At 66.6% G+C, this 115,343-nt stretch carries 108 protein-coding genes and 7 pseudogenes (1 of these 115 running past the window's edge); 51 read left to right on the top strand and 64 right to left on the bottom strand.

The features are described from left to right. Positions 1–1,303, bottom strand: the 5' portion of a protein-coding gene (locus NOF53_RS21360) for a YhgE/Pip domain-containing protein (RefSeq protein WP_255972454.1). 62 nt of this gene lie to the left of the window's left edge; 1,303 of the gene's 1,365 nt are visible here — the first part of the coding sequence; it begins with the start codon at positions 1,301–1,303; its stop codon lies beyond the left edge, outside the window. A 201-nt stretch (positions 1,304–1,504) separates the two neighbouring features. On the opposite strand from NOF53_RS21360, the gene NOF53_RS21355 reads away from it, so the two are divergent. The 5 genes and pseudogenes from NOF53_RS21355 (at position 1,505) to NOF53_RS21335 (ending at position 6,423) form a co-directional block, all read left to right on the top strand. After that, the gene (locus NOF53_RS21355; protein ID WP_255972451.1) at positions 1,505–2,032 is read left to right on the top strand and encodes a peptidase; all 528 of its coding nucleotides are present in this window, start codon (positions 1,505–1,507) and stop codon (positions 2,030–2,032) included. 177 nt (positions 2,033–2,209) lie between these two features. Then, complete coding sequence (locus NOF53_RS21350) at positions 2,210–2,908, top strand: TMEM165/GDT1 family protein (protein ID WP_255972449.1); 699 nt, start codon at positions 2,210–2,212, stop codon at positions 2,906–2,908. A 99-nt stretch (positions 2,909–3,007) separates the two neighbouring features. Then, a pseudogene (locus NOF53_RS21345) lies at positions 3,008–4,678 on the top strand (NAD(P)/FAD-dependent oxidoreductase); the annotation flags it as partial. Then, positions 4,638–6,083, top strand: coding sequence for an ATP-binding protein (locus NOF53_RS21340; RefSeq protein ID WP_374212647.1), 1,446 nt, complete (start codon positions 4,638–4,640; stop codon positions 6,081–6,083). The pseudogene NOF53_RS21345 and the gene NOF53_RS21340, both read left to right, overlap by 41 nt. Beyond that, positions 6,076–6,423: a UBP-type zinc finger domain-containing protein gene (locus NOF53_RS21335; protein WP_255972445.1), complete on the top strand. Its 348-nt coding sequence runs from the start codon at positions 6,076–6,078 to the stop codon at positions 6,421–6,423. The genes NOF53_RS21340 and NOF53_RS21335 overlap by 8 nt, the downstream gene beginning before the upstream one ends. 9 nt (positions 6,424–6,432) lie before the next feature. On the opposite strand, the gene NOF53_RS21330 is transcribed toward NOF53_RS21335, so the two are convergent. The 3 genes from NOF53_RS21330 to NOF53_RS21320 all read right to left on the bottom strand — a co-directional run bounded on the left by NOF53_RS21330 (position 6,433) and on the right by NOF53_RS21320 (position 7,869). Beyond that, the gene (locus tag NOF53_RS21330) at positions 6,433–6,792 is read right to left on the bottom strand and encodes a hypothetical protein (protein ID WP_255972443.1); all 360 of its coding nucleotides are present in this window, start codon (positions 6,790–6,792) and stop codon (positions 6,433–6,435) included. Between the two features lie 60 nt (positions 6,793–6,852). After that, positions 6,853–7,443 carry a dihydrofolate reductase family protein gene (locus tag NOF53_RS21325; protein ID WP_255972441.1) on the bottom strand — a complete coding sequence of 197 codons (591 nt, stop codon included), beginning with the start codon at positions 7,441–7,443 and terminating at the stop codon, positions 6,853–6,855. Between the two features lie 135 nt (positions 7,444–7,578). Then, complete coding sequence (locus NOF53_RS21320; RefSeq protein WP_255972439.1) at positions 7,579–7,869, bottom strand: type VII secretion target; 291 nt, start codon at positions 7,867–7,869, stop codon at positions 7,579–7,581. A 98-nt stretch (positions 7,870–7,967) separates the two neighbouring features. Here NOF53_RS21320 and NOF53_RS21315 point away from each other — a divergent pair, with 98 nt between their 5' ends. Further along, positions 7,968–9,629, top strand: coding sequence for an alpha/beta hydrolase (locus NOF53_RS21315; protein ID WP_255972437.1), 1,662 nt, complete (start codon positions 7,968–7,970; stop codon positions 9,627–9,629). A gap of 360 nt (positions 9,630–9,989) precedes the next feature. Here NOF53_RS21315 and NOF53_RS21310 read toward each other — a convergent pair whose 3' ends face one another. From NOF53_RS21310 to NOF53_RS21285, 6 genes are all read right to left on the bottom strand, one after another. Beyond that, the gene (locus NOF53_RS21310) at positions 9,990–10,976 is read right to left on the bottom strand and encodes a hypothetical protein (RefSeq protein ID WP_255972435.1); all 987 of its coding nucleotides are present in this window, start codon (positions 10,974–10,976) and stop codon (positions 9,990–9,992) included. A 151-nt stretch (positions 10,977–11,127) separates the two neighbouring features. Continuing rightward, complete coding sequence (locus NOF53_RS21305; protein WP_255972433.1) at positions 11,128–11,424, bottom strand: WhiB family transcriptional regulator; 297 nt, start codon at positions 11,422–11,424, stop codon at positions 11,128–11,130. A gap of 381 nt (positions 11,425–11,805) precedes the next feature. Further along, positions 11,806–13,800 carry an acetoacetate--CoA ligase gene (locus NOF53_RS21300; protein WP_255972431.1) on the bottom strand — a complete coding sequence of 665 codons (1,995 nt, stop codon included), beginning with the start codon at positions 13,798–13,800 and terminating at the stop codon, positions 11,806–11,808. After that, entirely contained in the window at positions 13,790–14,713 is a 924-nt protein-coding gene (locus NOF53_RS21295) for a VOC family protein (protein ID WP_255972429.1), read from the bottom strand. The genes NOF53_RS21300 and NOF53_RS21295 overlap by 11 nt, the downstream gene beginning before the upstream one ends. Positions 14,714–14,739: 26 nt before the next feature. Continuing rightward, a complete protein-coding gene (locus NOF53_RS21290) occupies positions 14,740–15,606 on the bottom strand; it encodes a fumarylacetoacetate hydrolase family protein (protein ID WP_255972427.1) in 867 nt (288 codons plus the stop codon). A gap of 26 nt (positions 15,607–15,632) precedes the next feature. Then, a complete protein-coding gene (locus tag NOF53_RS21285) occupies positions 15,633–17,414 on the bottom strand; it encodes an FAD-dependent monooxygenase (protein ID WP_255972425.1) in 1,782 nt (593 codons plus the stop codon). Positions 17,415–17,598: 184 nt separating this feature from the next. Between NOF53_RS21285 and NOF53_RS21280 the strand changes: the two genes are divergently transcribed. From NOF53_RS21280 to NOF53_RS21245, 8 genes and pseudogenes are all read left to right on the top strand, one after another. Then, the gene (locus NOF53_RS21280) at positions 17,599–18,300 is read left to right on the top strand and encodes a GntR family transcriptional regulator (protein WP_255972423.1); all 702 of its coding nucleotides are present in this window, start codon (positions 17,599–17,601) and stop codon (positions 18,298–18,300) included. A 287-nt stretch (positions 18,301–18,587) separates the two neighbouring features. After that, positions 18,588–18,974: pseudogene (locus NOF53_RS21275) on the top strand (IS110 family transposase); the annotation flags it as partial. Between the two features lie 216 nt (positions 18,975–19,190). Continuing rightward, positions 19,191–19,958, top strand: coding sequence for an SDR family NAD(P)-dependent oxidoreductase (locus NOF53_RS21270; protein ID WP_255972421.1), 768 nt, complete (start codon positions 19,191–19,193; stop codon positions 19,956–19,958). An 86-nt stretch (positions 19,959–20,044) separates the two neighbouring features. After that, positions 20,045–20,674 carry a class I SAM-dependent methyltransferase gene (locus NOF53_RS21265; RefSeq protein ID WP_255972419.1) on the top strand — a complete coding sequence of 210 codons (630 nt, stop codon included), beginning with the start codon at positions 20,045–20,047 and terminating at the stop codon, positions 20,672–20,674. 52 nt (positions 20,675–20,726) lie between these two features. Then, on the top strand, positions 20,727–21,062 hold the full coding sequence (locus NOF53_RS21260) for a hypothetical protein (RefSeq protein ID WP_255972417.1): 336 nt from the start codon (positions 20,727–20,729) through the stop codon (positions 21,060–21,062). Beyond that, complete coding sequence (locus NOF53_RS21255) at positions 21,059–23,344, top strand: TPR repeat domain-containing protein (protein ID WP_255972415.1); 2,286 nt, start codon at positions 21,059–21,061, stop codon at positions 23,342–23,344. The genes NOF53_RS21260 and NOF53_RS21255 overlap by 4 nt, the downstream gene beginning before the upstream one ends. A 175-nt stretch (positions 23,345–23,519) precedes the next feature. Then, positions 23,520–24,134, top strand: a complete 615-nt coding sequence (locus tag NOF53_RS21250; RefSeq protein WP_255972413.1) for a hypothetical protein — start codon at positions 23,520–23,522, stop codon at positions 24,132–24,134. Between the two features lie 103 nt (positions 24,135–24,237). Next, positions 24,238–24,945 carry a hypothetical protein gene (locus NOF53_RS21245; RefSeq protein ID WP_255972411.1) on the top strand — a complete coding sequence of 236 codons (708 nt, stop codon included), beginning with the start codon at positions 24,238–24,240 and terminating at the stop codon, positions 24,943–24,945. Positions 24,946–24,996: 51 nt separating this feature from the next. Here the strand turns inward: NOF53_RS21245 and NOF53_RS21240 are convergent, their stop codons facing one another. Further along, positions 24,997–25,671, bottom strand: coding sequence for a YoaK family protein (locus NOF53_RS21240; RefSeq protein WP_255972409.1), 675 nt, complete (start codon positions 25,669–25,671; stop codon positions 24,997–24,999). Positions 25,672–25,706: 35 nt separating this feature from the next. Then, entirely contained in the window at positions 25,707–27,263 is a 1,557-nt protein-coding gene (locus tag NOF53_RS21235) for a TM0106 family RecB-like putative nuclease (RefSeq protein WP_255972407.1), read from the bottom strand. A gap of 162 nt (positions 27,264–27,425) precedes the next feature. Between NOF53_RS21235 and NOF53_RS21230 the strand changes: the two genes are divergently transcribed. From NOF53_RS21230 to NOF53_RS21210, 5 genes are read left to right on the top strand one after another with little or no spacing between them, the layout of a single operon-like run. After that, complete coding sequence (locus NOF53_RS21230; protein ID WP_255972405.1) at positions 27,426–28,079, top strand: DUF6474 family protein; 654 nt, start codon at positions 27,426–27,428, stop codon at positions 28,077–28,079. Positions 28,080–28,098: 19 nt separating this feature from the next. Next, positions 28,099–28,617, top strand: coding sequence for a hypothetical protein (locus NOF53_RS21225; protein WP_255972403.1), 519 nt, complete (start codon positions 28,099–28,101; stop codon positions 28,615–28,617). A gap of 44 nt (positions 28,618–28,661) precedes the next feature. Beyond that, the gene (locus NOF53_RS21220) at positions 28,662–29,327 is read left to right on the top strand and encodes a YcnI family copper-binding membrane protein (RefSeq protein ID WP_255972401.1); all 666 of its coding nucleotides are present in this window, start codon (positions 28,662–28,664) and stop codon (positions 29,325–29,327) included. After that, positions 29,324–29,857 (top strand): copper resistance CopC family protein, encoded by a 534-nt coding sequence (locus NOF53_RS21215; RefSeq protein ID WP_255972399.1) that lies wholly within the window; start codon positions 29,324–29,326, stop codon positions 29,855–29,857. Before NOF53_RS21220 ends, NOF53_RS21215 begins: the two co-directional genes overlap by 4 nt. Positions 29,858–29,862: 5 nt before the next feature. Then, positions 29,863–30,801 carry a CopD family protein gene (locus NOF53_RS21210; RefSeq protein WP_255972397.1) on the top strand — a complete coding sequence of 313 codons (939 nt, stop codon included), beginning with the start codon at positions 29,863–29,865 and terminating at the stop codon, positions 30,799–30,801. Positions 30,802–30,849: 48 nt separating this feature from the next. On the opposite strand, the gene NOF53_RS21205 is transcribed toward NOF53_RS21210, so the two are convergent. Then, a complete protein-coding gene (locus NOF53_RS21205) occupies positions 30,850–31,776 on the bottom strand; it encodes an NADP-dependent oxidoreductase (protein WP_255972395.1) in 927 nt (308 codons plus the stop codon). Positions 31,777–31,841: 65 nt separating this feature from the next. After that, a pseudogene (locus NOF53_RS21200) lies at positions 31,842–31,952 on the bottom strand (UdgX family uracil-DNA binding protein); the annotation flags it as partial. A gap of 151 nt (positions 31,953–32,103) precedes the next feature. Between NOF53_RS21200 and NOF53_RS21195 the strand changes: the two are divergent. Further along, positions 32,104–32,469, top strand: coding sequence for a RidA family protein (locus tag NOF53_RS21195; RefSeq protein ID WP_255972393.1), 366 nt, complete (start codon positions 32,104–32,106; stop codon positions 32,467–32,469). A 138-nt stretch (positions 32,470–32,607) separates the two neighbouring features. Next, the gene (locus NOF53_RS21190; protein WP_255972391.1) at positions 32,608–33,135 is read left to right on the top strand and encodes a MarR family winged helix-turn-helix transcriptional regulator; all 528 of its coding nucleotides are present in this window, start codon (positions 32,608–32,610) and stop codon (positions 33,133–33,135) included. A 10-nt stretch (positions 33,136–33,145) separates the two neighbouring features. Here the strand turns inward: NOF53_RS21190 and NOF53_RS21185 are convergent, their stop codons facing one another. The 9 genes from NOF53_RS21185 to NOF53_RS21145 all read right to left on the bottom strand — a co-directional run bounded on the left by NOF53_RS21185 (position 33,146) and on the right by NOF53_RS21145 (position 41,388). Then, positions 33,146–33,763 carry a TetR/AcrR family transcriptional regulator gene (locus tag NOF53_RS21185; protein ID WP_255972389.1) on the bottom strand — a complete coding sequence of 206 codons (618 nt, stop codon included), beginning with the start codon at positions 33,761–33,763 and terminating at the stop codon, positions 33,146–33,148. 90 nt (positions 33,764–33,853) lie between these two features. After that, a complete protein-coding gene (locus NOF53_RS21180; RefSeq protein ID WP_255972387.1) occupies positions 33,854–34,885 on the bottom strand; it encodes a Rieske 2Fe-2S domain-containing protein in 1,032 nt (343 codons plus the stop codon). A 2-nt stretch (positions 34,886–34,887) separates the two neighbouring features. Beyond that, positions 34,888–35,103, bottom strand: coding sequence for a recombinase-like helix-turn-helix domain-containing protein (locus NOF53_RS21175; RefSeq protein WP_255972385.1), 216 nt, complete (start codon positions 35,101–35,103; stop codon positions 34,888–34,890). A gap of 13 nt (positions 35,104–35,116) precedes the next feature. Next, a complete protein-coding gene (locus tag NOF53_RS21170; protein WP_255972383.1) occupies positions 35,117–36,076 on the bottom strand; it encodes a PDR/VanB family oxidoreductase in 960 nt (319 codons plus the stop codon). A 142-nt stretch (positions 36,077–36,218) separates the two neighbouring features. Further along, positions 36,219–38,360, bottom strand: coding sequence for a catalase (locus tag NOF53_RS21165; protein WP_255972381.1), 2,142 nt, complete (start codon positions 38,358–38,360; stop codon positions 36,219–36,221). Between the two features lie 127 nt (positions 38,361–38,487). Continuing rightward, a complete protein-coding gene (locus NOF53_RS21160; protein WP_255972379.1) occupies positions 38,488–39,723 on the bottom strand; it encodes an alpha/beta hydrolase in 1,236 nt (411 codons plus the stop codon). Next, on the bottom strand, positions 39,720–39,965 hold the full coding sequence (locus NOF53_RS21155) for a hypothetical protein (RefSeq protein ID WP_255972377.1): 246 nt from the start codon (positions 39,963–39,965) through the stop codon (positions 39,720–39,722). The genes NOF53_RS21160 and NOF53_RS21155 overlap by 4 nt, the downstream gene beginning before the upstream one ends. Then, the gene (locus NOF53_RS21150; RefSeq protein WP_255972375.1) at positions 39,962–40,606 is read right to left on the bottom strand and encodes a VOC family protein; all 645 of its coding nucleotides are present in this window, start codon (positions 40,604–40,606) and stop codon (positions 39,962–39,964) included. Before NOF53_RS21150 ends, NOF53_RS21155 begins: the two co-directional genes overlap by 4 nt. A 23-nt stretch (positions 40,607–40,629) precedes the next feature. Continuing rightward, on the bottom strand, positions 40,630–41,388 hold the full coding sequence (locus NOF53_RS21145) for a maleate cis-trans isomerase family protein (RefSeq protein WP_255972373.1): 759 nt from the start codon (positions 41,386–41,388) through the stop codon (positions 40,630–40,632). A gap of 294 nt (positions 41,389–41,682) precedes the next feature. Between NOF53_RS21145 and NOF53_RS21140 the strand changes: the two genes are divergently transcribed. From NOF53_RS21140 to NOF53_RS21120, 5 genes are all read left to right on the top strand, one after another. After that, positions 41,683–43,785 (top strand): hydantoinase/oxoprolinase family protein, encoded by a 2,103-nt coding sequence (locus NOF53_RS21140; protein WP_255972371.1) that lies wholly within the window; start codon positions 41,683–41,685, stop codon positions 43,783–43,785. A gap of 9 nt (positions 43,786–43,794) precedes the next feature. Then, positions 43,795–46,119, top strand: a complete 2,325-nt coding sequence (locus NOF53_RS21135) for a hydantoinase B/oxoprolinase family protein (protein WP_255972369.1) — start codon at positions 43,795–43,797, stop codon at positions 46,117–46,119. Positions 46,120–46,162: 43 nt separating this feature from the next. Then, a complete protein-coding gene (locus NOF53_RS21130) occupies positions 46,163–47,860 on the top strand; it encodes a (2,3-dihydroxybenzoyl)adenylate synthase (protein WP_255972367.1) in 1,698 nt (565 codons plus the stop codon). Positions 47,861–48,027: 167 nt separating this feature from the next. Further along, entirely contained in the window at positions 48,028–49,611 is a 1,584-nt protein-coding gene (locus tag NOF53_RS21125) for an FAD-dependent monooxygenase (protein ID WP_255972365.1), read from the top strand. A gap of 38 nt (positions 49,612–49,649) precedes the next feature. After that, positions 49,650–50,444: a TetR/AcrR family transcriptional regulator gene (locus NOF53_RS21120; RefSeq protein WP_255972363.1), complete on the top strand. Its 795-nt coding sequence runs from the start codon at positions 49,650–49,652 to the stop codon at positions 50,442–50,444. Positions 50,445–50,452: 8 nt separating this feature from the next. On the opposite strand, the gene NOF53_RS21115 is transcribed toward NOF53_RS21120, so the two are convergent. Both NOF53_RS21115 and NOF53_RS21110 read right to left on the bottom strand, forming a co-directional pair. After that, complete coding sequence (locus NOF53_RS21115; protein ID WP_255972361.1) at positions 50,453–51,187, bottom strand: oxygen-binding di-iron domain-containing protein; 735 nt, start codon at positions 51,185–51,187, stop codon at positions 50,453–50,455. A 118-nt stretch (positions 51,188–51,305) separates the two neighbouring features. Beyond that, positions 51,306–51,872 carry a dihydrofolate reductase family protein gene (locus NOF53_RS21110; RefSeq protein WP_255972359.1) on the bottom strand — a complete coding sequence of 189 codons (567 nt, stop codon included), beginning with the start codon at positions 51,870–51,872 and terminating at the stop codon, positions 51,306–51,308. Between the two features lie 149 nt (positions 51,873–52,021). Between NOF53_RS21110 and NOF53_RS21105 the strand changes: the two genes are divergently transcribed. After that, positions 52,022–53,032, top strand: coding sequence for a sigma-70 family RNA polymerase sigma factor (locus tag NOF53_RS21105; RefSeq protein WP_255972357.1), 1,011 nt, complete (start codon positions 52,022–52,024; stop codon positions 53,030–53,032). Between the two features lie 40 nt (positions 53,033–53,072). Here NOF53_RS21105 and NOF53_RS21100 read toward each other — a convergent pair whose 3' ends face one another. The 8 genes from NOF53_RS21100 to NOF53_RS21065 are packed head-to-tail and all read right to left on the bottom strand — an operon-like array spanning position 53,073 to position 60,744. Continuing rightward, positions 53,073–54,014 carry an ABC transporter substrate-binding protein gene (locus NOF53_RS21100; protein ID WP_255972355.1) on the bottom strand — a complete coding sequence of 314 codons (942 nt, stop codon included), beginning with the start codon at positions 54,012–54,014 and terminating at the stop codon, positions 53,073–53,075. Between the two features lie 43 nt (positions 54,015–54,057). After that, positions 54,058–54,765, bottom strand: a complete 708-nt coding sequence (locus NOF53_RS21095; protein ID WP_255972353.1) for a class II aldolase/adducin family protein — start codon at positions 54,763–54,765, stop codon at positions 54,058–54,060. Continuing rightward, complete coding sequence (locus NOF53_RS21090) at positions 54,762–55,916, bottom strand: LLM class flavin-dependent oxidoreductase (RefSeq protein ID WP_255972351.1); 1,155 nt, start codon at positions 55,914–55,916, stop codon at positions 54,762–54,764. Before NOF53_RS21090 ends, NOF53_RS21095 begins: the two co-directional genes overlap by 4 nt. Further along, on the bottom strand, positions 55,913–57,013 hold the full coding sequence (locus NOF53_RS21085; RefSeq protein WP_255972349.1) for an LLM class flavin-dependent oxidoreductase: 1,101 nt from the start codon (positions 57,011–57,013) through the stop codon (positions 55,913–55,915). Before NOF53_RS21085 ends, NOF53_RS21090 begins: the two co-directional genes overlap by 4 nt. After that, positions 57,010–58,053, bottom strand: coding sequence for an ABC transporter substrate-binding protein (locus NOF53_RS21080; protein WP_255972347.1), 1,044 nt, complete (start codon positions 58,051–58,053; stop codon positions 57,010–57,012). The genes NOF53_RS21085 and NOF53_RS21080 overlap by 4 nt, the downstream gene beginning before the upstream one ends. Then, positions 58,050–58,856: an ABC transporter ATP-binding protein gene (locus tag NOF53_RS21075; RefSeq protein ID WP_255972345.1), complete on the bottom strand. Its 807-nt coding sequence runs from the start codon at positions 58,854–58,856 to the stop codon at positions 58,050–58,052. Before NOF53_RS21075 ends, NOF53_RS21080 begins: the two co-directional genes overlap by 4 nt. Then, a complete protein-coding gene (locus NOF53_RS21070; RefSeq protein WP_255972343.1) occupies positions 58,853–59,713 on the bottom strand; it encodes an ABC transporter permease in 861 nt (286 codons plus the stop codon). The genes NOF53_RS21075 and NOF53_RS21070 overlap by 4 nt, the downstream gene beginning before the upstream one ends. Then, the gene (locus NOF53_RS21065) at positions 59,710–60,744 is read right to left on the bottom strand and encodes an NrtA/SsuA/CpmA family ABC transporter substrate-binding protein (RefSeq protein ID WP_255972341.1); all 1,035 of its coding nucleotides are present in this window, start codon (positions 60,742–60,744) and stop codon (positions 59,710–59,712) included. Before NOF53_RS21065 ends, NOF53_RS21070 begins: the two co-directional genes overlap by 4 nt. Before the next feature lie 267 nt (positions 60,745–61,011). On the opposite strand from NOF53_RS21065, the pseudogene NOF53_RS21060 reads away from it, so the two are divergent. Further along, positions 61,012–61,760 (top strand): annotated as a pseudogene (locus NOF53_RS21060) (IclR family transcriptional regulator). Here the strand turns inward: NOF53_RS21060 and NOF53_RS21055 are convergent. From NOF53_RS21055 to NOF53_RS21015, 9 genes are all read right to left on the bottom strand, one after another. Then, positions 61,752–62,870: an FAD-dependent monooxygenase gene (locus NOF53_RS21055; RefSeq protein WP_255972339.1), complete on the bottom strand. Its 1,119-nt coding sequence runs from the start codon at positions 62,868–62,870 to the stop codon at positions 61,752–61,754. The pseudogene NOF53_RS21060 and the gene NOF53_RS21055 overlap by 9 nt on opposite strands. Beyond that, positions 62,867–64,540: a thiamine pyrophosphate-binding protein gene (locus NOF53_RS21050; protein WP_255972337.1), complete on the bottom strand. Its 1,674-nt coding sequence runs from the start codon at positions 64,538–64,540 to the stop codon at positions 62,867–62,869. The genes NOF53_RS21055 and NOF53_RS21050 overlap by 4 nt, the downstream gene beginning before the upstream one ends. Beyond that, positions 64,533–65,315, bottom strand: a complete 783-nt coding sequence (locus NOF53_RS21045; RefSeq protein WP_255972335.1) for an SDR family oxidoreductase — start codon at positions 65,313–65,315, stop codon at positions 64,533–64,535. Before NOF53_RS21045 ends, NOF53_RS21050 begins: the two co-directional genes overlap by 8 nt. Before the next feature lie 16 nt (positions 65,316–65,331). Beyond that, positions 65,332–66,081 carry a 3-oxoacyl-ACP reductase family protein gene (locus NOF53_RS21040; protein ID WP_255972333.1) on the bottom strand — a complete coding sequence of 250 codons (750 nt, stop codon included), beginning with the start codon at positions 66,079–66,081 and terminating at the stop codon, positions 65,332–65,334. A 2-nt stretch (positions 66,082–66,083) separates the two neighbouring features. Continuing rightward, positions 66,084–66,590: a cupin domain-containing protein gene (locus NOF53_RS21035; RefSeq protein ID WP_255972331.1), complete on the bottom strand. Its 507-nt coding sequence runs from the start codon at positions 66,588–66,590 to the stop codon at positions 66,084–66,086. A 14-nt stretch (positions 66,591–66,604) separates the two neighbouring features. Continuing rightward, positions 66,605–67,387 (bottom strand): alpha/beta fold hydrolase, encoded by a 783-nt coding sequence (locus tag NOF53_RS21030; protein WP_255972330.1) that lies wholly within the window; start codon positions 67,385–67,387, stop codon positions 66,605–66,607. Next, complete coding sequence (locus tag NOF53_RS21025; RefSeq protein WP_255972328.1) at positions 67,384–68,313, bottom strand: VOC family protein; 930 nt, start codon at positions 68,311–68,313, stop codon at positions 67,384–67,386. The genes NOF53_RS21030 and NOF53_RS21025 overlap by 4 nt, the downstream gene beginning before the upstream one ends. A 153-nt stretch (positions 68,314–68,466) precedes the next feature. Further along, entirely contained in the window at positions 68,467–69,975 is a 1,509-nt protein-coding gene (locus NOF53_RS21020) for an aldehyde dehydrogenase (RefSeq protein ID WP_255972326.1), read from the bottom strand. Beyond that, positions 69,972–71,354 carry an MFS transporter gene (locus tag NOF53_RS21015; RefSeq protein WP_305087134.1) on the bottom strand — a complete coding sequence of 461 codons (1,383 nt, stop codon included), beginning with the start codon at positions 71,352–71,354 and terminating at the stop codon, positions 69,972–69,974. The genes NOF53_RS21020 and NOF53_RS21015 overlap by 4 nt, the downstream gene beginning before the upstream one ends. A 234-nt stretch (positions 71,355–71,588) precedes the next feature. Between NOF53_RS21015 and NOF53_RS21010 the strand changes: the two genes are divergently transcribed. Beyond that, on the top strand, positions 71,589–72,737 hold the full coding sequence (locus NOF53_RS21010) for a zinc-dependent alcohol dehydrogenase (protein ID WP_255972324.1): 1,149 nt from the start codon (positions 71,589–71,591) through the stop codon (positions 72,735–72,737). A 13-nt stretch (positions 72,738–72,750) separates the two neighbouring features. Next, a complete protein-coding gene (locus tag NOF53_RS21005; RefSeq protein WP_255972323.1) occupies positions 72,751–73,326 on the top strand; it encodes a hypothetical protein in 576 nt (191 codons plus the stop codon). Positions 73,327–73,328: 2 nt separating this feature from the next. Here the strand turns inward: NOF53_RS21005 and NOF53_RS21000 are convergent, their stop codons facing one another. Next, positions 73,329–73,868, bottom strand: a complete 540-nt coding sequence (locus NOF53_RS21000; RefSeq protein ID WP_255972322.1) for an MOSC domain-containing protein — start codon at positions 73,866–73,868, stop codon at positions 73,329–73,331. 22 nt (positions 73,869–73,890) lie between these two features. After that, a complete protein-coding gene (locus tag NOF53_RS20995) occupies positions 73,891–74,340 on the bottom strand; it encodes a DoxX family protein (protein WP_255972320.1) in 450 nt (149 codons plus the stop codon). A gap of 130 nt (positions 74,341–74,470) precedes the next feature. On the opposite strand from NOF53_RS20995, the gene NOF53_RS20990 reads away from it, so the two are divergent. From NOF53_RS20990 to NOF53_RS20975, 4 genes are read left to right on the top strand one after another with little or no spacing between them, the layout of a single operon-like run. Continuing rightward, positions 74,471–75,190, top strand: coding sequence for an SOS response-associated peptidase (locus tag NOF53_RS20990; protein ID WP_255972318.1), 720 nt, complete (start codon positions 74,471–74,473; stop codon positions 75,188–75,190). A 32-nt stretch (positions 75,191–75,222) separates the two neighbouring features. Continuing rightward, positions 75,223–76,080: a crotonase/enoyl-CoA hydratase family protein gene (locus tag NOF53_RS20985; RefSeq protein ID WP_255972316.1), complete on the top strand. Its 858-nt coding sequence runs from the start codon at positions 75,223–75,225 to the stop codon at positions 76,078–76,080. After that, positions 76,077–76,481: a nuclear transport factor 2 family protein gene (locus NOF53_RS20980; RefSeq protein ID WP_255972314.1), complete on the top strand. Its 405-nt coding sequence runs from the start codon at positions 76,077–76,079 to the stop codon at positions 76,479–76,481. Before NOF53_RS20985 ends, NOF53_RS20980 begins: the two co-directional genes overlap by 4 nt. A 24-nt stretch (positions 76,482–76,505) precedes the next feature. Then, the gene (locus NOF53_RS20975; protein WP_255972311.1) at positions 76,506–77,465 is read left to right on the top strand and encodes an NAD(P)H-dependent flavin oxidoreductase; all 960 of its coding nucleotides are present in this window, start codon (positions 76,506–76,508) and stop codon (positions 77,463–77,465) included. Positions 77,466–77,486: 21 nt separating this feature from the next. Here NOF53_RS20975 and NOF53_RS20970 read toward each other — a convergent pair whose 3' ends face one another. From NOF53_RS20970 to NOF53_RS20955, 4 genes are all read right to left on the bottom strand, one after another. Further along, complete coding sequence (locus NOF53_RS20970) at positions 77,487–78,158, bottom strand: TetR/AcrR family transcriptional regulator (protein WP_255972308.1); 672 nt, start codon at positions 78,156–78,158, stop codon at positions 77,487–77,489. 10 nt (positions 78,159–78,168) lie between these two features. Beyond that, positions 78,169–78,930: a 3-hydroxyacyl-CoA dehydrogenase gene (locus tag NOF53_RS20965; protein ID WP_255972306.1), complete on the bottom strand. Its 762-nt coding sequence runs from the start codon at positions 78,928–78,930 to the stop codon at positions 78,169–78,171. 40 nt (positions 78,931–78,970) lie between these two features. Next, positions 78,971–80,164 carry a thiolase family protein gene (locus NOF53_RS20960; RefSeq protein WP_255972304.1) on the bottom strand — a complete coding sequence of 398 codons (1,194 nt, stop codon included), beginning with the start codon at positions 80,162–80,164 and terminating at the stop codon, positions 78,971–78,973. 76 nt (positions 80,165–80,240) lie between these two features. Further along, positions 80,241–81,041 carry a crotonase/enoyl-CoA hydratase family protein gene (locus tag NOF53_RS20955; protein WP_255972301.1) on the bottom strand — a complete coding sequence of 267 codons (801 nt, stop codon included), beginning with the start codon at positions 81,039–81,041 and terminating at the stop codon, positions 80,241–80,243. A 209-nt stretch (positions 81,042–81,250) separates the two neighbouring features. Between NOF53_RS20955 and NOF53_RS20950 the strand changes: the two are divergent. The 3 genes and pseudogenes from NOF53_RS20950 to NOF53_RS20940 form a co-directional block, all read left to right on the top strand. After that, positions 81,251–81,567: pseudogene (locus NOF53_RS20950) on the top strand (alcohol dehydrogenase catalytic domain-containing protein); the annotation flags it as partial. Then, a complete protein-coding gene (locus tag NOF53_RS20945) occupies positions 81,541–81,738 on the top strand; it encodes a hypothetical protein (protein ID WP_255972296.1) in 198 nt (65 codons plus the stop codon). The pseudogene NOF53_RS20950 and the gene NOF53_RS20945, both read left to right, overlap by 27 nt. Beyond that, positions 81,735–82,517, top strand: coding sequence for an enoyl-CoA hydratase (locus tag NOF53_RS20940; protein ID WP_255972295.1), 783 nt, complete (start codon positions 81,735–81,737; stop codon positions 82,515–82,517). Before NOF53_RS20945 ends, NOF53_RS20940 begins: the two co-directional genes overlap by 4 nt. A 100-nt stretch (positions 82,518–82,617) precedes the next feature. On the opposite strand, the pseudogene NOF53_RS20935 reads toward NOF53_RS20940, so the two are convergent. The 3 genes and pseudogenes from NOF53_RS20935 to NOF53_RS20925 all read right to left on the bottom strand — a co-directional run. Then, positions 82,618–83,475: pseudogene (locus NOF53_RS20935) on the bottom strand (alpha/beta hydrolase); the annotation flags it as partial. A gap of 101 nt (positions 83,476–83,576) precedes the next feature. Next, a complete protein-coding gene (locus NOF53_RS20930; RefSeq protein ID WP_255972293.1) occupies positions 83,577–85,130 on the bottom strand; it encodes a succinic semialdehyde dehydrogenase in 1,554 nt (517 codons plus the stop codon). Positions 85,131–85,209: 79 nt separating this feature from the next. Then, positions 85,210–85,539, bottom strand: coding sequence for a low affinity iron permease family protein (locus NOF53_RS20925; RefSeq protein WP_255972291.1), 330 nt, complete (start codon positions 85,537–85,539; stop codon positions 85,210–85,212). Positions 85,540–85,657: 118 nt separating this feature from the next. Here NOF53_RS20925 and NOF53_RS28040 point away from each other — a divergent pair, with 118 nt between their 5' ends. Further along, the gene (locus NOF53_RS28040) at positions 85,658–85,903 is read left to right on the top strand and encodes a hypothetical protein (protein WP_445263537.1); all 246 of its coding nucleotides are present in this window, start codon (positions 85,658–85,660) and stop codon (positions 85,901–85,903) included. 269 nt (positions 85,904–86,172) lie between these two features. Here the strand turns inward: NOF53_RS28040 and NOF53_RS27770 are convergent, their stop codons facing one another. Continuing rightward, positions 86,173–89,268 (bottom strand): DEAD/DEAH box helicase, encoded by a 3,096-nt coding sequence (locus NOF53_RS27770; protein WP_255972289.1) that lies wholly within the window; start codon positions 89,266–89,268, stop codon positions 86,173–86,175. A 740-nt stretch (positions 89,269–90,008) separates the two neighbouring features. On the opposite strand from NOF53_RS27770, the gene NOF53_RS20910 reads away from it, so the two are divergent. Beyond that, positions 90,009–90,389, top strand: coding sequence for a hemophore-related protein (locus NOF53_RS20910; RefSeq protein ID WP_255972287.1), 381 nt, complete (start codon positions 90,009–90,011; stop codon positions 90,387–90,389). Between the two features lie 6 nt (positions 90,390–90,395). Here the strand turns inward: NOF53_RS20910 and NOF53_RS20905 are convergent, their stop codons facing one another. From NOF53_RS20905 to NOF53_RS20870, 8 genes and pseudogenes are all read right to left on the bottom strand, one after another. Continuing rightward, entirely contained in the window at positions 90,396–91,376 is a 981-nt protein-coding gene (locus NOF53_RS20905; RefSeq protein ID WP_255972286.1) for a 2-hydroxyacid dehydrogenase, read from the bottom strand. Then, complete coding sequence (gudD, locus tag NOF53_RS20900; RefSeq protein ID WP_255972285.1) at positions 91,376–92,713, bottom strand: glucarate dehydratase; 1,338 nt, start codon at positions 92,711–92,713, stop codon at positions 91,376–91,378. The genes NOF53_RS20905 and gudD overlap by 1 nt, the downstream gene beginning before the upstream one ends. Positions 92,714–92,834: 121 nt before the next feature. After that, positions 92,835–93,432 (bottom strand): annotated as a pseudogene (locus tag NOF53_RS20895) (sulfite exporter TauE/SafE family protein). Continuing rightward, positions 93,429–94,439 carry an ABC transporter ATP-binding protein gene (locus NOF53_RS20890; RefSeq protein WP_255972283.1) on the bottom strand — a complete coding sequence of 337 codons (1,011 nt, stop codon included), beginning with the start codon at positions 94,437–94,439 and terminating at the stop codon, positions 93,429–93,431. The pseudogene NOF53_RS20895 and the gene NOF53_RS20890 overlap by 4 nt, the downstream one beginning before the upstream one ends. Next, complete coding sequence (locus NOF53_RS20885) at positions 94,432–95,454, bottom strand: ABC transporter ATP-binding protein (RefSeq protein ID WP_255972281.1); 1,023 nt, start codon at positions 95,452–95,454, stop codon at positions 94,432–94,434. Before NOF53_RS20885 ends, NOF53_RS20890 begins: the two co-directional genes overlap by 8 nt. After that, positions 95,451–96,461: an ABC transporter permease gene (locus NOF53_RS20880; RefSeq protein WP_255972279.1), complete on the bottom strand. Its 1,011-nt coding sequence runs from the start codon at positions 96,459–96,461 to the stop codon at positions 95,451–95,453. The genes NOF53_RS20885 and NOF53_RS20880 overlap by 4 nt, the downstream gene beginning before the upstream one ends. A gap of 12 nt (positions 96,462–96,473) precedes the next feature. Continuing rightward, positions 96,474–97,400 carry an ABC transporter permease gene (locus tag NOF53_RS20875; RefSeq protein WP_255972277.1) on the bottom strand — a complete coding sequence of 309 codons (927 nt, stop codon included), beginning with the start codon at positions 97,398–97,400 and terminating at the stop codon, positions 96,474–96,476. 66 nt (positions 97,401–97,466) lie between these two features. Continuing rightward, positions 97,467–99,047 carry an ABC transporter substrate-binding protein gene (locus NOF53_RS20870; RefSeq protein ID WP_255972275.1) on the bottom strand — a complete coding sequence of 527 codons (1,581 nt, stop codon included), beginning with the start codon at positions 99,045–99,047 and terminating at the stop codon, positions 97,467–97,469. Positions 99,048–99,411: 364 nt separating this feature from the next. Between NOF53_RS20870 and NOF53_RS20865 the strand changes: the two genes are divergently transcribed. Further along, positions 99,412–100,422 (top strand): 2-hydroxyacid dehydrogenase, encoded by a 1,011-nt coding sequence (locus NOF53_RS20865; RefSeq protein WP_255972273.1) that lies wholly within the window; start codon positions 99,412–99,414, stop codon positions 100,420–100,422. Position 100,423: 1 nt separating this feature from the next. On the opposite strand, the gene NOF53_RS20860 is transcribed toward NOF53_RS20865, so the two are convergent. Then, the gene (locus NOF53_RS20860; RefSeq protein ID WP_255972271.1) at positions 100,424–100,753 is read right to left on the bottom strand and encodes a YnfA family protein; all 330 of its coding nucleotides are present in this window, start codon (positions 100,751–100,753) and stop codon (positions 100,424–100,426) included. Between the two features lie 455 nt (positions 100,754–101,208). Between NOF53_RS20860 and NOF53_RS20855 the strand changes: the two genes are divergently transcribed. The 11 genes from NOF53_RS20855 to NOF53_RS20805 all read left to right on the top strand — a co-directional run bounded on the left by NOF53_RS20855 (position 101,209) and on the right by NOF53_RS20805 (position 113,090). Further along, complete coding sequence (locus NOF53_RS20855; RefSeq protein WP_255972269.1) at positions 101,209–102,735, top strand: ABC transporter substrate-binding protein; 1,527 nt, start codon at positions 101,209–101,211, stop codon at positions 102,733–102,735. Next, the gene (locus NOF53_RS20850; protein WP_255972267.1) at positions 102,732–103,736 is read left to right on the top strand and encodes an ABC transporter permease; all 1,005 of its coding nucleotides are present in this window, start codon (positions 102,732–102,734) and stop codon (positions 103,734–103,736) included. The genes NOF53_RS20855 and NOF53_RS20850 overlap by 4 nt, the downstream gene beginning before the upstream one ends. Further along, positions 103,733–104,539 (top strand): ABC transporter permease subunit, encoded by an 807-nt coding sequence (locus tag NOF53_RS20845; protein ID WP_255972265.1) that lies wholly within the window; start codon positions 103,733–103,735, stop codon positions 104,537–104,539. Before NOF53_RS20850 ends, NOF53_RS20845 begins: the two co-directional genes overlap by 4 nt. Further along, positions 104,536–105,951 carry an ABC transporter ATP-binding protein gene (locus NOF53_RS20840; protein WP_255972264.1) on the top strand — a complete coding sequence of 472 codons (1,416 nt, stop codon included), beginning with the start codon at positions 104,536–104,538 and terminating at the stop codon, positions 105,949–105,951. Before NOF53_RS20845 ends, NOF53_RS20840 begins: the two co-directional genes overlap by 4 nt. A gap of 229 nt (positions 105,952–106,180) precedes the next feature. Continuing rightward, entirely contained in the window at positions 106,181–107,227 is a 1,047-nt protein-coding gene (locus tag NOF53_RS20835; protein WP_255972263.1) for a TauD/TfdA family dioxygenase, read from the top strand. Continuing rightward, complete coding sequence (locus NOF53_RS20830; protein WP_255972262.1) at positions 107,224–108,210, top strand: ornithine cyclodeaminase family protein; 987 nt, start codon at positions 107,224–107,226, stop codon at positions 108,208–108,210. The genes NOF53_RS20835 and NOF53_RS20830 overlap by 4 nt, the downstream gene beginning before the upstream one ends. Next, the gene (locus tag NOF53_RS20825; RefSeq protein WP_255972260.1) at positions 108,207–109,592 is read left to right on the top strand and encodes an alanine racemase; all 1,386 of its coding nucleotides are present in this window, start codon (positions 108,207–108,209) and stop codon (positions 109,590–109,592) included. Before NOF53_RS20830 ends, NOF53_RS20825 begins: the two co-directional genes overlap by 4 nt. Positions 109,593–109,601: 9 nt before the next feature. Then, the gene (locus tag NOF53_RS20820; RefSeq protein ID WP_255972258.1) at positions 109,602–110,672 is read left to right on the top strand and encodes a PLP-dependent cysteine synthase family protein; all 1,071 of its coding nucleotides are present in this window, start codon (positions 109,602–109,604) and stop codon (positions 110,670–110,672) included. After that, positions 110,669–112,084, top strand: coding sequence for an MATE family efflux transporter (locus NOF53_RS20815; RefSeq protein ID WP_255972256.1), 1,416 nt, complete (start codon positions 110,669–110,671; stop codon positions 112,082–112,084). Before NOF53_RS20820 ends, NOF53_RS20815 begins: the two co-directional genes overlap by 4 nt. A gap of 144 nt (positions 112,085–112,228) precedes the next feature. Continuing rightward, entirely contained in the window at positions 112,229–112,648 is a 420-nt protein-coding gene (locus NOF53_RS20810; protein WP_255972253.1) for an Hsp20/alpha crystallin family protein, read from the top strand. A 16-nt stretch (positions 112,649–112,664) separates the two neighbouring features. Next, positions 112,665–113,090, top strand: coding sequence for a J domain-containing protein (locus NOF53_RS20805; RefSeq protein WP_255972251.1), 426 nt, complete (start codon positions 112,665–112,667; stop codon positions 113,088–113,090). On the opposite strand, the gene NOF53_RS20800 is transcribed toward NOF53_RS20805, so the two are convergent. From NOF53_RS20800 to NOF53_RS20790, 3 genes are all read right to left on the bottom strand, one after another. Then, on the bottom strand, positions 113,027–114,085 hold the full coding sequence (locus tag NOF53_RS20800; protein WP_255972248.1) for a DnaJ C-terminal domain-containing protein: 1,059 nt from the start codon (positions 114,083–114,085) through the stop codon (positions 113,027–113,029). The two genes, NOF53_RS20805 and NOF53_RS20800, sit on opposite strands and share 64 nt — an antisense overlap. Positions 114,086–114,108: 23 nt before the next feature. Beyond that, positions 114,109–114,549 (bottom strand): nucleotide exchange factor GrpE, encoded by a 441-nt coding sequence (gene grpE / locus NOF53_RS20795; RefSeq protein WP_255972246.1) that lies wholly within the window; start codon positions 114,547–114,549, stop codon positions 114,109–114,111. Beyond that, positions 114,546–115,343 (bottom strand): Hsp70 family protein (locus NOF53_RS20790; RefSeq protein WP_255972245.1); only part of this gene is annotated, 798 nt, incomplete at its 5' end. The genes NOF53_RS20790 and grpE, both read right to left, overlap by 4 nt.

Genomic DNA, 115,343 nt, shown 5'->3' with positions numbered 1-115,343 from the left:
GCGCCGTCGTACACCCGAATCCGACGGCCAGATGTCGGTCGGTCAGGATCGACGTCGGTGCAGTGACGCTGCGCGACACCGCGACCGGATCGGCGAGAACGGTCGCCAGCTGTGCCTGCTGTACTGCGGACCTGGCCGGCATGGCGGCCACCCCGGCGTTGAGGTCGGTGGACAGCCGGCCCGACAGTGCCTTCAGTTTCGCGAACCCGTCCACGATCTGCGTCGTGGCACCGGCCAGCATCTCCGGCGCCTGATCGGCGATGGGAACGATGCCGTCGTTCAGTTGCCGCGCCCCACTGCTCAGTTCGGCGCTCGCATCGGTCAGCTGTCCCATCGCCACCCGGACGAGTTCCCCGAGGTCGGTGTCGGGGCCCACTTGCTCACCCAGCAATCCGGGTACCGAAGTGAGCTGGCCGGAGAGCAAGCCCAGGTCCGAACTCACCTGCTGTAGGGCCGGAACCACTTCGGGCGCGACGGGAGTGGCCGCGAGAATGCGGATCGCCTCGTCGATTCTCGTGCGCATCTGCACGGCACCGTCGTTCGCTTCGCCGAGGGTGAAACCCAATGCGCTCAATCGATCTGCCAGATCGTTCGCCGTTCCGGCCGTCTCATCGACCACGCCCGCGACCTGATCCGCCACACCGAGAAGTTGCACTGCACCCGAACGCGCCGTCTCGAGGTACGGCAGCAGCGTGTCGGCGCCTTCGGTAAGTTGCTGTGCCGCATCATCTGCCGCCGACGTGCCCGCCGCGAGAAGTCCTGCGGCCATCCCCGCCTGCTGAAAGGTGCTCCGCGACTTCGACATGTCGGTCAGCAGATCGGCGACACCGTCAGCACCTACCTGAGTGGACACCACCTCCGACAGCGCGAGGGATGCCGCCTCGTCCGAGCCCGCCACGTCGAGATCGAGGGTGGCCTGCCGCGGTGTCGCACCCCATACCGAGGCCACCGCGGCACTGAAATCCTCGGGCACGGTGACGGTGGCGAAATAGCTACCCGTCTCGGCCTCGTCGGCCGACACCACCTGCCAGTCGAAATCCTGGTTCGCTTCGAGGTTCTCGATCAGCGATTCGCCGGCCCGTATCGCCTCACCCTCCACCGTGGCGCCTGTATCCGTGTTCACGATCGCCACCGTCCGGCTGTCGGGTGCGTCGTCGAGGAACAGAGCGCCGAGCCCGGCCGCAGTGGCGGTGACAAGTGCGGCCAGACCGAGTGCGGCGGTGCGCCGGGGAGCGGAAGGGTGTCGCATCGTGCCGGTTGCGGTGTGGTGGCCGACGGGCTTCACTGGGCGCTCAGACGTCATTCCGGTGAGGCTAGGCGGCTTTCGTAGGGGGTTGTTGTGGGCTTTCTGAGCGTTCTCTGAGGAACGGTCGCCGCCGCCTGACTTGGTTAGCACTCATGTCCCCTTGTGTGCCAGGCATTGTTCGGTGCATTCTTCAAGTACCCAACGAGGTGTGCGCACGAGGCATGTTTCCAGCACGTCAATCACACCGAGGAGGCAGAGATGAACAGGGACGGCTACATCGGCATCTCGCCCTTCCAGGCCGAAGGTATTTTGCGGGGATTTGTCATTTCGGGACGGTGGCCAGATACCACCAAGGAATGGGCACAGCTACTCGCCCTCGCTGTCCGCGTCGCTTCGGTTCCCGGGCTCCTGCACACCACGACGGTATTCGGCGCGCACGAGGATCTGCCGGAGGAACCGGAGCCCGAGACTGTCGGCCTTGTGGTTGCCGAGGGCACCGTCCTCGGCGAGTTCGCGCTGGCTCCCGGCCGGTTCGCCGACCATCAGCCACCGGCGTTGATGATGCTGCACCCACCGTCGGAGACCACGCCTTCGTTGCCGGAATGCGCGGGCGCCGCCTCCGGTTGCGTGCTGCTGCCCGGCCTACCGCACCTGGGGCTCGGCCACCGCGCGGCCTGGGTGGAGGCGGAGGCGGACGGCACGGTGACATCCATGGTCAGCAGGGTCGGCATCGACCCGATCAGTGACCCCGATACCGCCGTTTTGGCCATGCTGCTGGCGTCGTGAGGGTTCCCGAAAACTCTGTACGTGGTATCCCAAACTTCTTGCCGCCTTTGCGTTTTCGGATTCGTCCCGCTAGCGTGGGGACCAGCGAAGGGGAGTCGCCCCAATCGGCACGTCAGTGTCCGCCACGCCGGGGGACCCCACTGTCAATCCTCCGCCCGACTATTGGAGGAGGATGTTGTGCTGGCCGCCGTGCTGCTGAGCTTCGGGGTGATCTTCGTCGCCGAACTGGGCGACAAATCCCAGCTGATGGCGATGACGTTCGCGCTGCGCTACCGCTGGTGGGTGGTGATCTCGGGCATCACGGTCGCGACGACGGTGGTACATCTGGTGTCGGTCGCCGTGGGCCACAGCCTCGGCGTCGCACTCCCCACCGGCGCGATCAGCGTGGTCGGCGGAGCAGCCTTCCTGGTCTTCGGCGCCTGGACACTGCGCGGTGACCGCCTCAGCAACGGCGAGCAACTCAAGGCCGGCAGAACCACCCGCTCCGCCTTCCTTGCGGTGACGTCCGCCTTCTTCCTCGCCGAACTCGGCGACAAGACGATGCTCGCCACCATCACCCTAGCCACCGACCACGACACGGTCGGTGTGTGGATCGGCTCGACCATCGGCATGGTTGCGGCCGACGCCCTGGCCATCGTGGTCGGCGCAGTCCTGGGCAAGCATCTGCCGGAGAGGGTCATCCGTATCGGCGCCGCGGTGTCGTTCTTCACCTTCGGCGCCTGGCTGCTGTTCGCAGGTCTACTCCCCGGCAGCGCAGCGGGCCCCCTCGCGGGCGGCGCGGTCGCAATCACCGCGGTCGCTGTCGCAGGGGGTCACACTGTGTGGTCCCGTCGCCGGAAACAAGCCCCGGCGAAGGACCACGAATTGCAGCACTAGCCGCCGTCCGGCACGGTCACAGCGAGTCGACAAGACCACGCACTCCGGCAATACTCGACGCGAGAGTTTCTCGATCTTCTCCGCGGACGAGAGGCGTGTGTGAACCATCCCGTTGCGAGCGCCAAACCGGCGCTTCTCACAGTCGACGATGATCCTGGGGTGTCGCGTGCCGTCGCCCGGGACCTGCGGCGTCGGTACGGCGAGAAGTACCGGATCATTCGCGCCGAGTCCGGTGAATCTGCACTGGAGGCGCTGCGCGAGCTCAAATTGCGAGGCGACCCCGTCGCCGTCATTCTCGCCGACTACCGCATGCCGGCAATGAGCGGAATCGAGTTCCTCGAGAAGGCCATGGACCTGTACCCGGTGGCGCGGCGTGTGCTGCTCACCGCTTACGCAGATACCGATGCGGCCATCGAGGCGATCAATGTGATCGACCTCGACTACTACCTGCTCAAGCCGTGGGATCCGCCGGAGGAGAAGTTGTATCCGGTGGTCGACGCGTTGCTCGACGCGTGGGCGTCGTCGGAGCGGCACCCGGTGGAGGAAACCAAGGTGATCGGCCATCGCTGGGCGGCCAGCTCGTCGGAGGTGCGGGAGTTCCTCGCCCGCAACCAGCTCTCATATCGCTGGTACATGTCGGACGAACCGGAAGGTGAGCGACTGCTCGCCGCCGCCGGGGCCGACGGACTGCGGTTGCCCGTAGTCATCTGTCCGGACGGTGATGTCCTCGTCGAGCCGGCAGAGACGGAGCTGGGCAATCGGCTCGGGCTGCGCACGTCGCCGTCGGAGAACTTCTACGATCTTGTCGTCGTCGGAGGTGGTCCCGCCGGGCTGGGCGCCGCGGTCTACGGCGCCTCCGAAGGTTTACGCACTGCGCTCGTCGAGCGGACTGCGACCGGCGGACAAGCGGGTCAGAGCAGCCGGATCGAGAACTATCTCGGATTCCCCGATGGCGTGTCCGGTGCTCAGCTGGCGGACCGCGCCCGCCGGCAGGCAACCCGATTCGGGGCCGAGCTGATCACGACACGCGACGTGGTGGCTCTCGAGGTGAACGGCTCGGCCCGCACGGTGCGATTCGCCGACGGCGACACCATCGACGCGCACACCGTCATCCTCGCCACCGGGGTCTCGTATCGGCGCCACCCCGCGCCGGGCATCGACGAACTCACCGGACGCGGTGTCTATTACGGCTCGGCCGTCACCGAGGCGGCCCGCTGCGCAGATCAGGACGTCTACATCGTCGGCGGTGCCAACTCTGCGGGGCAGGCTGCGATGTACCTCGCGCGGGGTGCGCGCACCGTCACGATCGTGGTCCGGGCGCGATCGCTCGAAGACTCGATGTCGTACTACCTGATTCAGCAGATTCAGCAGAACCCGCGAATACGCGTCCGGCCGTGCACCGAGGTGGTCGGCGTGGAGGGTGACGGTCACCTCGAGAGGATCCGGTTGCGCGACAACGCCGACGGGAGCGAGGAGACCGTCGATGCCGGATTCCTGTTTCTGTTCATCGGGGCTGCCCCGCGCACCGAGTGGCTCGACGGTGTGGTGATCCGCGACGAGCACGGGTTCGTGGTGTCCGGCCCGGATCTCGTCGTGGACGGAAAGGCGCCGAGCGGCTGGCCACTCGACCGGCTTCCACACCACCTCGAGACCAGTGTTCCCGGAATCTTCGCCGCCGGTGACGTTCGGGCCGAGTCGGCAAAACGGGTGGCGTCGGCCGTCGGTGAAGGTGCGATGGCCGTCATGCTCGTCCACCGCTATATCGGACAACTTGTTCGAGAAACTCGACGATCGCCAGCTCGGCCAGCTGTGCGAGAGCGGCCGCGTCGAACTCATCGAGCCGGGCCCGGTGTTCGCCGAGGGTGACGCTGCCACCTGCTTCTACGTGCTGATGGAAGGCGAATTGGTCCTCGGCAAGTTGTCGGGGGGCGAGGAGATCGAGGTCAACCGAACCTCACAACGGGGCGTGTATGCCGGGGCGTGGCAGTCGTATCTCGGTGACCGCGCACCCCAGGCATACACGTCATCGCTGCGGGTCACCACACCGTCCCGGTTCTTCGTGCTGGACGCCGACCGCTTCGGAGCCCTGATGCACGAGTGGTTCCCGATGGCAGTCCACCTCCTCGAAGGGTTGTTCTTCGGCACTGAGAATTCCCGTCAGATCGTCGACCAGCGTGAGCGGCTCCTCGCCCTGGGCTCGCTGTCCGCGGGACTGACGCACGAGCTCAACAACCCGGCGGCTGCCGCAGTCCGAGCGACGGCCTCGCTCCGCGACCGGGTGTCGCACATGCGGCAGAAGCTCGGGGTCATCGCGTCCGGGGTGTACGACCGGCAGGCACTCGCGACACTGATCCGGTTGCAGGAGGAAGCGGCCGAACTGGTGGCGAAAGCCCCCACACTGACACCGCTGGAAGCTGCGGATCGTGAAGATCAGCTCGGGGACTGGTTCGACACCCATGGGGTCTCCGGCGGTTGGGATCTCGCCCCCACCTTCGTGCAGGCAGGTCTCGACATCCCGTGGCTCGAGCGGATCGTGGCGAGTGTCGAGGACGACGCGGTGGTCGAAAGCACGATCCGGTGGCTCAACTACACCATCGAGACAGAACTCCTGATGAACGAGATCGCCGACTCGACTGCCCGAGTATCGACCCTGGTGAATGCCGCGAAGCAGTACTCCCAAATGGACCGTGCCCCCTACCAGCGCGTGGACCTTCGCGAACTGCTCGACAGTTCGCTGGTGATGCTGGGGCGCAAGATCGGCGACTCGGTCGCGGTGGTGAAGGATTACGACCCTTCACTGCCGCAGGTTCCTGCCTACGCGGCGGAACTCAACCAGGTGTGGACGAATCTCATCGACAATGCTGTGGCCGCCATGAAGGGGCGCGGCACTCTCACCGTCCGCACCCGGCGGGACGGCGACATGGCGCTCATCGAGATCGGCGATACCGGCCCCGGGGTGCCGGAGGAGATCCGCTCGCGCATCTTCGAACCGTTCTTCACCACGAAACCCGTCGGCGAAGGTACCGGGCTGGGGCTCGACATCTCCTGGCGCATCGTGGTGAAGAAGCACCGCGGCGACCTACGCGTGCACTCCGAACCGGGCGATACCCGCTTCCAGGTTCGCATCCCGATCGAACCGGAAGTGACAGTGATCGAAGGAGACTCGCATGGGTGAAGTGGAAGGCATCGACACCGGCGTCGCACCGAGCGGTACCGGATGCGCCGAATGCGACGCATCCGGTGGGTGGTGGGTGCACCTGCGGCGCTGCGCACTGTGCGGGCACGTCGGATGCTGTGACTCGTCGCCGGCGCAACACGCCAGCCGGCACGCCGCCGACACCGGGCATCCGGTGGTGCAGAGCTTCGAACCCGGTGAGTCGTGGTTCTGGAACTACGCCACCGATCAGATGTTCCAGGGACCCGAACTGACTGCACCGCAGCATCATCCGCTCGAGCAGACCATTCCGGGCCCAGCCGACCGGGTTCCGCAGGACTGGCAGAAACACATCCACTGATCTGCAGAGCTAGAGGTCGGTGCCGGCGTCCGTCACATGGCGAGCCGTGGCGGCGTCCTGTTCGTCGTAGCGGGCGAGCACCGCCTCGAACGCCTCCTTCATCGCCCTTGCGTAGCGTTCGTGCGCGGCGAGAACACCGACCGCAGTGTTCTCTTCCGCCACTCCGGTACCGCCGACGGCCGTCGCCCGAAATCGCTCGGCCAGCTCCGCCGCCGACAACAAATGCGTTTCGCCCAGACCGAAGTTGTCGGGCGCCAGTTCCCGGGACGCCCGCAGTCGCAGATCCGCCATGTCCGATGCCAGCGCATCACACGCCGCGATGCACCGCAGCAGCGCATCGCGATCGACTTCCACCTGATTTCCGGTCATCCGCCCCCCCAACAGTGTTCGCCCGCGCCTCCCGTGCGCATGCGAAGACAAACTACCCGCCTACTCCACGGGCCGGTAGGTGCACACGTGCACGCCCGTGCTGCTGGTGATCGTGGAGACCAGCTCGAGAGTCCGCAACCCACCGTTCTCGGGGAAAATTGACTTACCGCCGCCGAGGATCACCGGCTCGATCATGAGCCGGAGCTCGTCGAACAGGCCTTCGCTGACAAGGGTGCGCGCCAGCGTGGCGCTCCCCATCACCAGCAGCGAGCCGTCCCCGTTCTCCCGCAGCTTCCGGATTTCGGCGACAGCCTCGTCGCCGGGGATGCGGGTGGTGTTCTCCCACGTCAGCTCGCCGTCGCCCAGCGTCGCGGACACCACGTACTTCGGGATGGCGTTCATCTGGTCGGCGAAGGGGTCACCGGCCCGCTCCGGCCACGCCGCGGCCATCGTCTGCCACGTGCGCCGCCCGAACAGCAACGCCTTCGCCCCGCTCATCGCGTCGCCGAAAGCGGCTCCCATCGACTCCGGATCGAAGAACGGATGCGACCAGCCGCCGTGCGCGAACCCACCCTCGGTGTCCTCTTCGGGTCCGCCGGGTGCCTGCACGACGCCGTCCAAACTGATGAAGTCCATGATCACAACGCGCACGGGACTCACTCCTCTTACTCGTTACGGGGATCTACTCGTTACGGGGATGACGAAGGGGTAGACCATCGAGCCACCCGAAACTCATCGCGCCCACTGTATCCACCGGACGGTACGGCTCACGCGCTTTCGTCGCGCTCAGGAAAGGACGTGTGCCACGGCGTCGGTGTTGGCTGTGTCCTGCCGGTCATAGCGGTCGGCTGTGCCTGCAAGGTTGTCGGCGATCCTGGCGATGTCGCCGAGAAGCGCCTCTCGTCGCGCGTCGAGATAAGCGCCGAATCGTATGAAGGCAGCGCCGGACGCCGAAGCCCACGCTGCAGATGACCGGGCAATCACCCCATCGATGGGCGTGAGCGCAGTGTTCACTTCTGCGAACACACCATCCATCTGCCCTGCTGCGACACGCAGCTCCACGATATCGACGATCACTGTTCGTCCCTCCCCCACGACGTCCCCCTTTACGGATCCGATTGAGCTCCGCTACCTTACGTCCACAGTGGCACCCGGGGGGGACCGTGGACTTGAAGATGATCCGTGAGTGGGACACCGTCGCGCTCGAACAGTTGGAACAGGTTTTGTCAGCGCGCATCACCGTCATCGACGACGTGCGGCGGCGGATCACCGGCCTTGGTGGTCTCTGCGCTTGGAAGGGTGAGGCCGCAGAGGCAGCACGGCACGCTTTCCAGGTGACCGTCGACGACCTCACGGACGAAGGTGCTTCGATCGGTACGGTCCGTCAGGTCACGGCGGAAACGTTCGATGCTGTTACGCACGTCAAGATGGGGCTCTCCGTGCTGATGGCGGCCGCCGACGACAATGCGTTCACCGTGTCCGATGCCGGTGTAGTCACCGATGCGCCGACTCAACCGGAACGGTCGCCGCACGATGTTGCAATCCGGGCTACGTTCAGAGCCGACCTCGAAGTGAGTGTGAAGGCGCTGATCCTACAGGCTGAGAATATCGACGCCGACGCGGCCCGCGTACTCGTACAGGCCTACGGTGGGATCGATTCTCGCGGTGCCCGAGATGTCGATGCCGCAGTCACAGCCGGTGAGCAGCACGGCGCACTGTCCGCACCGACGCCGCCGCAGAACGGTTCCCCGCTGGAGAACCGGAAGTACTGGGCGTCGATGCCGGAATCGGAACGCGGGGAAGTACTCGAGCACCATCCCGAATGGGTCGGAGCGCGAGACGGCATCCCTGCTGCCGCGCGGCATCAGGCAAACGTCAACCAGTTCGACGATGAGCGGGCCCGGTTGACATCAGAACGCGACCGGCTGAAGTCGATCCTCGACCACACGATGTTCGGGGGCGTATTCACCAATGATGATGCCGCACTGTGGTACACCGAACAGAAACTGAGAGATCTGGATGTGGTCGAGCAGATCGTTGCGAAGAATCCGGATGGAAAACTGATGCTGCTCGACCTGACATCCGGGGAGCGTGGAATGGCGGCCTTCGCGGTGGGTGACCCCGATACCGCCGACCACATTTCGGTGACGACGCCCGGGCTGAACACCACGATCGTCGACTCCTTCGAGGGAATGGTCGGCGAGGCACGGTCTCTGGGAAACGCGAGTGTCGAGCAGTTGCGGCTTCAGGGGCGAGCAGGCGAGTCAGTCGCAACGATTGCGTGGTTGGGGTACGAGCCGCCGCAGACAATGGGGCCCGGCAAATTCGACACGGTTCGAGGCTTGCTGGACGTGACACAGAGTGACCGGGCAGTGGCGGGAGCGTCCAGGCTGGCCGCCTTTTTCGAAGGCGTGAATGTGGCTTCTCGTCAATCCGATCCGCACCTCATCGCACTCGGACATTCGTACGGTTCCTATACGACTGGCCTGGCACTCCAGGATCCCCGTTCGGGCCATCCGGTCGATGACGCGGTGTTCTACGGTTCCCCCGGCATCAACGCCGATGACGAGTCCGACCTCGGATTGCGTGAGGGGCATGGATACGTGATGGAGGCCGACGAAGACCGGTTCGTCACCGAAGTAGGCAGGACGCACAGGTTCGGCCCCGACCCGGGTACAGCGAGTTTCGAACAGCTCTCCGTCGAAGAGGGAATGAGCCCGGACGGAACTCATCGCGGCGGCGTTCTGGGGCACAGCGAGTATCCGCACGAGGGAACCATGTCCGCATACAACATGTCGGCAATCGTGGCCGGCCTGCCGGAGAGGGTCGTTCGGTGATTGCCGATCCGCGCCGCTCGGCTCACCGGACTGCCGCTGTGGTTGCCCACTCCAGCGGCCGAACAGGGTGCCGTTACCCGCAAGCGGACCTCGGGAGTTCTACCGAGTAACAGGTCGGGGGTGTTCACCCATTAATAGCCGTTGTGTTCACCTATTAGGATCGCCGTCGGACGCGGACCCAGTTTCTGCGCAGTCGACGCTATTGCGCCCGTTTCGGGCGGTTCTCCGGTCAGCGTGCGGCACGTTCGACGTGGTGGGAGCGGTGCTCTGGCCGAACCCGCACCTGAAAGTTGGTCATTTTCGGCGGGTGGTCGAGGTCGGCTACCGGGATCCGGAGATTCCGTTGTCGGGGCGGGGTAGCTATCTGCCGGGACGGGTGGCAGGCGACAACTCTGTGTGACACGTGGTAGCTCGATTGATGCGAGGCCGCCGGCGCGGTGTGCGCTCGGGTTCCGGTTCTCCGAGGAACCGGCCCCAACAGTCGAGCGTTCCGCGGCGGGTGGCCGCGTCGTGCAGGATCAGCAGGTTCAACGCAGCGAGGGTGAACCCGGCGAGCAGGGTGTAGCGGCGGATCCCGAATTCGCGGAAGAACCCACGATGCATTGTCATCCGGTTCTGCTTCAGGTCGGCGAACAGGATCTCGATCCCGACTCTGCGGTGATAGGACGCTTCCCAGGCGACGGTGCCGTGCTGGAACGGAATCCGCAGGTCCGGGTAATCCGTGTCGTCGAGGGTGATGGTGCACCCGCACCCGCATGGCGTGCCGGGTGTGCAGGAGGTCGTCGGCACGCTCTGCGGTGCGCTCATCGAGATCGGGTTGTTCGGGCAGCGGACCCGCGCCGGTGGGACGGCGGGCCCGCGGTACCGGCGGGACCCGTCCGGGCGCCGTGCGGAACGAACGCGTAGGCCTGCCGCGCCTGGTGACGTCGCTCGATCCGGGCACGCACCTCGTCCTTCATGTCGACGTCGATCGGGTCGAGATCCTCGAGTCCCGCCGGCAGGCTCGCCGAGTACAGGGTGCCGTCGATCCATATCGTGTGTGCCGTCGGGTCCCGGGTGCGTCCCGCGCTGGTTCGGGTGCAGGTCGTAGATGGTGGTGTAGCCCAGCCGCCAGACCGGGATCGCGAACTTGTCGTCGGTGACGAAGTTGTAGGCGCGGTCGGCGATGAGATGGCGCGGCTTGCCGATGCGGTCGCCGAGCGTCTCAACAGCGGGCAGGCCGCTGAGTCCCTTGTTCGACCCCGCCGGCGAAAGGTTCATCGACCGCGCGACGTGCACCACCGGTAGTTGGCCGGGCGCCGACACAACATCGGTGACGACAGGGAGATCGAACCCGCAGAAGAACATCGTTTCCTCGAACTCCGGACTGCGGCGCAGAGTCTGAAGCCGACCAGTTCCACTTAGCGTCTCGTTGCGGAAATGGTCACCGGCCAATGTCGACGGGGCGGCAGTAGGTCAGGAGCTTCCGGTCACGGGGGCCGCTTCCGGAACGCGCCGGTCAGGGTTGCGTACGCGAGATTCGTCGAGGAGTCTCGGCGTTGCGAATGGTCCGGCGTTCTCGCTCGGTGGTGCCTCCCCAGATGCCGAACCTTTCGCCGGCGCGCAGCGCGAAGGCGCGGCAGGGTACGAGCACTGGGCATGCGCCGCAGATAGTTTTCGCGCGCTGTTCTCGGCGGGTGCGAACGCCGGTAGGTTCGCCATCCCACCCGAAGAAGAGGGTGGGCCCGTAGAAGCTGCAGGCACCACGATTCCGCCAACTGGTGTCGTCGGCGTCGGGTGCGTTTTTGGTCTTCACGGCGGGGGTGTGCACAGCGGTATCGGGCGGCATAGGAACCTCGTGTTTCGGGGCCTTGGCGGGGCGCTGGGGGCGCGGGAGGTGGTGCCTGACCGTGGTCGCCGACGCGATCGTGTGCTGGCGACGGGATACCACGGTCGTGCGGTCGACACCATGCCGAGCAGGGACGGCAGGGAGACGACGAAAACCTCGCCCACATGTGGTCCACCCACCACGCCAACAACTCGACACCGACGGCTACTGCCCGCTCAGGGCACCATGATCACGTAGCCTCGGGCGTCCCACCGGGCCCGTCCAGGGCTGGTGCTCGCGCGATGGTCTCGTGCAGTGTCGGCTGGCTGTCCGGTCCGGTCGGATGGCTGGCGGGGCTCAGGCTGCCGGTCACGAGGTGCGAGGAATGTCTGTGTGCAGGGCCGTCTTCCGTTGGGTTGCGATCGGGACGAACTGTGCGAGCGCGTCGGCGTCGTCGAGTGCGGCCGGGTTGGCGACGCTCGATAGTGCGGCGCCTTGGAGGACTCTCTTGATGGGGATCTCGAGCCGTTTGCCGGTCATGGTGTGGGGCAGGGTGGGTAGGGCGATGACGTCGTCGGGGACGTGGCGGGGGGAGACCTCGGACCGGATCCGGCCGCGGATCCGGGCGACGAGGTCGGGGGTAAGGTCGTGTCCGTCGGCGAGGACCACGAAGAGGGGCATCCAGTAGCCGCCGTCGGATTCCTCGACGCCGACGACGACTGCGTCGGCGATTTCTTCGAGTTGGTCGACGACTTCGTAGATTTCGGCGCTGCCCATGCGGACGCCGTACCGGTTCATGGTGGCGTCGGAGCGGCCGTGGACGATGACGCCGCCGCGGGTGTTGACGGTGACCCAGTCGCCGTGGCGCCACACGTCGGGGTAGGTGGAGAAGTAGGCGTCGCGGTAGCGGGCTCCGTCGGGGTCGTTCCAGAAGTACAGCGGCATGGACGGCATCGGGCGGGTGACGACGAGCTCGCCGACCTCGTCGGTGACGGGGTGTCCGTGCCCGTCCCAGGCTTCGAGGGCCACGCCGAGCAACCGGGCCTGCATCTCGCCGGGGTACGACGGGAGGGTGGGTGCGCCGCCGGCGAACCCGGAGACGATGTCGGTGCCGCCGCTGGCGGCGGCGAGCCAGGTCGTGGGCAGGGTGTCGTGGATCCACTGGGCGGTGCCGGCGGGTAGTGGTGAGCCGGTGCTGCCGAGTCCGGTCAGCTGGAGGTCGTAGGCCGCGCCGAGGGGGGTGCCGTCCTTGTGGGCGGCGGTCAGGTAGGCGGCGCTGGTGCCCAGGAAGGTCAGCTGCTCGTCGGCGGCCAGCTGCCACAGGGCGCCGGGGTGGGGCCAGCCGGGGCTGCCGTCGTAGAGCACGATCGTTGCGCCGAGGAGCAGGCCGGAGACCTGGATGTTCCACATCATCCAGCTGGTGCTGGTGTACCAGGCGAAGCGGGAGGAGGCGTCGAGGTCGAGGTGGAGGCCGAGGAACTTGAGGTGCTCGAGGGTGACGCCGCCGTGGCCGTGCACGATGCCCTTGGGTCGGCCGGTGGTGCCGCTCGAGTACAGCACCCACAGCGGCTGGTCGAACGGCACCGGGGTCGTTTCGAGCAGGTGGTCGCCCTGGGTGAGGGTGTCGAAGTGCTCGGTGCCGGGTGGCTGGGCGCCGCCGAGGTGCGGCACCCACACAGTGGTCCGCACCGACGGCAGCAGGCGCCGCAGTTCGTCGTTGTGGGCGGAGCGGTCGTGTTCCTTGCCGGCGTAGCGGTAGCCGTCGGCGAGGAACAGCACGGTGGGTTCGAGCTGGCCGAGGCGGTCGGCGGCGCCGTCGGGTGAGTACTCCTGGGAGCAGGCCGACCAGGTGGCGCCGACGGCGGCGGTGGCGAGGAACGCGACGACGGTGGCGGTGATGTTCGGGAGGTAGCCGACAACACGGTCACCCGGGCCGATGCCCCGGGTTCGGAGCCAGTGTGCGAGGGAGGCGACCTGGTTGCGGAGTTCGTCGCGGGTCACCTCGTGCCGGTGCCCGTCTTCGGAGACGGCGACGATCGCGGTCTTCTCGCCGGTGCGGCGCAGCGCCTGATCGGCGTAGTTGAGTGTGGCGCCGGGGAACCACTCCGCGCCCGGCATCGCGTCGTCGGCCAGCACTCGCGTGGCCTGCCGGCGGAAGCGCACGTCGTAGAAGTCGGCGATCGCCTGCCAGAACTCTTCGAGTTCGGTGGTCGACCAGCGCCAGAGCTCGGCGTAGCCGCCGAACTCACCCCGTCCTTCGGCGGCCAGCCACCGCCCGAACGCGCTGATCTGTGTTCGGGCGGCGGCGTCCGGTGTCGGGGTCCACGCCGGCACGGGGGCCGGGGTGGGGTCCTCAACCGGCATTGTGGGCCCCGGTCATCATCGCGGCGACGTCCTCGGGCATGAGGAAGGACGGGGGCGGGGGCGGGCCCCAGTTGAACAGGCCCTTCACACCTTCCCAGGTGCCGGGCGTCCAGAGCGCGTCGTCGACGATGCAGTCGATGTCGGAGTAGTACTCGGAGAAGTTGCCGGCCGGGTCCTTGAGGTACCAGAAGAAGTTGGATCCGACGTGGTGGCGACCCAGGCCCCAGACGTGCCGCTCGGGGTTCTGATCGAGCATCGCCATTGCCCCGCGGCCGATCTCGTCGATGTCCTCGACCTGCCAGGAGGTGTGGTGCAGGAAGTTCACCGGCGCCTGCTGGACCAGCACGTTGTGGTGGTCGGTCGAGCAGCGCATGAATGCGGCGATGGACGGGACGACGTCGCTGACCTTGAACCCGATGCCCTCGGTGAAGAACCGCTGGGTCGCGGCCTGGTCGGTGGACCCGATGACCACGTGACCGAGCTTGCGCGGGGTCACCGGGCCCTCGCGCACGATGCCCGGCGCCCGCACGTTGGCGCGGTCGATCCGGCCGGGCCCGTTGTACGGGGTGGGCTCGGTGCGCTGCTGCTCGATGCGCGGCGCCACCGAGATCACGGCGCGGAAACCGGCGATCGGTTCCTCGGTGACCAGCGCGTCGGCGGTCCGCTCGACCGGCAGGTCCAGGGTGCGGAGCTGACGGGCGATGCGGTCGAGGTCATCGGGATTCTCCGCGCCGATGCCGATCTCGACGAGCCGCCTGCGGGGTGCGTGGGCGAGCTTGAACTGTTCGCCGCCGTCGGTGGTGGCGAACGCGTTTTTACCGAGCGGTGTGAGACCGAAGTCGGTGTAGTAGGCGGCGGTCTCCTCGACGTTGGGGACGCCGACGGTGATCGAGGTGAGGCGGTGTAGAGCCATGGCGGTCTGTCCTTCCCGGTCAGCTCTTACGAGGCGGAGGCGGTGGTGTACGGGGTGCCGGGCACGCATCGCTGACGGAGCTCGCCGATGCCCTCGATCCAGGTGACGACCTCCTCGCCGGGGACGAGGAACCGCTTCGGGTTCCGTCCGCCGCCCACGCCGCTGGGTGTGCCGGTGAAGATCAGGTCGCCCGGCTGCAGCGGCAGGACGGCGGAGAGGCGCTCGATGAGGACCGGGACCGAGAAGATCAGGTCGCTGGTGCGGGCCTTCTGGACCTGCTCCCCGTTGATGCTGCAGCCGATCTCGAGGTCTGCGGGGTCGGGCAGCTCGTCGAGGGTGACGACGACCGGACCGATCGGCGCGAAGCCGGGGAACGACTTGCCGAGGCTGAACTGCGGTGCGGGCGCGACGAGTTGGCGCGTGCGCTCGGAGTAGTCCTGCCCGACGGTCAGGCCGGCGACGTGCTCCCATGCGTCGGCCGCGGCGACGTGGCGGGCCTCGCGGCCGATGACGACGACCAACTCGGCCTCCCAGTCGACGGTGTCACCCGGTAGGGCGAGGTCGCCGTACGGACCGGTGATCGAGGTGCGGAACTTGGTGAAGACCGGCGGCTCGACCGGGAAGTCGAACCCGCTCTCGGTGGCGTGCGCGCGGTAGTTCAGACCGATCGCGAACACCTGGCCCGGCTCCGGGACCGGTGCGCCGAGTGCGGTCTCGTCGTAGGACCGGCCGGACGGAAGCTCGGTCGATGCGGCCCAGGCGGTGAAGTCGGGCCACCGGCGGTAGATGGCGGTCGGGTCGGGCCCGAACTGGCCCCGACTGGCCTCTTCGACGTCGACGGCACCGGTGTCGGTGACCAGGACGAGCCGTCCGGCGAGGTTGGCGATACGCATGGGATTCTCCTTGTGAGATTCGGGGGTCAGCGGAGCTGGGTCGAGAGCACCTGGGACAGGGCGTCCTCGAGCGCGGCGTGCGGGTCTGCGACGCCGTCGCTCGACCGGAACGCGACGTACCGGTCGGGGCGCACCAGGACGGCACCGGTGGAGGAGATGCCGCGGTTCTTCAGCCAGGCGCAGCGCACGTCGACGAAGTCGGAGTCGAGGACGCCGACGGTCCCGGCGACCAGCGGGAGGTCGTTCTCGGCTGCGAGCTTGTTGGCGGCCTCGACCCAGGCGTGGCCCTCCTCGCCGGCGAGGAGCAGGAACTTGCCGCCGTGGACGAGGGTGCCGAGCGGGATCCGCTCGCCTGCACGCTCCACGAACGCGTGCGGCATCGGGTGGCCAGGCTTGGTGCTGGGCTCGTAGAGGCGGACCGGGTCGAGCGGCACGTACTCCGGGCTCCCGTCCGAGACGATGGCGGTGGAGTCGTAGCGGTAGCCGAACTCGACGTTGTGGTGGCGGAACTCCATGGTCTGTGAGCCGATCGCCCGGTTCAGGGCGTGCCGCTTGGCTGCCGACTCCGGGAGCTCGTTCCACAGCGGGGCGAGCTCGGCCCAGTTCTCCTCGGGGGTCTTCTCGGGCGAGAGGTTGAGGGCCTGATCGATCGTGAAGTGGTTCATCGCGTTGGCGATCGCGTTGTCGATGTTGTTCTGGTCGACGGGCTTGCGCTCGGCCTCGTAGGTGTCCAGCAGGCCGTCGCCGGCGCGGCCGGCCAGAACGGCGGCCAGCTTCCAGCTCAGGTTGTAGACGTCGTGGATCGCCGAGGTCAGCCCCAGACCGCCGGTCGGGGGGTGACGGTGCGCGGCGTCGCCGGCGAAGAACACCCGGCCCTGACGGAACTTGTCCGCGATGACACCCTCCATCACCCACTGGCTGATCCGGTGCACCGTCGGCACCAGCTCGGGTGGAAGGCCGAGCGTGGCTCGCATGCGAGCGAGGACCTTCTCCTCCTGCATCGCGTCCGGGTCGTCGGTGGCGTACTGCATATGAAAGACCCACTCCTCCGATGCCGGGCCCCAGTGGTCGGGGCCCATCGGGACCAGCACGCCGCTCCACGAGCCGCCGAAGTCGGGGTTGACCAGCCAGCGGATCAGCACGTCGTCGCCGGTGGCCCACGGCGAGAGGTCCGCGGTCATGTGGATCGAGACCATCTTCATGATGTCCCGCGGGCCGTTCATCTCCACCCCGACGAGCTTGCCGACCGTCCGGCCGCCGTCGGCCGCGATCAGGTACTGCGAGCGCACCTGGTAGGTCGTGTCGGCGTCCTTGTCCCGCACGGTCGCGGTCACACCGTCAGCGTCCTGGACCAGGTCGATGAGTTCGTGGTTGAACCGCACCCCACCCGGGTTCCGCTTCTCGGCGTGCTCCTTCAACACCGGCTCGAGCCGGATCTGCGGCAGGTTGCAGGTACGGCAGGGACTGGCCGCCACGTAGTCGGGGTCGGTGTAGCTGCCACCCCACGCCTCGAGCTCACCCAGCTTCCGGCCGTAGCCGTCGTGGGCACCGGCCAGGCCGGCGTACCAGCCGGTCGCCCGCATGTTCGCCGCCGGGGTGCTGCGCTTGTAGATCTCGGGAGCCACCCCCACCTCGGTGAAGATTTCCATCGCGCGCTGGTTGAGCACGTGCGCCTTCGGCAGCGTCGAGGTGCCCGGCAGCGAGCTCACCAGCAGCGAGTCGACGCCGAGGTTGGACAGGGACATCGATGCGGTGAGACCGGCGCCACCGCCGCCCACGATGAGAACGGGAACCTGGATGTCAGTCATGGAATGTCTCCTTTATCGGGACCGCCGGATGAGTGGTCGAGAGGGTTGCCGACGGCCCGGCGCTGCGGCCCTGGCAGGTGTATTGCCTGGATCACAGTGTGCTCCAGATCTCATCGATGTGTCAACAGAAAATCGATTATTTATTCTCATACCGATATTCCGAAGGATTCCGTAGACTGACCGCATGACCAACACTCCCGCCAAGCCAACCCGCGTCCAGGAGGTCTACGACCGCATCCGCGGCGACCTCCTCAGCGGCGAACTGGCGCCCGGGAGCAAGCTCAAGATGAACAACTTCACCGAGCAATACGGCGTGAGCCTCTCCGTCGTCCGGGAGGCCGTGATCCGACTGGCCGGCGAGGGCCTCGTCGAAGCGACACCCCAGCGCGGCTTCGCCGTCGCTACCCTCACTATCGACAACCTGCAGGACCTGACGCGCACCCGTGTACTGATCGAGACCCTGGCACTCGCGGAGTCGATCAAGTACGGCGACCTGGCCTGGGAGGCATCGGTTCTTGCCACGCACCATGCGCTGGCCCACACGCCCATGATGACCAGCGAAGGGCACGTCGACCCGGCCTTCACCACCGTCCACCGCGACTTCCACCACACCCTGCTCGCCGGCTGCGGCAGCTCACGGCTCGAGGCCATCGCCACCGGCCTGCGCGACTGCGCGGAGCTTTACCAGCACTGGTCCCAGGAGTTCGCCCGCGACGCCACCCGCGACATCGCCGCCGAACACAAGACCATCGCCGAACTCACCGTCGCCCGCGACGAAGCCGGCGCGACCCAGGCGCTGCGCGAGCACATCGAACGCACCACCGCCGCCCTCGTCCGCTACGCCGAGCAACTCGACGGCAGGGACGATGAGCGCGCCCTCGCCTGAGCGAAGCCCCCCACCACTACCACCTGCCGCAGTAAGCTTCGAGAATCCGTCAGGAAATAGATCCCCCACGGGACTGCGACCGGAGCTGAGGATTCTGACAATTTAGTGAGAATCCCTCGGCGACAAGACTTTGCACAAATGCAGTTCAGCACTGCGTGCGACCGACAAAATCGACGAGAACCTAATGGGAGTCGATCAGCGAGCCTTCGACGGGTAACGGACCGCGAGGGGGAGGCTGATCACCGAGCCGCCGGCCGGTGAGCACCGCGAGAAGGGGGCGGTGATCGATGATCTTTATCGGAGACGATTGGGCCGAACAGCATCACGACGTCCATTTGATGGACGACGCCGGGCGGCGGCTGGCATCTCGGCGGCTCCCCGAGGGACTGGCCGGCATCCGGCAGCTCCACGAACTGATAGCCGAGCACGCCGAAGAACCAGGTCAGGTCGTGATCGGCATCGAAACCGACCGCGGCCTGTGGGTACAGGCGCTGACCGCGGCCGGGTACCAGGTGTATCCGATCAATCCCCTCGCCGCGGCGCGCTACCGCGACCGGCACCACGTTTCGGGTGCGAAGTCCGACGCCGGTGACGCCAAGCTGCTCGCGGATCTACAGCAACCGTGCCCGCTGCAAAGCGGAATCAGGTGTGATCAGAGGCCCCACTTACGCGTGATTACCCGCCCGTCAGTTCGTGGAGGTACCAAGGCCCGCATCGTTGCTCGCAATTGGTGAACACCCCGGTCGCGGCATCAGCCATCCCACGCTCGTCAGTGAACTCCTTCATCTCGCGCGGTCACCACCTTGCCTCTGCTGGCACACGCAAGCGGCGATATGGTGCAGGTCACCAGAGTTGATCAACTCGGGTCGCCGGAGAGAAGGATTCGAACAGTGGAAATTCAGGGAACCGCAGCACTGGTCACCGGAGCGGCGTCGGGCCTCGGTGCCGCCACCGCCAAGCGTCTCGCCGACGCCGGAGCCACCGTCTTCGGACTGGACCTGCAGCAGTCCATCGAGCGTGCTGGTGACAGCGTCCCTGACGGCGTGACACTCATCGCCACCGATGTCACCAGCGGCGACGAGGTCCAGGCTGCGGTCGACAAGATCGTCGAGTCGGGGCTGGCGCTGCGCATCGTCGTCAACTGTGCCGGTGTCGGCTGGGCGGGCCGCATCCTGTCGAAGAAGGGCCCCCACGACCTCGATCTGTTCCGCACCGTCATCACCGTCAACCTGCTGGGCACGTTCAACGTCATGCGCCTCGCCGCCGACGCCGTCGCCAAGACCGACACCGTCGACGAATCCGGCCAGCGCGGCGTCATCATCAACACCGCGTCCGTCGCCGCCTTCGAGGGCCAGATCGGGCAGATTGCCTACTCAGCGTCCAAGGGCGGGGTCCACGGCATGACCGTCCCCGCCGCCCGCGACCTCGCCCAGTTCGGCATTCGGGTCAACACCATCGCCCCCGGCATCATCGATACCCCGATGCTCGCCGGCGTCACCGACGAGTACCGCAAGGGACTCGAGGCCGGTGTCCCGTTCCCGTCGCGCCTCGGCCAGCCCACCGAGTACGCGCAGCTCGCCCAGATGATCATCGAACACGACTACCTGAACGGTGAGACCATACGTATGGACGGCGCTCTGCGTATGGCCCCGCGGTAGGCGGCTCCGCCGCCCGTGCGCGGTTAACGAGTCTCTGGACTCGTCAACCGCGCACGGGGCGCGAAGCGCCCTGATGGGAGGACGGCATGGGTTTCTACACTGATCGGATCGTTCCGCGGCTCGTCGACATCAGCTGTGGAATGAAATTCACGGAGCCGCCACGCCGAAGGGTCTGCGCCGGACTGCACGGACGCGTTGTGGAGATCGGCTTCGGCTCCGGCCTCAACGTCCCTTTCTATCCACCGGATCTCGATTCCGTCAGCGCCGTCGAACCAGCCGACCTCGGCTGGAAACTGGCCGCGAAAAGGCTGGGCAGGTCCCCGGTTCCTGTCGACCGAGCCGGCCTCGACGGTCAGTCACTCCCGTTCCTGGACAACAGCTTCGACACAGCACTGTCTACCTGGACGATGTGCACCATTCCCGATATCGACGCCGCACTACGCGAAGTGCGTCGGGTATTGAAGCCGGGCGGAACACTGCATTTCGTCGAGCACGGCCTCGCACCCGACGCTGGGGTCCAGAAGTGGCAGCACCGGCTGGAACCCATTCAGAAGACCGTGGCCGGCGGTTGCCACCTCACCCGCGACATCCCCAACCTGCTCACCGACGCGGGCTTCGACATTCGGGAACTCGACGTCTTCTACGAGAAATCCACTCCCAAGGTGGTCGGGGCCTACTCCCTCGGGTACGCGGCCACACCGCCCGCTAGGCTCTAGCGCTGACGGTGGGGGGAGCCGGCCGAAGTGGCCGGCAGTCGAAGGGGGCTTCGTGGGGACGTTGAAAGCTGATCTGGACGAACTCGAACGACTGGGGGCAGTGCTACACGGCCTCGCCGAGGAGGCGGGCACTCTACGAGTCGGTCCGGCGGCAGGCCCGTTCATGTCGAGCCCGGGCGGGGTGATGAGTTCCGTCCTCGAGGCGTGCAGCATCACCGGCGACCTCATCGAGGGGTCCCTAGTTCCGGCACTCGAGGAACGGCTCGCCGAAACCGGCGACGTGATGATCTACGTCGCCCAGGAATACCGGAACCAGGACGACGCGTCCGCCGACCAATTCGTCGCTGCCTACACGGACGCAACGGGTGATTGGAACGCAGAAGGATGACCATCACTCGCGCGCAGCTCGAATCATGGGACCCGTCGATGCTGACGAAGGTCGGCGACGCGTGGATTGCCCTCGGCGCCAAGGTCGAGGACCTGTTCGGCCGCTACGTCGACGGCGTCACGAGGGTGAACGACGGATACTGGGAGGGCAAAACCGCAGAGGCAGCCCAGGGCCGGGCGAACGCCGACAAGAAGACTGCCCTCGCCCTCGTCGATCACCTCGAAACGCTGGCCAACCGCGCGAAACAGGGATTTCACGATGTGGATGCGCCGTTGCAACGCGCCCGGATGGCGATCCTCGGCGCAGAAACAGCGCAGTTCCGCGTTTCCGAAAATTTGGTGGTGACGGATCCGGTCAATCCCGATGCCGACGCCGACCGAGTGAACGACCTGGTCGCCTGGCAACGCGATCTCACCGAAGCCGCGACAGCGGCGGTAAATGCCGACCAAGCTGTCCGTGAGGCTCTCAGTTCGGTGCGCGAAACCCTGCGAGCTGCCTTCACCTCCGCCGCAGCGCTCGGCGCCGATCAAGGCCGCACCGATGCAGCCCACCTCGTGTCCGACCCGGGCGGCTTGACCCCGGAACAGATCCAGCGGCTGGTCGAGGCCAGTGCCCTGACACCCGAACAGCTCGATGCAGTGAACAGCGGGAACGCCGCCATCATCCCGGCGTCTCACATGGAGTACCTGAACCAGGTGAGCCGATCGCTGGACGGGAAGAATCCGCAAGAAATCCAGCAGATCATGGAGAAGTTGCCGCCCGACGCCCAACGGTCACTGGCGAATTCGCTTCAGCTCATTTCGAACGAAAAAGTCACGGCCACCGTCAAGGGCGACTCGGAGGTCCCGAGCAAGGGCGGCGCGAATCTTCTGCCGGACAAGGTGCGAGAATCGCTCACCCGCGACGACCTCGTCGTTCGAGACTTCAAGATGGTGGGTTCCTCGGGCGCCTTCAGTGTCGAACTGAACGGTGTCGCGGATAGCCAGGCCATCGCGAAGATCGTCGAGGCCGGCGATCCGCAGTACAAGGTCGGCAGCAGTCTTGATCAACACCTACTCGACGTAGGTCGGCAGTACCTCGACGCCCAAGTCGCGCATGAGCAGAACCCGAATCACAAGTTCGAGTACTTCACTGTCGACGGCCGTGGTACCGAGAACACGGCCATCACCGAAGGGATCTTCGCGGCCGTCGCGGACGACAAGATCGCCGTCGAGAATGCGGTCACTCATCCCGACACCGGTCAAGGACTGGTTCGCGATGTGCTGGTACACAACTGGTCCGACAACGGGCAGGCGGCGTCGGCGCTTTTCGAGTTCGGCCGCAACGACGCCGTCGTCGAAGACCAGAACAACCCGGCGGACGTCGCCACCGCCACCCGAACCGGCAGCATCATGTCCGCCGTCGCGGAGAACATGAGTACCGACTGGGACACGCTGAAGAACATCCCGCAGACCGGCGGTCAATCGGTAGGTCAGGTCAACCCGGACCTCCTTCGGACCGTGTCCCACAGCATGAGCCCGTACATCAGCGACCTCGCCCGTGCGGGACGGCCGGAGAACCCCGGATTCGACATCGGCACTTGGGCAGATCCCGCCGACAACAACCACTTCGGCGGCTCGTCGAACGTGTTCGCGGTGCTCAACACCGACCCGGAAGCCGGAACACATTTCACGCAATCCGCGATGCAGGAAATCCTTGCCGCGGAGGGCCGGTACGCGCACGACCCCTCGGCGCCCCTATCCGGTGGCGATCTCTCCACCGCCGGCCGAATCCACGGCCTCATGGACAGAGGACTGCTCCTCTCGACCGAAGACAGTTACAGCGACAAAGCCGAACAGGCACAGGCAATCTACGACCGCAAAGCTGCCGCGTACGGCGCTCTGACGAGTCTGGGAAGTCTCGGAATCGACAGCCTCCCCGGCGGTGGGTACATCAACACGATGATCGACGCAGGCGGCGACCCGCTGAAGGACGCCATCATCGGCAAGGCACCGGGTCCGGCGCCGTCCGTCACCCTCGAAGCCCCGGACTTCTACCGCGACTACTACAACATCATCCGAGCTGCACCCGTTCTTCCGGAGTCGTTCCGACAGGAGTATTCATGGGCGTTCGACGGGTCCGGAAATCTCCTGTCCTGGGATGACGTGCGGTCGAAGCCCGACCTGGATGTGAGCATGAAAGATGGCTACCAAGACATGTTCAACCAGCTCGGAGACCCGGCTGACGGCAACGGTGAGCGCATCCGAAACGGCTACGACGACGTGGTCCGCAATGACGGGTAACCGCGGAGCGCGAATCGCGTGCACGACGGCCGCGGCGCTGATACTCGCATCGGGATGCGGGACGAACGAACGCAATGAATCGGCCCCAGCGCCGACCACACAAGACCGAGAAGTGCTGTATTCCAACGTCTGGTCAGCCGACCCTGGGGTTGATTTGTTCAGTCGGGGTGCCGAATTGGTACGAGCAAGCTACGAGGCCGGCGGCTACACGGCATTCGTGGGTCTGGAGAACTCGTATCCGGGATTCGGCAGGGCGGTGGGGGGCGAGGCCCATCACGGCGATCCCGACATCGAGCACTTCATGACCTCACTCGAGGCCGAGAACGATACGCACGCATGGGGAACAAGTTTCGCGCACATCACCGCCTATCAGTCCACCGAGATTTCACTCTCGGCAACGGTTTGCAATTACTACCTTTTCCCGGACAAAGGTGCAAATATTTCGCTCAATCCACTCAAGATGGCCTTCAGTATCGAACTCGAGCGAACCGGTGACGACGCCGGGAAAGCCGGCATTCCCGACACCGACCCCGCCCGGCAGGATCCCCGCGCACACCGAGTTCCGACATGGAATGTGTTCGAAGGTTGGAAGATCACCAAGCTCCACTACTTGCGCCAGCTGAACGGAGACATCATCCCGCAGGGGTGCACCGACTGGTGGCGGCAGCAATTCCCGAACTTCCGCCCGAACGCGGGCGGCAACCTCGTTCCCCCGCCCGGCTTCGAACCACCCACCATGCCCGTAGCGGTGCAGTACCCGGAGTGGATCGGGCCCGCCAATGCCGAATAGACAGCCTCGTCGTGCCTTCCTCGGGGGGCGAGTCTCGGTCTGGTCCGCCGCGGTTGCTGCCTTGGTTCTGGCGAGCGCATGCGGGACGAGCACCGATGAGCAAGTGTCTGCGCCGACCGAACAGCCACCAGAAGTCCTCTACACCAACGTGTGGTCCGCCGACTCGGGCGTCGATCTGTTGCAGCGCGGTGCCGAGTTGGTGCGGGCGACTTACGAGTCCGCTGATTACACACGGTTCGTGGGCCAGGCACGCTCCTTTCCCGGGTATCCCGAAGCGGTCGGCGGCCCTGCGCGACGCGGCGACCCCGAGAAGGAGGACTTCTTCACCTCGCTCGATCCAGGACAGGACGAGCAAATCCCGCTGACCAATTTCCTCCACATCACCGCGTTCGAGGAGACGGCCGCAGGTGTCGGAGCAACCGTGTGCACCTACAACCTGCGTGCCGACCCTGGTGTGAATCTCAGTGTGGAAGGACTCAACCTTGCCTTCCGTATCGAGCTCGAGCGAACGGGCGAGGATTCCGGACAACCGGGAATTCCCGACACAAATCCCGCCCAGCAGGATCCCCGCGCCCACCGGCCGCCGTCGTGGAATGTGTTCGACGGCTGGAAGATCACCAAGCTCCGCTACCTCCGGCCGCCGATGGGAGACGAGATGCCGCAGGGCTGCATCGATTGGTGGTTGCAGCAACTCCCAAGTTTCACCGAGAACGCATCCGGCATTGTCGTTCCCCCGCCCGGCTTCGAAACCCCCACGATGCCCGTAGCTGTGCAGTACCCGGAGTGGATCGGGCCCGCGACACCGGAGTAGGCGGCTTCGCCGCCCGTGCGTGCGCGGGGTGTCCCGGGACTCGTCAACCACTCACAGGCGGCGGCGCCGCCTGTCGTCGACGTAGAACAGCACGAGGGCTCCGCACAGGAGGGCGGCAGGGATCCAGGCGGCGGATCCGCCGAAGTAGCGGGTGGCGAATGCTCCGACGACTGCCCCACCGGCGAAGCTGCTGACAATGGCGGCGTACACCCGGGTGTGCTGACGCGATTCGGGGACCTTCTCGATGAATCCGGCGTACGCCGACTCGGTAAAGCGCATGAGGTTACCTGTGGTGGCGACGGCGATGTACGACAGCGACCCGATGGTGCGGAACAGACCGAACTGCATGGCGGCGACGAACGAGATGGGAACGGTGACCATCGCGTTGGGGACGTGTGGGGGAACGAACGCGACCGCGACGAGGACGACGATTTGCGCGACCATCGCGATGCGGATGGGGTGATCGAAGACGCTGTGGGCGAGTTCGCCCTTGAGCAGGTGTGCGAACGCGACACCGACGATGAACGCGAGGATCGGCCACAGGTGGGCCCGGGCGGCGTGGAAGTGCCGCTCCGACAGGTCTATGGCCATGAGGATGACGTTGCCGGTCTGGGCGTTCGCGAAGACGCCGCCGCGGCTGATGTACGTGTAGGCGTCGAGGAAGCCGCCGGCGGCGGTGAGAAGCAGAGCGAACCGCAGCGTCGTGGATGTTTTCGGCACTTCCACCTGACCACCCCTACCGAATCGGCCTGACTCGCAGCCTAGAGGTCCGACGCGAGCGGGATCTCGGACTCCGCTCGATCCGACATCCACTCCCTCAGCACTTTCGTGGCGATCACATCGTCCTCGTTGTATTGCAGAAGCCGCTCGCGCTGGGTGAGGTCGGGTTCACCGTCGTAGCCGACGGCTTCGCGGTACCAACTCATCGAAGCCTCGCCGCCCGCATCTGCGTCACGCCACTTGAAGCCGGCGACGGGCGCGATCTTCTTCAGTCCTTTGCCGCCCGGGCAGATGAACTGATCGCTGACCGCTTGATAGATGTCGACCCATTGCGGACTGTCGATGAACTCGCGGATTTCGGCCTCGGTGGGGATGCCCGGAACTCCGGCGAACCGGCGGGCCGAGTCCAGTAACCACTTGTCTTCGGCCGCACGTGAATAGCAGTACGCGGCGAACGTCTTGCCGCTCAGGGCTGCGGCCTCGCGTTCTGCCATCAGCCACGTCCAGAACTCGGCGAACGATCGAGCCTCGTCCTGCGTCGGTACCGGATCCCAGCTGACGAACGCGCGATAAGCCGATACCCCGTCCACATTGAGCAGCGTCCCCCACAGGTAAGCTCCGTGCTCCTGGTAGCTCTCCATGTCGACGTCGATTTCGATGTCCGCACGGGTCACCCGGATCTGCGGGAAGCGCCGCACCAGAGGCGCACCCGCCAGCCAGGCCTTCGCCGTCACCACAGCGTCCTCGAACGCACCGTGCGGCCAGTCCTCGAGAGGTTCACGGTCCCAGGCGGCAAGGTCGTCGATGGTGTGGCAACCCGCCTCACGCAGCAGATCGGCGCGCGACCCGGTGGCTACCAGACTCACGTCGTGCGTCTGCGTCAACTGTTCCTCGCACCCGGGCCACCAGGGGCACGAACGGCATTCGCCGATCCTCGACGGCACGGTCGCCGATTCACCGCGGGCGACGGCGAGCCGGTCGGCGAAGCGTTCGTCGTAGTCGTCCAGGATGGCGGCGAGGTCGTGCACGAAGATGACGTCGGAGCCGTAGCCGATCGCGCCGGCCACGAGGGCCGGACTCGCGAACCCGTGCCCCTCGAGCATCCGGTATACCTGCGCAACGCGCATCTGGTCGCGGACCTGGCTGCGGGGCTTTCTGGCTGGATCCTCGCGCGGCTCCCACTCGAACATCCCGGACGTCGTCGCACCCCGGCCAGGATCGGTGACCTTGTGATTGACGACGATCACCGGGATGTACCCGCCGTGTTCCGCGTCACGGATGAGGATCTCGCAGCGGGCTTTGCGGCCGGTGTCCCGTTCGAGCGGCAGCACCGCGCCCCAGATCCGGTCCGCCCCTGCCGTACACGCGGCAACCGTATCTTCGGCACGTTTGCGCATGCTTTGCTCGGCCTCGATCACCACCCATCGTTCGGGGTCGTGCTCGACGAGCAGTCGACGGACGTCTTCGCGGCGCGCGGCAGCCGCATCCTGCCGCTGCCGGACACCGGTGTCCTCCGGCGCGGCGGCCAGTGCTTCCGGAAAGGCGGCGTCGAGATGCACGCGGTGACGACACCGCGTCAGTGCGCTGGCATCGATCACCGTCCCGGGCACCTGTCCGGGAGAGGCGCCGGGTTCTGTTTGCTGACCGATATGGGAACACACGATGACGAAGATTATGTGCTCCCCTAGGCTGATCCCGAAGCACCGGATGCAGTTGGTAGCGTGGGCTGCGCAGAAACACCAGGAAAAGGGGTCTTTTCGATGGGGTTGTTGAAGAAACGTAAGTCCCGAGCCACCCGTAAGGCTGAAGCGAAGGCACTCAAGCACAAGGCGGGAGTGGAAGCGAAGCTGAAGGCACGCAACGAACGCAAGCGTGACAAGACCGCGTTCAAGTCCGCCCGCAAGCTCGAAGCTGCGGAACTGAAATCACAGAAGAAGATCGAGAAGGCTCAGATCGCTACCCTCAAAGCTCAGGAGAAGGCGGCCGCCCAGAAGGGTTTGACCGTGGCCTCCGTTCGCAAGTATCTCGGTGTCGCGCGACTCCTCACGCCCGTACTGCTCCCCATCGTCTACCGCGCCGCCACCGTCATGCGCGGCCAGATCGACGCCAGGCGTGCCGATCGCATGGGAGTCGGCATCGACCAGCTCGCCAACTACACCGGTCACGGTGCCAAGCTCAGCGCCCGCATCGCCGGTGCCGAAAGCTCCACCACGGAGATCCTCGGCCATAAGCCCGACGACGCCGAGACCCAGAAGTTCGCCGCCGCGATTCGCGAGCGCCTCGGTGATTTGAATACCGCCGTCCGCGCGGCCGAGCAGATGCCGCAGGCTCGCCGCAAGGCCGCTCACCAGGCCATCGCGTCCGAACTCGACGGTGTCGAAGCGGATCTCCTCGCCCGCCTCGGCGTCCGCTGACGAACATCGACGCATCTTCATGTCCCCCGCCCGCTCCGACGCGACCGCCACCCTTCGGGGCTCGGCCGTCGGTGCGCTCTCGGCCGGTCTCGCAGTCGCGGCGCACGGTGCGGGTGGGGGCGGATTTCCCGCATCGGCAGCATTGACGTTGCTGCTCTTCGCCTGTTGCGGCGTCGGTGCGATCACCGCGAACGTGCCGGCGCGCTTCCACAGCAAGTCGGCTCTTCTCGGCGCGCTCGGTCTGGGCCAGGTCGCCGGACACCTCACCCTCACAGCCACCGCACACGTGCACGCAGCGATCCCTGCTGCAGCGATGCTGCTGGCGCACGCCGCCGCCACCGTAGTGTGCGCGCTGCTGATTGCCAGCGCAGAACAGCTCTACCGTTCGCTCGTTCACGTATGGCGGGTGGTGTTACGCGGGGAGCCTCGACCCGTCGCGGTCGATGCCGCCCCGCATCACCCCGCACCGCGCGAAAATCCGATCGACGCACTGCTGCGTGCGAGCATCTCCCGTCGCGGTCCCCCAGTCCTGGTCTGAACCTTCGCCTCACTTCGCCTTCAGACCAGTAAGGACCTTCTTCGATGAACTCCCTAGTTTCGCGTGCCCTTTTCACCGCCGGTGCCGCCGGTGGTGCCATGCTGCTCACGGCCGGTGTGGCCGCCGCACACGTGACAGTCGCGGCGCCGGGCGCCGAACAGGGCGGCTACTCCGTCCTGACGTTCCGGGTGCCCACCGAATCCGAAACGGCCTCCACCACCACGCTCACCGTGACACTTCCGGGCCTCAAATCCGCTCGCACCGAACCGCTGCCGGGTTGGACGGCCGTCGTCGCAAAGGACCCGGAGTCCAAGCTCGCCACCTCGGTGACGTGGACCGCCGATCCCGGCGTCGGGGTGGCCCCCGGCCAGTTCCAGCAATTTGTGCTGTCCGCCGGACCGCTACCCGAACAGGACGAGGTGTCGTTCCCGGCAGCGCAGACTTACAGCGACGGCAACGTCGTCAACTGGGATCAGGCCGCCGGACCGGACGGTGCCGAACCGGACAAGCCGGCACCGACGCTCACGCTCGCGGCCGCGAGCGGTGAAGACGGCAGCCACGACGCCGTGTCCTCGACAACCGATGACCACGAGGCGGCATCCGAGGGAACCGACGACACCGCCCGCTGGCTGGGCGGCGTCGGACTCGTCCTCGGTGCACTGGGCGCGGCCCTCGGCCTCGGCGCCCTGGTGCGGAGTCGTCGCTCATGATGAGACGCGCGACGCTCACCTCGGTGAAGGTGATCGCCGTCGGACTGCTGACGATGCTGGCAAGCATGCTCGGTGTCGGCCCCGCCTCCGCCCACTCGGTGGTACTGAGTTCCAACCCGGAGAATGGTGCGCAGATCGCCTCGGCGCCCGAGCGGGTGAGCGTCACTTTCAACGAAGCGCTGCAGGAGTCGTTCGCGTCGCTCACCGTGGTGGGCCCGGACGGGAACCTGTGGACCAAGGGCGAGCCGTCGGTCCAAGGGGCCACTGTGAGCGCCGAGCTCGGTGAACTGGGCCAGGTCGGCGATTACACCGTCGCCTTCCGCGTTACCTCGGCCGATGGACATCCGGTGAGCGGAACCCGGACGTTCACGCTCACCCAGGAGGGGTCGGGCACACCCGGTGCCGCGGCCGACAGCTCAGGTGAGTCCGGGTCCGGCGGCGTCCCCCTGTGGCCGTTCGTCGTCATGGGTGTGCTCGTGTTCGGTGCCGGGCTGTGGTTCGCGCTCCGCACACCGCGCGAGCGGAACTGAGCACGGTGGGCACGGCACGGCAGTGGTGGTTGCTGTTCGCCGTGCCCACCTCGCTCGTCGGCGTCGCCGGTGGGTGGGCGTTGGCCCGACCGGAAGACCCAACCCCGTCGAGCGCGGTGCGAGCTCTGTGCCTGATCCTGGGGTCGGTGGTCCTGGGGCTGGCCGTACTCGGTTGGTGGGGCCGGACAGGCAGCCGTCCCCCCACGCATGGTGCGGGCCTGTGGCGACTGTTGACGGCCTTGGCGGGATCCTGGATGGCCGCCGAGGCGGTCCTGTTCGCCATGACGGCGGCGGAGGCGGACGTCCTCCCCCTGTCCGGGTTGACCGTCGGCCGCTTCGGTGCCTACGTCACCGACATCAGCGCTGGGCGCATCGACCTCGCCGTCTTCGCGTGCACAGCCGCCGCCACTGGGTGGTCACTGTTCGCGTTCCGACACCCGGGTGCTCGACTTCCCGTTGCGGTCGCCGTGCCGGCGACGTTTGCCCTCGTCGCGCGACCGGTCACCGGCCACATGTCACAGCAGGTACTCGGTTCGGCGCTCGACGCAGTCCATGCCCTGGCGGCCGCCACCTGGTTCGGTCTGCTCGCCGCCTTGGCGCTGACGCTCCGTTCACGGGGCGATTGGTCGACGTGGCTGCCCCGGTACTCGAACGTCGCTGTGTGGTGCGTGTGCCTGCTCACCGTGACCGGTGTCGTGGACGCCGCCGTCCGGTTGGGCGGGCCGGATGCCCTGCTCGACACCGGCTATGGCCGCGTCGTGATCGCCAAGGCGGTGGTGCTGGCGGCACTCCTCGCACTGGGGTGGTGGTGGCGCCGCACTTGGGTCAGCCGAGCTGCCGCGCACCGGATGAGCGCAGACGACTCGTTGCAGCGCGCCGCCCTCGAAGTGGTGGCGATGGCGATTGCCTTCGGTCTCGCCGCCGCCCTCGCCACCACCGCCTGAGACCCCCGCGCACTCGTTGCCGGCGAGCGGTGAGAGGTGAGGAAGTAGTCACGGGGTGAGGACGAGCTTCCCCCGGCTGCCGCCCTTCTCCCCCTCGCGGTGGGCGTCTGCCGCATCGGCAAGGGCAAAGGTGCGGGCCGGCGGCAGCACCAGTGCGCCCGCCGCCGCCGAACTCCCGACGCGCCGCAGGATTTCGGCGCTCCAGTCTTCGGAGGTGCCCGCGGAGAAGGTGATGCCGAGCTCGAAGGCAGCTCCGTCGGACAATGTCACGATCCGCTCGGTACCGCCGCGCAGCTCCATCGCATCGGGCAGCCCGCCGACTCCGGCGTCCAGGACGGCGTCGACACCGTGCGGGGCGAGTTCGCGCACCCGCTGGGCCAAGCCGTCACCGTATGTCGTCGGGACGGCACCCAGTTCGCGGAGTGCGCCGTGGTGGCGTTCGCTTGCGGTACCGATCACCGTGACTCCCCGCTGCCGGGCCAGCTGCACGGCTAGGGTTCCGACCGTTCCCGACGCACCGTTCACCAGGAGCGTCTCCTCCTCGCGTAGGTCGAGCAGTCGCAGTCCGCGATCGGCGGCTTCTGCGGCCACCGGGATCGTGACGGCGTCCGTCCAGCTCAGTTCGCGGGGTTTGGGGACGATGACGCTGGCGAGCACATACTCGGCGTATCCGCCGGTGTCGGACCAGCCGAACATTTCATCCCCGACCACTGCTCCGGTGGCCGACGGACCGACGGCTTCGACGATGCCGGCCACCTCACTGCCCGGGATTTTCGGGAACTTCACCGACATCACCTGCGCCATCGATCCCGACCGCACCTTCCAGTCGATCGGGTTCACGCCGGAAGCGCGCACGGCGAGGCGCACCTGGTTCCCCGTGGGTTCGGGGACGGGAACGTCCACCACCTCGAGTACGTCGGGACCACCGTAGGAGGAGTAGGAGACGGCCTTCATGGTCTGGTTCGATTTCGTCATAGCCACCATGTTCTCTCACCCTCCGACCCGTGAGCACTTGTTTACGACCGGTTGTCGACAAGTATTCACAGGGCGAGGGCAGCCTTCTTCAGGTCCTCGACGAGTCCGTCGAACGCCTCGTCCCGATCCGGTCCGCGTAGGACTGCGGACGGGTGGATGGTCACGAAGACATCCGGATGGCCGGTGACGTTGGCGCCGAAGACGGACTGCTTCGTGGCTCGTGCCATGCGGATCGAGTACCCGGTGAAAGGTATTCACCCCCACGAGGATGCCGAATAGTTTAGCGCTAAGATATACTGTGCTGACGCCTACGGAAAGCGAGCCCCCATGTCCATGACCGAAGTCTCCGCCCATCACCCCTACAGCCCGGCCGTGGTCGCAGGGGGATTGGCCTTCGTTTCAGGTGCCCTGTCCGTCGACGCCGAGGGCATCGCCGTTGCCGGGCGCACCGAAGCACTCGACGCTGCCGTGGACCGGATGGTCGATCGCCTCGCCACGGTGGGCGGAGCGCTGCAGGACGTCGTGAAGCTGACTTACTACGTCACCGACCTCACTCTGCGCGAAGAGGCCAACCGGCAGTTCGAGCGCATCTTCGACGAACCGCGCCCGGCGCGCACGTTCCTCGAGGTGAGCAGCCTCCCGTACGGCGCGATCGCCGAGATCGACGCCGTCGCCGCAGTCGGTGGCCGCTGACACACTGCCTCGACCAGGCACCCGCGGGTCCCCGTCCTCGACACACCGGACGGGGACCCGCGGCACGTCCCCTCCGACCTTGAATCCGATACCTTGGGACTCAACAGTTCAGGACCGCGAAGTTCAGGAGGTGCCCCGGTGGCGCAACGCCCGGTTCCCGACCGTGATGCCGTCGACGACATCGTCGCCCAGTGGGCACACCAGTGGCCGGAACTGGATGTGAGTCCACTGAAGGTTCTGGGACGGTTGCACCGTTCGTACCTGCGTTACCAGGCCTCACTGGCCGTCGTGTTCGAAGAGCACGGCATCAACATGGCGTCGTTCGATGTGCTCGCCGCGCTCCGGCGTTCGGGTCCGCCGTACCGGATGACGTCCGGTCAGTTGGCCGAGTCCGCTCTGGTGACCACGGGTGGGGTGACACTGCGTGTCGACCGGCTGGAGAAGGCGGGTCTCGTCGAGCGTGAGCGGGACGCCGAAGACCGCCGGATCGTGTACGCACAGCTCACCGACGAGGGCCTTCGGGTGATCGAGAAGGTGGCGGAGGCACACTTCGCGAACGAAGCGCGAATCCTCAGTGGGATGTCCGCGAAGGATCAGGCATCCCTCGCGGAACTTCTCCGCAAACTCGAACACTCGATCGTCGACAACCAGACGCCTCTCACCTGAGCACGCGGTTTCAGCAGGCCGGCCTGTCGGCGAGTTCGGCGACGCAATCGAAGCCGATGAAGCGTTCGGCTGCGGCCGTCATCTCGACGATGAACCGACGTTGCTCATCCGGTGCGGCGCTGATCAGATGGGCGGCACCCCGCCACTGCGCATCCGACAGCTTGCGGGCGAGTTGGGCGGCCTCGGCGCAGGGTTGCGCGATCCCGGCCTCGTTCAGGCCTTCGATGAAACGGGTGTACCGGCCGAGAATCCGGGTGTGCGCCTGCGACAGTTGCTCGGCGACCACTGGGTCGAGGGCCGCCCGGGCCTCGATGACGGTGAAGAGCCGGCCGATGCTGTAGACGGTGTCGATGAAGGCGGCAGTGGCCGCGCCCAGAACGGTTCGAGGGTCCGCGTCCGGTGGCACAGCGACGCGCTGCGCCTCGAGGAACTTGTCGAACACGGCAGCGGATACCGCGTAAAACGCGTCCTTCGTAGATCGGAAGTGCCGACGGAAGTCGGTCACCGACCCGCCTGCGGTCTCCGCGATGACCGCCTCCGTGGTCCTGTCGTACCCCAACTCCGCGAAGCAACGACCCGCCGCCTCGATCAACGCACTCCGACCCGCAACGACATCGTTTTCGTGCACCGCTCGCGCCTCCTCGCACCGGCCGGCTCCCGACGTGTCGGCCGTCACACATTCTTGGTTGACACTTCATGCAAGTCAACCCGCGCGACCTTACGCCTGAGCGAACGCTTCCGCCTGCGCTGCAGCCTGGCTCCGGTAGAGACGGCGGAGGCGGATGACCCCGAGGTCGTGCTGGTACAGATTTTCCGCCTGGTCGGCGTCGGCGGACATCGCCTCGAGCATGACCCGGTCCTGTTCGAGAACCGCCCAGTGCCGCTCCTCGAGTTTGGTGCGGTACAGGAAACGCCAGACGTCGCGTTCCCAGCCCTCCACCCGGCGGTAGCGCCAGAAGAAGACGGCGGTGGTCTCGGCGTCGATGGGCGTTCCCATCCCGACGATGCCGAACGATCCGCCGGGACCCGCCGTGGGCGGGTACGGGATCTCGAGGTCGACCCAGTCGACCCCCGTCCGGCAGAACTCGACCCAGTCGAAGTTCACGCCGCGCTGGTCGGTCTTCTCGAAGAAGAACCCGCGATCGGTCTCCCGGATGCGGAACTTGGCGGACGTTTCCCCGCCGAACATCGAATGCGACTCTCGGTGCAGGAACGCACCGTGCATCGGGTCGAGCAGGTTCTCGAGGGTGAAGCGCCAGGGCGCCTTCCATTCCGCGTAGCAGAGGAAGTGAGAGATACCCTCGTCCACGAGGCGTTCGGGGAGTTCGAGGGGATCCGGTTCGGCGTCCGGATCCGTGCCGAACCAGGCAAGGACGGCGCCGGCCACCTCACGCACCGGGAGGCTGGTCACCAGCCGCTTTCCCTCGAGGTTGCACCCGGGCATTCCCGGCACGGACACGACGGTTCCGCCGCCGTCGACCTGGACCCCGTGATATTTACAGGCAACCCGGTCGCCGAGGTGCTGTCCCTGCGACAGCGGTGCTCCGCGGTGCGGGCATCGGTCGGCCAGCATGCGGAGCGTGCCGTCGGATTGACGGAACAGGAGCCAGTCCTCGCCGAGGCGTCGCACCTTCTTCATGTCGCCGCGCGCAACGAAATCCGAGGGACAGACCGCGTGCCATTGGTTCCGCATGCCGGTAGCGAAGATCTCGTCACCGGTCAGTGCCGTCGTGTTCAGTCGATTCACCATGTTCAGGCCGCCATCCGTCGCATCTCGTCCGTGAACGTGTCGGGGGTCCACGGTTTCCCACTCGGGCTGCAGATACCGAGGTCGTTCAACCCCTTCACCAACCCCTCGAGGTGGTGCACACCGGTACCGAAGACCTCTTCGATGGCACCGGCGAGCTTCAACTCGTACGGGGTGGGACCCGCGGCGGCGGACTGCCGTGGTTGCAGGTAGAGACTCATGAATTCTTCCCTTCTAGAGGTCCAGCACGAGCTCGGCGGAGCGGGCACGGGAAACGCAGATCATCATGGTTGTGCCGGACTCCTGCTCGGCGCTCGAAAGCAGCGAGTCGCGGTGATCGGGAGTGCCGCACAGGACACGGGTTTCGCAGGTTCCGCAGATCCCCTCACGGCACGAGTTGGGGACGTCGACACCGGCTTCCTCGAGCGTGTCGAGGATGGTCCGGTCGGGAGCGACGATGGTGGAGATGCCCGACCGCTCGCACACAACCCGCAGCGGCCGGTCACCGGCCAGCATGTCGGCGGGTATTTCCTTCGCCTTGAACCGCTCGAGCTGGATGGACCCCTCGGGCCAGGCGGAGGTGGCGTTTCCGATGGCAGTGAGCAGGCCTTCGGGTCCGCACGCGTAGACGAGGGTGTTCTCGCGATCCTCGCCGAGAAGGGCGCCCAGGTCGAGGATGCCGTCCACGTCCTCGGTGACGACACGGACGCGGTCGCCGTGCACGGACAGTTCGTCGAGGAACGCCATCGACGCGCGGGAGCGACCGCCGTAGTGCAGTTCCCATTCGGCACCCATGCGCGTGGCCTCGCCGATCATCGCGAGGATCGGCGTGATTCCGATTCCTCCGGCGACGAAGAGGTAGCGGGGGGCGGGGAGGAATTCGAAGTTGTTTCGCGGCGGGCTCACCGGGACGGTGTCGCCCGGGCGCAGCGTCTCGTGGACGTGCCGGGACCCGCCGCGCCCGCTCGCCTCGTGCAGGACTGCGACACGGTATCCGGTCTTGTCGTCGGGATCGCCGCACAGGGAGTACTGCCGCACGGTTCCGCGGCCCAAGTGCAGGTCCACGTGGGCGCCCGGGGTCCACTCGTCGACGGCGCCGCCGTCATGCCGTTCGAGGCGGAGCGAGACGACGCCCGAGGACTCGACCCGCATCTGCCGAACCATCATGGGGATGATGTCTGCGTCTGTTGTCATCGATACTCCTGCACTCGGCCATTTCCTTAGTGCTCAATAACTTAGCACTAAGATGTATCGTGCGCCACAGTTGCGGAGATCTGTGTTCCTCAACCGAGGGTGACCCGGCCTTATGGCCGGGTCACCCTCGGTATCGCTTCGATCAGACGGTCCGCTCCCACACCCGGTGCGAACGCATCAGTGTCGTCATTCCGTCGAGCAGCCCCTCGGTCTGATCTGCCACGACGATCCCGGGGGCATCGGCCGAGATGCCGGCGCTGACGAGAAGATCACGGCCGGCCGGCCACCCGCCGATTGCCTTGCAATGGCGGAATGCCTCGGAGACGAGCACCAGCAGGCGAGGATCGGCCGGCGACGCGGCGAGAAGGATCGCGTCGAACTCCACCGATCGCATCGTCAGGAAAGTGCGCGACACCGGCACCGCTTCCTTCCCCGACCCGAGCTCACCGCCGTGGGGCCCGATGACCAGCGGAACCATCCCACTGGCATCGATCGACTTCACGGCGGCGGCCACCTCGGCGAGGTCGGACGTCTCATCGGCGACTATGCCGATGATCCGGCCGTCGATCGGCCACTCGGCGCCCACCTGGGACAGCGCGGGGCTGACGATCGGTGGCGCGCTGTGGGCGACGGTCGGCTCGGGAGCCGGAAGTCCGAGGCCGGCAGCCACTTCCGCGCAGAGGCCGGTGTCGATCTCCGCGAGAACGCGGAGCGACCGCTCCTTGATGGCCTGCTCGTAGCACTTCCCCAGTTCGAACGTGTACGCCTGCACGACGTGGGCGCGCTCGATGTCACTGAGGCTGGCATAGAAGAGCCGGGCCTGCGAGAAGTGGTCGTCGTAACTCGCGGGGGCGCCTCTGAGCTTCGTCGACTCCGGCATCGGCACCGGAACCTCGACGAACGCACTGGTGTCTGCCCCGGCCAGGAACGGGCATCCTCCGTCGAGTGAATTGGGCCGGTACGGCGCGACCCCGGGGTGCACCCCCGTCTGGTGCATGCCGTCGCGCAGCATGTCGTTCACCTCGGCGTGGGGACGGTTGATCGGTATCTGCCCGAAGTTGGGACCACCCAGGCGACTGATCTGCGTATCGAGATACGAGAACAACCGGGCCTGCAGCAGCGGATCGTCGGTCACGTCGATCCCGGGAACGAGATGACCGGGATGGAACGCCACCTGCTCCGTTTCGGCGAAGAAATTCGTCGGGTTCGCGGTCAGCGTCATGACGCCGATCGGCTGCACCGGCGCCAACTCTTCCGGCACGATCTTGGTGGGGTCGAGCAGGTCGATCCCGTCGAACATCTGGTCAGGAGTATCCGGGAACGCCTGAATTCCCAGCTCCCATTGCGGGTGGGCGCCGGATTCGATCGCATCGGCCAGATCACGTCGATGAAAATCGGGGTCCATGCCGTTGATGATCTGCGCTTCCTCCCACACCAGCGAGTGCACGCCCAGCTTGGGCTTCCAGTGGAACTTCACCAGGGTGCTCTCGCCGTCTGCATTGATCATGCGGAAGGTGTTGACGCCGAAGCCCTCCATCATCCGATACGACCGCGGGATGCCCCGGTCGGACATGTTCCACAGCGTGTGCGCTGTCGCCTCGGTATGGAGGGACACGAAGTCCCAGAAGGTGTCGTGGGCGCTCTGGGCCTGCGGAATCTCGCGATCGGGATGCGGTTTGGCGGCGTGAACGATGTCCGGGAATTTGATCCCGTCCTGGATGAAGAAGACCGGGATGTTGTTGCCCACCAGGTCGAAAGTGCCCTCACTGGTGTAGAACTTTGTCGCGAAACCTCGGGTGTCCCGGACGGCGTCGGCGGAACCACGCGAGCCGAGAACAGTCGAGAATCTGACGAAGACGGGCGTCTCGACGTCCTTACCGAGGAACGCGGCCTTGCTGATCGGCTCGGCGGCGCCGTACCCCCGGAACACACCGTGCGCTGCAGCGCCCCGGGCGTGGACCACCCGCTCGGGAATACGTTCGTGATCGAAGTGGGTGATCTTCTCCCGCAAATGGTGATCTTGAAGGAGGGTCGGTCCCCGCACCCCCGCTTTGAGCGAATGGTTCGTGTCGTACAGACGCGCCCCCTGCGCTGTCGTGAGGTACTCACCCTTCTGTCCCCGCGCCGTCTCCGCGCCTTCGACCGGCTCACCCGTCGCCGAACGCAGCGCCGGCGACCGCTGATCGGGTTTCGGTGGAAGCGGCTCTCTGGGTTCGGTCGGCTCGTCGACCGACGGTGTTCCCGATCCGGGCGTTCCTGGGATCAGCGGCTTCTTCTCGGACACGTAAATTCCCCTTCGCTGTCGCTCGAGCAAGGTCGGCGTCGCATCGCTGTTCAACGACGCCGCTCTTGATGCAGAGTGCCCAGACGAGCGCCGCGTAACCCCTCCGCTGCCCACGCCGAGGAGTCGACTAAGGAAAACGGCTGGCCAGCCATGCGCCGATGTCAGCGGCGGCCAGACTGGCGCCGGTGGGAGCACCGTCGGTGATCGGCCCGCCGAAGTGGGTGCCGGCCACGCGGACGTGCGTCCGGTCCGCCGATCCGAGGGCGTCGACCATGGTCTTGGCGTCCTCGGGGAAGCAGGCCTGATCGCCGGTGAGTTCGACGAACAGGGTGGGTGCGGCAACGCCGGGGGCGCAGCGCAGGAAGTTGGCGTTGGTGCTCAGTCCGGACCAGGTCGACAACCAGGCGTCCGGGGTGGCGAATCGTCCGAAACCGACGAGTCCGTAGTTGGTCAGATCGGGTCGCCGGCCGAACAGTGACCCGTAAGGCCGCTCGTTCGGGCTGAGCGACAGATCGGTGAACCGCAAATCCGCGTCGGTGCGGTACACCGTCAGGACGCGCGGTGCGAGCGCGGAACGCCGATCCGCCGGGTCCGAGGTGCTCTTGTACCGGCGACGCGCATCGGCGGCGTTCTGCACGCGCTCGCGGGCGACGGCATCGAGGCGGGCGATCCGGTCGCGCTGCGCCGCCCGGTATCGAGTGATGAACTCCGGCGAATAGGAGGAACTGTGGGGTGGTTCGGCAAAGCCGTTGACTGGATCGAACGGATTCAACTCCGGGTCGGCCGCCAACGGGTCGGATTCGTCGACCACAGACGGGTCGATCAACCGCAGCAGCAGGACCCCCTGGCCCGGATGCGGTGCCATGAAGATCACCCCATCGGGCACAGGCATGTCTGCTCCGGCCAGATCGATCGGTCGCCCGGCCGGGGTACGGGTCAACCGCTCACCCGGGGCCAGGGCGGCCTGGTGGTGGTAGAACGCGAAGAGCGTGCCGCCGCCGGAGTGGCCGAGGGTCACGACGTTCTCGAATCCACTTTCCCGCATGAAAACCTGCCCGGCCGCGGCATCGAGCAGGGCCTGCTCGTGCACGAGGGCGGTGTCGTTGTTGACCGACCGCGTGCCCTGTGTCCACACCGCGTAGCCGCGGGCGAGCAGTTCGGGAACCAGGACGTGATGGGTCAGGTCCTGGCGGGGATGCATCAGGGTGACCACGGTGCGGGCACCGGGGACGACCCGCAGCACTCCGGAGACCTTGGTCCCGTCGGCGGTGGTGAGTTCGTGCACCGAGGTGACTGTGCTGTCGGGGGGGTGGGCTGCGTCGATGTATCGGCCGGCGCCCAGCCTTGCGGTGTCGTCACTCATAGTCGCTCGATCCGCATGGCATCTTTGTCCCACTGCGTGATTCGGGATTGCGCCAAACCTGCGACGCTGCTGTACCAGACGGCGTGGCGGCAGCCGGTGGCTCGACGATCGATCACGATGTCGGAGTCCGAGTGGATCCGGAAGTAGGGTCCGACGTGATCGACGGTGACCGCTGGGTCGCGACCGGCCACTTCCGCAACGGCCGTATTCTCGGGGACGTCGAGGACGAACAGTGTGGTCATCGGGTCGCCATCTCCTTCGATTCCTGTTGCTGCTGCCAGGCCGCGGCGCGTTCGGTGATCAGTTCGGCCTTGCGCGTCAGCAGCGCGGCCATGCTCGGCTCAGGGCCGGAAACGACGTCGACGAGTGCGTCGATGGTGAGGTTGGCGTCGAGGTCTTCCTGCGGGGTGACCGGGCGCAGCGCCCGGGTAATTTCGATCATGTAACCGTTGGGATCGTGGGTGTAGATCGACTCGATCGTCTCGTGCTGGATCTGCATCTCCACCGGCCATGCGCTGTGGTCCAAGCGCCGCCGGTATTCCATCAGGTCGTCGTCACTGTCGACGTGAATGGCCAGGTGGCGGGACCGGATGAAGAAGATGGGGACGTCCTCGGCGAAGCGGGAGTACGAGTCGCCCTGCGGGCCGCCTTCGAACGGTTCGAGGCCGAAGTAGTAGAAGAAGGCCAATCGGTCGTTGTTGCCGATGTCGAAGAAGAAGTGAATGAAGTCTGGGTGTTTTTCCGGGCCCCAGCCTGCAGCGCAGATCGAGTGCACGACTGGGAACCCGAGAACGTCGCGGTAGAACTTGACGGTCGCGGCGGGGTCGAAGGTCGGGTAGGCGACGTGGTCGACGCCTTTGACCGAGTGTTGCAGTTCGGACATGGTGAACTCCAATGGGTTCGGGGCTAGTGAAGGGCGGGGGCCGGGGCGTCGGCGCGCAACAGGCTTCCGGCTCCGGGAATGTCGACCGGAAGGTCGAGCGCGCGCAGCAGGCTGTAGGCGCCGGCGGTCGCTGCGGAGAGCACCGGTAACCCGAACTCCTCCTCGGCGGACTGCACGAGGGGAAGGGAGGGCATCTGCACGCACGCGGAGATCACCATCGCGTCGGCTCCACTGCGGTCGAGCGATCGTGCGGCATCCATCACCCGGTCGCCGGGAATGCAGCCAACCTCCGCGTTGTCGGCGACCTCGAGCGCGCGCCAGTCCAGAACCTGAATACCTTCAGCCTCGATGTAGTCGACGACCCGCTCGGCGAGGGGACGCAGGTAGGGCGTCACCAGGACGATCCGTTGTGCTTTCATCGCCCGCAGGGCTTCGATCAACGCGCCTGCACTCGAGCGGATCGCCGCTTCGGAGCCACCGGTCGCCAGTTGCTCGGCGACCAGACCCTCCACGCGTTGGTGTTCTCCGGGCCCCACCGACATCAGGGCGACCAGGCAGGCGTAGAGGATGGCGTCGACCCCGGCGTCACCGAGCTCGAGGATGCACCGCTCACGCTGAGCGTTCATCGCCCGCAACTGCTCCGGGGATACCGCCTGCATCCGCATGCGACTCGAGTGAAACGAAAACTGTGCGTCTGCATGCCGGTTGAGCAGCTTCGGCATTTCCGTCTCGACCGTCACATTGGAACTCGGTACGACGAGCCCGATGCGATAAACGCCCATGGTGTGGCCCTCTGATTCTGAAGTAGCGATGTACGGGGAACTTCTCACCCCCACCGGGGGTGATTTACGTATACGACGATTATTCGACGCCGGTGATGATTCGTCAAGGTCCCCAGCCATCCACCGCCGCACTTCACCCCTCTCTCGAGAATTCCGAGATTCGTGACCGCACTCACATTTGCCACTTGACATGCCATCAGACACGTCGAATACTCGACACAGACGTAAGGAGTGTTCGAGGATGACCTCACACCGCCCTCAGAATTTCCCCCAGCACGAAGGAGCGCAGCAGCAATGGCATATGTGATCGGAGTGGACGTCGGTGGCACGTTCACCGATGCGGTTTTGGACGATGACGCCGGCACTGTTCTCGCTGCCAAGGCTCCGTCGACGCCGCCGGATTACTCCCTCGGCGTGATCGATGTCCTCGAGGCGCTCGCCGAGCAACTCGGTTGTCCGGTCCAGGAGATGCTGGCGAACACCCACCACATCGCGCACGGCACCACCTCTTCACTCAACGCGCTCGTCATGGGCAACGTGCCTCCGGTCGGCTTCCTCACGACCAAGGGCCACCGCGACTCCATCTTCATCATGAACGTCGAAGGCCGATACCTGGGTGGCTCGCCGGAGCAATTGCAGAACGTCATGGGACAGAGCAAGTCTCACGGACTCATCCCCAAGAAACATGCCCTGGAAGTGACCGAGCGGCTCGACCGCGACGGCAATGTGGTCGTCGCGCTCGACGACGAGTCGGCTCGCGAGGCAATCCGCACGCTTCTCGCCGACGGAATCTCCGCGATCGCGGTCTCGCTGCTGTGGTCGTTCCGTAACCCGGCGCACGAACAGCGCATCCGCGAACTCGTCCACGAGATCGACCCGACGGTATTCGTCTCGCTGTCGAGTGAGGTGAGCCCGCGTATCCGCGAGTTCGCCCGCAACGCGACAACCATTATGAGCACCCAGATAGGCCCCGGACTGCGTGACTACCTCGGCTCACTGGAGTCGAAGCTGCGCGAGCTCGAACTCGCCGGCCCACTGTTGGTGATGCAGAGCAACGGCGGCGCCGTCGCAGCCGCCGAGGCACCGAAGAATGCAATCAGCACCGTCGGATCGGTGTTGACCGGTGGCGTGGTCGGAGCGGTGTCTCTAGGCAAGCAACTCGGCCACCGCAACATCATCGCCACCGACGTGGGCGGCACCACCTTCCTCGTCGGCCTTGTCGTCGACAGTGAGCCCGTCCGGGCGTCCAGCACGATCATCAATCACCACCCGATCAACGTCCCCACCCTCGAGGTGCACGCCATCGGATCCGGCGGCGGCGCCATCGCCTGGGTCGATCCGGGCGGCAATCTGCAGATCGGTCCCCACAGTGCCCAGGCCGTACCGGGGCCGGCCTGTTACGGTCAAGGTGGCACCGAACCGACCAACGCCGACGCGAATCTGGTGCTCGGGATCCTTCCTGAACGCGGGCTCCTCGGGGGGCGTAAGCCGCTGGACAAGGACCTCGCGCGCGAAGCGATCCGCACCCAAATCGCTGACCCACTCGGGCTTTCGGTCGAGGATGCGGCCGCGGCGATCTATGCGGTGCAGAACGCCCAGACCGGTGACCTGCTGCGCAAGACGGTGGTCGAGGCGGGACACGATCCCCGCGACTTCGTCCTCTATGCCTTCGGTGGTGCCGGCCCAGCGCACTGCGCCGCCTACGCCCGTGAGGTCGGGGTCACGGAAGTCATCGTTCCACTCGGGCAGGTCGCGTCGGCGTTCTCCGCGTACGGTTTGGCCTCGTCCAACATCGTCCTCGCCGCCGAACTGTCCGATCCGGCGGCGATGCCGCTCGACCCTGCTCGGGCCGACCGCAACTTCGCCCGTCTCGAAACTCAGGTACTCGAGCAGCTCAATCGGCAGGGGCTGACCTTCACCGGCGTGGAGATCGAACGCGAGATCGACATGCGCTACACCATGCAGCTCGCGGAGGTAGCGACAGCGGTGCCGGCGGGAAGCCTCGATGCCGCAGGCATCGCGCGGGCCTCTGATCTATTCGAGCAGCGATACGCCGAACTCTACGGAAAAGACAGCGGATTCCGGGAGGCCGGCATCCAAGCCATTACCTACCGCGTTCGCGCGACCGGCATCCTCCCCTTCTCCCCCACACTGCCCGAATTGAAGTCCGCGGACTCGACTGACGCCTCCCCCGCGTTGATCGACACCCGAAAAGTCTGCCTGGACGGCACGATCGGCTACGTCGACACTGCCGTCTACGACTACAGCAAGCTGCTCGCCGGACACATCCTGCACGGCCCGGCCATCATCGAGGTCCCCACGACCACTGTCGTCGTTCCCCACGACACCACCGGCACCGTCGACCGCCTCGGCAACCTCAACATCGTCGCCCACTAGGAGCACTCCATGACCATGCAGATTCCCGGCGCCGAGGTGTTCTCGAGCCGACCGATCGACCCCGACGCGCTGTCGCGATCACTGCCCCCGTCACTGCCCGTCCACACCGTCACCGCCGAACAGATCGACAACCTCGACCCGCTGACCTACGAAGTCATCCGGCACCGGCTGTGGTCGGTCACCGACGAAATGGGCGAAGCGCTCAAGCGCATGTCCGGCTCCCCCATCGTCACCGACGCCAACGACTTCGACTTCGCGATCAGCGACGAAATCGGCCAGGAAGTGCAGGTCGGTCTCTACAACACCATGCTGGTCGGTGCCGTCGACCTCGCCATCTACTGGACCCTCCAACATAGGTCCACGAACCCGGGCATCACCGAGGGCGATATGTTCCTGTGCAACGACCCTTGGGTCGGCGGCGGTCTGCACCAGAGCGACGTCATCGTCTATCAACCAATCTTCCACGAAGGCAAGCTCTTCGCCTGGACCAGCGCCATCTGTCACGAACCCGACCTCGGCGGATCCGGCCTCGGCTCATTCGACCCCGCAGCAAAGGATGTCTTCTCCGAGTCGCTGCCGACCCCGCCCATCAAGGTGGTCCGCGACTACGAGCTCCAACGCGATGTCTCCGACGCCTGGGTGCGGCGCTCGCGGGTGCCGATGCTCGTCGGCCTCGACCTGCGCGCCAAGATCGGCGCAAACACCGTCGGCCGCAACCGCCTTCTCGCGGTGATCGAACAGTACGGGGCCGACACCGTCAAGGCCGTGATGAAGCGGATGATGGCCGACGCCGAAAGTCGCTTGCGCGGCAAGCTCACCTCTCTGCCCGACGGCACCTGGAAAGCCACCGGCTACCAAGACCAGTCACACGTCGGTGACCGCGGGATCCACAAGATCACCGTGGCGATGACCAAGACCGCCGATCACCTCACCTTCGACTTCACCGGGACCGATCCACAGACAGGGGTCATCAACTGCACGTACGCCGGCATGCGCGGCGGTGTCATGCTCGCCCTGCTTCCGATCCTCGCCGGCGACATTCCCTGGTCTGCCGGCGGACTGATGCGCTGCTTCGACCTGGTCTCCGAAGAGGGCACGATCAACAACGCCACCTTCCCCGCCGCGGTCAGCCGCGGTCCCATCGGACCCGCGTGGCTCACTGGCACACTCATCGCCGAATGTCTGTCTCAGATGCTCGACCGGTCGGTCGATCTCGGCAAGAGCGTGCAGGCTGCGTGCTGCGGCACGTGGGACACCGCCGTGATCGCGGGCCTCGACGAACGGCCCGAACAGTCGGTGCCGTTCCTCAACATCATGATGGAACCCATGGCCGGCGGATACGGGGCCCGCCCGACAGCCGACGGCATGGACACCGGGGGCCTGTTCTGCATCCCGATGGGCCGCATCCCGGACACCGAAATGACCGAGTTCCTGTACCCGCTGCTCACCCTGTGGCGCCGCGAGGAACCTGACTCCGGCGGACCCGGACGCCAACGCGGCGGTGTCAGCGCCTCCATCGCCATCACCCCCTACGGCACCAGCCTGCCGATGGGCCTGGTACTGGCGTCCGCGGGCAAGGCGGTCGCCCAGAACAACGGGCTCGCAGGCGGATACCCTGGAAACACCGGCGTGGAGGTCCTCGCCCGGGGCACCGACATTCTCGAACAATTCGCCGCAGGACGCATTCCTGGTGCTTTGGACGATCTCAGCGGTGGCCGTGAGCTCGGAGCCTGCTACGCGGAGAGCTACGTAGCCCCCGGGGAGGTGCTGTACATGCATTGGCAGGGCGGCGGTGGATACGGCGATCCGTTGCTTCGTGATCCCGCCGCGGTGGCAGCCGACTTCCGCGAGGGCAAGGTCACCGAATCCGGCGCCGAGACTGTCTACGGAGTCGTCCTGGTCGACGGTGACGTCGACGAGGCGCTGACCTCGGGGCGGCGGGTGAATATGCGATCGGAGCGTCGAGACCGTTCCGTCGTTACTCCGTCCGATGCCCCGGTGCTGGACCTCGCCGGAGCCCGCCGCCTCGACGACAACCTTGCCGAGGTCGACTTCGGAGGCACTCGTGTGATTGCCTGCGCGCAGTGTGGACGGCTTCTCGGCGACGAGACGAACAACTCGGCGCTCAACTTGGCGCGGTTCGAGGGACCGTCTTCGACTGCCGGGCCGCAGGTGACCTCCGATCCCAGCGAGTATGTCGACGCTCCCGTTGTCTTCCGGCAGCTGTGTTGCCCCGGGTGCTGGACCGCGATCTACTCGGGCATCGTTCCGGCGGATCACCCCGATCATGCGCTCGACATGGCCCGTCTCCTCCCTGCGGTGGCAGAGCTGTGAGGCCCGTGAGTCCTGCACCGAGTTTCGAAGGAGGGAGACCCCGGTGACATTCTCGGATTGGGGCGGACGCCTCGTCACGTTCCCCGAGGACCAGGCCCGCCGGTACCGCGAGAGCGGGATGTGGAGCAACGATCCCACCGGGCAGCGACTGCACCAGATCGCCACCCGGTTCCCGGATCGGCCCGCGGTAATCAGCGCGGTGGACTCGATGAGCTTCGCCGAGCTGGACCGTCGAACAGATCAGATCGCGGCCGGGCTGGTCGGGCTCGGGTTCCGTCGACTGGATCCGGTTATCTTCCAGCTGACCAATCGCCTCGAGACCGTCCTTGCGTGGTACGGCTGCGTGAAGGCCGGAATTGTTCCCGTCGCGACCTTGGCCGCGCACCGGATGCACGAGATCGGACACATCAGCAGGAAGGTCGGCGCCGTCGGGCACATCACCGAAGCCCGCACCGCGGGGTTCGACCTCCTCGCGTTCGCACGGGAGCACGCCGCCGGCCACCCCAGCGTCCGAATCCTCATCAGCGTCGGAGACGAGGAAGGCGAGGACGGCGGGAACGTGACCCGCCTGGAACAGCTGGGGCTTGCGATCGACCCCGACGCGGCACGTGCCGTGGTCGAACAAATCGAGGCACAGATCGATCCGCTCGACGTCGTCGCCTTCCAACTTTCCGGCGGCACCACCGGCGTACCCAAGGTCATACCGCGCATTCACACCGAGTACTGGAACAACGGCTTGTTCTATGCCCAGCGCCTGGGATGGGACGAACACACCAAGGTGGCGCACTTGATCCCGATCATTCACAACGCCGGAATTTCCTGCGGGTTGCATGCGGCGCACTCGGTCGGCGCCTGTCTCGTCCTGGCCACCGCCGACGCACCGTCCGCGTTCGAATTGATGGCACGGACCGAGTCGACGGCGGTCCTCATCGGGCACGGCCACTACCAGGCTGTGCTCGGCCCTGAGTTCGACGCGGCGCGCCCGTTCCTCACACGTGTCGTGTTGTCGGGCGCCAAGGTACCTGCCGAACTGTTCGAGCGCGTCGATGACGGTGCCGAACATTGGGCAGGCCAGCTGTTCGGGATGTCCGAGGGTCTGTTCACGGTGACACCGCCCGACTCCCCCGCACAGGCCCGGCGAACGACGGTCGGCACCCCGGTCGCCGCGGACGACGAAGTCCGCATTCTCGAGCCCGGAACGGAACACGCAGTCCCCGAAGGGGGTATCGGAGAACTGTGTTGCCGTGGCCCTTACACGATTCCGGGATATTTCGACGCCCCGGACCACAACCGACAAGCGTTCACCTCCGACGGCTTCTACCGCACCGGTGACCTCGCATCGCTCGCCGTCATCGATGGCGAGCGGTACCTGTCGATCGAGGGACGGATCAAGGACTTGATCAACCGGGGTGGTGAGAAGGTCAACGCCGAGGAACTCGAGTTGCTCCTGCTCGAGCATCCCGGTGTGGCCGACGTGGCGGTCGTCGCCATGCCGGACCCCCGACTCGGGGAGAAAGCTTGTGCATACCTGGTTGCCACCCATGGAGATCAGCTGCCGCTGAGTGCTATCCAAGAGCATCTGGCCAATCTGGGAGTGGCCAAGTTCAAGTGGCCGGAACGGCTCGAATGGGTGCCGTCCTTACCGCGCACCACTGTGAACAAAATCGACAAGAAAGAGTTGCGCGCCGAGATCGCGGCGAAATTGAGCGCCGAGGCGGATACCCGACACCTGGTCGTGTAAGTACACGGACCACCGGTCTCTTTCCGGCTCAGCACTTTTGGGGCACGTCCCGCGCGGGCATGCCCCGAAGCCGAAACTACGGCACCACATGCATGCGCCGCCGCGTTGACTGTTCGACAAGAGCGTAGAATAATCGACTTGTACGTCACACAGACTGGAGTTTTGCCATGAATCTCGAGCGAGTCGCAGTGCTCGGCGGCGGACCTGGTGGTCTCTACGCCGCACGATTGCTCAAGCGAAGCCACCCGGACGCGGAGGTGTCGCTGTACGAACAGAGCTCGCCCGACAAGACATTCGGATTCGGCGTCGGCCTCGCCTCCCGCACGCAGCGCAACCTTCGTGAGGCCGATCCCGCCTCCCTCGAAGCCATCGTCGCTGCTGCGTACCCGCACGAGATGTCGATGCAGGTCGGCCGTCAGATCGCGCACCTTCCCCACGGTGATCTTCTCGCGATCGCACGCACAACCCTGCTCGACGTCCTGCAACAGCAGGCCCAGCATGCCGGCGTCCGCCTGAACTACGGTGTACGACGCGACGCTCGCGACCTGGACGCAGACCTGATCATCGCGGCCGACGGGATCAACAGTGCCACCCGCACCCAGCTCGCTGACCGGTTCGCACCGAATATCGACACTGGGGCCGGACTATATCTGTGGTGCGGAACAGACTTCGCGTTACCGAGCGCACTCTTCATCCCCGTCACCACCGAGCACGGAACCTTCGTCGCCCATGCCTATCCCTATGCGCCCGACCGCAGCACCTTCCTCATCGAAACCGACGAGGACACCTGGCGGCGAGCCGGATTCGACGTGTCCACCGACCGCACCGCCCCCCAGGACAGCGACGTATCGTCACTGCTGTACCTCCAGAACGCATTCGCGGAAACGCTGGAGCACCACCGACTTATCGGAAACCGCACCCGCTGGACACACTTCCGGACCGTCTCCTGCGGGTCCTGGCACAGCGGAAACGTAGTGCTGCTCGGAGATGCCGCACACACCGCGCACTACTCCATCGGCTCGGGCACCAAGCTCGCCATGGAAGACGCCATCGCCCTCGATCACGCAGTCACCACCGCCCCGAACCTCGAAGAGGCACTGGGGGAATATGAGCGGGTACGACGTCCCGCCGTCGAGTACCTCCAGCACATCGCGCACCGCAGCGAGCTGTGGTGGGAGTCCTTCCCGCAGCGGATGGACCTACCGATCGAACAACTGACGATCGCCTACATGACCCGCGCCGGGAAGGTCAGTCTCAGCCGCTTCCTCGAATCCGCACCTACGCTGGTCCGAAACGGCCTCGCCAGCTACGCGAAGGTGCCAACCGATGCCATTCCCGACACAGACGTCACCACGTGGATCCTCGATCAGGCTTTCGTCTGGGACGGTGAAAAGTTCGATCACCGGATTGCGCCGGCGAATCTACGCGAGGCTGCCACCACCGCAGTGCTCGAAATCGGCTTCGACTCCGCCTGGAGCTCAGAGGCCACCTCCCTCGTCGACACGGCGCCTCAGGCGCGAACCTTGTGGCTCACCGGCCCGGCCACCCGCTCAGCACTCCTGAACCGGCTCGATCTCGCCGAACGGCTTCTGCGGCGAACCGACGCCGTTGTCGTCGTGGAAGCACCGGTTTCTTGCAGCGCCGACGTGGCAGCCGGTCTGGTCAGCGCACGCACACACCTGGCGTTCTTCACCGAGCCGGTGCCCGCAGAGACCGCTCCAGCATTTTCCGGGATCGGGGCCTCGACATGAGCGCACGGATCGCGAACGGCGCCCGCTATCCTTCGGGCATGACTAGCGAGGACGCAGCGACCGGGCGCCGACCCCGAGGCCGGGGCAAATCCGGTTCCGCTGCGGCCGAGAGCCCCGCCAGCCGAAGCAACCCCCGCCGTGAGCTGGTGGAGAAGCAGATCATGGAGCAGGCCACTCGGCTCTTCGCTGAACGGGGATTTGCCAGCACCACGCTGCAGGACATCGCCGATGCGACGGGGCTGACCCGGCCCGCCCTCTACCACTACGTGGCCAACAAGGACGAGCTCCTTTCACGCCTGGTCAGTGAGAGCACCGAGACGCCGGCAGCCCTGCTCCATCACATCAACGAGCGAACCGAAATCGGTCCGAGCGAGAAGCTCCGCGCGATGGCGATCGCCATCGCGCTCCACCAGGCGGAAGGGCCGGATCGATTCCGGCTCATTATCCGATCCGAAGCGGAACTTTCCGATGACATCTCACGCACCTACGAGCAGAGCCGACGCCATGTACTCAAGGAGTTCATTCGCGTTATCGAGGAGGGAATCCGCGCCGGTGAGATGCGCCCGGCCGATCCACGGACCGCAGCTCTCGGAATCATCGGCATGCTCAACTGGATCGCCTGGTGGCACCAACCGGGGAACGCAGACGATGATCGGGCCGTCGCCACTCAGCTAGCGGAAATGGCCGTGCAATCCCTCGCCCAAGAAGTTCCCACCTCCGTGTCACCGGAAGGGCCGGCCCGGGCAATCGCCTTGCTCCGACAGGATCTGGACTACCTGGAACGACTCCTCGAAGACACCCCGCGGCCCGATACCAACGACAAGCGACGCTGAACCTGCCATCAGTGCCGGCCGGCGTACCGTTCGCGTTCGGCTTCGAACCGCTGCTCGTAGGCGGAGGCGAGATCGTGCAGCGCTTGGACGCAGTCGCCGTTGAATGCCGGCGCGTGCATGGGTGCGAGGGTGCGGGGTTCGAGGTCGGCCAATGCGCGGATGGTGGGTTCGAGGGCCGGTGTCAGGCACGTCGCGTTTCCATTGTCCTCACCGTCCAGCGCCGGACCGAGTAACTCCTCTTCGGTGAGAGCGGGGTGGTGACCGAAGGCGGTGAACAGATCTCCGCAAAACAGTGTCGATGTCGTCTCCTCGAACATGAGTCCCGCATCCCAACCGTGCGGGACATGTGGCGTGTCGATGTGGCGCACCCACCGCGTGCCCGTCTCGAGGACGTCGCCGTGTTCGAGGGGATGCGGCATCCGGTCAGCCAGGTCGTTCACCTGCACGAAGCAGCCCATCGCCCCGTGCGCGACCTCGGCGTGCGGGGCCACCCCGAGCCACGAGTTCATCGCACCGCACTCGTCGGCCTCGACGTGGCCGAACGTGATCCATCGCAATCGGTCGAGGGGGATCACGCGAGCGACCGCCTCGGATGCCGAGGGGAAGAGGAACCGCTGCCCGGTGTGGAAGAGGAGCGGTTCCTCACCGTCGACGAGGAACTGGTTCATGATCAGGTTCGCGTCGTCGATGTACGTCGACATGCGATAGATGTCGGGTGCGATCTCGGTGATCGTGGTGTCCATGTCCGGCCTCCGCAAAGGGTGACGGTGTCCTGGAGCACCACCCTTCCCCTTCCCGCCCGCGGAGACAAGGGAATCGGCACGACTCGCAGCCCCTGTGCTTCGGTGGTCGATGACGCGCTCAGTCGCGGGGTTGGTAGGTGAGTAAGGCGATGTCGTCGGCGACGGTCCGGCAGTCGACCAGGCGCAGAGATGTCGTGTCGCGCGTTTCGCCGAAGAGCCGCGCACCGGCGCCCAGCACTACGGGGAGCATCATCAACCGGATTTCGTCGACGAGGTCGTGCATCAGCAGCGTGCGCGAGAGCTGGAAGCTGGCGTAGACGAGGATCTCCCCTGCTACCGCGCGCTTCAGCATCGAAATATCGGCCACCGCGTCGCGCCCGAGGACCGTCGTGTTCGTCCAGTCCGGATCTCGAAGTGTCGAGGACACGACGTACTTCGGCAGGTTGTTCAGTCTGTCCGCCAAGCCGCCACCGCGGGGTTGCCACCGGGCGGCGAAGAACTCGTAGCTGCGTCGACCCAGTAGTAGGGCCTCGGCGCCCAGCGCCTCGTCCAGCTTGACCGCAAACAGTTCTCGGCGATCGTCGAGCCGGCCGAACCAGCCGCCGACTCTGAAGCCTTCCTTGCCGTCGGGGTCCTGGACGACCCCGTCGAGAGAGACGAAATCGCTCATCACGATCTTTCCCATTCCGGTTCTCCTTCGTGTGCGGTGTCAGGGCACTGATGTAGACACCGCGACGACGAGAAAGTGGTCGACGCCTCGACCGCCCGGTTCCCGCCCTCATCGGTGTCTATACGAGGAGAATCTGCGACGGGCTGGAAGGACGGTGATGCACCGTGGTAGCAGGCGACCTGCTCTCCCGGGCCCGGGCGGGGGACGGCGACGCGTTCCGAGAGCTGACCGAGCCGCACCACCGGGAACTGCTGGTGCACTGCTACCGGATGCTCGGATCGTTTCACGACGCCGAGGACGCCGCCCAGGACACCTTGCTGGCCGCCTGGCAAGGCATCGGAGGGTACGAGGGACGCGCCGCCCTTCGCACCTGGCTCTATCGGATCGCCACCAACCGCTGCCTCAATGCGCGTCGCTCGGCCGGCCGACGTCTCCGCAGGGAGTGGGACATGCCCGGGGTCGAACCACCCGAGCCGACCGGGTTCGGCGAAGTGCCCTGGCTCGAGCCCTTTCCCGATTCCGTGCTCGAGGGGGCAGTCGGGGTACCGCTCGGACCGGAGGCCCGCGTCGAGCAGAGCGAATCCCTCTCCCTGGCCTTCGTGACCGCCCTTCAGCTCCTGCCACCGCGCCAGCTCGCCGTGCTCATCCTGCGCGACGTCCTCGGGTTCCGCGCGATCGAGGTGGCCGACATGCTCGACTCGACCGTGGACTCGGTTACCAGCGCCCTCAAACGAGCCCGCGCCGGGCTGAAACGCCATCGGTCGCAGAGTGAGGAGCGCGAACCGGCTCCCGGCCCGAATTCGGCGTCCGAGCAAGCGCTCGTGGCCGAGTTCGTCCGTGCCTACGAGTCCGGGGATCCTGACGCGCTGGTCGCCTTGCTCACCGACGATGTCTTCATCTCGATGCCACCGATTCCCTTCGAATACCAGGGCCGTGACGCCGCCATTCGCCTGTTCGCCGGCATCTTCGGCTCGGGCAGGAGAGTCGACCTCGTTCCGACCCGAGCGAACGGTCAGCCGGCGTTCGGCGCCTACCTGCGCGCCCCGACCGGCATCCGGCATGGTTCCGGCCTGTTCGTCCTCACCCTGACCGTCGAACGGATCTGCGCCTTCACCCGCTTCGACAGCAGCGTGCTCCCATCCTTCGGGCTGCCGCGATCACTCCCGAGCCGATGATCCACCTTTCGTGGGGTCGATCTGCGTGCCCCGAGTCCCGCTACACGGCGGCGCGATCGGCGGCGACGAACTCCCCGATCTCGGAGACCACAGCGTCGCGGATCCGGATCGACCGCGGAAGCAGTCCATTCGCGAGCAACAGGTCGGCGGCGCGTTGCTGTTCGTCCAGGAACTGCTCGGTGACCGGGTTGATGCCGAAGGGCCGTCCGCGCAGCGCCGCCTCCCAGGCGTCGAGACTTGCGGTGCCGCCGCGCCGCTCGACGTCGTCGACGAAGAACTGTGCCGCTTCGCGCGGGTGTGTCTCGATCCACGCGTCGGACTCCTGCAGCGCCTCGACGACGGCACGCAACTGTGCGGAGTTGCTCTCCGCGAAGTCGCGGCGGGTGAACCACAGCGAGGGATGGCTGAAGAGCCCATCCGTCTCGACGAGCGTCCGCAGTTCGTGATCGGCTTCGACATCCGCCAGCCCCGGGTATGCGCCGACCCACGCGTCGATGGTTCCGCTGACGAGTTCGGCGCCGCCTGCGCGCACGTCGGTGTCGACGGGCACGATGTCGGACCAGGTGAGTCCTGCCCGGTCGAGCGCGAACAGGAGCAGCGTCGTCTGCCACGACCCGTGCGCAATGCCGACACGCTTACCGCGAAGATCCTCGACGGACTCGATGCCCGACTCCGCCTTCACGACCAGACGGCCGTTCTCGACGCGGGGGCCGGAGATGCCGATGTAGACGAGATCGCGGTCGTGCGCCAAGCCGGTGATCGGCGGGGTGAAGCCGGTGCCGATGACGTCGTATCCGCCGTCCTCGAACAGCCAGTCGGAATGCAGGGTAGGAAGGGCGTTCGTTGGATCGACGGGCGGCTTCGACGGCAGTTCACGCAGATCCACCCATTCGACGTCGGGCAGCCGACGCTCGAGGATTCCGGTGTGCCGCAGCACGAAGAGCGAGTTGTTGTGTGGGAAGTATCCGACACGGACTGTCATGACCGTTACCTGTTCTGTTCGGTTGAAGAGGAGGGTGAGGAAATCAGAGGAGGCCGCGTCGGCGCGCCTCGTCGGCGAGGCCCGAGCGTCCCCACTGCACGGCGAGGTTCGAGGTGTCGAATTCGACCGACCCTCCCAGGGATTCGGCGATGGCCTGGAATTGGGCTCCTTCCTCGAGGAGAACGACGAACTTCGCGAGATCGAGCAGGCCGCTGCGGCCGATCACGTTGACGCCGCCGTTGGCCTCGAAGATTGCAACGAGGTCCGGGTCGTCCCGGAGGCGTTCGAGGATGAAGTCGCCGGCCGATTGCGAACGGTCGATGTGTGGCGGAATTTCCCGCGACAGCGTCAGTCGCTGTGACGCCGCGTATCGAATCGGCAGGGTGCGGTGGGTTTGCGCCCAGCCGCCGAGCCACGGCGTGTGGATGTGGACGACGCTGGTGATCTCCGGATGCTGCCGGAACACGGCGGCGTAACCGGTGACGAATCCGGCGGAACCGTTACCCGACAACACCTCACCGTCGAAGGTCGCCACGACCGGCGACACCTGCGGATCATCCGCCCACGGGCCGGGATCGTTCAGCGCGATTGCGATCTCGGTGCCCGGCACCCGTTCGACGAAGTTGACGGTGCCGTTGGCCGATACGGTCCCGGTGCGCCGGAACACTCCGAAGGCCTTGTCGGCGTCCCGGCGCGCGGCCTCCACGAACGTGGCGACATCGGGATTCACGCGGTTCTCGGTTGTAGTCATGGTGTGTCCTGTCCGGAAGTAGGAAGTGGTTGGCGCTGCAGGAGGGGAAGAACTTCCTCACCGACGCGGTATGCCTCCTCGAGGTGGGGATTACCGGCCAGGATGAAGGCGTCCACGCCGAGTTCACGCAGTTCGTCGAGACGTTCTGCGACCTGCTCGTAGCTGCCGACCAGGCCGAACGCCGGGCCGCCGCGGATGAGGCTGAACCCGCACCACACGTTCGGCTGGACCTCGAGGTCGCGGTAACCGGTGATGTGTTCGGGCACCCACCCCCTGATACGGGCCGCACCGACGGAATCACCCTGTGCTGCACGGTCGGCGGCACCCTTGTCGACGAAAGCCCAGCCCTTCTCGATCTCGGCCCAGGCGGCCTCCTCGGTGTGACGAGCGACGACGTCGATCCGCACCGCGAATTTCGGCGTGCGGCCGAGCTTCGCGGAATGCTCACGCACCCCGTCGAACTTGGCCCGCAGGTCGGCGTACGGCTCGAGCCAGGAGAGGTAGTAGTCCGCGTGCAGTCCCGCGGCGGCCACTGCGGCTCCCGACGAGCCGGAGAAGAACACCTCGGGGAACTGCTGGCCGGCGAGGCCTGGCGGAAGGGCAGCACCTTCCGTGTGGAAGAAGCGGCCGTCGAAGTCGAACGGACGGCCGTCCCACACGCCGCGGAGCACGTCGAGGAACTCCGAGGTCCGTGCGTAGCGGTCATCGTGATCGACCTTGTCGCCCCACCACAGCTGCGGGGCCCCGCCGCCGCCGCTGATGATGTTGTAGACCAGTCGCCCACCGGTGGCGCGCTGCAGGCTCGCCGACATTCTCGCCGCCTGCACGGGGTGGAGGAAACCGGGCTGGAAGGCGACCATGAACCGGTACGTGGTGGTCTCGGCGGCCAGCGCGGCCGCGGTGGCCCACGGATCTTCCGTCATGGGGAACGACGGCAGGAGACCGCCGAGAAAGCCGGCCGACTCGGACGCCTTCGCCACGGCGGCCATGTGGTCGATGTACCCGTAGCCGTCGAGTTCGCCGTTCCGGATCGCGGGGGCGATGTTGCCGGGACCGTGGCCGCCCGCATCACCGCGGTTGTAGCGCCGGGGTGTTCGCAGCGACGCGTGATCGCCCTCCATGCCGATGCGCCAGTAGAAATCGATACTCATGTGTGTGCCTCCTGACCGGCGAGGGTGCGTCCGGCGGGGTCGACGAGATGGAGCAGGTGTTCGCCCGCCCGGTGAAGCTCTTCGATGTGTGGTCGGCCGGTGAGGACGAAACCGTCGATATGCCGGAACGACGACAACTCGCGGGCCACGTCCTCATAGCTGCCGATCAGGCCGATGCTCTGGTCGTAGCCGAGGCGGTCGAACCCCGACCACCGGGCGTTCTCGCGTGCGAGAGCGCGGCTGTCGCCGCTCACACCGTCCGGGTGCACCTCCCGCCACAGCCGTTCGACGCGCGCCCACGCCTCGTCCGTCGTCTCACGCGCGATGATCGGCAGCCGCAACAGCTTTCGCACCGACCTACCATGCTCGAGTGCATGGTCGGCCAGGGTGCGCGCGGACGACTCGTACCCGGCGTCGGTCAGCACGAATTGGTGGACGTCACCGTGCTTGGCAGACAACGTCACAGCCTCGTCCGAATTCCCGGTGAGGTGCACGACGGGGAAGGGAAGCCCGGAGAGGATGCCGCGGAATCCGCCGTCGATCACGTCGTAGTGGTTTCCGGCGAACTCGTATCCGGTGCCACCGAATCCGCCCGGAAGAACCTCGCTGTCGTTCCACACACCGCGAGCCACGGTCAGGAACTCGTCCGCACGCGCGTAACGGTCACGACCGGTCACCCAGTCGCCGCGGGCGCGGGCGTCGGCCGGGTCGGTCTCGACCTTCAGTCGCCACTCGAGCCGTCCACCGGAAAGCCTCTGCAGGGTCGCGGACATCTTCGCCGCGTACACCGGAGTGCCGAACGCGGAGTGGAATTCGACCGCGACCCGCGCGTGCCGGGTCTGCCGCAGTGCCGCCGCGGCCACCACCCAGGATTCTTCACCCGACGGGTCGTAGGGCGCGATCACTGCGTCGACACCGGACAGTTCCGCGGCGTGGATCACCTGGGCGAGTTCGTCGAAGGGGCCGAGCTTGCCTGGACGCAGGTCGGTGGCGACCGTCGCCGGACGATCGGCCCCGAATCCGCCGCGAGTGTTCAGCTCGGATGCGGCCCGGCGCCCGTCACCGCGGGACGGTAACTCCCAGTAGAAGTCCGTCACGTCGTGGGCTCCTTCTCCGCGGCGAGCTGTGCCTTGGCCTGCTCGAGGGGTTCGCGCGCCACCCAGGATTCGAGGTCGAAATCCCGGGCGAGGAAGCCGTGGGCGTACAAGAACTGTTTCTGCACACCGAGAAGGTCGACCCGCTCCTCGGACAGGTTCAGGTGCAGACCTTTGTGGAAGTTCTCGCCGTACGCCGCGACAACGCCTTCCGGCCCGGACTGCGTCTCCGCTTCGAAGACGGCACGTACCCGGTCCACGTTCGCCGCCGCCCAGTTCGCGGCGCGCAGGCTCTCGGCGAGAAACCCGACCACGATGTCGGGGCGCTGTTCGAGAAGGTCGGCGTGGACAGTGACCGGACGCGGGGTCCCGTTGTTCACCCGATCGCGGAGGGAGGCAGCGGAATCGAGGTCGACCGCAACGACCAGCCCATGCTGCCGAGCAACTTCCTGGGCGCGGGCGCCCTTGATGTACACGGCATCGACATCCCCCGCCAGCAGCGATTCGATGCCCCAGGTGGTATTGCGGTCGGGATTCGCGGTCCGCACCTGCGGGGCCGCCGTCGTCGCGACCTCCACGAGTCGCACGTCCGCGAACGAGAGGCCACCCAGGCGTAGCGCGGAGGCGACGCCATGAAGTGCCATCGCGCGCGGGAAGCTCCGTGCCCGGTCGGCGGCCCAAGCGGGAATGCCGAAGCGCAGGCCGGCAAGTCCGGAGGCCACGCGGACCTCGGAACCCGGGCGCACGACGATCGCCTGCGCTTCGTCGATCCAGGTGAGACCGATCAACCGGGTGGGTGAACCTTCGGCACGTGCAGCGAGGGCCGGCACGTTGCCGCCTTCCCGGATGAGCCCCGGCAGCTGATGATCGAAGTGACGCACCGCCAGTTCGGGACCGGCGTCTTGCAAGACGCCGAATTCCACTCCGGCGGTTTTCGCCGTCCGGCCCAGCCAGCCGAGGTTGTTCGCGAGACCGCTCGCCGTGGGTACCGGGCAGCGGGTGTACCAGAGGGTGGCGAGGGCACTTCCGGTCGTCACAGTCATGAGTTGTCCTTATCTGGTGGGGAATGGCGTCCCACTCCCAGTTGGGCGAGGAAGGTCGCGCGGTAGCGGAGCGACTCGGGATCGTTCCGCTCTCGTGGACGCGGGAGGTCGATGTCTACGTCCACCGCGAAGCCACCGTTGTCGAGTATCAGGACCCGGTCGGCCAGTCGCACCGCTTCGTCCACATCGTGGGTGACGAGCAGAACGGCCGGCCGGTGACGGGCCACCAGGTCGCCGACAAGGTCCTGCATCTGCAACCGTGTCAGCGCATCCAGTGCGGCGAAGGGCTCGTCCAACAGCAGCAGTTCCGGCTCACGGACCAGTGCCCGGGCGAGTGCGACGCGTTGCGCTTCGCCGCCGGACAGGGTGGCGGGCCACGCGCGTTGTTTGTCGGCGAGATTGACCTCGGTCAACGCTCGCTTCGCATTCTCGCGAGTGGCGCGCGATCGTTGTTGTCCCACTGACACATTCGACAGCACGCGCTTGGACGGAATCAGTCGCGGTTCCTGGTACACCACCGTGCGCTGCCGCGGTACCAGAACGTCACCGCCGTCCGGCGGCTCGAGTCCCGAGAGCAGGCGCAGAAGTGTCGTCTTCCCGGTGCCGCTCGGGCCGAGCAGGACGACGAACTCACCGCGGGTGATCTCGAGGTCGATCCCGGCGAGTACGCCTTTGTCGCCGAACGACTTCCGCACACCCCTCAGCGACACGGCAAGGGGCGACCCGGCTCGTCGTTCCGCTGCGGTGGTCGCGGTGCGTTCGCGGGCGGCGAGCGACGGCAACGGCGCCTCGGTGGTGTTCATCGGGTCACCGACAGTTGCCGCCACGGCATCGCGAACTTCTCGATCACCCGGACGACGGCATCGAAGATCAAACCGAGAACCGCATACAACACGATGCACAGAACCATGTAGTCGGTGCGGTTGTATTCCTGCGCGAGGGTGACGAGGTACCCGATGCCTTCGCGGGTTCCCACTTGTTCGGCGGCGATGAGCCCGGTGATACTGAGAGACAGGCAGATACGCAACCCCATCAGCACTCCTGGCAGTGCGGTCGGCAGGATTGCGCCGAACACCAGCCGCCAGCCGGTGAGCCCGAACCCGCGGGCGGCCTCGACCATCTTGCGGTCGACGCCGCGCACTCCGAGGTAGGTGTACGCGTACATCGGAGCAAGGGTCGCCACGGTGATGAGGACGACCTTGAACGTCTCGTCGATGCCGAACCACGCGATGAACAGCGGAACGAGCGCGAGGAACGGTACCGCCCGGTTGATCTGCATCGTGGAGTCGATGAGCTCCTCACCGAGCGCGGAGAGTCCGGACAGCACGCCGAGCACGAGCCCGATGACGACGCCGCAGCCCACACCCAGTGCAGCGCGTTGCAGCGACGCGATACCGAAGTCGAGTAGCTGGCCCGACTCGTACAGCTCCGCGAAGGCCAGCCACACCGCGGGCGGTCCGGCGAGGATCTCCGGGCTGAGCGTGCCGGTAGCAGACCCGATCCACCACCCGGCCACGAGCAGTGCGGGGACGAGGAACCGCAGGGGAACAGAGATCCACCGGGGCCGTTCCTGGATACGGCGATAGCGGGGTGTCTCCAATGCCAGGGCGGCCGGCGCCTCGCTGCGCGCAGGCTCCGTCAGGATCACCGCCGAACTCACTTGCCCTCGGCCGAGGCGTTATCGAGCGCGGCGGGGAGATCGAAGATGACGTCGCTGCCCTTCAGCGGCTGCTGAATCACCCCGTTCTCCGCGAACAACGCGGCGATCGATTCGAGGTCGGCAGCGTCGGCGGTGGTCGGATAGCGGAAGGTGGTGATCCGACCGCCCAGAGCGATCGCGTCGTCGAGACGCTGACCCGACAGTGCCCTGGGGCCGGTCTTCTCGAAGACGTTCTCGAACGACGCAGGATCCTGTCGCTGCTTCTCCGTGAGCTGTTGTGTCACTTCGAGGAACTTCTGCACCACCTCGGGATGCTCCTCGAGCACCTCGGTACGGCCTGCGATGATGGTGCTGTCCACCGAGCCGATGCTCGCCTCGGTGACGATTTCGACCGCGCCTTTCGCCTTCGCCTCCTGGTACGGGACCAGGAACGATGCCCAGGCGTCGACCTGGCCGGTCGAGAACGCCGACGCGGCGTCGGCCTGCTGCAAAGGCACCCGCTCGACGGAGTCGACGGGGACGCCCGCCTGGGTCAGTGCCTTCAGGGTGATGTACTCGCCCTTACCGGCGGGATTCACCGCGATCCGCTTTCCGGCGAGATCCGCGACCGTCTTGATCCCGGATTCGGGCCTGGCGATGATGCCTGCCTGATCCTTGTTGTACGGGTCCGAGGTGGCGAAGATCCGCACCCCGACATCCTTGGACAGCGCGCCGACCACCGGGCTGTACGCACCGGTCTGAATGTCGAGTTCGCCGGTGTTGAAAAGCTTGAGGTTGGAGCTGAATCCCGGTGTGGTCTTGACCCATTCGATATTCGCGCCCAGCGGCGCGAGGGCCTCGTCGTAGGTTCCGTCGCGTTTCCCGACGGCGATGGCACCCGAGTTGCCCGGATCGAAGACCTGGAGAGTGAAGTCGGCACCTGCGCTGTTTCCTCCGGATTCCTCGGAAGTCCCACACGCCACCGCCAACCCGGCCAGCGGGATCATGGCGAGCGCTGCGGCGGCTCGTGGCAGTCGGCGTAAGCGGGACATGTGGGGAACTCCTTCAACGGATGAATCGTCAGGTGTGACGACCGTTGACGCTATGTCCCCTGCGTCCGATTTCCTCCTGTTTGTTTTCTACAGATCGGAAACCTTGACAAGTTTCGGAAACCCAGTTCACCGCCGTGCGCAGCGTATTTCGCAGTCGCGGGGCCCGAAGCTTTCCGACAGCCGGAAAGTATGGTTCCGATACCGGGGACGAAACCGTCCCTCCATCCGGCGGTGTGGCTCGTGCACCGCCCGACGAAAGGACCCTTCGTGACCGACTCACGTGCGGCCGGAGTTCGGACGGTGACGCGGGCCCTGACGATGCTCTCCTGTTTCGGCGGGGGCGATGAGCTTGGGGTGTCGGAGATCGCCAAGCGCCAGGACCTCGCGGTGAGCACCACTCATCGCCTCCTCCAGTCCTTGGTCGACGCCGGCTTCCTCGACAAGGATCCGACGTCGGGCCGCTACCGGCTCGGGAGTGCACTGGCCGCCTACGGCCAGATTTCCTACCGGCAGCATCGCATCTATCTATCGGAGCCCTATCTCGAACAGCTGGCCGCCACGACGGGGGCGTCCGCCTCACTGGCCATGCGCCACCGTCACGAGGTCGTGCTCCTGGGTTTCAGCCGGTGGCGGGAAAGCGACGGACACGTACTGCAGGGTGTCCGGCTTCCGCTGCATGCAAGCGCCTTGGGCAAGGTGTTCCTCGCGTGGTCGGACGCGGACGACACCGAGCTCGCTTCACTACCACGGACGGCCACCACCTCCCGCGCGATCACTGACGTCGCCGGCATTCGAGAGGAGCTGAACCGCACCCGTGAGCGTGGCTACGGTTTCAACGACGAGGAGTTGACCCCCGACTTTCGCACCATCGGGTTACCGATCCGCGACTCCGACGGTGTCGTCCGGTTCGCCCTCGGACTGAGGGGCCCACCGAACTCATGATCGACCAGCGCATCCCCTTCTTCGTGGACCTCGCTCGCGTCGCAGCCGGGGAGATTGCCGCGGTTCTACTGTGAGCCGAGCTCGAGCGGCACGTGCCAGGCGTCGTATTCGTACACCCAGTCGCCGTTGCCTGCCACCTTGAGCCACTCGTTGGACCGGGACCCCCGCTGGATGTGTGAGGTCCGCTGCAGTCGTGTCTCCTGGTAGGTCTGCAGCGCGACCGCGGGTTCGTCGAACAGGCTCAGGCAGCGGGACAGGACGACGGCGTCCTCGATGGCCATGCCGGCGCCCTGCGCCATGAACGGCATCATCGGATGCGCGGCGTCGCCGAGGAGCACGGACCGTCCGTCGGTCCACGACGCCAGCGGGTCGCGCACGTAGAGAGCGGATTTCAGGACGTCTTCGCAGGCGTCGAGAAGGGCTCGTGCCTCGGGGTGGAAGTCGCGGTACAGCTCACGCAGTTCGGTGACGGATCCGGGTGTGGTCCACGATTCCTCGGTCCACTCCTCCTGCGCGCAGGTGGCGAAGACGAAGATATCCTTGCCCTGATTGAGGGGGAACGTCACGATCTGCGTCGACGGGTTCGGCCCCCACCACTTGGTGAAGCAGTCGAGGTTCGGCAGGTTGCCAACGCGTTCGGTGGGGACGACGGCGCGGAACGCCACGACCCCGGTGAACGTCGGCTGTTCCCGGCCGAGCAACGACGTCCGGACCGCGGAGTGGATCCCGTCGGCACCGACGATCACGTCTGCGGAAACCCCACTGCCGTCGGTGAACTCGATGCGGCCGTCGGCGACGCCGCTGATCCGGCGACCCATTTCGACGACACCCGACGGCAGCCGGCTCTCGAGCGCGGTCATGAGGTCGCCCCGGTGCATGGTCAACTGCGGTGCACCGTACTGCTGTTCCGCGCTGTTGCCCATCGGCAGCCGGGACGTTTCGGCTCCCGTGTCCCACGTGCGGCTGATCCGGAACTGCGGCCGGGCAGCCGATTCGCGGATCGCCGGCCCGATGCCGAGTCCGTCGAGAGCCCGGACCGCGTTGGGGGTGAGGTTGATGTCGGCGCCGACGCGCGCGAACTGTTTCGTCTGTTCGTAGACGGTGACATCGAGACCGAGTTCACGAAGGGCGATGGCCGTGGTCAGTCCCCCGATGCCGCCGCCGCACACCGCAACCGTGGTCATTTTTTATTTCCATTCTGTCCGGGCACCGCGACGGGCGGCGTGAACGGTGCCGGCATCTCGCCGTAGGCGGCGAGATCGACCTCGACGATCACCGGCGCCTGCCGCGACACCGCGTCGGCGAGCACGTCGTGGGCCTCGTCTGCGCCTCCGATCCGCAGGTACGGCACACCGATGGACTGCGCCAGCAACGGGAAGTCGGGGGTGACGAGGTCGACGGCGTAAGTGTCTTCGCCGCCGCCCTTCTGCATGTTGCGCAGCACGCCGTAGCCGCCGTCGTTGAACACGAGCAGCACCAGCCACGGCTTCTCCTGCGCCATGGTCAGGATCTCGCCGAAGTGGACGGCCAGGCCGCCGTCGCCGACGAGGGCCAGGGTGGGCCGGGTCTCGTCGGCCAGTGCGGAACCGATGGCCATGCCCAGGCCCTGCCCGATGCCGCCGCCGCGGGGGAAGACGTTGGACTTGGGGTCGAACATCGGCAGCAGCCGGTTGCCCCAGGAACTCGACGCGATGGTGACGTCGCGGGCGATCACCGAATCCTGCGGGAACGTCGCGCGCACGGAATCGCACAGCACCGCGTGATCACCGAGTCCGGCGCGCTGCTTGCTGCGGACGAGTTCGCGGGTGGCGCGGGCACGTTCGGTCCAGGCGGCGTCGACGGGAGCCAGGCCCGACAGCTGCCGGAGGAACGTCGCGATGTCGGCGGTGACCCCGGCCTGCGCGGGATACACGCGGCCGAGCGCGGCCGCGTCGATATCGACCTGGACGTGCACGGCGGGAACGGGCATGGAGTAGTCGCCGGTCTCGTTGGACCGGAAGTGCGTACCCAGCGACAGCAGCAGGTCGGCGTCCCGGAGGAGCTCGCGCCCCGCGGGGGTATTGCCGTAGTTGCCGATGCACAGCGGATGGTCCTCGGGCACGGCTCCACGACCGGAGTTGCTGGTGAGCAACGGGACACCCCACCGCTCGACCAGTTCGGTCAGCTGGGCACCGGCTCGTGCGACGCCGCCGCCGGCCCAGATGACGGGGCGCTCGGCCGCTGCCAGCAACGACAGTGCCGCAGCGAGTTCGTCGGCGTCCGGCGTGCGCGGCGACTCCTGCGCCGCCTCCACCACGTCGATCTCGTGCTCGGCGTACTGGAGGTCGATCGGCCACTCGATGCTCGCCGGACCGCCGGGCGTTGCCAGAGCCTGGGCAACCGCCTCCCGCAACGTCTTTCCCGCACTGTCGGTGTCGAGGATGGTGGCAGCATGCTTCGACGTCGCCGTCAGCATCCCCAGCTGATCCTTGGTCTCGTGGATGAAGCCGCGACCCGAGCCGAGGTAGCGGCTCTCGACGTTGCCCGTCACGTGCAGCACCGACGTTCCGGCACTGAGCGATTCGATCAGCGAACCGGCCGCGTTGCCGGCACCGGTGCCGGTGCTCGTGAGAGCGCAGCCGAGTCCGCCGGTGGCGCGGGCGTACCCGTCGGCGGCGCTGACCGCGGTGGCCTCGTGCCGGACCGGCACGAACCGCAGGTGCTTGCTGACCGCCTGCACCAGGGGCTGGTTGTGGACGCTCACGATGCCGAAGACGGTGTCGACACCGGCCTCGCGCAGCACCTGGACGAGCAGGTCGCCCCCATTACCCACCTGCTTGTCATTTCCTGCAGACATTGTGTTCCTCTCAGACATAGCGCGCGACGCCTCCGCAGACGTCGAGGCTGGTGCCCGTCACGTAGGACGAGCGTGGGGACAGCAGGGTCACGATCATGGCGGCCACCTCGTCGGCGCGGCCGAATCGGCCGAGGCCGATGCCGCGGTCCTGGGCAATCTCCGCCTCCCATTCGGCGAATGTGGCGTCGGTGCCGGATTCCTCGTAGCGGCGCCGCCACTGGCCGGTGTCGACCAGTCCGAGCGACACCGAGTTGACGCGGATGCCGTCGGCGGCGAGTTCGAGCGACAGCGACTTGCTGAGGTTCAGCAGCCCGGCCCGGGCGGCGCTGGTGGTGACCAGTCGCGGCTCGGGCTGACGTGCGAGCACCGCTGAGATGTTGACGATGGACGCGGCGTCGGACTTGCGCAGCAGCGGCAGGGCGGCCGAGGTGGTGTTGAGGACGCTGGAGAACTTGAGGTCGAGTTCGTCGCGCCAGTCGTCGAGGGTCGCCTCACTGCGCGGGACCATGCGGGACTTGCCTGCGTTGTTGACCAGACCGTCGAGGCCGCCGAATCGGGCGACACCGGCGTCGACCAGCGCGGCGACCGCGGCGGGGTCCCGGACGTCGCAGGACGCGGTGAGGACGCGGTTGCTGCCGGGCAGCGGCGCGATCACGGAGTCGAGCCGGTCGCGGTCGCGCGCGCAGGTGACGACGTTGGCACCCTCCTCGAGCAGCATCGCGACGGTGGCGAGCCCGACTCCCGAGCTTCCGCCGGTCACCAGGTGGGTGCGGTCTTTCAGTTGCAGGTCCACGACGTGGTCCCCTTCTCTAGTGCAGGACGAATCCGCCGTTGACGACGAGTTGCTGGCCGGTGATGTACGACGCCTCGGGACCCATCAGGAACGCGACGGCGCCGACGAGATCCGACGGCTGCTGCGGCCGCTCGAGCGCACGGCCCAGGCGGTACAGCTCGTGCCGGTGCTCCGGAACCTTCTGCGCCGATTCGCTTTCGGTCAGACCGGGCGAGACGGTGTTGACGGTGATGCCGTGCGGCCCGAGGTCGCGGGACATGGCGCGGGTCAGCGCGGCCACCCCGCCCTTGGAGGCGATGTAGTGCGCGAGACGCGGCGAACCGTACAGGGCGGCGTCGGAGCCGATGGTGACGACTCGTCCGCCCCCGTTCCCGATGATGGAGGGAACGATCGCCCTGCTCACGAGGAAGGTGCCGCGCAGGTTGACGCCCAGCACCCGGTCCCACTCGTCGATGTCGAGTTCGTGGATCGGTTTGCCGCCCACGCCGTCCGCGAGGGCCGCGTTGTTGACGAGGCCGTACAGCGGGCCACCGGAGGTGACGGTGGCCGCCATCGCGTCGACGGACTCCGCGTCGCGGAGATCGACCCGGACGAACTGTGCCTTGACGCCGCCGGCGCGCAGGCTCGCCGCCGCGTCCTCGCCCCAGTCCTCGCGGATGTCGGCGAGCCACAGGGTGGCGCCGTCCTCGCCGAGCCGGCGGGCCAGGGCGAGGCCGAGACCCCGCCCCGCCCCGGTGACGAGAATGCTCCGGCCGTCGAGATTCACGGTCAGTCCCGCGTCACGCCGTGCATGGCCGACGTCTCGGGGTACGTCGGGATCTGCGGCTTCTGCGCGCCGATGATGACGCAGAACAGAGCGTCCTTGTCACCGTTGTTCTTCAGGCTGCGCGGAACACCGGCCGGGACGACGATCATGTCGCGGTAACCGAGGGTGCGCTTCTCCACCTGGCCGTCGCGGTGAACACCGACCTCCACCTCGCCCTCGAGGACGAAGAAGGCTTCCTCGGCGTCGTGGTGGGTGTGCTCCGGGCCCTCGGCGCCGGCGGGAAGCAGCATGTTGGAGAACGTGAATCCGCGCGAGGCAATGGTGCGGTTGTCGTTCTCGTGGTTACCCGTCGCGCCGGAGCCGACGTAGCGGATCTGCGCGCGCTTGAACTGGTCGCCGGCCTTGGCCTGGAAACCCAGGGTGTCCCAGTCCTCGTGGCGGGAGCCACGGGTGAGGATCAGCGAGTCGGTGAATTCCTTCAGATCGGCGGTGCCGTATTCGAGTGTCATGTCGTGCTCCTTCTCTAGAAGTGGTTGCGTAGGCGTTCGGTGATGTGGATGAAGGATTCGACCCAGGCGTTGAAGGCCTCCGGCCGCTCCTGGTTCGCAAGGTGCCCGGCACCCCGGATGGTGACGAACACGGCGCCCGGAATTCCTCCTGCGAGCACCTGACTCGCGGGAACCCCGGTCACACTGTCCTCGTCTCCGCCGAGGACGAGCGTAGGGATGTCGATCTTCGGCAGATCGGCCGTGTGATCGGTGGCCGCCATCGACTCCGCGGCGTACCCGTAGCCGGGCAGCCGGATCGACGACGCCATGATCGCTGTGGCCTTCGCGGTCACTTGGTCGTCTGCGGTCCCGGACAGCAGCCGCGGGGCCCGTTCGGCGGCAAAGGCTTCCGCACCTTCCCGATCGAGCATCGCCGCCCGGGCGCGCATCCGGCCGGCGGCTTCGTCGTCCGCTCCCGAGCCGACGGTGGAACTGCCGAGCAGCAGGCTCCGCACGAGCCCGGGGTGACGCATCGCCAGCCGGGTGGCGATCACGCCGCCCCACGACATTCCCAGGACGTGCGCTCCCGCGTCACCGCAACGGTCGCGGATCAGGTCGGCGGCGGCGTCGGCGTAGTCGTCGAGGTCGAACGGACGGCCCGGGTCTTCGCTGCGGCCGTAGCCGGGAGCGTCCCAGGCCAGCAGTCGCAGTGACGACGACAGTTCGTCGAACTGCGGCGCGAAACTGTCTGCGCCGCCCCCGATCCCGTGCAGCAGGAGCAGCGCGGGGCCGGAACCGGATTCGACGACGTGCGTCACGACGCCCGCCCGAGGTCGAACCGCTCGAACGCGCCGGGGTCGGGGATGCCGGCCATGTGGTCGCGGACCTGCGTGGACGGCGGGCCCGCGGTGCCCCACAGGTCGGAGAGTTCCGGAACCCGGCGCCATACCTTGCACAGCCACCGGTCCTCGTCGATCTGTGCGATGCCGGACGTGTACTCGCACACCAGCCCTGCCGGATCGGCGAAGTAGGAGAAGGTGTTGTCGCCGGGGCCGTGCTTGCCCGGACCCCACAGCGGCACGGCGCCGTGGTGACGCAACCGGCCGATGCCGCGCATGAAGTGGTCGACGGTGGGCATCTCGTAGGCGACGTGATTCACCGACGTCCACTCGGCCTGATTGAACGCGATGCTGTGATGGTCGGTGTTGCAGCGCAGGAACGCCATCTGGTGCTCGGACCAGTCGGAGACCCGCATGCCCAGGACGTCGCAGTAGAACGTCACCGCGGCGTCGATGTCGACGGTGTTGAGGACGACGTGCGTGACACCCACTGGGACGGCGTCCTCGCGACCGAGCTTCGGGACCGCGAGCGCGTCGGCGAGCAGTTCGACGACGCGACCCTCGGGGTCGACCAGGCTCACGCCGTAGCCGCCGCCGAGATCGTCGACGGGGCCCGGCCCGCTGACGATCGGCACACCCCAGGACTCGAGTCGGCGGGCGGCCTCGTCGACCTCTGCGGGTGTGGCGACTGCGAAGGTGATGCGGCCGAGGCCGTTCCGCTCGGCCTGGGTGAGCTGCAGCGCGTGGTGGTGCTCACCGGTTCCCCGCAGCCAGGCGCCGGTCGCGCCCTGATCGACAACGCGAAGGCCCCAGACCTCCGAGTAGAACTCGGTGGATTCGATGCTGGCCTGCGTGCGCAGTTCCACGGAGCGCAGGCACCGCAGCCGGGCTATGGGTTGGTTCATCGCATGCCTCCAGTTGCTTAGGTCTCAATATCTTAGCGCTAAAGTATTGGGTCGTACAGAGCTGGCGGGAATTTCTTTCTGCCCGACCTATCCCACGAGCGGGTCGCTCAATCTGCCACGAGCGGGTCGCTCAATTTGCCACGAGCGGGTCGCTCAACCTGCCCAGGGGTTGGGTTCCTCGCCGAGGCCCCAGTAGATGCTCTTCTGCCGCGAGTAGGCGGCGATACCGCTGCGCCCCTTCTCCACCCCGAGCCCGCTCTCCTTGACGCCACCGAACGGCGTCGAGATGCTGAACTGCTTGTAGGTGTTGATCCACACCGTGCCGGCCTGGAGACGGCGTGCGAGTTTCCAGGCGCGGCGGTAGTCGCGCGTCCAGATTCCCGACGCCAGACCGAACACCGAATCATTGGCCTGCGCAACCAGATCCGCATCGCCGTCGAACGGCAGTGCCACCAGGACGGGTCCGAAGATCTCCTCCTGGCAGGTGCGTGAACTGTTGGGGAGCCCGTCGATGATCGTCGGCAGGTAGTACGCGCCGTCGCGCAGTCGCTCGCCGTCGGGGATCGCCCCGCCGCACAGCACTCGTCCGCCCTCTTCGCGAGCGAGGTCGACGTATGCGGCCACGCTGTCGCGGTGCTTGCGGTGGACCATCGGCCCGACCTGGGTGTCGGGGTCGCGGCCGGGCCCGAGTCGCAGTCGCTGCGTCTTGGCCACCAGTTTCTGGAGGAATTCGCCGTAGATGCGGCGGTCGACGAACAACCGGGATCCGGCGATGCAGCTCTGCCCGGTGGACGAGAAGATCCCGTACATCACGCCGTTGACGGCGGCGTCGAGGTCGGCGTCGTCCAGCACGATCGTCGGCGACTTGCCGCCGAGTTCCAGCGACACGGGCATCAGCTTGTCGGCTGCCGCGTGGGCGATGGACCGTCCGGTGTTGGTGCCGCCGGTGAACGTCACCTTTCCGACACCGGGGTGGGTGACGATGGCGTCGCCGACCACCGAGCCCTTGCCCGGCAGCACCGACAGCAGTCCGGCGGGCAAGCCCGTCCCGTCGATGATTCGCGCGAGTTCCAGCGACACCAGCGGTGTCCACTCGGCGGGCTTGAGGACGACGGCGTTGCCTGCCGCCAGGGCGGGGGCGATCTTCTGCGCGTCGCTGGCCACCGGCGAGTTCCACGGTGCGATGGCGCCGACCACGCCGATGGGCTCGAGAACGCTCATCGTGAGGAAGTTGCCGCGCGGGGTGGTGAGGTCGTCGTCCGCGGTTTCGAGGACGGCGGCGAAGTAACGGAACGTGCCCGCCGCGCTGCCGACGAGTGCGGTGGTTTCCGCGACGGTCTTGCCGGTGTTGTAACTCTGCAACAGTGCGAGCCGGGAGGTCTTCGACTCGATCGCGTCGGCGATGCGGTGCAGAAATTTCGCCCGCTGATGTGGCAGCAGGCTTCGCCAGGCCGGGTCGTCGGCGGCGGCGCGGCCCTGACGGACCGCCTCGTCGACGTCGGTGGTCGTGGCCTGGTGCACGACCTGCAGGACCTGTCCGGTGGACGGATCGGTCACCTCGAAGGCCGACCCTGTCCCCTGCCGCCACGTTCCTGCGACGAAGATCCGATCGGCGATCGGGGCGAACGGCAGTGTCGCTTCCTGGATGTCGAGAACGGTCACTGCGAGATCTCCTCGAGGGTCTTTTCGCGGGTTTCGACGGCGAAGAAGCCGACCACGAGGGCACCGATCAGGGCGACTGCGGAGAACATTCCGAACACGATGGTGAGCGTGCCGCCACCATCGAGGATGGCGCCGACGGCGAGGGGTCCGACGATGATGCCGAGGCGTCCGCTTGCACCACCGATCGCGCAGCCGATGGCTCGCATCCGGGTGGGGTACAGCTCGGCGGTGTAGACGTAGAGCGCCATGTTGACGGCGAAGACGAACAGGGCGGATCCGGCCGACCAGAACAGGACCTTCGTCGCGGTGTCCGCACCGGTCGCGGCGAGCAGGAAGAGCAGCGACGAGCACAGGACCATCGACGCGGTGATGCAGATGCGGCGACCGAGGTTGTCGATGAGGAATGCGACGAGGATGCAGCCCAGCAGACCGGCGACGCTGGTGACGATGCTGTAGTGCAGGGCGGTGTCGACGCTGACGTCGAAGGCGGAGCGGTACAGCGTGGGCAGCCAGGATGCGATGCCGTAGTTGACGAAGTAGGCGCATCCCCAGATGGCCGCGAGCATCAGGGTGCGGCGCAGGTAGATGCCTTGGAACGCTTCGATGAACCGACCGCGCCGGATGTCGACGGCGACGGCGGGCAGGGGTTGCGGGGTAGGCAGAGCCTTGCCGTACTTGTCGGTGATCTCACGTTCGATCTGCGTCATCGCCTTGTCCGCGTCCTCGAAGCGTCCGCGGGAGGCGAGCCAGCGCGGCGACTCGGGGAGCTTCCACAGCAACGGCAGCAGGACGATCGGCAGGGCGCCGAGGGCGAACAGAATCTCGTAGCCGAAGTTGGGCACCACCCAGGCCGACACGATGGCCGACATGACGAGGCCGACCGGGAAGATCACCTCGTAGAGAAGGACGAAGCGGCCACGTTTGTGGGCTTTGGTGATCTCGCCGATGTAACTCGCAGCCACCGGGACCTCGGCACCGAGACCGATGCCTTGCACGAATCGGAAGACGAGGAACAGGGTGAGGCTGTCGGTGAACGCCATACCGAGGCTCATCACCGCATACAGGGCGAGTGAGGCGATGATGACGTTGAGTCGTCCTACGCGGTCGGCGAACCAGCCGCCGGCGAGCGCGCCGACCAGCATGCCGATACCGCCGATGGCGATCACCCAGGCGATCGAGGACGGAGTGAGGTCCCACTTGGGAGTGAGAACGGGGAGCGAGTAGGCGATCATCAGCTGGTCGAAGCCGTCGAAGAACGTGACGGCTCCGACGATGACGCGTGCCTTGATGTGCCACCTGCTCATGGGCAGGCGTTCGAGTCGGGCGCTGATCATCTCAGCTGTGGCAGCCATGGCGGGCGATACCGTCGTCATGAGCATCCTCAGGGTTGTGTCGAGGCATTTACTTAAGCCCTCAAAGGCTTACCGCTAAGATGTAATCTCACGCACAAGACATCCGTCAACCCTTGACTTTAGAAGAAACACGTTGTTCACATCTATTCACCCGCCGTGAGCACGGGGCCGCCTCCGCCCCGCCGCACCGCACCGGTTGTGTTTCGTTCGGCCCGACGCGGGTACTTGCTCCCGCTATCGGGCGCAGACAAGGAGGCGTAGATGCGAGCGATGGTGTATCGGGGGCCGTACAAGGTCCGAGTCGAAGAGAAAGATATCCCCCGGATCGAGCACCCCAACGATGCGATCGTGCGGGTGACTTTGGCGGCCATATGCGGCTCCGACCTGCATCTGTACCACGGCATGATGCCGGACACCCGGGTCGGCATGACGTTCGGCCACGAGTTCATCGGCGTCGTCGAGGAGGTCGGCCCGTCGGTGCAGAACCTGCAGTGCGGTGACCGGGTGATGGTGCCGTTCAACGTGTACTGCGGTTCGTGTTATTTCTGCGCACGCGGGCTCTACTCGAACTGCCACAACGTCAACCCGAATGCCACCGCCGTGGGCGGAATCTACGGGTACTCCCACACGTGCGGCGGATACGACGGCGGGCAGGCAGAGTTCGTTCGCGTGCCGTTCGCCGATGTGGGCCCGACCAAAATCCCCGAGTGGATGGACGACGAGGACGCATTGCTGCTCACCGACGCGCTCGCCACCGGCTACTTCGGAGCACAGCTCGGCGACATCGTCGAAGGCGACACCGTGGTGGTGTTCGGCGCGGGGCCGGTGGGCCTGTATGCGGCCAAGTCGTCCTGGCTCATGGGTGCCGGGCGAGTCATCGTGATCGATCACCTCGGGTACCGGCTGGAGAAGGCCCGCACGTTCGCGCACGCCGAGACGTACAACTTCGCCGAGTACGCCGACATCGTGGTCCACATGAAGAAGATCACCGACCATCTCGGGGCCGATGTGGCCATCGACGCTGTCGGTGCCGAGGCCGACGGCAATTTCATTCAGCACGTCACGGCCGCCAAGTTCAAGCTGCAGGGCGGGTCCCCGATCGCCCTCAATTGGGCGATCGATTCCGTCAGGAAGGGCGGGACGATTTCCGTGATGGGCGCCTACGGTCCGATGTTCAGTGCCGTCAAGTTCGGTGACGCGCTGAACAAGGGGCTGACGCTTCGCATGAACCAGTGCCCCGTGAAGCGACAGTGGCCCCGCCTGTTCGAGCACATCCGCAACGGCTATCTGAAGCCCAACGACATTGTCACACATCGTATTCCGCTGGAGCATATCGCCGAGGGGTACCACATCTTCTCGGCGAAGCTCGACAATTGCATCAAACCGGTCATCGTGCCGAACGCCGGATGACGAGGAGGACACGATGGCGTACACAGCAGACAAGCCGAAGCCTGCGTTGACGAGTGCCGAGTTGCGCGCGCGCATCCCGGGATGGGGCGTGGACCTCGACCCCCGGGACCGGCCTGCGGTGCCGAAGGAGCGATTCGATCCCGGCGGGACGGGCGCCCACTGGGATTTCCCCGAGCGCCAGGAGGAGAAGTGGCCGCGTGAGCGGTCTATCGAACATGAGTTCCTCACACCGGTATTCGGTACGTCGTGCCCGCCCAAGGGCCTCTCCGGAGTGATGCGGAAGTTCGCCTTCCGATACAGCGAGGCACGGGCCGCGCACTGGCTCATCCTGCTGGCCGCCGACCGGGTCGATGCGGTGGAGAGCCATCTGGCCTCGTTCCTGACCCTGCACCCCGACAACCCCGTCACCGAGACCGGCATCCGGAGCGAGTTGTCTCATCACGGTGTGTCCTCCCGTCTCGGGAAGAAGCGCGCCGATCTGAGCCACCTGTGGATGGACCCGATCATCGTCGCCGCACCCTGGGTACTTTCCGCTGCCGGCGTCGCCTATACCGTGACGGGCGTCCTGCAGAAGTTCCGACGCGGGTGAGGTCATACCGGCACGAGTGGCCGGTGCGGCTCGGGCGGCAGTTCGATAGAGATGGAGTCACCGGGCCGGACCTCGCCGCCTTCGAGGACGATCGACATGATTCCCGTCTTGCGGACGATCGTGCCTTTCGGGTGCCGGTCCACCGCGTGCGACAGCAGACCCTTCCGGAACGCCTCGATCTGCTTGCACGGATTCCTCAGACCCGTCACCTCCACCACCGCTTGCCGACCCAGGTGGAGACGAGTTCCTGTCGGTAGTGCAAGCAGATCGATTCCGCGGGTGGTGATGTTCTCACCGAGCTGACCTGCCTGGATCTCGAATCCGAGCGAGTTCAACTCGTCGTGCAACTCTGCGTGCATGAGGTGGACCTGCCGCAAGTTCGGCTGCGTGGGATCGCGGCGCACCCGGTAACGGTGTCGGACGGTGACACCCTGGTGAGCGTCACCGTCCACACCGAGTCCGGCGAGCAGGTGCACGGCGCTCTCGTTCGGCTTGGTGAACGAATGCCTGCCGCTCCGGCTCACGGCGGTGATCGTGCCCATGCACTCCGACCCTACCGACCTCTCAACGCCGGATCGGCATGATTTTGCGGACCTCGGCATCGCGCAGCCACAGTCCGCCCCACACGAAGATGCCGACGTAGATGGGGAACAGAATGGTGCTGAACAGCGGTTGCTCGGTGAGCATGTTGGTCGCCACCGCGCCACCGAGGTATCCGGTCAGGAGAACGGCACCGAGGATGCTCGTCGCCGGGACGACGTACAGCACAAGGCACACCAGCATCACGATCCCGATCACCACGGCGATGTTCTCGTCGAAACCGAGTTCGGCCATCGCATCACGCACGGATTGAATGTTCGCGATGTGAATGATCGCGTCGAAGAGCAGGAACGCGATGACCAGACCGGTGACGACGAGTCCGGCGATCCGCGCCTTCCTCCCGACCGGTGCCGCGTTCTCGGGAGAACCGAGCGGTCCGGCGGACTTTGCGGTGGAATGTGGTGTCGAGGTCATGGCGATCTCCGAAGGTAGAAGTTGCGGGGCGGGAGGGTGTTCCGTTCCCTCGAGAAGACAGACTGCCGGGCCGCGGAAAACTCATCGCGGCCCACGGATCGGACGAAGACCCGAGTAAGGAGACCGAGAAGTGTGCGGAAGGTACGCCAGCACCACCACCGACAAGGAACTGCGGTCCATCTTCGAGGTCGCCGAGATCGTCGGTGAGGAGGTGGGTCCGTCCTACAACGTCGCTCCCACCCAGCAGGTCCGCGTCGTGCTGGAACGGCCACCGCGCGGAAAACCCGACACCGACCCGGTCCGTCAACTTCGCACGGCAAAATGGGGGCTGGTCCCGCCGTGGGCCAAGGACGTCAAGATCGGCAACAAGCTCATCAACGCCAGATCCGAGTCGATCACGGAGAAGCCCGCATTTCGGAAGGCCGCAACCCGACGGCGCTGCATCATCCCCGCCGACGGCTACTACGAGTGGATGAAACGGGAGGACGGCACGAAGATCCCCTACTTCCTGCACGGCGACGGTGTGTTGGCGATGGCCGGCCTGTACGAACTGTGGCCCGACCCCGCACTCCCGGAGGACGACCCGAACAGGTGGCTCTGGACCACCACGGTTCTCACCACCCAGGCCACCGACGTCCTCGGCCATATACACGACCGTTCACCGGTGGTGCTGCCGCCCAGCTTCCAGGAACACTGGCTCGACCCCACCCTGACCGACCGTGAACAGGTCGACGCCCTCATCGCCTCGATTCCCGAGCCACGTCTAGAACCGTACGAGGTGAGTACCGCCGTCAACTCCCCGCGTAACAACGGACCCGAACTGGTCGAGCCCGTGCGAGACCCGCACTAGCGATCGTTCAGTCGGCGTGTCATGCTGGCCAGGTGGAGCACATCAGCCTCGTCGTCGCGGACGGCATCGCGACGATCACCTTGAACCGGCCCGCCCAACTCAACGCCTTCACCACCATCATGGAGAACGAGCTGATCGCCGCATACGACCAGCTCGACGCGGACGATTCCGTCCGGGCGATCGTGCTCACCGGAGCGGGACGAGCGTTCTGCGCGGGCGCGGACCTGTCTGCCGGTGCCGAGACGTTCGGCGAGTGGCAGGAAGAAGACGCAGATCCGGAGGTTCGACGCGACGGCGGCGGCCGCGTCGTCCTGCGGATGTTCGAATCTCGCAAGCCGATCATCGCCGCCATCAACGGACCCGCCGTCGGCGTGGGCATCACGATGACCCTGGCAGCCGACTTCCGCTTGGCCGCAGACGATGCACGCATCGGCTTCGTGTTCAACCGACGCGGAATACTGCCCGAATCCTGTTCCACATGGTTCCTGCCCAAACTCGTGCCGCTGCAGACCGCACTCGACTGGGTGTACTCGGGCCGGGTGTTCGACGCCGACGAGGCTTTGCGGGCAGGCCTCGTTTATCGGCTGTATCCGAAGGAGTCGCTCCTCGACGAGGCGTACACGCTGGCCCGGACGCTCACCGAGCATTCGGCGCCGGTGTCCGTGGCGCTGTCCCGGCAGATGATGTGGCGCACGCTCGGCGCCGAACACCCGATGATCGCGCACCGCGTGGAGACCCGCGGCCTCAACATCCGCGGAATCGGACCGGATGCCCGGGAAGGAATCTCCGCCTTCCTCGAGAAGCGTCCTGCCGCGTTCCCCGACAGCGTGCGAGACAACACGCCGGACCTCTTCGGGGACGACCTCCCGATCCCGGCGTTCCGCGGATGAACGCCGAACTGCCGGTGGCCCCGCGCGTCGTCACCCGCTGGCACCACGTCGTGGAACATCGCGACCTCGACGCCCTCGACGCCCTGATCGCGGAAGACGCCGTGTTCACCTCACCCGCAGTGTTCACTCCGCAGGAAGGGAAGGCGGAGGTCCTGGCCTACCTCGGCGCCGCCCTGACCGTCTTCGACGGCACCGGTTTCCATTACGTCGAGGAGTGGTACAGCCACCGCTCCGCGGTCCTCGAATTCGCCACCGAACTCGACGGCGTCCATGTGAACGGCGTCGACATCATGCACTGGAACGACAACGACCAGATTACGTCGTTCAAGGTGATGGTCCGCCCGGTGAAAGGCCTCCAAGCGCTCATCCCGCTGATGGCCGCCCAGCTCTCCCAGTCGTAAACCCCTGCACAGCAAGGAGCTTTCATGAGCCTGCCCCCCATTCTCGAAGACCGGTTGAGCCTGCCCGTCGTCGCCTCACCGATGTTCATCGTGTCCGGTCCGGACCTGGTGATCGCCCAGTGCACCTCGGGTGTCGTCGGTTCTTTCCCCACCCTCAACGCACGGCCGCAGCCGGTACTGCGGGAGTGGCTCACCCGCATCACCGAAGAACTCGCCAAGCACGACGCGAACAACCCCGAGGCTCTATCCGCGCCCTACGCGGTCAACCTGATCGTCCACAAGAGCAATGACCGGCTCGACGAAGACCTCGCCACCGTCGTCGAGTTCCAAGTCCCGATCGTCATCACCTCCCTCGGCGCCCGCACCGACGTCAACGACGCCGTCCACTCCTACGGCGGCATCGTTCTGCACGACGTCATCAACAACAGGTTCGCGAAGAAAGCCGTCGAGAAGGGCGCGGACGGCCTGATCGCTGTTGCCGCAGGTGCCGGCGGACACGCGGGCACCCAGTCACCGTTCGCGTTGTTGCAGGAAATCCGCGAATGGTTCGACGGCCCGGTGTTGCTGTCCGGCTCCATCGCCCACGGACGTTCGGTGCTCGCCGCGCAGGCCGCCGGCGCCGATCTCGCCTACATCGGGTCCGCGTTCATCGCCACCGAAGAAGCCAATGCCGACGCCGCCTACAAGCAGATGATCGTCGACTCCACCGCATCCGACATCGTCTACTCCAACCTCTTCACCGGCGTGCACGGGAACTACCTCCGCGGCAGCATCACCGCGGCCGGGTACGATCCCGCAGCGCTTCCGGTCTCCGATTCCAGCGCAATGGATTTCGGAACGAACGAGAAGTCGAAGTCCAAGGCGTGGCGTGACATCTGGGGCGCCGGGCAGGGGATCGGCGCCGTGGACGCGGTAGTTCCCGCCGCCACCGTCGTCGAGCGACTCACTCGCGAGTACGCCGAGGCGAAAGCCCGCCTGCTCTAGGCGCTTCGCGCCCGTGCGTGGTTAAGGAGTCCAGAAACTCGTCAACCGCGCACGGGCGGCGGAGCCGCCTACAGTGTGAAGGGCGATGTCGACATAGCGGGCGGCCACCTGGTCGGGGGTCAAGGCGCCACCCGACTGGTACCACCGTGGGATGGACTGGCACATGCCGAGAAGGGCGCGAGCGGTCTCCGCCACGTGGGTGGCGTGGAACTCACCCGTGGCCACACCCTCGGTGACCAGATCGATCACCATGAGCTCGAGGCGTTTTCGCGTGGCCGCGTACCGACTACGACTGTCGGCGGAGACGTGCCGCAACTCGGTGTCGAGGCAGACGTGCCGCACCCGGTGCGTCATGTAGAGGACGATCGCTTCGACGACGTTGGAGAATTGCGCCACGACGTCGTCGGCGCCGGCGTCACAGGCGGCGGCCTCGGCGCGATCGTTCAGTTCACGCATCTGCAGTTCGAACAGTGCCACGAGAATGGCTTCCTTGCTCTCGTGGTGGTAGTACAGGGCGGGGACGGTCACCCCGACACGACGGGCGATCTGCCGCACCGTCGTGCCGTGGTAACCGTTCTCGTTGAACAGATCCAGTGCCTGCTCGAGGATGGGTGTCAGCGACAGGGCCTCGAACGTCCGCCAGTCGGCGTACTCCGGCTCCGTCACGGTCGGCCCGTCCTCGCGCAGAGTCACCGGTCGCCGATCAGCGCGGTGCCATGCGGATAGCGCCGTCGAGACGGATGGTCTCACCGTTGAGCATGGGGTTGGACACGATGTGTGCGGCGAGCGCGCCGTACTCGGACGGGTCGCCCAGACGCGAGGGGTGCGGAACCTGGCTTCCGAGCGACTGCTGGGCGGCCTCCGGCAGGGAGCCGAGCAGCGGGGTCTTGAACAGGCCGGGGGCGATGGTGTTGACGCGGATCAGCAGGGACGCGAGGTCACGGGCGATCGGCAGGGTCATGCCGACGACGCCGCCCTTCGAGGCGGAGTACGCGGCCTGACCGATCTGTCCGTCGTATGCGGCGACGGACGCAGTGTTGATGATGACGCCGCGCTCGCCTTCGATCGGCTCCGTCTTCGAGATCCGCTCGGCGGCAAGACGAATCACGTTGAACGTGCCGATCAAGTTGACGGTGACGATCTTGGTGAAATCGGCCAGCGGGAACGCACCGTTCTTGCCGACGGTCTTGATGGCGTTACCGATGCCGGCGCAGTTGACGGCCACGCGAAGCGGGCCGAGCGACTCCGCGACGTCGAGTGCGGCAGATACATCGGCTTCGTTGGTGACATCGCCGGCGGCGAAGCGGACGCGGTCGCCGAGTTCCTTGGCGACCGTTTCGCCGTTGGACGAGGGCAGGTCGATGATGACGACGCTGGCGCCGTCGGCGAGAAGGGCCTTGGCGGTAGCGAGGCCGAGGCCCGAGGCGCCACCGGTGACGAGGGCGACGCTGTCATTGACGATCATGTTGTGCCTTTCGAATGCAGGGGTTGTCAGAAAATGTGGGTCAGATGCGTTCGATGATGGTGGCGTTGGCCATGCCTGCGCCTTCGCACATCGTCTGCAGGCCGTAGCGTCCGCCGGTGGCCTCGAGCTGGTTGACCAGCGTGCCGAGCAGACGGGTGCCCGAAGAGCCGAGAGCGTGGCCGAGGGCGATGGCACCTCCGCGGGGGTTCAGCTTGGCCGGGTCGGCCCCGAACTCGTGGGCCCAGGCGAGCGGTACCGGAGCGAACGCCTCGTTGACCTCGTAGGCGTCGATGTCGTCGATGCTGAGCCCCGACTTCGCGAGGATCTTCTTCGTGGCCGGGATCGGGGCAGTGAGCATGAATACCGGGTCGTCGCCGGCGACGGAGAACGAGTGGAACCGCGCCCGCGGAGTCAGGCCCAGCTTGGCGGCCATCTCCTCGCTCATGATCAGCGCACCGGACGCGCCGTCAGTGAGCGGAGACGAGTTGCCGGGGGTGATGTGCCACTGTGCCTCCGGGAACCGGGCCGCGTACTCCTCGGAGTAGAACGACGACTTCAGACCCGAAAGACCCTGCGCGGTGGTGGCTGCGCGCACGGTCTCGTCGACGGCGTGCGAGACGGTCTCCCCGGCCGCGTTGGTCACCTCGATCGGCAGGATCTCCTTGTCGAACAAGCCCTTCGACGCGGCGTCGGCGGCACGCTGATGCGACTGCGCGGAGAACGCGTCGAGGGCGTCGCGGTCGAACTTCCACTTGGCGGCGATCAGTTCGGCGGAGATGCCCTGGTTGACGAGTCCCTCGGGGTAGCGGGCGGCGATGCCCGGGCCGGACGCGTCCTGACCGATGGTCGTCGTGCCCATCGGAACGCGGGACATCGACTCCACACCGGCGGCGATCACGATGTCGTAGGCGCCGGCGATCACGCCCTGCGCGGCGAAGTGCGCCGCCTGCTGGCTCGAGCCGCACTGGCGGTCGACGGTGGTGGCCGGAACCGAGTCGGGGAATCCGGCCGACAGCACCGCCGTCCGGGAGATGTTGAGGGCCTGCTCGCCGGCCTGACCGACGCAGCCGCCGATGACGTCGTCGACCTGCGCGGGGTCGATGCCGTTGCGCTCGACAAGGCTGCGCAGCACGTGCGCGAGCAGTTCCACCGGATGCGTGCCGGACAGCGCGCCTCCGGGCTTGCCCTTACCGGAAGCGAGGCGGACGACGTCCACGATGACAGCGTTGGTCATGATTGTCCCTTTCGAGGAGGAGAAAGTGGTTGCGGCCCGGTGTCCGGGATCGACAGGACACCGGGCCGAGTCTGGTTCAGCGGCCCTGCCACACGGGCTGCCGCTTTTCGGCGAACGCCCGGGGGCCTTCCTGTGCATCGGCACTACTGAAGACGACGGCGAGTGCGGCGTTGTTCGCCTCCCACGCCCGATCGCCCCAGTCGTCTTCGGTGGCGGTGCGGTGAATCATGGACTTGGACTCGCGGACCGAGATCGGCGCGTTCGCGGCGATCTGCTCCGCGAGTTCGAGCGCGACGTCGAGTGCGGTACCTGCGGGAGCGACCCGGTTGACCAGGCCCAGTTCCTTGGCCTGCGCCGCGGTGATCGGCTCACCCGTCAGCGCGATCTCGAGCGCCACCTTCTTCGGAATCTGCTGCTGCAGGCGGATCACCCCGCCCGCCGCGGCGAACAGGCCACGCTTGACCTCGGGCAACCCCAGGGCGGCCTCCTCGTCGACGACCGCAAGGTCACTGGCGAGCACCAGCTCGGTGCCGCCGCCCAGGGCGAAGCCGTTGACCGCGGCGATGGTCGGCTTACTGATCCAGTGCTGCGCGTATCCGGCGAATCCCCACTCCGGGTGCCCCTCCGCGGAGATGGCCTCACCGGTAGCGAGAGCCTTGAGGTCGGCGCCCGCGCAGAACGCGCGGCCGGACCCGGTGATCACGACGACACGCACCTCCGGATCGGCCTCGGCCTGCTCGAGCAACGTGCCCACCGCGGTCGACAACGCACCGTTCACCGCGTTGAGCGCCTTGGGGCGGTTCAGCGTGATGATGCCGATGCCTCCGCGCCGCTCCCACAGTGCGGCTGCCTCCGTCGTCTCCGTCTGTACTGGCACGTCTCACCCTCCGCCTTCACCCAGGATTACTGATCGCTCGTTAAAGTTAGTACCACGACCTGACCGGCACGGTCAATGGCTGGATTTATCTAGCGCCCGTTCAGTTGCGTCTGGTATGGATAGTTCCGGACCGACAGAGGAGACCACCACGTGTATGCCCAGCACCTGACTGCGACGTCCGGACCCCGAGCGGTGTACAGCTCACCGAGATCGACGAACCCGACGGATCCGGTCTCGTCGTCGTCGATCTACACGCCGCCGGAGTGTCCTTTCCCGACCTGTTGCAGACCACGGGCAGTTATCAAGTGGTGCAGGACCTTCCGTTCGTGCTCGGCATCGAGGGCGCCGGTTTTCTTATGAATTACCTCACCGTGCATTTCGCTCTCGACGAGCGCGCCCTTTCCGCGCCGGCGAAACGGTTCTGGTCCACGGCGCCGCCGGGGGTGTCGGGGCGACCGCATTGCAGGTGGCTGCCGCGCTGGGGCTAGAGTCCATCGCGGTGGTCAGCACCGACAAGAAGGCCGACAGTGGGCGACTCTTGGTCCGCTGCTCGACTCCGGTGCTCTTCGGATCGCCGAACCCACCACCTAATGCGTTCGAACACACTGCCGACGCGCTGCGCACCCTCGAGACCCGTGCGGCCGTCGGCAAGATTGCCCTTTCTCTCCGCCCCAACAACACCGAAGGACCCTCATGACATCCGACCTCCCCGGAGTGGATACCGACGTCGACAACGGCGTCCTCCGCATCACGCTGAACCGACCCGCCCGCATGAATGCCGTCACCACCGACACTCTCGACGCCGTTGCGGATGCGTTGGAGAAGTACTCGGGTGACGCCGGGGTGCGGGTCGCCGTCCTCACCGGCGCCGGTCGCGCGTTCTGCACGGGTGCGGACCTGGGTGGGGAGAAGGCCGCCGGTCCGCCGTCCCCCGCGACGATCGACGCCGCGAATCGCACGGTCGCCGCTGTGCGCGCGTTCCCCCGCCCCGTGATCGGCGCCGTCAACGGTCCCGCAGCCGGTGTCGGTGTCTCCCTCGCGCTGGCCTGCGACCTCACGATCGCCGCGGCGTCGAGCTACTTCCTGCTGGCGTTCACGAAGGTGGGTCTGATGCCCGACGGAGGCGCCACCGCGCTCGTCGCCGCATCCATCGGCCGCGCCCGCGCGCTGAAGATGGCAATCCTGGCCGAAAAACTGCCCGCTGCAGCGGCTCTCACGGCGGGACTGATTGCCGACGTGTACCCCGATGACGAGTTCGCCGCCTCAGTCGACGCGCTCGCCCGACGCCTCGCCGACGGACCGTCGGAGGCCTTCCACTTCACGAAGGACGCCGTCAACGACGCCACCCTGACCGAACTCGACAGCGCCTTTGCCCGTGAGCGCACGGGACAACTGGTCCTTCTCGCCGCGCCCGACTTCGAGGAAGGCGTTGCCGCATTCCAGGAGAAGCGGCCGGCAGTGTTCGGTCGGGTCTGAGGAGTTTCGAGCCGGTCGGCGGCCGAACCGCGCCGATTTTGCGGACCAGGAAGTCGATCTGGTCGGCCACCACCTTCTCGAACAGATCACCGAAGTAGACGTCGAAGTGACCGCCCGGGTACAGGTGGACCTCGGCATCCGACGTTTTCGCCGCGGCATTCCGGGCGCTACCCGTGAAGGTGACGGCGTCGTTGTCGGCGATGGCGAAGAAGACCGGACAGTCGATCTGCGCCACCGCCGTCGTCGGCCGGTACAGCGCCGCCTGCAACGCGACCCTACCGGGAGTTTCGTTGCGCCACGTCGACTCAGGCGGGTCCATCGCCCGGTACCCCGCCTCTGCGTCGGGTGTGGTGATCGCAGCGAACGACCCCGGCTGCCCGACCACGGGGAACATGTGCGGCGGCCGACGTCGTAACTGCGCGAGCCGATCCCGCAGGTACGCGACCGACATGCGGGCCAGCCCCGCGGTTCCGAGCCGCCGAAGGTTCGTCAGCCCGTCGACGTAGGGCACCTGCGACACGACCGCGGCAACCCGGTGATCCCGCGCGGCCGTCGTCAGGACGAGACCACCGGCCAGCGATGTACCCCAGATCGCGATGCGGTCGGGGTCGATGTCGGGACGCCTCCGAACGTAGTCGAGGGCGCTCGCCCAGTCGGCGAGCTGACTGTCGATGTCGAGCAGTTGCCGGGGCTCCCCTTCGCTCGAGCCGAAGTAGCGGTAGTCGAACACGAGCACCGCGAGTCCCGCGGCTGCGAACCGCTCGGCGTAGGCGTCGAGTCGTTGCTCGCGCACTCCACTCCAGCCGTGCGCCAGCACTACGCACGGAAGGGTTGCCGAGGTGGGCGAGCCCGGACGGTAGAGCCAGGCGGCGCAGCGCTGTCCACCGGAGGAGAATTCCACTTCCTCACGGCGGGTGTCAGGACAGGGATATTCGGCTGGTGTCGGCCGAGGATTCATGTGGGGCGCCTCCGCAGGTATGAGCATTACCCCTAGACTCCGCCCGGGTGGTCACCGACGACAGGCACCCCAGGATGGGAAATCGCCCACCTCAGGCGGCTCTACCGGCCTGGCAGGTACTGCAAGGCCTTCACGAACGGCGGCATGATCTTGGCCCACACCTTGGGCGGCAATCCGCGTGGTCCCCCGAGGTTGAGAATGCGGGTGGTGGCGATGGTCTGCGGTTCGGTGTACTTGAGAAGCCCGTCCGCACCGTGGCGGCGCCCCACCCCGGACACTCCCATGCCGCCCATCGGCGCGCTGGTGCTGCCCCAGGCGGGAGCATAACCCTCGTCGACGTTGACCGTTCCGGCGTGGATACGCGCCGCGATGGCTTCACCCTCCGCCTTGGTTCCCGCCCACACGCTGGCGTTGAGCCCGTATTCGGTGTCGTTGGCACGCTCGATCGCCTCGTCGACGTTCGCCACCGGGTACACCGACACCAGCGGTCCGAACGTTTCCTCGCGATAGCACTCGGCGTCCTCGGAGACCCCGGTGAGGACGGTCGGCTCGTAGAACAGCGGCCCCAGATCGGGACGGGCCTTGCCGCCGGCCACCACGGTGGCGCCCTTGACAACGGCGTCGTCGACGTGGCTGGACACCGCTTTGACCTGCGCCTCGGACACCAGGCTGCCCATTTCGATGCCGAAGTCGTAACCGGTGCCCAGTGACATGTTGCGAACCCGTTCACCGAACATCCGAGTGAACTCGGGGGCGATGGACTCCTCGACGTAGATGCGCTCGATCGAGATGCACAACTGGCCCGAGTTCGAGTAGCAGGCGCGCACGGCGGCGTCGGTGACCTCACGGAGGTTGGCACCGGCGGCGACGATCATGGGGTTCTTGCCCCCGAGTTCCGCGGAGAAACCGATGAGCCGGCGACCGGCCTGCTCGGCGAGCAGCTGCCCGGTCTGCGAGGAACCGGTGAACATCAGGTATTCGGTGTTCTCGACGAGTGCCGTGCCGACTACCGAACCGGGTCCCGGGACCACGGCGAACAGGTCACGGGGAAGTCCCGCCTTGTAGAGCAGGTCGACGCAGGCCAGGGCGCAGTACGGCGTTTGACTGTCGGGCTTGAGGACCACCGCATTGCCGGCGAGGAGGGCCGCGATGGCGTCGGACACCGCGAGGGTCATGGGGTAGTTCCAGGGAGAGATGACTCCGACGACGCCCTTGGGCTGGTATCGCACCACCGTCTTGGTGAGCACTGGGAGCATCCCGGAGACGCGGCGGGGGCGGAGCAGTTTCGGTGCGACGCGCGCGTAGTGGCGGGCCGTCATCGAGATGTCGAGGACCTCTTCCTGGGCGGCCGTGCGGGACTTCCCGGTCTCTGCCTGCGCCATGTCCATCAGGGCGTCGCGGTTCTCGAGCACCAGTTCGCGGTAGCGGTGGAAGATGGCGGCGCGTTCGGCGACCGGCCGCTGTGCCCATTCCTTCTGCGCTACCCGGGCACGGGCGATGGCGTCCACCGCGTCCTGTGCGGTGCCGATCGGGATGGTCGCCAGTTCCTTACCGGTGAACGCCTCGACGACGGATCGGGTCGGTCGATCCGCCGCCTCCGGGATGGCGATGAGATCAGCGAGCCGCGCGAAGGTGGCGGCGGACGGAACAGGCATGACGTACCCCTACTGGATAGTAGTTTTTGCGGTTACACATAACTTACCTGCTTGGTGTGCCAAGTCACAGGGCGGATGGCTAGTGCCGGTCTTCGAGCCCGACAGCCTCTCGCAACTTCTCCTCCGCCTTCTTCAGCTCGGGGTTGTCCTGGGCGGACGAATCGAGCAGGGCGGCGAGCGCCTCGGCGATGACGTTCAGTTTCTCCTGCAGAGCCTCCGTGGCGCGGCGGCTGGCATTCTCGAGCAGGACCACGAGGAGCAACGTGAAGACGGCGCCGACGGCGTGGATGGCGATCTGCCACTCGTGAAGGTCCTTCCAGAGCGGAATGCTGACGACCCATAGCGCGACCACTCCTGCACAGATCCCGAAGAACGGCGCCTGGCTGACCCGGAGTTCGATCTGCTCCACGAACCTGTCGAACGCTGCTCGGTGGGCTGCTGATGTGCCGCCTTCGCGTTGCGCACCATCTTCGGAGTCTAGGCGCAGCTGTCACTCCCGATATGCCCGTTTCACCCGAGTCGCTTCGATGACGGTGTCGAGGGAGACGACTCAGCAGTCGTCGCGGTGGAGCGCCATCCGGGCCGCGCTCGGCGCGGTCACCGCCGCGACCCCGTTCCGTCGAGTGCCGCGCCCCCGCCGCCATCGCGCTGCCGATCCGACCTCGCCCTGGCAGCCTGCCTCCGCGCCCGAGATGGACGCGTTCACCTCCACCAGCGATCCGATTGCCGTGGCGGTTCGTCGGCACCCGTCCCGGCTCTCTTCCTGCTATTGATGGCGCTCGCGGGGTTCGTGACCGGCGCACTGTGGATCGGCTTGTTCATGCTCGTCCTCGGCAGGGTGCGCCTCTAATGGGCTTCCCTGCGTCGGAAGTGGTTGTCGATCGCGGCGATTCTCGCGACTCGAGCGTCTACACCGACCTGCGAGCCTGCACACGTCCCCGAAAGAATCTCTGCCGCAGCACCGCACTGTATCGCCTGACCGACAACTCGGTCGGCATGGCCGGAACGAGAGGCCGGCGAATCTCGGAAGCACTCGAGTTCGTCAGAACACGCCTCCCTCACGCCGCGGCAGCGTACGAGCCAGCACATCGAATCGGGGATGTCGTGACCATCCGTCGTAGTCACCAATGACATACAGCCGCTTCTTGGCCCGGCTGATCGCGACGTTCGCGAGGTTCGGTTTCGCTGCCGCCCAACGTTTGGCGCCGTTCTTGGCCGGGTCGCCGCCGAGGACGAAGAACACGATGTCGGCTTCCTTGCCCTGAGCCTTGTGCACCGTGCCCGCAGACAGGCCCGGGTACTGGTCCGAGAGCGAGGCAATCCGGCTGGCGACCTGACGGAACGGGGTGATGACGATGACCTCGCTCATCTCGTGCCCACTGTCGCGCAGCCGGTCGAGGTGCTCGCGCAAGACGTCGTGCTCGGCGCGAACGTAGTGGCCGGACGACGGTCCGGTGACGTGAATCCACGCTGATGGTGAGTGGTCGTCGCGGGGACTTGGGTCGCGCCCATGCAGCATCGTGTCGTCGTACGCGATGGCGTTCACGATAGAGAACATGGGGTCGTCACACCGGCGGTGGACACGGAGCGGCGCCCCAACCCAGATCGAATTCTCACCGTCGGAGAGAGTGGTACCCCATCGGTTGAGCCTATCGGCAATGGACTGTGCGGAGTTCGCGGCGGGCAGCCACCGTTCCGACACCCCGAATGTTCGGCGTACGGCCTGCTGAGCCCGGAAAGGCAGGGTGACAACGGGCTCGAGCTGCAGCGGATCACCGACGACCACGGTGCGCCGTGCCCGCCAGATCGCCCCGACTGGGTTCTGTGGTGTGGACTGCCCCGCTTCGTCGATGAGCAGCCAGCCGAGGCTCTCCGCACCGAGCCCGCGGAACATCTTGCCCAGGGACGCGAACGTCGTCGACACCAATGGGACGACGAAGAACAGCGCACGCCACGCGTCCGCCACAGCCGCCGGGTCGAGGTCACGCGGCGCGCTGCCGCCGACGACGTCGGTGGCCCCCTGCAGGGCCTGCCGCATCTGCTTCGGAACGTGGCCGAGAAAATCGCGATGCAAGTCCAGCGCCGCGAGGAACAACCGGGACCGAGCCTCGGTCACCTGCGGATCGGACCACGGCGCGGCCAGTTCACGCTGCGCGGGGTCGTCGAGCCAGTCGCGCCCGGGGACGGCATTCCCCCACTGCTCCCGGTACCGATCAAGCGCGGCGTCCAGGAAGTCGATCCGTGCACTCATGCCCCGGTGCTCGTCCGCGAGCGGTTCGTGCCGGCTCTGGGCTTCGTGCAGGGTGTGGAGCGATTCCCGATGCGCGGCCCAGGCGTTCTGATAGGCGCTGTTCCATCGGGACAACGCCTCGGCCAGCTGCTGCCGGCGCGCCTGCCAGCCGTCACGGTCGGCGCGCGCCCGTCTGCTCAGCATGTGCCACCACGGCGGGCGGATTTGGTCGTGACTCTCGATCTCTGCAGCGACGGTCGATCGGCCGGTGTCCTCACGGTCGACGGCTGCCCGCAGCGTGAGCTCGAATTGCTGCGCCTTCCTGAGGTGTTCGACCGCAACATCCAGCTGTGGGCCGAGTTCGGCGAGCCGTCGGCGGAGGCCGACGACCTCGGAGAGCCCGTCGTGTGCGCGCTGACGCTGCGCGAGCAGGGCCTCGACGTGGACGCGCGCAGCCTCGTAGTCGGCGACCGCATCCCTCCACGGTCGGCCAGGCCCCGCCGTCTCGAGTTCCTTCAGGATCGACTGGATCCCCCGACGTCGCACCTGATCGGCAGATCCGTCGTGGTCCTCGCGGGGCGCCTTCTCGTCGAACCACAGTGTGGCGACGAAGTCCGAACGGTACGACTTGCGGCCCAGCCTCGCCGCCGTCAGCGCCCACGCGGGTCCCGCCCCGTCACCGAGCAACGCGGTCGCGATGTCACAGTCCACCTCGCCGAAAGTGGCCTCGTCGAACTGCCCGGCGGCAGGCATCTCGTGGCTGATGTTCTCGACCGCACCGTTGTTCGACGACGCGACGACCATCTCGAAACCATGGAACTCCGGTTTCCACCGCTGGACGATGCGGGGGTATTCGCCGGCCTTCCAACGGTGCGGGGCCGCGAAGAAGGCGTCGCGGGGACGCCCGAGGGCGGCGATGCGGTTGGCACGTTCCACGACGACCGCGGCCACGAGATCCCGCAGCAGCGTCGATTTCCCTGTGCCCGGAGGACCGTTCACGGCGAACACACCTGCCCCGTCGCCGAGTTCGCTCATGATCGAGTTGACGGCGAACTGCTGCCCCAGAGCAAGGGGATGGTCCGGCTCGCTCGGCCAGCGGCCGAGCGGTGTCGCGCTCGGCCGGCAGCCGTCGAGGGAGGCGGCGGGGTCGGCGTATAGGTCGACCCGACGCTCGAGGTCGAGGTTCGCATCTTCGGTGAGGTACCGGCCGAGCCCGGCGCCGAACCGTCCCTGCGCCACCTCCGCCCGGACCAGGTCCAGGTCCTCGGCGATGAAGCTGTTGAGGAAATCGGTGCTGTCGACACCGTCCGATTCGCGGACATCGACCGAGCGCACCCGGATCTCCGTGCACTGCACGAGACCGGTGACACCGAGCAGCGCTTCGGTTTTCGTGCGGATCGTGGACAATTGGGTGTGGTCGAGTGGCGCGCGTCCACCATGGTCCTCGTCGACGAGCTGGGCCTCGTCGACGAGTTCCCGGAACCGCGTCGCCGCGACGTCAAATCCGCTGAGCCAGGTCGGCCCGTCCGGCCCCGGATTGCGAGTCCGGCCGGCGGCCCACGCGAGACCGGACACAATCGCGGTGTCGGGCAGGTAGCATCCGTCGCCGTCGAGGACAATCGCGGCAAGCGCGCAGTCACCGGCCGGGCGCGGGTCGAAGTTCTCGGTGCCGGGGTCGAGAATATCGTCGACCGCCACCCACACGTCGTCGATGCGGTACACGCCGAGGTACAAGATGTGCTGGCGCTGGTATCCACGGCGGGTGGATTTCCCGCGCAGCCGATGGCCGGCCTCCCACGGGAGAGACGTCCCGTCGGTGACCTTCTCGACCGGCGCGTGCGTGTCGAATCGGTCGACCATCGGCACCGTCTGCGGGCTGAAGAGCTCGATCGCTCTCCAGAACGCCACGACGTCGGCCTTTGTTCTCTCGTCCCCGCCCACCGTCTACCCAACCCCCGTCATAGTGTCCGCTTTCGGAATCACCCGACAGTATTGCGTGCGGGACCGACACACACGGTTGCTGCCATCGGTCCGTGCCGCGGCCGCGGCTGGCTCCACTCGAGCGGCGGACCCAACATGTGCGGTGGTGACAGTATCCCGCTGCGATCGCAGAGTCGCACCGGATGTCAACGCCCGGCATGGCTGCAGAGAACAATGTGATGGGTCGGACGGACGCGCGAGAATCCCGAACGGATCACGTCGCGGGCCGAGTTACGTATGTGGTCCCCATCAAGCATTGGTCCATTCGGTCCTGATCAGGCGGTTCAACCGCCCGACACTTTTTCGATCCGCCGACTGAGGATGGCGATCGCTTCATCCCGCCACAACGGATCGCGGAGCCTCTCCCGGACAGCCTCGTTCAATCCGCCCGCCAGATCTTCCTTCACCGCGAGCTGGTGCAGCTGCTGATGGGTTAGCCCGGCCTCCTCGACTCGTGGCCACGGGACGAGTCGGCGGCGGCGAGTCGCCGGTACAGACCGGGAGCCCGCTACACGACGTGCAGTCCACCGGGCAGCCTGCCCTCGGTGGACACGGATCTCCCCCACCGGGACATGACCGGGCCGCAATTCTCAGACGGTCCTCAGGAAAGTCACAATTCGGGCCCCAATCGTTTCCCCGGCAAACCAACCGACACGGGAGGATTCGTCATGAACGTTTCACGAGCACGTCTGCAATTCGGTATCGCCGCCGTCGGCGCGATCTCCGCCGCCCTCGTGATCCCGGGCATAGCCTCCGCGGATCCGGCCGACTCCGACTCCGCCCGCCTCGTGAACAGCACGTGCAGCTTCGCGCAGATCGATGCGGCGATGCACGACGTGACTCCGCAGCTCGCCGCGCGCCTCGACCAGGCACCCGAGCGCAAAGCTCAGCTGGCGGACTTCTTCTCGAAGTCCCCGGCCGACCGCCAGGCGGTCCTCGACGCGCACCCGCAGCTGAAGAGCCGACTGGACACCGTGCCCACCGAGGGACCGGCCGTCGAGTGGCCCGCGAAGGCGCTGACGATCGCCGAGACCTGCGGTAACTACTGACGCACGCTAGCCGGGGCGGACGGTGCGCAGGACCGACTGCCCCGTGTCCAGCCTGCGGATGTTGTCGGTGATGTCGCCGACCCGGCCGACGAACGTGTGGTCGCTGACGCCGGACGAGTGCGGGGTCATCACGACGTTCGGCAGGTCGCGGAACGGCAGCGCGCTCGGGGCGCCGTGACCGCCGGCGTCGGGGTAGGAGTACCAGACGTCGATCGCCGCGGCCGCGATTCGGTGCGACGCGAGCGCGTCGTACAGCGGTTGTTCCTGGACGAGGGGGCCGCGGCCGACGTTGATCAGAATGCCGTCGGGGCCGAGCGCGTCGAGTTCCGCGCCGCCGATCATCTCGCGGGTGTGATCGTTCAGGGGCGCGGACACCACCACGACGTCGGACTCCGTCAGGAGCCGGAGCAGCGACGTGTTGCCCCCTGCCCAGGCGAGACCTTCCGCGGCGGCGTCGAGATTTCCCCGCCCGGTCACGGCGCAGCCTTCGGACCCGAACGCGCGCAGCATGTTCCACGACCTCCGGCCGATGTGACCGAAGCCGACGAACCCGACCCGCGCGCCCCGCATCGACCGGGACTGCGCGATCGCGTCGTCGTACACCGAGGTTGCCCACACGTCGCCGCGGAGGGCGCGATCGTGCCGGAGGAATCCGCGGCGCAGCATCAGCGCCGCCGACACGATGTACTCGGCGATCGAGTCCTCGTGGTGGAAGGTGTTGGCCACCAGGGTGTCCGCCGGGAGCGCGGCGAACGCCACGTTGTCGGTGCCCGCGCCGGCGACGTGCAGCAGGCGCAGCTTCGGCGCTGCGGCCGCCATCGCGGCGGTGAACCGGCCGCCCACGTACACGTCGGCGTCGGCGAGGTCGGCGACGATCGCCGACTCGTCGAACGTCCGATGCCACGACGCCGTCGCACCGGACGGCAGTCCCGACTCGAACAGCTCGCGATGCGGCAGCAGGTTTCGTTCGCCGACGACGACCTTCATCAGGCGCGCACCAACGCCGGCCGCTTGCTGTCGAACGTCCAGTTCGGCACGAGGAACTGCATGCCGATCGAGTCGTCGCGCGCGCCGAGCCCCTTCTGCCGGTACAGCTCGTGGGCAGCCTCGACGCGGTCCATGTCGAGTTCGACACCGAGTCCGGGGGTCGACGGCACGGTGAGGTAGCCGTCTTCGATCTCGAACGGGTCCTTGGTGATCCGCTGACCGTCCTGCCAGATCCAGTGGGTGTCGATGGCGGTGATGTCGCCTGGAGCCGCGGCCGCGACGTGGGTGAACATCGCGAGCGACACGTCGAAGTGGTTGTTGGAATGCGAACCCCACGTGAGGCCCCACGCGTCGCAGAGCTGGGCGACGCGGACGGATCCGTTCATCGTCCAGAAGTGCGGGTCGGCGAGCGGGATGTCGACGGCGCCGGAGCGGATGGTGTGCCCCATCTCGCGCCAGTCGGTGGCGATCATGTTGGTGGCCGTCGGCAGTCCGGTGGCGCGCTTGAATTCGCTCATCACCTCGCGACCGGAGAAGCTGCCCTCGGGGCCGACGGGATCCTCGGCATACGCCAGAACGTCTTTCAGTCCGCGGCACGTCTCGATCGCCTCCGACAGCAGCCAACCGCCGTTGGGGTCGAGGGTGATCCGGGCGTCGGGGAATCGCTCGGCCAGCGCCGTGACGGCCGCCGCCTCCTCCCGGGGCGCCAGGACGCCGCCCTTGAGCTTGAAATCGGCGAAGCCGTATCGCGCCTGAGCCGCCTCGGCAAGCCGCACGACCGCGTCCGGTGTCAGCGCCTCCTCGTGCCGCAGGCGCAGCCAGTCGTCGGACTCCGCCGCACCCGACTGGTACTCGAGGTCGGTCTTGTTGCGGTCACCGACGAAGAAGAGGTAGCCGAGCGCCTGCACCTTCTCGCGCTGCTGACCCTCGCCGAGCAGGGCCGCGACGGGAACACCGAGGTGCTGCCCGAGAACGTCGAGGAGTGCCGACTCGACGGCGGTGACGGCGTGGATCGCGACACGGAGGTCGAACGTCTGGTTGCCGCGGCCCGCCGGGTCCCGGTCGGCGAACGTGCGTCGCAGATCGGCGAGAACGCCGTTGTACTCGCCGATGCTGCGCCCCGTCACGATCGCGCGGGCGTCCTCGAGGGTACGGCGGATCGGTTCACCGCCGGGCACCTCGCCGACACCGGTGTTGCCGTCGGAATCGGTGAGGATCACCAGGTTCCGGGTGAAGTACGGGGCATGCGCGCCGGACAGGTTCAGGAGCATGCTGTCGTGTCCCGCGATCGGGACCACTCGCATGTCGGTGACGACCGGGGTGCTCGTTGTACTCATCTCCGAAAACCTTCCTTCACAGCGCAGCGCCACCCGTGAGGGGCCTCACAGCCAAAACTCTAAGTGGCCCGATCGATACACGTCCAAGACTTGTTGAGCATCGAACGATGCAGACACTGCATCACAGAAGTTGCTGTCCGATCAGCATCAACGCACCCACACAGGACACCGTGATCGACGCCCGGCGCAGGCGTGCAGCGTCCAGGTGGCGATTCACGAACCGCGACGCCACATAGCTGAGCACCGTCGTCGCGGCGAGAACGGCGACCGACAGCGTGGAGCCCACCAGGAAGAACGCGCTCATTCTGCCGCGCAGCTGCGCCCCCTTCGACCCCTGCATCACCAGGGCCATCGGCGGCCCGCCGATCGACGTGGCCGTGCCGAGCAGCCCCGACGCGGCGCCGGCGACGGCGAGGTTCCGGCGTCGCGGCGGCGGTGCCCAGCCCAGCGTCGCGAAGACGACCCCGGCCAGCACCACGGCGGCGAGCAGCAGCGACAGCCCCCGTTCCGGCAGCACCACCAGCAGAAACGCGTTCCCGCCACACCACCATCACCGTCACGACCGTCGCAGTCATGATCAGCGTCCCGGGCAGCAGGCCCGGGTCGACGAGCGCGACGACGGGTGCCGCGAGCATGCCCATCCCGAATCCGATCGACGCCTGCATGCACGAGGCGAGGAAGACGGCGAACGCGATGATCGCGAGTTCCGCCCCGCTCACCCGACCGCGACGGGGACGCCGAGTTCGACCGGACGCCGCGGATGATGGCATTCGGCGACGTGGTCTGCCTCTCGTGCATCGACGGCCCTCGGTGGGACCGTGTTCGCGCAAACGTCGGTCGCGTGGGCGCACCGTGTCCGGAACCGGCAGCCGGACGGTGGGTCGAGGGGCGAGGGCACTTCACCGTCGAGGATGATCCGCTTGCCGCGGGAAGCGGCGTCCAGCTTCGGTGCCGCCGACATCAGCGCTTCCGTGTATGGATGCGCGGGCCGGTCGAACACCGCGTCCGTTGCACCCGTCTCCACGATCCGCCCGAGGTACATCACGGCAACGCGATCGGCGACGTGCCGGACCACGGACAGATCGTGGGAGATGAACACGTACGAGATGCCGAGCTGCTTCTGCAGGTCGTTCAGCAGGTTGAGCACCTGGGCCTGCACCGACAGATCGAGCGCCGACACCGGCTCGTCACAGATGACGACACCGGGGTCGAGGGCGAGAGCCCTGGCAATGCCGAGTCGCTGACGCTGCCCGCCGGAGAACTCCTGCGGATAACGGTGCTCGTCGCTCGGCCGCAGCCCGACGAGCTGCAGTAATTCCCGCACGCGCGCGGCCCGGTCCCGACCGGTCTTGTACATCGTCTTGTGGGTGCGCCACGGCTCGGCGATGATCTCGGCCGCCGACATCCGGGAGTTCAGCGAGGCGTACGGATCCTGGAACACCATCTGCACCCGGCGGCGCAGCCCGAGCAGGTCCTTGCCCTTCAGCGAGAACGGGTCGACGCCGTCCCACGTCACCGAACCGGAGTCGGGGCGCTCGAGCATCATCAGCGTGCGGGCGAGAGTGGACTTGCCGCAACCGGATTCACCTACCAGCCCGAGCGTCTCACCGCGGGCCAGGTCGAGGTCGATGCCGTCGAGCGCGCGTAGTCGGTTCTTGCCTGCCTTGTTGGCGGGGACCTTGAAGGTCTTGGTCAGCCCCCGCACCTCGAGTATCGACTCAGACACCGGTTACCTCCTCGGGGAAATGACATGCGGTTTGGCGGCCGGCTCCCTGGACACTCTCGAGCGGCGGTCGGGTGGTGCGGCAGAGTTCGCGGGCCGACGGGCACCGGGCCTGGTAGACGCAGCCCGAGGGAATGGAATGCAGGTCCGGCGGGGTGCCGCCGATAGACTTCAGGTCTTCTCCGCGCACCGCGTGGACCGGAACCGAGTCGAGCAGGCCCTTGGTGTACGGGTGGAGCGGCTGCGCGAACACCTCGGCGACCGGCCCCGTCTCGATCACGTTGCCCGCATACATGATTGCGACGCGGTCCGCTTCCTCGGCGACGAGAGCGAGGTCGTGGGTGATGAGGACGACCGCCATGTCGTGTTCGGTGCGCAGGTCGCGCAGCAGGGACATGATCTGTGCCTGCACGGTGACGTCCAGCGCGGTGGTCGGTTCGTCGGCGAGCAGCACCGACGGACTGAGCGCGACGGCCATGGCGATCAGCAGTCTCTGGCGCATGCCCCCGGAGAACTGGTGCGGGTACGAGTCGGCGCGGGAGTCGGGTTCGGGGATGCCCACCCGGCGCATCAAGGCGATCGCTTCCCGACGGGCCTCTTTCGCCGTCATGCCCCGGTGGAGTCGGAACGGCTCCGCTAATTGCTTGCCGACGGTGTAGACCGGGTTGAGCGCGGTCAGCGCGTCCTGGAAGACGATGGCGAGTTCGGTGGCGGCGAGGGCGCGCCGGGTCTTGGCATCTGCGGTGACCAGATCCACCTCCGCGAGGCGCACCGAGCCGCTGGTGATGTCGGCGATCGGCTCGAGGAGACCGACGAGCGCCTGGGCGGTCATCGATTTGCCACACCCGGATTCTCCCAGCAGGGCGAGAGTCTCACCACGGCGTGCAGTGAACGACACCGCGTCGACGGCCCGGACAGTGCCTGCGGGGGTCCGGAGGTCGACGGTCAGATCCGAGACCTCGAGGGCCACACGGTCGGTCTCTGCGACCTCGAGCGATTCGACAGCCGATGCGCTCATGAGACCACCTTTCGGGTGGGGAGAAGGCGTGCACGGCGCGAGCGGGGAACGGTCAGGCGCCAGCGCTGGCCCGGGTCGGTGGCAATGCGCGCCCACGCCGCCAGTACGGTGGCCGACACCGTCGTGATCACGATGGCCAGTCCGGGGAAGAACGACAGCCACCAGGCGGTCTGCAGGTACGTACGGCCCTGCGACACCATGAGACCCCAGCTGATGTCCGGCGGCTGAATGCCGATGCCGAGAAAGCTCAGCGACGATTCGGCAAGCATCACGTAGCAGAAGTCGAGGGTGGCGACGGTCAGGAGAGTCGGCAGGAGGATCGGGAACACGTGCCGCCGGATGACGGCTCCGCTGCGGGCGCCGAAAGTGCGTGCGGCATCGACGAACAACCGGCTCTGCAATTCGGCCGACTCTGCGCGGGCAGTGCGCAGGTAGATAGGAATGCGGGTGATCGCCAGCACCAGAACGATATTCGCCGCACTCGGCGAGAACACGTACAGCACCACCACGGCCATCAGCAGGGACGGGAAGCTCATGATGACGTCGGCGACTCGCATCGCCGTCGTCTCACGCCATCCTCGGTGGTAACCGGCCCACATGCCGACCAGGGACCCGATGATGCAGGACAGCGCGACCGCGGGCAGTGCGACGAGAAGGGTGGTGCGGCACGCGACGACGAGCCGAGCGAGCATGCTCCGGCCGAGCGGGTCGGTGCCGAGGATGTTCATCCAGCCGTTGGTCACGTCGAACGGTGCGAGGGTAGATTTTTCCAAGTCCTGGTCCGTGGCCGCGTCACCGACCAGCCAGGGACCGAAGACGGCCACCAGGAACACGGTCACCAGGACCGCAGCGGCGACCGTGGCCATCCGGTCACGCAGAAGCAACCGCCACAGCGGGATCTTTCCTGCCGCGGGCTTTCCGGGCCGGGTGGGTTCGGCCGGGACGAGTTCGCCGGGCAGCGGGACCGCGGTGGGCTCGTCCACCCGGGGCGGGTTGTCGATGGACATGTCGGCGGCCTCCTAGACCTTGGACTTTTCGCGGACACGCGCGTCGAGAAGCGCGTACCCGGCGTCGATCAGGATGTTGAGCACGAAGATGCTGACCGCGGTGAGAAGGACCGCCGCCTGCAGCACCGCGAAATCGCGCTGCAGGATCGCGTCGATCATCAGCTTGCCGATGCCGGGCCATCCGAAGATCGCCTCGACCACCACGGCGCCGTTGACCAGGCCCACCGTGAGGTCACCGGCCACCGTCAGCGCGGGAGCCGCGGCGTTGCGGAGCGCGTGATGGGTGACGACGCGCAGGTCGCCGGCGCCCTTGCTGCGGGCAAGTCGTACGTATGGTGCGGACAGCGCCGACACCATCGCGCCGCGGACCACCTGGGTGAGCACACCGAGCGGGCGGATCAGCAGCGTGGTGATCGGCAGGATCCACGACAGCGCGCTTCCGGTACCCGACGTGGGCAGCACCCCCAGCACCACCGCGAAGATCCACACGCCGGTGATGGCGAACCAGAAGTCGGGGATGCTGGCCGCGGTCATCGACAGCAGGCTCGAGATCCGGTCGGCCGGCGAGTTGGGCCGGTAGGCGGCCCAGCAACCGATGACGACCGCACCGATCACCGCCAGCAGCATGGTGAAGAACGCGAGCTGAAGGGTGGCGGGGAAGGCCCGCAACGCCATGGTGGCGGCGGATTCCCCCGTCCGCAGCGACTCACCGAAGTCGAGGTGGACGACTCCGGAAAGGTAGTCGGCCATCTGGCTCAGGACCGGCTTGTCCAGACCGTTCTCCGCGGCGAACTCCGCCCGCTGATCGGGTGTGGCCGACACCGGCAGATAGAGGTTGGTCGGATCACCGGTGAGACGGGCGAGCAGGAACACACCGAAGAGTACGACGAGCAGTGGAACGAGGCTGGTGTACACGCGTCGACGCAGGAAGGCGAACACGGGTCACCGCCTTTCGGACGGTATCGGTCGGGACATCAGGATTCCTTCGGGTGGCTGGGAGAGGGGCTAACCGCTCGCGTTGGTGTCGGCACGGGTCATCTCGCTCAGGCGCATCTCGTCTCCGGTCGCCGAGTTCGGCTCGTACCGGACGGATGGCGACTTGGCGAGCACCGCGTTCATGTGGGCGATGTACGCGAACTGGCGAACCTCTTCCGGTTCGTCCGCGAGAACCGCCGCGAAGGCGTCTTGGCGGGCGTCGCCGACGAGCTGTTCGGCGGCGTCGATGTGCGCATCGTATTGCGCTGTGCCGAAGTAACTTTGATAGCCGTCGCTGCGCATGTACTGGTCGACGGTGAACTGCGCGTCACCAGCTTGATTGCCGTGCTGGATCATCAGCAGCACCGGTCCGGCGTCGGGGAACGGTCGGATCTGATACTGCATCTGCCCGGCCGTGTCCATCATCTCGATCTTGACGTTGAGGCCTGCCTCGCTCAGCGAGTTCTGGATGACCTCGATGGTCTCGTTGATTTTCGGGAACTGCCCGGTGCGGCCGATCAGCCGAATCTCCCTGTCGACCGGGACGCCGTCGGCCTTCGCTTCGGCGACGAGAGCTGCCGCCCGGCGCGGGTCGTACGGAGTGGGCTGCAGATCCGGATCGAAACCGACGATGCTGCTACCGACCAGCTGCGCCGCCGGATCGCCGAGCCCCTGGAAGAGTGCCTTGACGATGCCACCGCGATTGACGGAGTAGTCGATGGCCTCGCGGACGCGGTAGTCGTCGAGCGGCGGTTCGGTGGCCATCATGCGCAGCGCCGTCGTCTCGTTGTTGGGGTAGGCGACACCGAGGTCGCCCGCTCCGTCTTCCGGGCCGAGGTATGTGGCGAGTTCCGCCTCGTCGTTGGTGACCATGGCGGCGCGCACACTGCCCTCGGTGCGCCACTGGTAGATCGCGCGCGTGTACTCGGGCATCGAACCCCAGTACGTGTCGTTCCGCACCAGCGACAGACGCTGGCCGTGATCCCAGTAGTCCACGCGGTAAGGACCCGTTCCGATGGGCGCACGCACCTTGTCCTGCGCGTCCGTGGTGGTGGGCACCATCTCTACGAAAGAGATCCGGAGCGGGAGGATCGGATCGGCGGTGGCCGTCGTCACCGTCACCGTGGATGGGTCTACCGCTGCGACCACCAGTGCGTCGTCTCCGAAGACGTACCCGTCCACGTCGCAGCCGATGGTGGAGTTGACGGTGCGATCGATCGAGAAGGCGGCGTCCGCCGCGTCGAACACGCTGCCGTCGCTGAACGTCACGTCTGGGCGAATCCGGAACGTCCACACCTTGTCCGACGTCTGCTCCCAGGATTCGGCGAGTTTCGGTTCGAGGTCACCTGTGTCGGCGTTGCGCTCGACCAAGGGTTCGGTGATGTTGGACCGCACCACGACTCCAGTGGAGGTGAGGGACGCGTCGCAGGGTTCGAGCGTGGGCGGCTCCTGCGGGAGCACGATGCGCAGCGTGTCGGGGCTGGCGGCATCGCTGTGGTTCGAGTTGGCCACCGAGCAGCCGGCGGCCAGCGCCGACACCGTCATTGCGGCTGTGGCTGCGATGACGGCGCGGTAACGGGTTCCCTGCTGCAACGAACGTGGCGGGCTCATGGTGTCCTCCGTAGGATGTGTCGCGACCTTCCGCGAATGAAGAGGGCCCGTCTGTGACGGTAGACACACGCTAGAAGCGGCCCCGGAGCAGCGTCAACAGCGGGAAGCCGAGGTCCCCACCCCAAAAGGCCAGGTGAAGCCGGTCACGTTGGGCCGGTCCAGGTGACTGCGATCACCATTGAGCGGGCCTGTGACCGGCGGATATCCGGTTCTGCCGTCCGACACCGACGACAGCGAGCCCACCATTCATGCCGTTTCAGTATCGATCCATGTTATTTACGTGTTGGACAGGCATCCAGGCCCGGCTTAACGTACGAGCATCCGATGCGTGGAGAGCCGCTCCACCTCGTGCGAGGAGGACCGTATGGCGACCACAGAGGCTTCTCCCAATTCTAATGCGCCACAGTCTCTTCAGATCGGCCGCGTACTGAAGGTCGGACCACTGAAGCCATCTCTCGCGGCAACTCTGACGGAGAAGTACGACGCACTCGATCTACCGCTGGGCGACGGCCGGGCGGACTTTCTGGGCGAGTATGCCGAGTCGGTCACTGCGGTGGTCACCTCCGGCCGGACCGGAGTCGATGCGACATTGATGACCGCCCTCCCCCGCCTCGGGGCCATCGTGCATTTCGGAGTCGGTTACGACACAACCGATGTCGCGCTCGCCGAGGAACGCGGCATCGGCGTGAGCAACACTCCGGACGTGCTCACCGACTGCGTTGCCGACACCGCCGTCGGACTGCTGATCGACACCCTTCGAGGGTTTTCGGCCGCTGACCGCTACGTGCGAGCGGGGCGGTGGCCCGTGGACGGCAACTTCCCTTTGACCCGCAGGGTGAGCGGCACCCGCGTCGGCATCGTCGGGCTGGGACGGATCGGCTCCGCGATCGCCAACCGGCTCAGCGGATTCGGTTGCTCGATTTCGTACCACAACCGGCGCGAGGTGCCGGGGTCTGTATACCCGTATGTCGATTCGGTTGTGAAACTCGCCGCGGGAGTCGATGTACTGGTGGTGGCAGCGGCCGGAGGTAAGGGCACCGAGAAACTCGTCGACCGCGCCGCGCTCGAGGCGCTCGGCCCCGACGGCTATCTGATCAACGTGGCCCGCGGCACGGTCGTGGACGAGGAGGCGCTCATCGAACTGCTCACCGAAGGACGCCTTGCCGGGGCGGGTCTCGACGTGTTCACCGATGAGCCGCACACTCCTGAAGCGCTTCTCGCGCTCGACACCGTCGTCCTACTCCCCCATGTAGCGAGCGGCACCGTCGAGACGCGAGCTGCCATGGAAGCGCTCACGTTGCGCAACCTCGACGACTTCCTCGCCTCGGGCACGCTGACCACCCCGGTCGTGGAACCGCGGGCCCTCGTCCGGTAAGTCACCGGGGCGCGTACATGATGACGGCGACGCCCACGAGGCAGATCAGGGCACCGATCACATCGAATCGATCGGGGCGGAAGCCGTCGAACGCCATGCCCCACACCAGGGAACCGGCGACGAATACGCCCCCGTAGGCGGCGAGGATGCGCCCGAAGTCGGCGTCGGGCTGCAGGGTCGCGACGAAACCGTAGGCGCCGAGCGCGACGGCGCCGAGGCCGGCCCAGATCCAGCCGCGGTGTTCCCGCACACCCTGCCAGACCAGCCAGGCGCCGCCGATCTCGAACACCGCGGCGAGGGCGAACAGAGCGATCGACTTGGTGACGGTCACATGTCCCCCGGCGCGGCAGACACTGTTGCCGGGGCTCCGGTCCGCCGCGACAACTCCGAGATCAGGTACATACCGATCACGGTAAACCTTCGAGTCGACAGGAGACTCGAGGCGGCGTGCCCCGCGAGACAAAGTTACGGAGTTCCGAAATCTCGGTTTCCCAGGCCCGAAGTCCGCCTCTGTGAGTTCGCTCACACGTTCTGCGAGACTGCCGGGCACCTTGTCGACCGTCCAGATCCGCCCGCGACTTGAACGCCGCTCGAGATTTTCGGCATCCAGCCAGGCATCGGATCGCGCCCACGCAAAGGAGATACCCCGGAAAACGCCTCGACTGCACTCGCACGACACCGCGAGGGCACATCCGCCGGAAATTCCACCCGGTTTACAGGCGCCGACAAGTTAGGTTATGCATTCCATGCTTTGTTGGTGTTCGTAGAACTCGAAGGTGTGCACACGTGACTTTCTCCCGTCGGCAATTCATCTCTGCCGGACTCGGCACGACGGCGTTGATCGCCCTTGCCGCTTGTAGTTCCTCCGAGTCTTCGGTTGGATCCGGCAACCCCACTACCGGTGGCACGTTGCGGGTCGGCGCGCTGGGGCAGCCGTCGAAGATCGAACGCGATCCTCATCAGACACTGAGTAACGACAGCGACTTCCTGATCACCTCGCTGGTGTACGACGCACTCACCGTTCCCGGCGAGAACCCCAACGTGGCGCCGCGTCTCGCCGCCGAGTGGACCCAACTCGAGGATCTCCGCAAGTGGAAATTCACGCTCGCCGAGGGCGCGACGTTCCACGACGGGTCGCCGGTGACGTCCGACGACGTGGTGTGGTCGCTGCGACGCCTGCGGGAGAACGCCGGTGAGACAAAGGTCCCCGTTGCTTCCGCGGAGGACATCGTCGCCGACGGGCCCTCTGCAATCGTGATCACCACCGCGGCACCGAACCGTGAGCTTCCCCTACTTCTGCGGTTGATGACCTTCGTCGTGAAGAAGGACACCACGGACTTCACCACGCCTGTGGGAACGGGGCCGTTCAAGCTGGAGTCGTACCGCGACGGAAACGCGCGCCTGGTGCGCAACGAGAACTGGCACGGCGGCACCCCACTGCTCGAGGCCATCGAGGTGACGCGCTTCGACAGCACCACGGCGATGGCCAACGCGGTAATCGCCAAGCAGATCGACCTCGCGTCCAATGTCGGAGCCGTGGCGGGCCGCACCGCCGACGGGCGCGGCGACCTCGCGGTGGTACGACGTCCCAACGACGTCGTCATCCCCATCGTCATGCGCACGTCCGACGGCCCGTTCGCCGATCCGCGAGTGCGCGAGGCTCTGCGGCTCGCCGTGGACCGGGACGCCATGGTCAAGCAGGTGACGTCCGGTTACGGCACCATCGCCAACGACGTGCTGGGCACCGGTGATCCCACCTACGACTGGTCGTTCGAACAGCGCAGTCGCGACATCGACAAAGCCAAACAACTGCTGCGCGAGGCCGGCTTCGATACCGGGCAGACGTACACCCTGTTCACCAAGGAGGAAGCCGCAGGCGAGGTCGACTCCGCGAAGCTGTTCGCCACCCAGGCCCGGGACATCGGTGTCACGATAGACGTGGTAACACAGGACGCCAATGCCTTCTACGACGACACGTGGCTGAAGGCACCGCTGTACACGGCGAACTGGGGCACCAACGACTCCGTCATCTTCTTCGCCAGCAAGGTGATGTACTCGGGCACCAAGTGGAACGAATCCGGCTTCCGCGATCCCGAGTTCGACGCGGCTTACCTCGAGGCGCTGGCGGCTTCTGACGACGACACCTACGCGAAGGCGAGTCGCACACTGCAGGAGATCCAGTACGCCCGCGGCGGATATCTCGTGTGGGGCATGGCCGACGGAGTCGACGTGGCCTCCTCGAAGGTGCAGGGACTCCCACAGCTCGGCGGATACGGACGGGTGCAACTGGAAAAGACCTGGCTGTCGAGTTGAGCGAGTCCACCACCACGGCCGAGTCGGCCGCCACGGTCGTGGCGGTCGACGCCCGTCGGTTCACCACCCTCGGGACACGGGTCTCGGTGGTGCTCGCCCAACGGGTGTCGATCCTGGTGCTCGTCCTGATCCTCGTATTCGTCGCCATCGATCTCCTACCGGGCAGCGCGGCGCGCGCCGCCCTCGGCCGCGACGCGACCGAGGAGCAGATCTCGGCTGCCGAGCAGGCGTTGGGACTCGACCGGGCCCTTCCGGTGCGATTCGTGATCTGGTTCGAGGGACTGCTCACGGGTGATCTCGGGACCACGGTGCGTGGCACTCCCATCAGCGAGATCCTCGCGTCCAAGTTCCCGAGCACGTTGCTGCTCGGAAGTCTCGCACTGGCCCTGACCACCATCGCGGCTCTGCTCGGCGGCGCTCTGTGGGCGTTGCGCCCGCACAGTGCCGGCGCCCGCGTCCTGTCGCCCACCACGACGATGGTGATTGCGGTACCCGAATTCGTCATCGCCACCCTCCTCGTCCTTGCCTTCTCACTCGGAACCGGCTGGTTTCCCGCCGTGACGATTACCGATTCGGCCGGCGGTCCCCTGGACGCCGCCATGCTGGTGCTGCCCGTCATCGCTCTGGCAATTCCGCAGTCGGGGTGGAACATCAGGGTCACGCGTGCGGCTCTGCACGAGGCCGCGCAGGCGCCGCACGTCCACGCCGCCGTCCTCGACGGCCTGCCCCACCGGCACGTGCTGGTGCGCCACATACTGCCGATCGCGCTTCCGACCATCGCCACTTCCCTGGCGACCTCCGTCGGAATGCTGCTCGGGGGCGCACTCGTGGTCGAAACGATCTTCAACTATCCCGGCATCGGTTCCGTCTTGTCCGGTTCGGTCGCCGACCGTGATGCGGCACTGGTGGCCTCGGTGGTCGCACTGACCGGTGCGGCAATCACGTGCGTCCTTCTCGTCGCAGACCTGTTGCGCGCGTGGTCGGTCCGGGGGCGCGCATGACCCCGCCCTGGGTCCGGCCTGCGCTGCTCGCGCTCCCGGCCGCCGCCGTCATCGGACTGGCCGTACTGGGCCCCTTCTTCGCGCCGCACGCCGTGGACGACGGTGTGGACATTCCCTATGCCGAGCCGTCGGCGGCGGCGCCGTTGGGCACCGATCACCTGGGCCAGGACGTCCTGACACATCTCCTCGTCGGGGGGTGGGGACTGCTCGTGCTGGCCGCGGTCATCGCCGTCCTCGTCACCGGACTGGCGGCTGCGATCGGTACCGCGGCGGCCCTGCGACCCCGCGTCGGCGCAGTCATCGAACGGTCCACCGACGCCCTGATGTTGCTGCCCCCGATCCTCGCGATCCTGCTCGTGATGCTGTCGTGGCCCAGCTCGGGCGCCGCCGGCCTGGTCCTGATCGCCGTGGTCGTCGGAACCCCGTACACCGCAAGGGTGTTCGCCGCCGCCGCCAGTGGTGTCGCGGCGTCGGGTTACATCGAGGTCGCCGCCGCGAGTGGCGAGCGCCTGACGTACCTCGTGTTCCGTGAAGTTCTGCCCAACCTGCGCACCACGGTGACCACCCAGCTCGGCCTCCGTTTCGTGGAGGCGATGTACCTGGTGAGCACTGCCGCATTCCTGCAGCTGCCGACGGCGCTGGGGAAATCCAACTGGGCTCTGATGGTCCGGGAGAACAGCTCCGGCGCCCTGCTCAACCCGTGGTCGGTGCTCGTCCCGAGCCTCGCCATCGGGTTGCTCGCGGTCAGCGTGAATCTCGCCATCGCCTCGGCCCGAACGGACCGGCGGGGGATGGATGCATGACTGATCCGACCGTGGTCGCCGACCACCTGACCATCACCGCCGCCGGCACGGTGAAACCACTTCTGCACGACGGGTCGATCACCCTGCGCCCCGGCACGGTCACCGCGATCACCGGAGAGTCCGGATCAGGTAAAACCACTCTCCTGCAGGCGATCGTCGGCTACCTCCCGGCCGGAGCCCGCCGCGATTCGGGCAGTCTCCGGGTGCTCGGGCAGGACATCCTGACGATGCAGCCCGAACCCCTGCGCCGACTCCGCCGAGCGCACCTGGCTTTCGTGGGGCAAGACCCGGGATCGGCCCTGAACCCGACCATGCGTGTACACGCATTGCTCCGCGAAGTCGCCGCCACCCGCGACCCCGAGGAACCGGCCCGCGTTCTCGAGCGTGTCCAGTTGCCCCCCTCGGTTCTCCACCGCCGGCCGGGCGCCCTGTCGGGTGGCCAGCAGCGGCGGGTAGCGCTCGCCCGGGCCCTGATCCGCGGTGTCGATGTTCTGCTCGTCGACGAACCTTTCGCCGGATTGGACGGGCGGGTGCGGCACGAAGTCGCCGACGTACTGCGTCGTCTCGCGGACGCCGGTGTCGCAGTCGCCGTGTCCGGTCACGACACCACGATCCTGAACGACCTCGCGGATCACACCGTGCACCTCGGCGTCCCCGTCATCACCTCGGTGCACACCACCCCCGGAAAGCACCGGACCCCAGTCGGTTCCGCCGTGCTGTCCGCGTCCGGCCTCGGCCTCGTCCGCGACGGAAGGGCGGTTCTGGCGGGCGTGGATCTCACCGTCCACCCGGGTGAGGCGATCGCCGTGCTCGGTGAATCAGGAGCCGGGAAAACGACTTTGGCGCGGGTACTGGCCGGACTCGAACCAGCGGCGACCGGAACGGTGCGACTCCACGACAGCGCGCTCCGACTCCCGATCGCCCGCCGGCCACGGTCGCTGCGCGGCCGGATACAGCTCATCCCGCAGAACCCGCTGTCGACGCTCAATCCCGCTCACACCGTCGGACGCACCCTCGCCCGGCCGTTGCGACGTCGAGGCATCCGCGAACGGGCACGCCTCGACAGCACCGTCACGGCGCTGCTCGCCACCGTGGGGCTCGCCGGGAACTTTGCGCCTCGTTACCCTCACGAACTTTCCGGCGGTCAGCGTCAACGCATTTCGATTGCACGGGCACTGGCCGCGGAGCCCGACGTCTTGATCTGTGACGAGGTGACCTCCGCGCTCGACGCCGCCACTGCGCAGTCCATCATGGACGTGCTCCGCGGGACGATGCACGAGCGACATACGAGCCTGATCGTGATCACTCACGATCTGGAGCTCGCGGCCCGATACTGTCGGGACGTACTCGTGATCGACGACGGACGGGTAGTCGAATCCGGCTCGTACGCTGCGGTCGATCGGCTGCGCTGACCCATGGCCTCCAAGGTAGGCAATCGTTAAAACACACTGCCACATAGGGATACGTTGATCTTTACGCTTGCTGTGATCTGCCGCACAGGGGGTTTCGGTTAACCCGCAATGAGGTTAGCCTTCCCATATAATGATTCGGGCCGTGAGCCTCGTCGAATCTTTCACTCACACAACACTTTCTTCTCAGCAACGACGGTTCTCGATCGTCTGACCGAAAGTTGGATACTTCATGCCCACAGCATCAAAGCTCACCACGCGTGCCATCTCGGTTGCCGGTGCGGCGGCCACTGCAGACCTTCTCGCGGCGGCGGTGTCGGCGTACGGCACCGTCGACAACCCGGATCTGATTCGTGAGGCAGCGGACATCGCGAGAACGTTGCCCGCCGAGGTCCGCGAGGCGTGCGCGATGGAGCCGCGTGGACTCGGATTCCAGGTGTTGTCCGGGTTCGAGATCGACGACCGCGCAATTGGGCCCACCCCCGCACGATGGAATGACGTGCATCCCCATCGGACGGCCGAGTGGGACATCTTGATGCTGCTTCTCGCCCACGTCGTAGGCTGCCCGTTCGGCTGGTCCGGCCAACAGGAAGGTCGCCTGGTCAACAATATCGTCCCGTCTCCAGGCCACGAGAAGGAACAGACGGGGGCGAGCAGCACCGTCCTGCTCGAACCACACACCGAGGACGCTTTCCACCCGGGCCGGTGCCACTTCCTCCTGCTCGGTGCCATGCGTAATCACGACCGGATCGGCACGACCATCTCCTCGATCCGAGAAGTCGAACTCGAACCCGCCGAATTCGTCGAACTCGCCAGCGCCACCGTTCCGATCCTCCCGGACGCCTCCTACGAGACCAACCCGGCAGCGGGCACACCCACGGCGGTACCCGGTGGCAATGCGCTTGCGCTACCCACGCTGTGGGTTGGCGAGGACGGGTTGTGCCTCCGCTACGATCCGGCCTACACCCCACTCGAGACAGCTCCGAAACGGTATCGGCGCGCCTACTCCCGGCTGTCCGAGGAGCTCGCACGTCATGCCCGCACCATTTCCCTCGACGCCGGGGAGGTACTCATGATCGATAACGACGTCATCGTCCACGGGCGAGTTCCCTTCACACCCCGCTACGACGGCACGGATCGGTGGCTCAAGCGCATCAACGTGCGGGTCCCAGGTCGGCATCGGCCCCCTGCCGAGGACTTCGAGGACGGCTACGGCGAGGACGTCGTCGACCCGTCGGGAGTTCACCCGATCTACTCCGTCAGGAGTGCGAACCGATGAGCGCACCGCATCCGATCTTGACGCTGACAGCGAGCGATCTCGACAAGGTCGAGGTTTCCTCGGCTGAGGTCCTCACCGCGATCGAGCAGGCCTATGGCGCACTGGCGGCCGGCGAATCGACGAATCCCGGGAAACTCACCGTCGCGCCTGCCGACAAGCACTCGGTGGCCTACTCGATGCTTGCCCGGGATGGGCAGAGTTCCACCGTGGCATTCAAGACCTCGTACAAGTTCGACCCGGACCGTGACCGTTCGAGTAAGCGCTACTACACCACGCTGTCGCTGTACGACGACGCCACGGGACTGCCGGTCGCCCTGATGGACTGCGGGCGCATCGGCGCATTGCGGACGCCAGCCGTATCGGGGTTGATCATCCGTGCCTGCGCGACACCCACCGCATCCACCGTGCTCGTCGTCGGTTCCGGAACGCAGGGGCGGTTTGCGTTACCCTTGGCGCTGACCGCGCACCCGCAGTTGACCCATCTCGAACTCTTCGCGACGCATCCGGACGGAATTGCCGCGGTCCGTGAGGAATTGGCTCGTCAGTACCCGAACCGGACTATCCGGATCAGTACCGATCTCGAGGAATCCGTCCGGCGGGCCGACGTAATCCTCGCCGTGGCCGGTGAAGCGACACCCGCCCGAATCGAATCCGGCTGGCTGGCCCCGGGTGCACTGTCCATTCTCGTCGGCTACGGCCTGTCACCGTCCACCTTGTCCGGTGCGGATTACGTGGTAGCCACCAGTGCCGAACAGATGCGTACCACCGGCACCGACATGGCAGGCCAGGACGGGATCCTGCGTGCCGTGGATGCGGAACTGCCTGACATTCTGGCTGGCCGGGCGGCGCCCCGCCGTTCACCGTCCGACCGGGTGTTCGCCTACAACAGTGGACTCGTGGTCACCGACATCGCGCTCGGACTTCTGTTCGCACGCAAGGCACGCGAGCAGGGTCTCGGCAGCCCATTGGGGCTGTGGTCATGACCCGGAGCATTCTGCGGTCCGTGCGACTGCCGGCGTTGACTACCCCCTGGACCGACACCGTCACCGCTGACCGACCCCTGTTACAGGCCCTCGTGCGGGGATTCGGCGGCGGACCCGTGCACCTTCTCGATCCGGCACAGTTCGCGCGAAACGCCCGCGGTTTCGCCGCGGTGTTCGACGAGGCGGGGTTGGACGGGACCGTGTACTTCGGGAAGAAGGCCAACAAGGCCAATGCCTTCGCCGATGCCGTCGCCGACCTCGTCACCACCGACCGCCGCGCCGGGCGTTCCGGCACCTTCGGCATCGATGTGGCAAGCGTCGGGGAATTCCGTCAAGCCCTCGCGGCGGGAGTCCGCGGAAGGGACCTGTTGATCACCGGCCCTACCAAGCCGGCGGAGCTTCTCGGGCTCGCCGTGCGCCACGATGCCGTCGTCACCATCGATTCGCCGAGCGAACTCAGGGCACTCGCCGCCCTGTCGGACGGACTGGGGGTGCGAGTTCTGTTCCGGGTTCTCCCCCAGCCGGCGATCAGCCGGTTCGGGATGAACGACGACGAACTGCGGTACGCCGAACGGCTGGCGCTCGATCACGCGACTGACGTGGCGATGCTCGGGTACAGCTTCCACCTCTCCGGGTACAGCCTTTCCGAGCGTCGTGATCAGGCCTGCCAACTCGTCGATCGCGTCCGGGCAGCGCGCGCCCAGGGGCTTGCGGCCCGGACGATCAGCCTCGGTGGCGGGTACCCCATCAGCTATGTCCCGCAGGACGACTGGCAGCGATTCACGAACGAGACGGCCCACGCGTTCCATGCCGGCAAACAGTTCGACAGCTATTACCCGTACCACTCGGCGATCACCGGCGCACAGGCCTTGCGCGCTATCGTCACCGAACCCGCGCCGGGACGGAAGTCGATTGCCCAGTCCTGCCAGGACCACGGGATCTCGTTGTTCACCGAACCGGGGCGCGCCTTACTGGATCGCGCCGGAATCACGGTGTTCCCCGTGCTGGGAGTCAAGGAACGCGAGCCCGGAATGATCGTCGTCAACGGCACGAGCCTGAGCCTGTCCGAACAGTGGTTCGACACCGAGTTCCTCCCCGACCCTCAGCTGGTCTCCGCCACAACGCCTGTCGCGGATCCGGCGCCGTTCTTCGCGTCGGTCGGCGCCGCAACCTGTCTGGAATCGGACATGCTGACGTGGCGAGTGATCGAGTTCCCGCACCGCCCTGCCCCGGGCGATTTCCTGGTTTACCACAACACCGCGGGCTACCAGATGGACTCGAACGAATCCGCGTTTCACGACACCCCCATCCCGCCCAAGGTCGTCATCACGCTCGTCGACGGCCGACCCGTCTGGGAACTCGACCGCCCCACCAGCAACTAGGAGAAGACAGTGGAGACCATTGCCACTACCGCCCGCGTCGTGAGCCGAGTGTCGGATCTGATCGGTTCGACTCCCCTGCTACAACTGTGCGCCCTCGAGAACGGGACACGCTATCTCCTCAAACTCGAGCAGTTCAATCCGACCGGGTCCATGAAAATTCGCATGGCGCGCCAGATGGTGATCGATGCCGAGGTCGCGGGGCTGCTGCGTCCCGGAGGACACATCATCGAATCCACCTCGGGAAACACGGGCCTCGGGCTCGCGGTGGTCGCGGCGGAACGCGGATACCGTTTCACCGCCGTCGTCGACAACCACGCCAGCGCCGAGAAGCTCCGTTCCATGCGGGCAATGGGCGCCCACTTGCACTTCGTCACGGAGGACGGCGAAACCGAACTCGCCACGTCGGCCCGGGAGGACCTCGCCGAACAGATGGCCGCGGCGGATCCGGACGGGTGGTTCCCCGAACAACACAACAACCCGAGCAACGCCGTGGGCTACCGCGCCCTCGCCGCCGAACTCCTCGACGACGCGGCCTCACCGATCGACGCGCTGGTGTGCGCGGTCGGCACCGGCGGCTCGCTGTTCGGCACGGCGCGGGAACTGCGGCGGCTCGGGCAGTCGACCACGGTCATCGGCGTCGAACCCGTGGGTTCGATTGCCTTCGGCGGCCCCGGTGGGCCGTACCACCAGTCCGGCACCGGCACTCCTCCCGGAGCCAGCATCGGAACCGCAGTCGATTACGCGCTCCTCGACCAGGGCGTCAAGGTGTCCGATGTCGACGCCTTCGCGACCGCGCGCGCTCTGGCCCGGCGGAACGGGCTGATGGTCGGTGGTTCGTCCGGTGGCGCCATCTTCGCCGCACTCGATATCCTCCCCGCACTGCCCGCCGGCAGTACCGTCGTCACGATCGTCTGCGACGGTGGCGAAAAGTACCTTGATACAGTTTTCGACGACGAATGGATGACACGCCACGAGCTCCTCGACCTCGCCGCCGAGCTGCGCGTGGATGAGAAGCTCGATTCGGCCGGAGTACCAGCACACCGGTCCGCCCGCGAGCAGTCGCCGATCGAGTACGCATGACACACGGAAGTACAGGAACCATCGCGCCCACACAGAGTTACCGGCAGACCAGTCGCGAACTCGCCTACCTCTCTGCGCCGATCGCCCTGACCCAGCTCGCGCAGGTGGCCCTCACCACCACCGACACCGTCATGATGGGTCTGATCAGCATTCAGGCCCTCGCGGCCGGCGGCCTGGCCATCACCCTGTTCAATCAGTTGCGCACCATGGGCGTCGGGCTGGTGACCGCAGTCGGCAACCTCGTCTCTGGGGCTGTCGGCCGCGGTGAACGAGCTGGCGACACCACACCGTCCGAGGCCACCGCAGACGAAGTTCGCGACATCGTCCGGTCCAGCTTCCTCATCGCCACGGTCGCCGGGATCCTCGGCGGCATCCTGCTCGTCGGGCTCGGCTACGGTCTCCGATTTTTCGGCCAGGACGCCGAAGTTCTCGACATGGCGTTGCCGATGCTCATCGCGCTCGCCCCGGGTCTGGTGCCGTGCCTGTGGTTCCAGGTGATCCGCCAGTACACCGTCGGCATGCGGCGGCCCAAGGCGCTGTTGGTAATCACCATCCTGTCGGTGCTCTTCAACATCACCCTGAACTGGGCATTCATCTACGGCACCTTCGGACTTCCTGCCCTCGGACTGCCGGGAATCGGTGTCTCCACCTCCCTGGTGTACCTGCTGACGTTCGGGATCTTCGCGACCATGGTGCGCCGCGACGACGCGCTGGCGCCGATGCTCAGCCTTGCCATACACCGTTCCCGACCGGAGACAGTGCGAACGATTCTCCGCCTCGGGGTCCCGATCGCCGGAACGTACGGCAGCGAGGCGGGACTGTTCTCGGTCACCGCCGTGATCATCGGGAGCTTCGGCGCCCCCGCTCTGGCCGCCCATACCGTCGTCAATCAGCTCACCTACATCGTCTTCCAAGTGTCGGTGGGCATCTCGCACGGTTCGTCGATCCTGGTCAGCCGATTCGTCGGCCTCGGCGAGGCGCTCAGATCGCGCATGACAGCCCGAGTTGCCTTCTCCCACGCTGCGATCGTCATCGCAGTCGTCGGCCTCGTGTACCTCCTGGCACCGACGTGGGTGCTGGCGTTGTTCATGGATACCTCCGACACCACAGCGGTCTCCATCGCGACAGTGCTCCTCGCGATCGCGATTTTCCAGCAGTTCGCCGACTCCGCCCAGAACATCGGCATCGGATTGCTTCGAGGAGTGGGTGACACGGCCTCGAGCTTCGGGATCACCCTCATCGGGTACTGGCTGGTGGGTTTGCCGGTCAGCCTCCTGTTCGCTTTCGGGTTCGGGCTGGAAACGTACGGAATGTGGATCGGCCTGTCGTGCGGTTTGCTCACCGCCGCGATCCTGTTGCTGCGGACGTTCCACCAACGTCTACGGGCGATCGAAACTGCACCCGCTTCGTAACCGAGCGGACGCCGAAAAAGCACCCTCACCAGGAATATTGCCCGGATACCTCTTGTTTTGACGTACGTCAGATGCTATAACGAATCTACAGCATCTGCTGCAGGTAACCTGTCACAAGTAGAGGGTTTTCTGGAGGTGGACACGATGTTGATGCGCACAGATCCGTTCCGCGATCTCGACCGTTTGACCCAGTCGATCCTCGGTACCGCTGCCCGACCGGCAGTGATGCCCATGGACGCCTGGCGAGAAGGTGAGAAGTTCATCGTCGAGTTCGACCTGCCGGGGGTGGACGCCGATTCGTTGCACCTCGACGTCGAACGCAACGTTCTCACCGTTCACGCCGAGCGGCCGAGTCGGGACGAGAACAAGGAAATGGTGGCGGCCGAACGGCCACGGGGTGTGTTCAGCCGGCAGTTGTTCCTCGGTGAGAACCTCGACACCGACCGGATCGAGGCTCACTACGACGCCGGGGTGCTGACCCTGACCATCCCTGTCGCCGAGAAGGCCAAGCCGCGCAAGATCGAAATCGGCAGCAACACCGAGAAGAAGGCAGTCAACGCCTGAGGCGGCCGAGCCTGCCGTGGCCCCGAATACCGCAACTGCCGGTGTCCGGGGCCACCGGCATGCGGTGGGCAAGGAGAACACGGTGATGAACGCCCGCAACGACTTCTACGACATTCTCGGTCTGTCCCGGTCGGCAACGCAGACTGAGATCACCCGCGCCTACCGGCGCAGGCTACGAGAGTTCCACCCCGACACCCGCGCAGCCGGAATCGACGCGCAGCCCTCGGACGAACTGCTACAACATTTGCTGGCCGCCTACGCCGTCCTCCGGGATCCCGGCCGACGGGCCGAATACGACCGCCAGCATTCGAGTGCGCGACCCGCCGTGCCGATGACCATCCAGGGCCGGTTCGCCGCCACAGCTGAGAAATGCACCCGTCAGATCCGGCCCGCCCACTGCGCCCGGGGGTCGAAACCTGCCTTCCGCTCCGCCGCTGCGTAGGCGCGCAACGCCTCCGCGCTGCGGGCGTCGAGGTCGGACGGGACCGCGACCTCGACGGTGACGAGCAGATCACCGACCGAGCCGTTACGCACGGGCACTCCGCGACCTCGCAGCCTGAACGTTTGCCCGCTCGGCGTCCCCGGCGGAATTCGCACGGTGACCCGGCCGTCGAGAGTGGGAACCGACAGCGTTGCGCCCAGCGCCATTTCGCTGAACGTCGCCGGTACGGTGACAGTCAGGTCGTCACCACTACGAGCGAACACGGGGTCGGGATCCACCCGCACGTCCACGTACAGATCTCCGGACGGTGCGCCCCGCAGACCCGGTTCGCCCTGTGCGGGAAGGCGGATACGTTGCCCGTCACTCACCCCGGCGGGGATGCGAACCGAGATGGTGCGGGTGCGGTTCGCGACGTCCGCGCCGTGACAGTCCGCGCACGGTGAATCGACCACCGAACCGTTGCCGTGGCAGGTGATACACACCGTCGGTCCACCGATCCGCAACGGAACTACCACACCGGTGACCGCGTCCCGGAAGGACAGATGTGTTGCCGTCTCGATATCGGTTCCGCGCCGAGGCCGCGTTCGGGTCGTTTGCCGGCGACTCCGAAAGAGATCACCGAACACGTCGCTCATCGAACCGGCGTCGGCAGTCGTGAAGTGCGATCCATTCCGGAAGAGGTCCCCGAGGTCGAAATCGCCCATACCCGAGTTGCCGGCGGCACCGGGCCGGAACCCCGTGTGGCCGAACATCCCCGCCTTGTACAGCCGCCGCGTCTCGTCGTAATCTTTGCGTTTGGCCGGGTCCGACAGCACGGCATGCGCCTCGCTGACAGCCTTGAAACGTTCCTCGGCGCGAGAGTCGTTCGGGTTGGCGTCCGGATGCAGTTCACGGGCCAACTTCCGGTACGCCTTCTTGATCTCGTCCGCCGACGCACCCGAGGGGACGCCCAAATCGGCGTAGTAGTCCCGCTCCGACCATTCCTGCTGCGTCACCGGACATCCTCCTTCCACAGTCTCTACGGTCGATGAGCATCCACCACGGTGACCGTCGCCGTCCGTAACACTCTGCGATTACCGAATTTGTACCCGCGGCGCAGCACGCTCCCCACGACGAGTTCGTGCCCGCCGCCCTCGTGCTGAACGGCCTCGTGCAGAGTCGGGTCGAACGGATCACCTTCTTCGCCGAACGCAGCGACACCCAGGTCCGCAAGCGTCGCCCGAATCTTGGATGCGTCGGCGGTGACGTGCCGATCGCGTTCGATCCGACGCCGGTAGTTCGCGAATTCGGCCTGCAGTCGTTGCAGATCCGCAGTCAACTCCGCCACTCGAGGGTTATCGCCCTCGCTCGAGGGCGTGCGCTCTCGAACTTGCCCGGTCTCCGGGTCGACCCGGCGCTTGTCGGTGATCGAAATCGGCTCGCGCGGTGACTCTTTCCCGTTGGCGCGCTCGGTACTCATCGCGCGTCCTCCCTCCCGGGTTCGTCCACCACCTCCGCATCGAAGACCTGGTCCGACCCGTCGGCTTCACCGGTTCGGTCACCGCCGCCAGGACTATCCTGCCCGCCCTGCGTGTCATACAGGGCCTGACCCAAGGACTGCGATTCCGTGGTCAGCTTCTCCACCGCGGACTTGACCGCTGCGATGTCGGTTCCGGCCAGAGCGTCGTTGACGCCCTTGATGGCGGTCTGAACCTTGCCCTTGACCTCCTGGGGAATCTTGTCCTCGTTGTCCTTGACGAATTTCTCGGTCTGGTACACCAGCGACTCAGCCTGATTCCGTGTTTCGGCTTCCTCACGCCGTCGGGCGTCTTCGGCAGCGTGGGCCTCGGCGTCCTTGATCATGCGGTCGATCTCTTCCTTGGACAGACCGGAACCTTCCTGGATTCTGATCGTGTTCTCCTTGCCGGTGCCCTTGTCCTTCGCGGTCACGTGCACGATGCCGTTGGCATCGATGTCGAAGGTGACCTCGATCTGCGGGACACCTCGGGGAGCCGGCGGGATACCGGCGAGCTCGAACGAGCCGAGGAGCTTGTTGTGCGAGGCGATCTCGCGCTCCCCCTGGAACACCTGGATCTGCACCGACGGCTGATTGTCATCGGCCGTGGTGAAGGTCTCGCTGCGCTTGGTCGGGATAGTGGTGTTGCGCTCGATGAGCTTGGTCATCACCCCACCCTTGGTCTCGATACCGAGGGACAACGGCGTGACGTCGAGGAGCAGAACGTCCTTGACCTCACCCTTGAGGACACCGGCCTG

Source organism: Rhodococcus tibetensis, from assembly GCF_024438035.1.
GTDB classification, from domain to species: domain Bacteria; phylum Actinomycetota; class Actinomycetes; order Mycobacteriales; family Mycobacteriaceae; genus Rhodococcus_F; species Rhodococcus_F tibetensis.
The sequence above is the reverse complement of the archived record's forward strand: the minus strand, read 5'-3'. Positions and strand labels throughout refer to the sequence as shown.

Bases quoted from the DNA above. Each gene is read 5' to 3' on its own strand.
- NOF53_RS21005 (WP_255972323.1), top strand. From the start codon at position 72,751: ATGGCGTACACAGCAGACAAGCCGAAGCCTGCGTTGACGAGTGCCGAG.
- NOF53_RS21285 (WP_255972425.1), bottom strand. From the start codon at position 17,414: ATGACTGACATCCAGGTTCCCGTTCTCATCGTGGGCGGCGGTGGCGCC.
- NOF53_RS21295 (WP_255972429.1), bottom strand. From the start codon at position 14,713: ATGGCTCTACACCGCCTCACCTCGATCACCGTCGGCGTCCCCAACGTC.
- NOF53_RS20845 (WP_255972265.1), top strand. From the start codon at position 103,733: ATGACCCCGCCCTGGGTCCGGCCTGCGCTGCTCGCGCTCCCGGCCGCC.
- NOF53_RS21280 (WP_255972423.1), top strand. From the start codon at position 17,599: ATGACCAACACTCCCGCCAAGCCAACCCGCGTCCAGGAGGTCTACGAC.
- NOF53_RS21065 (WP_255972341.1), bottom strand. From the start codon at position 60,744: ATGTCCCGCTTACGCCGACTGCCACGAGCCGCCGCAGCGCTCGCCATG.
- NOF53_RS21335 (WP_255972445.1), top strand. From the start codon at position 6,076: ATGGGTGAAGTGGAAGGCATCGACACCGGCGTCGCACCGAGCGGTACC.
- NOF53_RS21120 (WP_255972363.1), top strand. From the start codon at position 49,650: ATGACTAGCGAGGACGCAGCGACCGGGCGCCGACCCCGAGGCCGGGGC.
- NOF53_RS21090 (WP_255972351.1), bottom strand. From the start codon at position 55,916: ATGAGTATCGATTTCTACTGGCGCATCGGCATGGAGGGCGATCACGCG.
- NOF53_RS21095 (WP_255972353.1), bottom strand. From the start codon at position 54,765: ATGACTACAACCGAGAACCGCGTGAATCCCGATGTCGCCACGTTCGTG.
- NOF53_RS20865 (WP_255972273.1), top strand. From the start codon at position 99,412: ATGGCGACCACAGAGGCTTCTCCCAATTCTAATGCGCCACAGTCTCTT.
- NOF53_RS21125 (WP_255972365.1), top strand. From the start codon at position 48,028: ATGAATCTCGAGCGAGTCGCAGTGCTCGGCGGCGGACCTGGTGGTCTC.
- NOF53_RS20825 (WP_255972260.1), top strand. From the start codon at position 108,207: ATGACCCGGAGCATTCTGCGGTCCGTGCGACTGCCGGCGTTGACTACC.
- NOF53_RS20835 (WP_255972263.1), top strand. From the start codon at position 106,181: ATGCCCACAGCATCAAAGCTCACCACGCGTGCCATCTCGGTTGCCGGT.
- NOF53_RS21080 (WP_255972347.1), bottom strand. From the start codon at position 58,053: ATGACTGTGACGACCGGAAGTGCCCTCGCCACCCTCTGGTACACCCGC.
- NOF53_RS21140 (WP_255972371.1), top strand. From the start codon at position 41,683: ATGGCATATGTGATCGGAGTGGACGTCGGTGGCACGTTCACCGATGCG.
- NOF53_RS21195 (WP_255972393.1), top strand. From the start codon at position 32,104: ATGTCCATGACCGAAGTCTCCGCCCATCACCCCTACAGCCCGGCCGTG.
- NOF53_RS20960 (WP_255972304.1), bottom strand. From the start codon at position 80,164: ATGACCAACGCTGTCATCGTGGACGTCGTCCGCCTCGCTTCCGGTAAG.
- NOF53_RS21225 (WP_255972403.1), top strand. From the start codon at position 28,099: ATGTCCCCCGCCCGCTCCGACGCGACCGCCACCCTTCGGGGCTCGGCC.
- NOF53_RS21180 (WP_255972387.1), bottom strand. From the start codon at position 34,885: ATGGTGAATCGACTGAACACGACGGCACTGACCGGTGACGAGATCTTC.
- NOF53_RS21315 (WP_255972437.1), top strand. From the start codon at position 7,968: ATGATCCGTGAGTGGGACACCGTCGCGCTCGAACAGTTGGAACAGGTT.
- grpE (WP_255972246.1), bottom strand. From the start codon at position 114,549: ATGAGTACCGAGCGCGCCAACGGGAAAGAGTCACCGCGCGAGCCGATT.
- NOF53_RS21145 (WP_255972373.1), bottom strand. From the start codon at position 41,388: ATGGGCGTTTATCGCATCGGGCTCGTCGTACCGAGTTCCAATGTGACG.
- NOF53_RS21160 (WP_255972379.1), bottom strand. From the start codon at position 39,723: ATGAGTGACGACACCGCAAGGCTGGGCGCCGGCCGATACATCGACGCA.
- NOF53_RS20815 (WP_255972256.1), top strand. From the start codon at position 110,669: ATGACACACGGAAGTACAGGAACCATCGCGCCCACACAGAGTTACCGG.
- NOF53_RS21150 (WP_255972375.1), bottom strand. From the start codon at position 40,606: ATGTCCGAACTGCAACACTCGGTCAAAGGCGTCGACCACGTCGCCTAC.
- NOF53_RS21050 (WP_255972337.1), bottom strand. From the start codon at position 64,540: ATGTCTGAGAGGAACACAATGTCTGCAGGAAATGACAAGCAGGTGGGT.
- NOF53_RS21215 (WP_255972399.1), top strand. From the start codon at position 29,324: ATGATGAGACGCGCGACGCTCACCTCGGTGAAGGTGATCGCCGTCGGA.
- NOF53_RS21175 (WP_255972385.1), bottom strand. From the start codon at position 35,103: ATGAGTCTCTACCTGCAACCACGGCAGTCCGCCGCCGCGGGTCCCACC.
- NOF53_RS21110 (WP_255972359.1), bottom strand. From the start codon at position 51,872: ATGGGAAAGATCGTGATGAGCGATTTCGTCTCTCTCGACGGGGTCGTC.
- NOF53_RS20930 (WP_255972293.1), bottom strand. From the start codon at position 85,130: ATGCCTGTTCCGTCCGCCGCCACCTTCGCGCGGCTCGCTGATCTCATC.
- NOF53_RS21155 (WP_255972377.1), bottom strand. From the start codon at position 39,965: ATGACCACACTGTTCGTCCTCGACGTCCCCGAGAATACGGCCGTTGCG.
- NOF53_RS21135 (WP_255972369.1), top strand. From the start codon at position 43,795: ATGACCATGCAGATTCCCGGCGCCGAGGTGTTCTCGAGCCGACCGATC.
- NOF53_RS20905 (WP_255972286.1), bottom strand. From the start codon at position 91,376: ATGAAGGTCGTCGTCGGCGAACGAAACCTGCTGCCGCATCGCGAGCTG.
- NOF53_RS20995 (WP_255972320.1), bottom strand. From the start codon at position 74,340: ATGACCTCGACACCACATTCCACCGCAAAGTCCGCCGGACCGCTCGGT.
- NOF53_RS21265 (WP_255972419.1), top strand. From the start codon at position 20,045: ATGGGTTTCTACACTGATCGGATCGTTCCGCGGCTCGTCGACATCAGC.
- NOF53_RS20840 (WP_255972264.1), top strand. From the start codon at position 104,536: ATGACTGATCCGACCGTGGTCGCCGACCACCTGACCATCACCGCCGCC.
- NOF53_RS21330 (WP_255972443.1), bottom strand. From the start codon at position 6,792: ATGACCGGAAATCAGGTGGAAGTCGATCGCGATGCGCTGCTGCGGTGC.
- NOF53_RS21355 (WP_255972451.1), top strand. From the start codon at position 1,505: ATGAACAGGGACGGCTACATCGGCATCTCGCCCTTCCAGGCCGAAGGT.
- gudD (WP_255972285.1), bottom strand. From the start codon at position 92,713: ATGAGTACAACGAGCACCCCGGTCGTCACCGACATGCGAGTGGTCCCG.
- NOF53_RS21055 (WP_255972339.1), bottom strand. From the start codon at position 62,870: ATGACCACGGTTGCGGTGTGCGGCGGCGGCATCGGGGGACTGACCACG.
- NOF53_RS21205 (WP_255972395.1), bottom strand. From the start codon at position 31,776: ATGACGAAATCGAACCAGACCATGAAGGCCGTCTCCTACTCCTCCTAC.
- NOF53_RS20980 (WP_255972314.1), top strand. From the start codon at position 76,077: ATGAACGCCGAACTGCCGGTGGCCCCGCGCGTCGTCACCCGCTGGCAC.
- NOF53_RS21230 (WP_255972405.1), top strand. From the start codon at position 27,426: ATGGGGTTGTTGAAGAAACGTAAGTCCCGAGCCACCCGTAAGGCTGAA.
- NOF53_RS21115 (WP_255972361.1), bottom strand. From the start codon at position 51,187: ATGGACACCACGATCACCGAGATCGCACCCGACATCTATCGCATGTCG.
- NOF53_RS20870 (WP_255972275.1), bottom strand. From the start codon at position 99,047: ATGAGCCCGCCACGTTCGTTGCAGCAGGGAACCCGTTACCGCGCCGTC.
- NOF53_RS20880 (WP_255972279.1), bottom strand. From the start codon at position 96,461: ATGTCCATCGACAACCCGCCCCGGGTGGACGAGCCCACCGCGGTCCCG.
- NOF53_RS21220 (WP_255972401.1), top strand. From the start codon at position 28,662: ATGAACTCCCTAGTTTCGCGTGCCCTTTTCACCGCCGGTGCCGCCGGT.
- NOF53_RS21300 (WP_255972431.1), bottom strand. From the start codon at position 13,800: ATGCCGGTTGAGGACCCCACCCCGGCCCCCGTGCCGGCGTGGACCCCG.
- NOF53_RS20885 (WP_255972281.1), bottom strand. From the start codon at position 95,454: ATGAGCGCATCGGCTGTCGAATCGCTCGAGGTCGCAGAGACCGACCGT.
- NOF53_RS21000 (WP_255972322.1), bottom strand. From the start codon at position 73,868: ATGGGCACGATCACCGCCGTGAGCCGGAGCGGCAGGCATTCGTTCACC.
- NOF53_RS20975 (WP_255972311.1), top strand. From the start codon at position 76,506: ATGAGCCTGCCCCCCATTCTCGAAGACCGGTTGAGCCTGCCCGTCGTC.
- NOF53_RS21035 (WP_255972331.1), bottom strand. From the start codon at position 66,590: ATGACACTCGAATACGGCACCGCCGATCTGAAGGAATTCACCGACTCG.
- NOF53_RS20910 (WP_255972287.1), top strand. From the start codon at position 90,009: ATGAACGTTTCACGAGCACGTCTGCAATTCGGTATCGCCGCCGTCGGC.
- NOF53_RS21290 (WP_255972427.1), bottom strand. From the start codon at position 15,606: ATGCGTATCGCCAACCTCGCCGGACGGCTCGTCCTGGTCACCGACACC.
- NOF53_RS21170 (WP_255972383.1), bottom strand. From the start codon at position 36,076: ATGACAACAGACGCAGACATCATCCCCATGATGGTTCGGCAGATGCGG.
- NOF53_RS21075 (WP_255972345.1), bottom strand. From the start codon at position 58,856: ATGAACACCACCGAGGCGCCGTTGCCGTCGCTCGCCGCCCGCGAACGC.
- NOF53_RS20810 (WP_255972253.1), top strand. From the start codon at position 112,229: ATGTTGATGCGCACAGATCCGTTCCGCGATCTCGACCGTTTGACCCAG.
- NOF53_RS21310 (WP_255972435.1), bottom strand. From the start codon at position 10,976: ATGTTCTTCTGCGGGTTCGATCTCCCTGTCGTCACCGATGTTGTGTCG.
- NOF53_RS21025 (WP_255972328.1), bottom strand. From the start codon at position 68,313: ATGAACCAACCCATAGCCCGGCTGCGGTGCCTGCGCTCCGTGGAACTG.
- NOF53_RS20965 (WP_255972306.1), bottom strand. From the start codon at position 78,930: ATGATCGTCAATGACAGCGTCGCCCTCGTCACCGGTGGCGCCTCGGGC.
- NOF53_RS28040 (WP_445263537.1), top strand. From the start codon at position 85,658: ATGACGGTGTCGAGGGAGACGACTCAGCAGTCGTCGCGGTGGAGCGCC.
- NOF53_RS20830 (WP_255972262.1), top strand. From the start codon at position 107,224: ATGAGCGCACCGCATCCGATCTTGACGCTGACAGCGAGCGATCTCGAC.
- NOF53_RS21100 (WP_255972355.1), bottom strand. From the start codon at position 54,014: ATGACAGTCCGTGTCGGATACTTCCCACACAACAACTCGCTCTTCGTG.
- NOF53_RS21010 (WP_255972324.1), top strand. From the start codon at position 71,589: ATGCGAGCGATGGTGTATCGGGGGCCGTACAAGGTCCGAGTCGAAGAG.
- NOF53_RS21255 (WP_255972415.1), top strand. From the start codon at position 21,059: ATGACCATCACTCGCGCGCAGCTCGAATCATGGGACCCGTCGATGCTG.
- NOF53_RS21015 (WP_305087134.1), bottom strand. From the start codon at position 71,354: ATGCTCATGACGACGGTATCGCCCGCCATGGCTGCCACAGCTGAGATG.
- NOF53_RS20940 (WP_255972295.1), top strand. From the start codon at position 81,735: ATGACATCCGACCTCCCCGGAGTGGATACCGACGTCGACAACGGCGTC.